Source organism: Marinifilum sp. N1E240 (genome assembly GCF_009295825.1).
In the GTDB taxonomy this organism is placed as follows: Bacteria; Bacteroidota; Bacteroidia; order Bacteroidales; family Marinifilaceae; genus Marinifilum_A; species Marinifilum_A sediminis.
In genome coordinates this window covers 749,730-865,072 of sequence record NZ_WHKF01000002.1, presented here as the reverse complement: position 1 = coordinate 865,072, position 115,343 = coordinate 749,730, and the positions used below count along the sequence as shown (strand labels likewise).

General features: G+C 35.1%; 83 protein-coding genes, 2 tRNA genes and 1 pseudogene (2 of these 86 cut by a window edge). 29 read left to right on the top strand and 57 right to left on the bottom strand.

Annotation, left to right across the window (positions count from 1 at the left end; genetic code table 11):
- The 7 genes from GCQ56_RS08480 to mtaB all read left to right on the top strand — a co-directional run.
- Window positions 1-544, top strand: the end of a protein-coding gene (locus tag GCQ56_RS08480; protein WP_152734029.1) for an 8-amino-7-oxononanoate synthase. Its footprint begins 572 nt before the window's first position; the window shows 544 of its 1,116 coding nt (coding positions 573-1,116); the start codon falls outside the window, past its left edge; the stop codon is at window positions 542-544.
- Window positions 534-1,223, top strand: coding sequence for a DUF452 family protein (locus tag GCQ56_RS08475; protein ID WP_152734028.1), 690 nt, complete (start codon window positions 534-536; stop codon window positions 1,221-1,223). Before GCQ56_RS08480 ends, GCQ56_RS08475 begins: the two co-directional genes overlap by 11 nt.
- A complete protein-coding gene (gene bioC / locus GCQ56_RS08470; RefSeq protein WP_152734027.1) occupies window positions 1,204-1,965 on the top strand; it encodes a malonyl-ACP O-methyltransferase BioC in 762 nt (253 codons plus the stop codon). Before GCQ56_RS08475 ends, bioC begins: the two co-directional genes overlap by 20 nt.
- A 6-nt stretch (window positions 1,966-1,971) precedes the next feature.
- The gene (gene bioD, locus GCQ56_RS08465; protein WP_152734026.1) at window positions 1,972-2,649 is read left to right on the top strand and encodes a dethiobiotin synthase; all 678 of its coding nucleotides are present in this window, start codon (window positions 1,972-1,974) and stop codon (window positions 2,647-2,649) included.
- Between the two features lie 412 nt (window positions 2,650-3,061).
- A complete protein-coding gene (locus tag GCQ56_RS08460) occupies window positions 3,062-3,706 on the top strand; it encodes a ferredoxin--NADP reductase (protein WP_152734025.1) in 645 nt (214 codons plus the stop codon).
- A 15-nt stretch (window positions 3,707-3,721) separates the two neighbouring features.
- A complete protein-coding gene (gene miaB, locus GCQ56_RS08455; RefSeq protein ID WP_152734024.1) occupies window positions 3,722-5,086 on the top strand; it encodes a tRNA (N6-isopentenyl adenosine(37)-C2)-methylthiotransferase MiaB in 1,365 nt (454 codons plus the stop codon).
- Window positions 5,064-6,350 carry a tRNA (N(6)-L-threonylcarbamoyladenosine(37)-C(2))-methylthiotransferase MtaB gene (gene mtaB / locus GCQ56_RS08450; protein WP_152734023.1) on the top strand — a complete coding sequence of 429 codons (1,287 nt, stop codon included), beginning with the start codon at window positions 5,064-5,066 and terminating at the stop codon, window positions 6,348-6,350. The genes miaB and mtaB overlap by 23 nt, the downstream gene beginning before the upstream one ends.
- Before the next feature lie 47 nt (window positions 6,351-6,397).
- On the opposite strand, the gene GCQ56_RS08445 is transcribed toward mtaB, so the two are convergent.
- Window positions 6,398-7,522 (bottom strand): universal stress protein, encoded by a 1,125-nt coding sequence (locus GCQ56_RS08445; RefSeq protein ID WP_152734022.1) that lies wholly within the window; start codon window positions 7,520-7,522, stop codon window positions 6,398-6,400.
- 287 nt (window positions 7,523-7,809) lie between these two features.
- Here GCQ56_RS08445 and rpsF point away from each other — a divergent pair, with 287 nt between their 5' ends.
- From rpsF to rplI, 3 genes are read left to right on the top strand one after another with little or no spacing between them, the layout of a single operon-like run.
- Entirely contained in the window at window positions 7,810-8,160 is a 351-nt protein-coding gene (rpsF, locus tag GCQ56_RS08440; protein ID WP_152734021.1) for a 30S ribosomal protein S6, read from the top strand.
- Window positions 8,161-8,163: 3 nt separating this feature from the next.
- A complete protein-coding gene (rpsR, locus tag GCQ56_RS08435) occupies window positions 8,164-8,433 on the top strand; it encodes a 30S ribosomal protein S18 (protein ID WP_127345003.1) in 270 nt (89 codons plus the stop codon).
- A 23-nt stretch (window positions 8,434-8,456) separates the two neighbouring features.
- Window positions 8,457-8,900, top strand: a complete 444-nt coding sequence (gene rplI / locus GCQ56_RS08430; protein ID WP_152734020.1) for a 50S ribosomal protein L9 — start codon at window positions 8,457-8,459, stop codon at window positions 8,898-8,900.
- Between the two features lie 108 nt (window positions 8,901-9,008).
- Here rplI and GCQ56_RS08425 read toward each other — a convergent pair whose 3' ends face one another.
- Window positions 9,009-9,521 carry a CAP domain-containing protein gene (locus GCQ56_RS08425; RefSeq protein WP_152734019.1) on the bottom strand — a complete coding sequence of 171 codons (513 nt, stop codon included), beginning with the start codon at window positions 9,519-9,521 and terminating at the stop codon, window positions 9,009-9,011.
- A gap of 194 nt (window positions 9,522-9,715) precedes the next feature.
- Here GCQ56_RS08425 and GCQ56_RS08420 point away from each other — a divergent pair, with 194 nt between their 5' ends.
- Both GCQ56_RS08420 and GCQ56_RS08415 read left to right on the top strand, forming a co-directional pair.
- Entirely contained in the window at window positions 9,716-10,426 is a 711-nt protein-coding gene (locus GCQ56_RS08420) for a hypothetical protein (protein WP_152734018.1), read from the top strand.
- A gap of 92 nt (window positions 10,427-10,518) precedes the next feature.
- Window positions 10,519-11,820 carry a cobyrinate a,c-diamide synthase gene (locus GCQ56_RS08415; RefSeq protein ID WP_152734017.1) on the top strand — a complete coding sequence of 434 codons (1,302 nt, stop codon included), beginning with the start codon at window positions 10,519-10,521 and terminating at the stop codon, window positions 11,818-11,820.
- Here GCQ56_RS08415 and GCQ56_RS08410 read toward each other — a convergent pair.
- From GCQ56_RS08410 to GCQ56_RS08400, 3 genes are read right to left on the bottom strand one after another with little or no spacing between them, the layout of a single operon-like run.
- Window positions 11,817-12,686, bottom strand: a complete 870-nt coding sequence (locus GCQ56_RS08410; RefSeq protein WP_152734016.1) for a fructosamine kinase family protein — start codon at window positions 12,684-12,686, stop codon at window positions 11,817-11,819. The two genes, GCQ56_RS08415 and GCQ56_RS08410, sit on opposite strands and share 4 nt — an antisense overlap.
- A complete protein-coding gene (locus GCQ56_RS08405) occupies window positions 12,686-13,159 on the bottom strand; it encodes a low molecular weight protein-tyrosine-phosphatase (RefSeq protein WP_152734015.1) in 474 nt (157 codons plus the stop codon). The genes GCQ56_RS08410 and GCQ56_RS08405 overlap by 1 nt, the downstream gene beginning before the upstream one ends.
- Before the next feature lie 11 nt (window positions 13,160-13,170).
- Window positions 13,171-13,380, bottom strand: coding sequence for a zinc ribbon domain-containing protein (locus GCQ56_RS08400; protein ID WP_152734014.1), 210 nt, complete (start codon window positions 13,378-13,380; stop codon window positions 13,171-13,173).
- A 424-nt stretch (window positions 13,381-13,804) separates the two neighbouring features.
- On the opposite strand from GCQ56_RS08400, the gene epsC reads away from it, so the two are divergent.
- Both epsC and cysK read left to right on the top strand, forming a co-directional pair.
- Complete coding sequence (gene epsC / locus GCQ56_RS08395) at window positions 13,805-14,644, top strand: serine O-acetyltransferase EpsC (protein ID WP_152734013.1); 840 nt, start codon at window positions 13,805-13,807, stop codon at window positions 14,642-14,644.
- Between the two features lie 11 nt (window positions 14,645-14,655).
- Window positions 14,656-15,564, top strand: a complete 909-nt coding sequence (gene cysK, locus GCQ56_RS08390; protein ID WP_152734012.1) for a cysteine synthase A — start codon at window positions 14,656-14,658, stop codon at window positions 15,562-15,564.
- Between the two features lie 57 nt (window positions 15,565-15,621).
- On the opposite strand, the gene GCQ56_RS08385 is transcribed toward cysK, so the two are convergent.
- From GCQ56_RS08385 to GCQ56_RS08375, 3 genes are all read right to left on the bottom strand, one after another.
- On the bottom strand, window positions 15,622-16,293 hold the full coding sequence (locus tag GCQ56_RS08385; RefSeq protein WP_152734011.1) for a carboxypeptidase-like regulatory domain-containing protein: 672 nt from the start codon (window positions 16,291-16,293) through the stop codon (window positions 15,622-15,624).
- A 96-nt stretch (window positions 16,294-16,389) separates the two neighbouring features.
- The gene (locus GCQ56_RS08380) at window positions 16,390-17,655 is read right to left on the bottom strand and encodes an ABC transporter permease (RefSeq protein WP_152734010.1); all 1,266 of its coding nucleotides are present in this window, start codon (window positions 17,653-17,655) and stop codon (window positions 16,390-16,392) included.
- Between the two features lie 50 nt (window positions 17,656-17,705).
- Complete coding sequence (locus GCQ56_RS08375) at window positions 17,706-18,932, bottom strand: ABC transporter permease (RefSeq protein WP_152734009.1); 1,227 nt, start codon at window positions 18,930-18,932, stop codon at window positions 17,706-17,708.
- Window positions 18,933-19,566: 634 nt separating this feature from the next.
- On the opposite strand from GCQ56_RS08375, the gene GCQ56_RS08370 reads away from it, so the two are divergent.
- Window positions 19,567-20,184, top strand: coding sequence for a class I SAM-dependent methyltransferase (locus GCQ56_RS08370; protein WP_193323745.1), 618 nt, complete (start codon window positions 19,567-19,569; stop codon window positions 20,182-20,184).
- A gap of 4 nt (window positions 20,185-20,188) precedes the next feature.
- On the opposite strand, the gene GCQ56_RS08365 is transcribed toward GCQ56_RS08370, so the two are convergent.
- A complete protein-coding gene (locus tag GCQ56_RS08365; protein ID WP_152734007.1) occupies window positions 20,189-20,593 on the bottom strand; it encodes a thioesterase family protein in 405 nt (134 codons plus the stop codon).
- Window positions 20,594-20,870: 277 nt separating this feature from the next.
- On the bottom strand, window positions 20,871-23,819 hold the full coding sequence (locus GCQ56_RS08360; RefSeq protein ID WP_152734006.1) for a C25 family cysteine peptidase: 2,949 nt from the start codon (window positions 23,817-23,819) through the stop codon (window positions 20,871-20,873).
- Between the two features lie 583 nt (window positions 23,820-24,402).
- Between GCQ56_RS08360 and GCQ56_RS08355 the strand changes: the two genes are divergently transcribed.
- The 3 genes from GCQ56_RS08355 (at window position 24,403) to GCQ56_RS08345 (ending at window position 29,532) form a co-directional block, all read left to right on the top strand.
- The gene (locus tag GCQ56_RS08355) at window positions 24,403-25,098 is read left to right on the top strand and encodes a DNA-binding domain-containing protein (protein WP_152734005.1); all 696 of its coding nucleotides are present in this window, start codon (window positions 24,403-24,405) and stop codon (window positions 25,096-25,098) included.
- Window positions 25,099-25,467: 369 nt separating this feature from the next.
- Complete coding sequence (locus GCQ56_RS08350) at window positions 25,468-26,040, top strand: transposase (RefSeq protein WP_152734004.1); 573 nt, start codon at window positions 25,468-25,470, stop codon at window positions 26,038-26,040.
- A 624-nt stretch (window positions 26,041-26,664) separates the two neighbouring features.
- Window positions 26,665-29,532 (top strand): P-loop NTPase fold protein, encoded by a 2,868-nt coding sequence (locus GCQ56_RS08345; RefSeq protein WP_152734003.1) that lies wholly within the window; start codon window positions 26,665-26,667, stop codon window positions 29,530-29,532.
- Window positions 29,533-29,701: 169 nt separating this feature from the next.
- On the opposite strand, the gene carB is transcribed toward GCQ56_RS08345, so the two are convergent.
- From carB to GCQ56_RS08300, 9 genes are all read right to left on the bottom strand, one after another.
- Window positions 29,702-32,944, bottom strand: a complete 3,243-nt coding sequence (gene carB, locus GCQ56_RS08340) for a carbamoyl-phosphate synthase (glutamine-hydrolyzing) large subunit (RefSeq protein ID WP_152734002.1) — start codon at window positions 32,942-32,944, stop codon at window positions 29,702-29,704.
- A 52-nt stretch (window positions 32,945-32,996) separates the two neighbouring features.
- Window positions 32,997-34,094, bottom strand: a complete 1,098-nt coding sequence (gene carA / locus GCQ56_RS08335) for a glutamine-hydrolyzing carbamoyl-phosphate synthase small subunit (RefSeq protein WP_152734001.1) — start codon at window positions 34,092-34,094, stop codon at window positions 32,997-32,999.
- A 56-nt stretch (window positions 34,095-34,150) separates the two neighbouring features.
- Entirely contained in the window at window positions 34,151-35,488 is a 1,338-nt protein-coding gene (gene argH, locus GCQ56_RS08330) for an argininosuccinate lyase (RefSeq protein WP_152734000.1), read from the bottom strand.
- 129 nt (window positions 35,489-35,617) lie between these two features.
- On the bottom strand, window positions 35,618-36,682 hold the full coding sequence (locus GCQ56_RS08325; RefSeq protein WP_152733999.1) for a M20 family metallo-hydrolase: 1,065 nt from the start codon (window positions 36,680-36,682) through the stop codon (window positions 35,618-35,620).
- A 9-nt stretch (window positions 36,683-36,691) separates the two neighbouring features.
- Entirely contained in the window at window positions 36,692-37,471 is a 780-nt protein-coding gene (argB, locus tag GCQ56_RS08320; protein WP_152733998.1) for an acetylglutamate kinase, read from the bottom strand.
- Between the two features lie 2 nt (window positions 37,472-37,473).
- Entirely contained in the window at window positions 37,474-38,601 is a 1,128-nt protein-coding gene (locus GCQ56_RS08315) for an aspartate aminotransferase family protein (protein ID WP_152733997.1), read from the bottom strand.
- 11 nt (window positions 38,602-38,612) lie between these two features.
- Window positions 38,613-39,578 (bottom strand): N-acetyl-gamma-glutamyl-phosphate reductase, encoded by a 966-nt coding sequence (gene argC / locus GCQ56_RS08310; RefSeq protein ID WP_152733996.1) that lies wholly within the window; start codon window positions 39,576-39,578, stop codon window positions 38,613-38,615.
- 1 nt (window position 39,579) lies between these two features.
- Window positions 39,580-40,779: an argininosuccinate synthase gene (locus tag GCQ56_RS08305; protein ID WP_152733995.1), complete on the bottom strand. Its 1,200-nt coding sequence runs from the start codon at window positions 40,777-40,779 to the stop codon at window positions 39,580-39,582.
- Window positions 40,780-40,811: 32 nt separating this feature from the next.
- Window positions 40,812-41,405, bottom strand: coding sequence for a GNAT family N-acetyltransferase (locus tag GCQ56_RS08300; protein ID WP_227006031.1), 594 nt, complete (start codon window positions 41,403-41,405; stop codon window positions 40,812-40,814).
- 1,007 nt (window positions 41,406-42,412) lie between these two features.
- Here GCQ56_RS08300 and GCQ56_RS08295 point away from each other — a divergent pair.
- The 3 genes from GCQ56_RS08295 to GCQ56_RS08285 all read left to right on the top strand — a co-directional run bounded on the left by GCQ56_RS08295 (window position 42,413) and on the right by GCQ56_RS08285 (window position 49,122).
- On the top strand, window positions 42,413-42,679 hold the full coding sequence (locus tag GCQ56_RS08295) for a hypothetical protein (protein WP_227006030.1): 267 nt from the start codon (window positions 42,413-42,415) through the stop codon (window positions 42,677-42,679).
- 415 nt (window positions 42,680-43,094) lie between these two features.
- The gene (gene gltB, locus GCQ56_RS08290; protein ID WP_152733993.1) at window positions 43,095-47,615 is read left to right on the top strand and encodes a glutamate synthase large subunit; all 4,521 of its coding nucleotides are present in this window, start codon (window positions 43,095-43,097) and stop codon (window positions 47,613-47,615) included.
- An 85-nt stretch (window positions 47,616-47,700) separates the two neighbouring features.
- Window positions 47,701-49,122: a glutamate synthase subunit beta gene (locus GCQ56_RS08285; RefSeq protein ID WP_152733992.1), complete on the top strand. Its 1,422-nt coding sequence runs from the start codon at window positions 47,701-47,703 to the stop codon at window positions 49,120-49,122.
- A gap of 229 nt (window positions 49,123-49,351) precedes the next feature.
- Here the strand turns inward: GCQ56_RS08285 and GCQ56_RS08280 are convergent, their stop codons facing one another.
- On the bottom strand, window positions 49,352-50,989 hold the full coding sequence (locus GCQ56_RS08280; RefSeq protein ID WP_152733991.1) for a hypothetical protein: 1,638 nt from the start codon (window positions 50,987-50,989) through the stop codon (window positions 49,352-49,354).
- Between the two features lie 697 nt (window positions 50,990-51,686).
- Between GCQ56_RS08280 and GCQ56_RS08275 the strand changes: the two genes are divergently transcribed.
- Window positions 51,687-52,190, top strand: a complete 504-nt coding sequence (locus tag GCQ56_RS08275; protein ID WP_152733990.1) for a DUF6155 family protein — start codon at window positions 51,687-51,689, stop codon at window positions 52,188-52,190.
- On the opposite strand, the gene GCQ56_RS08270 is transcribed toward GCQ56_RS08275, so the two are convergent.
- From GCQ56_RS08270 to GCQ56_RS08235, 8 genes are all read right to left on the bottom strand, one after another.
- Window positions 52,191-53,174, bottom strand: a complete 984-nt coding sequence (locus GCQ56_RS08270) for a nitronate monooxygenase family protein (protein ID WP_299993474.1) — start codon at window positions 53,172-53,174, stop codon at window positions 52,191-52,193. It abuts the gene before it with no gap.
- Window positions 53,175-53,250: 76 nt separating this feature from the next.
- On the bottom strand, window positions 53,251-54,144 hold the full coding sequence (locus GCQ56_RS08265; protein ID WP_152733988.1) for an alpha/beta hydrolase: 894 nt from the start codon (window positions 54,142-54,144) through the stop codon (window positions 53,251-53,253).
- A gap of 135 nt (window positions 54,145-54,279) precedes the next feature.
- Window positions 54,280-54,361: transfer RNA gene (locus GCQ56_RS08260), tRNA-Leu, on the bottom strand.
- A 229-nt stretch (window positions 54,362-54,590) separates the two neighbouring features.
- Window positions 54,591-55,916, bottom strand: a complete 1,326-nt coding sequence (gene nhaA / locus GCQ56_RS08255; protein WP_152733987.1) for a Na+/H+ antiporter NhaA — start codon at window positions 55,914-55,916, stop codon at window positions 54,591-54,593.
- Window positions 55,917-56,033: 117 nt separating this feature from the next.
- The gene (locus GCQ56_RS08250) at window positions 56,034-56,687 is read right to left on the bottom strand and encodes a response regulator transcription factor (protein ID WP_152733986.1); all 654 of its coding nucleotides are present in this window, start codon (window positions 56,685-56,687) and stop codon (window positions 56,034-56,036) included.
- Between the two features lie 5 nt (window positions 56,688-56,692).
- Window positions 56,693-57,916 (bottom strand): sensor histidine kinase, encoded by a 1,224-nt coding sequence (locus tag GCQ56_RS08245; RefSeq protein ID WP_152733985.1) that lies wholly within the window; start codon window positions 57,914-57,916, stop codon window positions 56,693-56,695.
- Window positions 57,917-58,200: 284 nt separating this feature from the next.
- The gene (locus tag GCQ56_RS08240; RefSeq protein ID WP_152733984.1) at window positions 58,201-59,154 is read right to left on the bottom strand and encodes a universal stress protein; all 954 of its coding nucleotides are present in this window, start codon (window positions 59,152-59,154) and stop codon (window positions 58,201-58,203) included.
- 10 nt (window positions 59,155-59,164) lie between these two features.
- Window positions 59,165-59,992: a hypothetical protein gene (locus tag GCQ56_RS08235; protein ID WP_152733983.1), complete on the bottom strand. Its 828-nt coding sequence runs from the start codon at window positions 59,990-59,992 to the stop codon at window positions 59,165-59,167.
- A gap of 172 nt (window positions 59,993-60,164) precedes the next feature.
- Here GCQ56_RS08235 and GCQ56_RS08230 point away from each other — a divergent pair, with 172 nt between their 5' ends.
- Together GCQ56_RS08230 and GCQ56_RS08225 are read left to right on the top strand one after the other, a co-directional pair.
- Window positions 60,165-60,452: a hypothetical protein gene (locus GCQ56_RS08230; RefSeq protein ID WP_152733982.1), complete on the top strand. Its 288-nt coding sequence runs from the start codon at window positions 60,165-60,167 to the stop codon at window positions 60,450-60,452.
- Window positions 60,453-60,595: 143 nt separating this feature from the next.
- Entirely contained in the window at window positions 60,596-61,219 is a 624-nt protein-coding gene (locus tag GCQ56_RS08225; protein WP_152733981.1) for a YqaA family protein, read from the top strand.
- A 319-nt stretch (window positions 61,220-61,538) separates the two neighbouring features.
- On the opposite strand, the gene GCQ56_RS08220 is transcribed toward GCQ56_RS08225, so the two are convergent.
- The 3 genes from GCQ56_RS08220 to GCQ56_RS08210 form a co-directional block, all read right to left on the bottom strand.
- Window positions 61,539-61,620 (bottom strand) — tRNA-Leu (locus tag GCQ56_RS08220).
- A gap of 160 nt (window positions 61,621-61,780) precedes the next feature.
- Window positions 61,781-62,149, bottom strand: coding sequence for a hypothetical protein (locus tag GCQ56_RS08215; RefSeq protein WP_152733980.1), 369 nt, complete (start codon window positions 62,147-62,149; stop codon window positions 61,781-61,783).
- A 78-nt stretch (window positions 62,150-62,227) separates the two neighbouring features.
- Complete coding sequence (locus GCQ56_RS08210) at window positions 62,228-62,563, bottom strand: DUF6686 family protein (RefSeq protein WP_152733979.1); 336 nt, start codon at window positions 62,561-62,563, stop codon at window positions 62,228-62,230.
- Window positions 62,564-63,260: 697 nt separating this feature from the next.
- On the opposite strand from GCQ56_RS08210, the gene mnmE reads away from it, so the two are divergent.
- Window positions 63,261-64,658, top strand: a complete 1,398-nt coding sequence (gene mnmE, locus GCQ56_RS08205) for a tRNA uridine-5-carboxymethylaminomethyl(34) synthesis GTPase MnmE (RefSeq protein WP_152733978.1) — start codon at window positions 63,261-63,263, stop codon at window positions 64,656-64,658.
- A 1,452-nt stretch (window positions 64,659-66,110) separates the two neighbouring features.
- Window positions 66,111-66,368, top strand: coding sequence for a hypothetical protein (locus GCQ56_RS08200; protein ID WP_152733977.1), 258 nt, complete (start codon window positions 66,111-66,113; stop codon window positions 66,366-66,368).
- A 200-nt stretch (window positions 66,369-66,568) separates the two neighbouring features.
- Here the strand turns inward: GCQ56_RS08200 and GCQ56_RS08195 are convergent, their stop codons facing one another.
- A complete protein-coding gene (locus GCQ56_RS08195; protein WP_152733976.1) occupies window positions 66,569-71,071 on the bottom strand; it encodes a hypothetical protein in 4,503 nt (1,500 codons plus the stop codon).
- 1,790 nt (window positions 71,072-72,861) lie between these two features.
- Between GCQ56_RS08195 and GCQ56_RS08190 the strand changes: the two genes are divergently transcribed.
- Entirely contained in the window at window positions 72,862-73,431 is a 570-nt protein-coding gene (locus tag GCQ56_RS08190) for a hypothetical protein (protein WP_152733975.1), read from the top strand.
- A gap of 668 nt (window positions 73,432-74,099) precedes the next feature.
- On the opposite strand, the gene GCQ56_RS08185 is transcribed toward GCQ56_RS08190, so the two are convergent.
- From GCQ56_RS08185 to GCQ56_RS20265, 21 genes and pseudogenes are all read right to left on the bottom strand, one after another.
- Complete coding sequence (locus GCQ56_RS08185; protein WP_152733974.1) at window positions 74,100-74,963, bottom strand: hypothetical protein; 864 nt, start codon at window positions 74,961-74,963, stop codon at window positions 74,100-74,102.
- Window positions 74,964-74,993: 30 nt separating this feature from the next.
- Window positions 74,994-77,909 (bottom strand): type I restriction endonuclease subunit R, encoded by a 2,916-nt coding sequence (locus tag GCQ56_RS08180; protein ID WP_152733973.1) that lies wholly within the window; start codon window positions 77,907-77,909, stop codon window positions 74,994-74,996.
- A gap of 55 nt (window positions 77,910-77,964) precedes the next feature.
- Window positions 77,965-78,669 carry a hypothetical protein gene (locus GCQ56_RS08175; RefSeq protein ID WP_152733972.1) on the bottom strand — a complete coding sequence of 235 codons (705 nt, stop codon included), beginning with the start codon at window positions 78,667-78,669 and terminating at the stop codon, window positions 77,965-77,967.
- Between the two features lie 7 nt (window positions 78,670-78,676).
- The gene (locus GCQ56_RS08170; protein ID WP_152733971.1) at window positions 78,677-79,744 is read right to left on the bottom strand and encodes a hypothetical protein; all 1,068 of its coding nucleotides are present in this window, start codon (window positions 79,742-79,744) and stop codon (window positions 78,677-78,679) included.
- A complete protein-coding gene (locus GCQ56_RS08165; RefSeq protein WP_152733970.1) occupies window positions 79,745-80,983 on the bottom strand; it encodes a restriction endonuclease subunit S in 1,239 nt (412 codons plus the stop codon).
- A gap of 100 nt (window positions 80,984-81,083) precedes the next feature.
- Window positions 81,084-82,646, bottom strand: coding sequence for a type I restriction-modification system subunit M (locus GCQ56_RS08160; protein WP_152733969.1), 1,563 nt, complete (start codon window positions 82,644-82,646; stop codon window positions 81,084-81,086).
- A 52-nt stretch (window positions 82,647-82,698) separates the two neighbouring features.
- Complete coding sequence (locus tag GCQ56_RS08155; RefSeq protein WP_152733968.1) at window positions 82,699-83,295, bottom strand: PD-(D/E)XK nuclease family protein; 597 nt, start codon at window positions 83,293-83,295, stop codon at window positions 82,699-82,701.
- Between the two features lie 51 nt (window positions 83,296-83,346).
- Window positions 83,347-84,465 (bottom strand): PD-(D/E)XK nuclease family protein, encoded by a 1,119-nt coding sequence (locus tag GCQ56_RS08150; protein ID WP_152733967.1) that lies wholly within the window; start codon window positions 84,463-84,465, stop codon window positions 83,347-83,349.
- Between the two features lie 3 nt (window positions 84,466-84,468).
- Window positions 84,469-85,437, bottom strand: a complete 969-nt coding sequence (locus GCQ56_RS08145; protein ID WP_152733966.1) for a DUF4268 domain-containing protein — start codon at window positions 85,435-85,437, stop codon at window positions 84,469-84,471.
- A gap of 221 nt (window positions 85,438-85,658) precedes the next feature.
- Window positions 85,659-86,963, bottom strand: a complete 1,305-nt coding sequence (locus tag GCQ56_RS08140) for a hypothetical protein (protein WP_152733965.1) — start codon at window positions 86,961-86,963, stop codon at window positions 85,659-85,661.
- A gap of 37 nt (window positions 86,964-87,000) precedes the next feature.
- Window positions 87,001-88,323, bottom strand: a complete 1,323-nt coding sequence (locus GCQ56_RS08135) for a hypothetical protein (protein ID WP_152733964.1) — start codon at window positions 88,321-88,323, stop codon at window positions 87,001-87,003.
- A gap of 307 nt (window positions 88,324-88,630) precedes the next feature.
- On the bottom strand, window positions 88,631-88,759 hold the full coding sequence (locus GCQ56_RS08130) for an RtcB family protein (RefSeq protein WP_299993476.1): 129 nt from the start codon (window positions 88,757-88,759) through the stop codon (window positions 88,631-88,633).
- 9 nt (window positions 88,760-88,768) lie between these two features.
- Window positions 88,769-90,718, bottom strand: a complete 1,950-nt coding sequence (locus tag GCQ56_RS08125) for a glycoside hydrolase family 97 protein (RefSeq protein WP_227006029.1) — start codon at window positions 90,716-90,718, stop codon at window positions 88,769-88,771.
- Window positions 90,719-90,727: 9 nt separating this feature from the next.
- The gene (locus GCQ56_RS08120) at window positions 90,728-93,109 is read right to left on the bottom strand and encodes a hypothetical protein (protein WP_152733962.1); all 2,382 of its coding nucleotides are present in this window, start codon (window positions 93,107-93,109) and stop codon (window positions 90,728-90,730) included.
- Between the two features lie 268 nt (window positions 93,110-93,377).
- Window positions 93,378-95,012 carry a RagB/SusD family nutrient uptake outer membrane protein gene (locus tag GCQ56_RS08115; RefSeq protein WP_193323744.1) on the bottom strand — a complete coding sequence of 545 codons (1,635 nt, stop codon included), beginning with the start codon at window positions 95,010-95,012 and terminating at the stop codon, window positions 93,378-93,380.
- Between the two features lie 35 nt (window positions 95,013-95,047).
- Complete coding sequence (locus tag GCQ56_RS08110; RefSeq protein ID WP_193323743.1) at window positions 95,048-98,131, bottom strand: TonB-dependent receptor; 3,084 nt, start codon at window positions 98,129-98,131, stop codon at window positions 95,048-95,050.
- Window positions 98,132-98,463: 332 nt separating this feature from the next.
- A complete protein-coding gene (locus tag GCQ56_RS08105) occupies window positions 98,464-101,109 on the bottom strand; it encodes a two-component regulator propeller domain-containing protein (RefSeq protein ID WP_152733959.1) in 2,646 nt (881 codons plus the stop codon).
- Between the two features lie 576 nt (window positions 101,110-101,685).
- A pseudogene (locus GCQ56_RS08100) lies at window positions 101,686-101,859 on the bottom strand (SUMF1/EgtB/PvdO family nonheme iron enzyme); the annotation flags it as partial.
- Window positions 101,860-101,979: 120 nt separating this feature from the next.
- On the bottom strand, window positions 101,980-103,188 hold the full coding sequence (locus tag GCQ56_RS08095) for an anaerobic sulfatase maturase (RefSeq protein ID WP_152733958.1): 1,209 nt from the start codon (window positions 103,186-103,188) through the stop codon (window positions 101,980-101,982).
- A gap of 746 nt (window positions 103,189-103,934) precedes the next feature.
- Complete coding sequence (locus tag GCQ56_RS08090; RefSeq protein WP_227006027.1) at window positions 103,935-104,342, bottom strand: SHOCT domain-containing protein; 408 nt, start codon at window positions 104,340-104,342, stop codon at window positions 103,935-103,937.
- 227 nt (window positions 104,343-104,569) lie between these two features.
- Window positions 104,570-105,337 (bottom strand): hypothetical protein, encoded by a 768-nt coding sequence (locus tag GCQ56_RS20265; RefSeq protein ID WP_193323742.1) that lies wholly within the window; start codon window positions 105,335-105,337, stop codon window positions 104,570-104,572.
- 688 nt (window positions 105,338-106,025) lie between these two features.
- Here GCQ56_RS20265 and GCQ56_RS08080 point away from each other — a divergent pair.
- Both GCQ56_RS08080 and GCQ56_RS08075 read left to right on the top strand, forming a co-directional pair.
- Window positions 106,026-107,240: an exonuclease SbcCD subunit D C-terminal domain-containing protein gene (locus GCQ56_RS08080; protein ID WP_152733957.1), complete on the top strand. Its 1,215-nt coding sequence runs from the start codon at window positions 106,026-106,028 to the stop codon at window positions 107,238-107,240.
- Window positions 107,241-107,258: 18 nt separating this feature from the next.
- Window positions 107,259-110,819 carry an AAA family ATPase gene (locus GCQ56_RS08075; RefSeq protein WP_152733956.1) on the top strand — a complete coding sequence of 1,187 codons (3,561 nt, stop codon included), beginning with the start codon at window positions 107,259-107,261 and terminating at the stop codon, window positions 110,817-110,819.
- A gap of 110 nt (window positions 110,820-110,929) precedes the next feature.
- Here GCQ56_RS08075 and GCQ56_RS08070 read toward each other — a convergent pair whose 3' ends face one another.
- The 4 genes from GCQ56_RS08070 to GCQ56_RS08055 form a co-directional block, all read right to left on the bottom strand.
- A complete protein-coding gene (locus GCQ56_RS08070; RefSeq protein WP_193323740.1) occupies window positions 110,930-112,975 on the bottom strand; it encodes a TonB-dependent siderophore receptor in 2,046 nt (681 codons plus the stop codon).
- Between the two features lie 325 nt (window positions 112,976-113,300).
- The gene (locus tag GCQ56_RS08065; protein ID WP_152733954.1) at window positions 113,301-113,912 is read right to left on the bottom strand and encodes a leucine-rich repeat domain-containing protein; all 612 of its coding nucleotides are present in this window, start codon (window positions 113,910-113,912) and stop codon (window positions 113,301-113,303) included.
- A 590-nt stretch (window positions 113,913-114,502) separates the two neighbouring features.
- Window positions 114,503-115,231: a TetR family transcriptional regulator gene (locus GCQ56_RS08060; protein ID WP_152733953.1), complete on the bottom strand. Its 729-nt coding sequence runs from the start codon at window positions 115,229-115,231 to the stop codon at window positions 114,503-114,505.
- An 11-nt stretch (window positions 115,232-115,242) separates the two neighbouring features.
- Window positions 115,243-115,343, bottom strand: partial view of an aminotransferase class I/II-fold pyridoxal phosphate-dependent enzyme gene (locus GCQ56_RS08055; RefSeq protein ID WP_193323739.1) — the end only. 1,159 nt of this gene lie beyond the right edge of the window; 101 of the gene's 1,260 nt are visible here — the last part of the coding sequence; its start codon lies beyond the right edge, outside the window — the gene reads right to left on this strand; its stop codon occupies window positions 115,243-115,245.

Here is a 115,343-nt window from a genome sequence, read left to right as displayed (position 1 = left end):
TCATGCTCTTGGAGTTAGAGGCGATAAGGGGCTTGGGTTGACTGAGGAATTAAATTGTATTGATGATATTGACCTACTTGTAGGAACCTTTGGAAAAGCAATGAATTCAATTGGCGCATATGTTATTTGCGATCCAATTCTGAAGGATTATCTTATTAATAAAATGAGATCTTTAATATTTACCACTGCACTACCTCCTATTGTTATTAGCTGGAATCATATCATGTTAAGGACAATAGTTAAAATGAAGCTTGAAAGAGAGCATCTTAACACACTATCAGAGCAATTTCGTGAAAAATTAATTGAATTTGGTATAGCCACAGCGGGTAGCTCCAATATTATTCCAGTTCTTGTTGGAGATAGTCAAAAATGTGTAAATTTAGCTGAATACCTCCAAACGAAGGGATTTTTAGTCTTTCCTATAAGACCTCCGGCTGTTCCAGAAGGTACATCCAGACTACGATTATCGCTTTGTGCGGATATGAATTGGGAAGCAATAAAGGATTTACCTGCAATAATTAAAGAGTATTGTAATGAGAACTAAATGGATTGATAAAAATGGTAAGGATAAGTGCATACTTTTCATGAATGGTTGGGGATGCGATGAAAACCCTATGAAAACCTTAAATCCAAATGAATATGATATCTTAACCTGTTATGATTATAGAGATATTTTATTGCCTAAGGAGGTAAATCGTTTGTTTGAAAACTATGCCGAAATTCATTTAGTTGCTTGGTCATTGGGTGTTTATGTGAGTAATTTGACTTTAAATCAGTATAAGGAATTGTTTTCTTCAAAGATTGCAATAAATGGAACACTCTCACCTATTGATAATTTAAAAGGAATCCGTCCTGCTGTTTTTCAAGGGACTATTGATGGTTTGAATGAAAGAAATCTAGAAAAATTCTGGATGAGAATGTGTGGTGGAAGATCTGCTTTCAATCTATTTAAAACCAATAAGCCACAGAGAAAATTAGATGAACAAAAGGAAGAGCTGATTACATTACAGAAAATTATTCAAAATCATTTTATTGATTGGAATGTATTCGATTTTGCATTAATTGGAAGTAATGATATGATATTTACATCTGATAATCAGAATAATGCATGGGGAGGTGTTTTAAAAATAATAGAAAGAGATTATTCACATTTTTGCTTTGACAGGTGGAAATCGTGGGATGAATTAATTGAAGATTTAAGCAGTGGAACATCAGGAAATTAATAAAGATAAGGTACAAAAGGGATTTGTAAAAAGTATAGAAACCTACAGAAAGCATGCAATTGTACAAGAGGCAATTGCGTCGAGGTTGATAAATGAATTACAAAGACATTTTCAGGGAAAATTCTCAAAAGTACTTGAAGTGGGTTGTGGACCTGGGGTTCTGACTGAGAAGTTCTTCAGTAACTTTGAATCAGAACAATACTTTGCAAATGATATCGTAAAAGAATACTCTGATGTATTGGAAAATATCAATTCGAATATAAAATTTATTGGTGGAGATATTGAAAATACCAGCTTACCTGATTCTTTAGATATGATAGTGTCAAGCTCTACATTTCAATGGTTTACAAATCTGGATATTTTCTTAAAGCGTGCTTATCAAGTCCTCAAACCCGATTCATTTTTAGTTTTCAGTTCCTTCGGACCAGATAACTACAGAGAGATTCGAGATGTCGAAGGGAAAGGATTAAATTATCTTTCTTTTGCCAAACATGAACGCTTATTGAGTGAGAAATTTGAAATTATTTGGAGTGATAGAGAAACCATTACCAGGTACTTTCCTACTCCATTGGGCGTTTTAAAACACATGAAACAAACAGGGGTGAATGGAATTCCAGGAAAAGCGTGGACAAAGAGTGATTTAACTAGATTTGAAGAAGATTATAAAGATCTGTTTGGCACCGAATTAGGAGTACCTCTCACCTATCAGCCTATTTATTTTATTGCAAAACCTAAAAAGTAAACTTGAATGACAACCTATTTTATTTCAGGAATAGATACTGATGCCGGAAAATCATATGCTACCGGCTTAATGGCTAAATACTTACATCAAAACAATCGTAAGATAATTACTCAAAAATTTGCACAAACAGGCTGTCAGGGAATATCAGAAGATATACTTACGCATCGTGAAATTATGGGCGTTGAATTGTTTGAGGAAGACAAAGATTTTACTACTTGTCCTTTTGTTTTTGACTATCCTGCATCTCCACATTTGGCAGCAAATATGCAAAATAAAAAGATAGATATTGAGCAAATAAACAATTCAACTAAAACATTAGAAGAAAGATATGAAATTGTTTTATTAGAGGGAGTTGGAGGCTTACATGTTCCTATATCATTAGATTATTCATTATTGGATTTTTTAGAAGAAAAACGTTATCCCGTAATTTTAGTTACTTCTTCGAAATTGGGAAGTATAAATCACACTTTAATGAGTTTGGAAATAATGAAAAATCGTAACATTCCTCTTCATGGATTAATTTACAATCACTATCCAGCAAAGAGTGAATTTATTTTAAATGACTCTATAAATGTATTTCATCATTATCTAGAGAAATTTGGATTTGATTGCCCTATTGTGGAAATTCCTGTCTTCGAAAAATCTTCTGATGCAAATGTTGAATTTGGAAAACTATTTCATTAGTTTATATAATTATATCAATTTTATTGATGTGACTAAATTCACATTTTTCTGATCCTATTTTAAGCTTAAATCCACAAAGTATACCTTACTAAGATACATAAGACGATTAAATATTAAATTCTCAGAGGGTTTACAATGACAAATACTACCTAAAACTCTCAGTATATCAACAATAAAGCATCTGTTTTCAATCGTGTAAATTCATGGTGATTTAGATGAAAAGTGATCATTTTTGCTACTTCTGCTTCGTTTTTAATAAAATTATGACATTTACAGATATAAAGGTCCTATAATTCTTGTTACTTCCCTGAATTTTGTATTTTTTTGTATTCGCTTATTTGAATTGATTCCACATAGCGAAATCTCTTATTAAAGGAGAAACATTTGGAATTTAAATATCGATTATAAAATAATGAGATCACATAAAGTTACAGAAGTACGAAATTTAACTCCATCTACATATATCATTCAGATGGAAAAAAATGATTTTACATTTACAACAGGTCAGTACATCACATTAGGATTTACAGGAAGTATCGATCGAAGAGAGTATTCAATATACAGTTCGGAGAATGATAAATATCTTGAAGTTTTGATTAAAGAAGTTGATGAAGGTTTAGTATCTAAAAAACTAAAGAGATGTAAACCTGGCGATTACCTGGATGTTGATGGTCCGTTTGGACATTTTTCTTTGCAAGAAAGTGAATTGGAAACTAAGAAATTTCTATTTATTGCAACCGGAACTGGTATATCTCCTATTCATAGTTTTATTGTAACACATCCGGAATTGAATTATACTGTTCTTCATGGTGTTAGAAAGGAAAATGAAGCTTATGAACGTGATGAATATAAAAATGGAAATTATATTTTATGTACTTCGCGAGAAGAGTCTGGTAATTTTCATGGAAGAGTTACTGAATATCTGAAACAAAATCCGGTTTCATCGGATACAATTTGTTACTTATGTGGCAATTGCCACATGATTTACGAGGCTTATGATATCCTTGAGAAACAGGGAATCACGCTAGGTCCAGTACATACAGAGGTCTACTTTTAATTGAATTATAGTATTATGAAATATCATTTAGTTTCATTAGGCTGCCAGATGAATGCCTCAGATGGTGAGAGGGTTCGATCTATAATTGAAAGCATGGGATATCAGTGGACTGATAAGGAAGAAGATGCAAATTTGATTGGAATTTTAGCTTGTTCTGTTCGACAAAAGGCGATTGATAAGGTTTATTCAAAAATTCATAAATGGAACAAGTGGAAGAATAAACGCAATTTGGTGACCTTTGTTTCTGGATGTGTTTTACCTTCCGATTTGGAGAAATTTTTAAAGTTATTTGATATTTTATTCCAAATGAAGGATTTGCCTAAATTGCCTGAAATGATTCAGCAATATGGTATTGCAACTCCTGTTGGACTGCAGCAAGGCTTTGATTCTCAGAATGAAAATATTTCAGAATTTTGGAATGTGAAACCAAATTACACTTCTGATTTTGAGGCTTACGTACCTATTCAAAATGGTTGTGATAAGTTTTGTTCTTTTTGTGCAGTTCCTTATACCAGAGGTCGAGAAGTATCTCGTCCATCGGATGAAATAGTACAGGAAATAGAAAACTTGGTAGATAAAGGTTTTAAATCCATTACCCTGCTTGGTCAAAATGTTAACTCATATGGGCTTGATAAAAAAGGTAAAGAAGTTGATTTTCCTGAATTGCTAAGAAGAATTGGAAAGTTAGGAAATCGATTAAATAAAGAATTCTGGATTTATTTTACTTCTCCACATCCTCGTGATATGACCGATGAAGTAATTGAGGTGATAGCACAATATAAATGTTTGGCTAAGCAAATCCATCTACCAATTCAATCTGGTGACGATAAAGTTTTGATTCATATGAATCGAAAGCATGGCATGGAGAAATATAGACAGATTGTTCACACAATAAAGAGGTTGATTCCTGAGGCAACCTTATTTACAGATATTATTGTTGGATTTACTGGTGAAAGCGATGAACAGTTCGAAAACACAAGGAAAGCAATGGAAGAATTCAAATATAATATGGCTTATATTGCAATGTATTCTCCTCGTCCAGGAGCTCTTAGTCATAGATGGTTTGATGATGTAAACTTAGATATTAAAAAGCAAAGGCATCATCAACTTACTGAAGATTTAAAGCTATATTCCCGGAACTATAATGAACATATGGTTGATAAAACTTACCGAATTTTAGTAAAAGGAAAGGCTCGCCACGAGGGGTATTTAATGGCGCTAACTGAAGGAAAAATTAATGTTCGATTTTTATCTACAGATGAAAGTTTAGTTGGACAATTTGTTGATATCAAAATTACATCAGCAGCCGATTTTTCTGTTGAAGGAAAACTAATTAAGATAAACGAAGAGGTAGAAGGTGAAGAAAAAGGTAGCATTTAAGACACTTGGTTGTCGATTAAATCAATACGAAACTGATGCATTGGCTTCTCAGTTTCAAAAAAATGGTTATGAATCAGTTTCATTCGATAAGGAAGCCGATGTATATGTAATTAATTCATGTACTGTGACTCATCAAAGTGATCATAAATCACGTAATTTTATTAGTCAAGCCAATAGACGAAATCCTGATTCGGTTTTGGTTGTCACTGGTTGTATGGCTAACAATTCTAAGGAGGAACTGGAAGGTAAACCTGAAATTAATTACGTGGTTGAAAATGATCAAAAATCATCTGTTTTTTCACTTGTTGATGCGCACTATAAAGGTGAAATTATTCACCCATCGAAATTAAATACAGATTTGTTTTCATACGGATCAACCGTTAAAGGTTTTCATACCCGTAGTATGATAAAAATTCAGGATGGTTGTGATAATTTCTGTACTTTCTGCATTATTCCATCGGTTAGAGGTCGTGCGGCTAGCAGACCAGTTGAGGATATTCTTAACAACATAAAATCGGTTGTGGAGAATGGAGCAAAAGAAGTGGTATTAACTGGTGTAAATATTGGCAGATATGATTATGAAGGTAAGAATTTTGATGATTTGATTGAGCAAATTTTGGAATTAGAAGGGGATTTTCGCCTTCGTATTTCATCCATTGAGCCTGATGGTTTCGGAGATAAGTTTCTTAGCTTACTGAACCATTCTAAAATAACTCCTCATTTACATTTGTGTTTGCAAAGTGGTTCGGAGTCGGTACTGTTGCAAATGAGAAGAATGTATACTGCTAAACGTTTTAAGGAAATTGTTCAGAAAATCAGGGCTCAAAATCCAAACTTTAATATTACAACAGATGTAATTATTGGATTTCCGAATGAAACAGAAGATGATTTTAATGCTACCTGTAATCTTATTAAGGAATTGAAATTTGGACATGTTCACACCTTTAAATATTCAATTCGAAAAGGTACCCGAGCCGAAAGAATGCCCAACCATGTTGATGAAAGAATCAAGTCATCGAGAAGTGAAGTTTTAAGAGGCATTGCAGAAGATGTAAAGATGGATTATCGAAAATTGTTTATAGGTAAAGAACAAGTCGTTTTAGTTGAAAAAACAGATGAGAATCAAGCTAGAGGATACGGTGAAAACTATATTCCTGTGAAATTTACAGGTGAAAACATAGAAAAAAATCAGTTCTATAAAGTGAAAATAACTGGTATTTCCGATGATGATGATCCGGTTTTATTGGGTGAAATATTAAAATAAAAAAAGACGCAAACGCGTCTTTTTTTTATTATTTGCATATCTATATATTAATGAAATACTAAGATTGGCATGTGTGTTTTAATAAATAGTTTTCTTGACATTTGTCCAAAGAATAGTCGTTGTAATAAATTGTGTTTTCTTGCTAAAATTGCAATCATTCCAATGTCATGATCGTGAGTATATTTCTCAATTCCTTCCATTTTATTATTCTCGTGAATAATTCTGCAACTCACCTCTGATTCACCTAATGCTCTTTTCAAATACTTTCTTAAGATTTGCATGCGATGTTCTTCAATAGGATCTTCAATTTCCTTCTCTTCGAAGTGAACACAATGGATTTTCATATCATAAGGCTTTGTAATGTATTTTAGATTGGCAATTGCTCTAAAATCCGCCTTATCGAAATCAGTTGCATACATGATATTATCAATTTCATCTAAATCGATCTGTTCTCCCTGATCTGATAGGATTAGCACCGGCACATTGGTTTCTTCCAAAACATTTGACACCACACTACCAAGTAAATTTGTAGTTCCAGCTGTTTCTCCCCTACTTCCCATTATCATTAAATCAGGTTGATATTTCTCACATTGAGTTAATATTTCGGATGATGCTGTTCCTCCGCTTAATGCATAATCAACTTCAATTCCATCAATTTTTTCTAACTCCAAGCGATTACGAATATCATAGTAGAGTTCTTTAATACGTGCTTTGGCATTTTTTTCCACTTCTGACAGTACCTCTACAACCGTTGAGTTGTAAGTATAACTATCTGAAAATGGAACCGATTCGATTGCAGAAGCAAAATAAGTGTGAAATAGTAAGATATCCGCATTAAATTTTTTTGCAATTCCTACGGCTGAATCACAAAGTTTTGGTGAGAAATCAGAGAAATCTACTGGAACTAAAATTCTATTTACATCTAAATTCCTTTGAGGAAAATTTTTATCCAAATCTTCCTGAGCATAACTCAAATCGAGTTCTTCAATGATTTTAAGAGCTCGATTGAGATCTTCTTCCTTAATTCGAACTTTTACTCCACCACCAATAGCAGATTGTATTAAATTCAAATTCTTCAAATAGCACTCAACTCCTTCTGATTCCAGACGAGTTTTAAGCAATTGGGCTCTAGAGTAACTATATGTCGCTAATGTTATCATCCTGTCCTTCATAAGCCTGTGTTTAGTTTAACCTTTAGTAATAAGTTACAAAAAATTAGGAGGCTTGCCAAGTGTAGCAAGGAATACAGATTGAGAACAAATTATTATTCATATATAAATAACATATTTCGTAAATAATACTTTAAAATGTTTCTGTTTTTCTTGATTCAATTTGTTACTTTTGCGCCTTGTAGCTGAATAAACATCTACTATTCTTGAAAAATCAAAAAAGAATAGTTAATTTTGCGGCTCAATAAAAAACACTTAATTATTAAGTATTAAATTAAATTATTTAAGTTATGTTGAATCATTATGAAACCGTTTTCATTGTAACTCCCGTTTTATCTGAGGCTCAGGTAAAGGAGGCGGTAGAAAAATTCAAGACTCTTATCACAACTAACGGCGGTAAGATCGTAAATGAGGAGAACTGGGGACTGCGCAAGTTGGCTTATCCAATTCAAAAGAAAAGCACTGGTTTTTACCAATTGCTTCAATTTGATGCTCCGGGCGAATTAATCGAGAAATTGGAATTGAACTACAGACGTGATGAGAAAGTCATCCGTTTCTTAACTTTCAAGCTTGATAAGTATGCTTTTGAGTACTCAATTAAAAGAAAAGGAAACCTTAAAGAAACTAAAGAGGAGAAATAAGTCATGGCACAGAATCAATCAGAAATCAGATATTTGACCCCACCTTCAGTTGAGATCAAAAAGAAAAAATACTGTCGTTTCAAGAAAAACAAGATTAAGTACATCGATTACAAAGATCCTGAATTCTTAAAGAAATTCTTGAACGAACAAGGAAAGATCTTGCCTCGTCGTATCACAGGTACTTCTTTAAAATACCAGAGAAAGGTTGCTACTGCAGTTAAACGTGCTCGTCACATTGCATTGCTACCATATGTAACTGACATGATGAAATAATCTTTAAAGAAGGAGGAAACGAAATGGAAGTAATCTTAAAACAAGATATCCATACTTTAGGATATAAAAACGATATCGTAACTGTTAAGAATGGTTACGGAAGAAATTATTTGATTCCTAATGGTATTGCAATTTTAGCTACAGAGTCAGCTAAAAAAATGCATGCTGAGAACATGAGACAAAGTGCTCATAAGCAGGAGAAAATCAAAAACGAAGCATTAGAAATTGCTAAGAAATTAGAAGGTGTTACTATTAGCTTAGGTGCTAAAACTAGTACTACTGGTAAAATTTTCGGATCTGTTAACAACATTCAAATTGCTGAAGCATTAACTGCTCAAGGGTTCGAAATTGACAGAAAAGTGATTTCTATTAAAGACGCTGTAAAAGAGATCGGTAAATATACCGCTACTGTAAAACTTCACAAAGAAGTTAAAGTAGAGATCGAATTTGAAGTAGTGTCGGAATAATTCGCTTCGAAATAAAATTAATTTAAGTTTTAACAGACAAACTTAAAGCTTTTCAAACAAACAGATTAAAACCATCTCGATTAACGCTTGAGGTGGTTTTTTTATACCCTATTGTTTTGGTTTTCCAAAATCTTGAGTCCAATAATTACCTACTCTACCAACTCCCATTTCTGTAAAGTTAGGATTCATGATATTAGCACAATGTCCCTGACTTCTTAGCCATGCATTTACAACAGCGTTTTCGTTTGTGTATCCAAAGGCAATATTCTCTCCAGCATAACTGTAATTGTATTCAACTTCATTTAATCTATCCGTAAGGCTTCTGCCATCGGATGATTGATGCTCAAAAAAATCATTATCAATCATATCCTGACTGTGATTCAATCCGGCTTGTTCCAGTTTGGTATTCCAACTTAATTCTCCAACTGGCGGATAATAAGTTTCCCCGCAGGTTGTGCCAGAAGCTCTAACTTCATTCACCAATCTAAGCAGTTCATTTTCACTAATCGGATTTTCATCAATGTTAATCTGATCTTCTACAAATTCATCCTTACTGCTACTACAAGAGGTAAAATTCAGTGATGACATTAGGAATAAACCTGCAATAATAATTCTTCTCATACGCTATAATTAATCTATTAAACATGCAGGTTGATAATAAGGTTGTTGGTACGAATATAGAGAATTTTAATAAAAATTAAACTTTCATTGACTTATTTAGAATCTCTTGTGTACGTGATTAAATAAGGGATAAGATAATTTTATGCTTCTTAGATTTTGTGTAAATTTATATTTTGATACGTAAGCATAATTGAATGAAAATACTCTACTCTACTATATTCTTAATTCTAATATCGTGTTTCTCTGGCATCTGCCAGCGAGATTATTCCTACGTTCCTTCAAAAAGAAATTTTAAAGCCAAATATGTCAATTACGATCATAAAAACAGAAAAACTTTTACTGAAATTTGGCAATTATCTGGGAAATCGAAAGATAAATTTGGAAATATAAAGTACAATATTGAGTCCGAAATTACAACAATAAAGCAAAATACATTTTATCAATATTTTCACTTTACAAGTAAAGATTCTAACTTTTTTATGGGAGCCGAACGATATTTAGATCCGATTAAATTAGACTCTTACCAACGAATGGTAATTAAGATTAAAGCTGATAGTGTACTGTTGCCTTTAAAACCAATTATCGGACAAATGCTACCGGAAGCTATTTGTCAAGCTAGTATTTTAAGAGGAACTGGATCTATTTTAATGTCGATGAATGTATTACTCATAAATCGAAAAGTAGATGGTCAGGAAAGTATTGAAACACCCGCAGGAAAGTTTACCTGCTATCGGATTTCTACTGATAAAATATCTTATTCCGGAATTTCTAAATCGAAGACTAAAGTAGTCGAATGGTATGCCATTAATGTAGGTTTAGTTAGAATGGAGGAATTCAATAAAAAAGGACATTTAATCAACTATAAAGTGTTGGAGAGTATCGCTGAAGATTTTTTCATTCCCTAAAATTATCTTTTCTGAATGTATAATGAATTAAATTTGATGAAGTATACTTTAAAATTTAATTCTATTTTTGCCTCCTTATTATTTTTATTTCTATGACTTCTATACCTCAATTTTTGATTGCTGCTCCTTCGAGTAATAGCGGAAAAACTACAGTTACGCAAGGATTACTGAGAATCTTCAAAAACAATGGTTTAAGCGTGCAAGCATTTAAATGCGGACCTGATTATTTAGATACTAAGCATCATGCGTGGGCTTCTGGAAATGTTTCTATCAATTTAGATACATTTATGAGTAGCGAAAAGTATGTGCAAGAATTGTATCAAAAATATTCTCAGAATAAGGATGTTTCTGTTGTTGAAGGTGTAATGGGCTTATTTGATGGTGCAAAAAAAATGAAGGGAAGCTCTGCCGAAATTGCTGAACGTCTTAATATACCGGTAATTCTTGTGGTGAATGCAAAAGCTACCGCATACTCGGTTGCTCCTTTACTTTATGGATTTAAAAACTTTTACAAGGATATAAATCTTGCTGGTGTGATTTTTAATTTTGTATCGGGAGAATCCCATTATCAATTTCTAAAAGATGCCTGTGAAGATGTTGGCGTTGAAGCTTTAGGATACGTAAAGAAAAATGAAGAGATCAGTCTGCCATCACGTCATTTAGGGCTTCAAATCTCGTCTACAGACAAATACGAAGATAAAATTGAACAGATAGCTTCCCACATAAATGAAACAGTAAATGTGGAGCGATTAATGGAAATCACTTGTAAAGATATTACTGTTCCTGATCAAATTGAGTCAAATAAAAAAGGGAAATTAAAGATTGCTGTTGCAAAGGATGAAGCTTTTAACTTCACTTATCATGAAAATCTTAAAGCACTTGAAAAATTAGGTAATATTGAATATTTTTCACCTATTCGGGATCAGAAATTGCCTGAAGCCGATCTACTATATTTTGCTGGTGGATATCCTGAACTTTATCTAAAGGAGTTAAGTAAAAATACGAAATTGAAATCTCAAATTTTAAACTATTGTGAAAATGGTGGTAAGGTATTAGCCGAATGTGGTGGTATGATGTATTTGAGCGATTCTATAGTGGATAAAGAATCTAATAAATATCCTATGATTGGCTTTTTTAAGCAATCTGCATCAATGGAAAATATGAAACTCCATTTAGGTTATCGAAAGATTAATCTTAATGGAGTTGAGCTTTTCGGACATGAATTTCATTATTCACACCTTAATGGAGCTGAAGAGAATTTGAGTATTGGTGAAGTTTATTCTGCAAGAGGTAAAAAATTGGATACACATATCTTTAAAAAGAAGAATACCATAGCTTCTTACATTCATTTTTATGGCGGAGAAATAGATTTGATTAAAGTCCTATTTGATTAATGCAAATAGGACCACACAAGCCTTACAGCTTGTCCGTAATACGAATTTCCGAATAAATTAAGGTGATTCAATACATGATATAACATGTAAATGTTTTCTCTGTAATCATAGCCTTGTGGCAATGGCTTGTGTTTCGAATACGTATCGTAGAAGATATCATCAAATCCTCCAAAAAGTTTCGTCATTGCCAAATCTGCTTCTCTATGTCCATAATAAACCGCTGGATCAATTAGAACTGGATTAGAATTTACATCACACAGATAATTGCCATTCCACAAATCACCATGTATCAGAGTTGGCTTTTCTTCACTCCCTTCCAGTATCTCTTCAATTCTGTTTTCCAGGATAAGAAAACCATTTTTTAGTTCATTGCCAGCCAAACCTTTTTGTTCGGCTAGCTTGTATTGATATAACAAGCGTTTATTGTAATAAAAATCTATCCAGTTTTCAGCTTCGTTAGGTTTCGTAGTATTAAGCTGAGGAGTTGATCCTATATAATTATCCTCTTTGAATCCAAATTTAAAAGCAGTTCGGGAATGAAGGTTCGCCAATTGCTCTCCAAAATGAATAAAGAATTTCTGATCCTTTCTTCTCTGCTCTATGAACTCAAGAAGCAGGAAATTCTCATCAACCAATAGCACTTCGGGTACACGAATGCAATTTGTTTTTGCAAGCTCTTTAAGACCATTCGCCTCCTTCTGAAAAACATCAGACAATTCGGATCCTGTTTTCAGAAAACCAGATCGACCGTCCTCAAATTCAATCTGATCGGTTTTAGCAATTGATCCACCAGTAACAGACTTGTAGTTGACAATCTTCTTCCCCGCCCAATCTTCTATTTTATTTACAACTCCTGCTGCTTTCATTAATTTAGTTCTTTAAGCAATCCTTCACATGCGTCCTCTAAAATATCTAAAACCAATTCAAATCCATCCGATCCTCCGTAATATGGATCCGGAACTGAATCATAATGCGTATACCTGGAGCAGTAATCAGTCATTGATTTAATTTTATCAAGATCAGATTTCTTGCGTGCCATCCCTTTCAAATCAGATACATTTTGTTGATCCATGCCAATAATTAAATCAAATTGATCAAAATCTGTCGCAGGGTCGAATTGACGAGCAATACTTGTTAAATTGTAATCACGGCGAGCTGCGTGGGTCATCATTCTCCCATCGGCTCTTTCGCCAGCGTGCCAGCCTCCTGTTCCAGCTGAATCGCATTCAAATTCATCATCAAGCATGTTTATTTGTAAAAAGCCATTCATTACAGCTTCAGCACTTGGTGATCGACAGATATTTCCTAAGCAGACAAAAAGTAATTGTTTTTTCATCATCGAGTATAATATTAATTGGTGAAAAAATCGAATATATTCCCCAATTGACTTGTGCTGGCCTTATAAAGCTCGGTATAGGAACACCTTGTACAAGTTACGGTAGTAAATTTTTTATTTTGAACATCGAATATTTTGGCAAAACGACCACCGGTTGCTCTAAATTCATCTGTTTCAAACTGTTTATTTCCACATTTTGGACATATATACTTTGAAGTACTCATATTATTCATGTTTTTGTAATTTGAATATAAATAAAATTAACGAATTTCATGTTTTCGTATAAATTATTCTCTCCTTATCAAATAACAATTAATTAACAGAAAATATAAGACAATGATGTCTTGTTTAAGTTTTTTTTCATAAGTTTGCTTTTAGAAACTTCACAATGAAAAGAGATATATTGCATACAACAATTTCAAATTTTAGCCAAAACTCTTTGGCTGATCTTGCTATGCAATCGAATCATTCGTACTTTTCATATTATTCCCAAATATCAAAAAACAATAATAACCAAGTCTGTTGTTGCTATTGTTGTTGCTGTTAGATAGATAGATACTTGATCTTACTAATATTATTCGCTATTTGGGAAACTACATGTATTCCTTATTATTTGGTGTATTCACACTTTTAAAATCAAAATTAACAATGGGTTACCTAAGTAAAGTAATGGAAGAATTACAAGCTTCCAGAAAAAATTCAGACTACGATATGCCTTCACGGGATTTGGCTCAAAAATTCGTTGAGGAATCAATGAATACATTATTTCCAATAAGTGCCAGAAGATCTAAAAGTAGCTGTGATCAAGAATCATTATTGTATCAATTAGAATCAAGTTTAAAGCTTCTTTTACTGCCTGTAAAAGGTGAATTGAACGCTCCTTTAGAAAAAGTTACTCATGATTTTATGAAGCAATTGCCCGCTGTTTATAAGGCTTTGCTTAAAGATGCTGAAGCAATTCAGAAATTTGACCCTGCAGCAGATCGATTGGGAGAGGTTATTATTGCCTATCCTGGATTTTTCGCAATTATGGTGTACCGATTAAGTAATGTTCTTTATCATTTATCAGTACCGATCATTCCAAGACTTATGAGTGAGTATTCCCATACTAAAACCGGAATTGATATTCATCCAGGGGCCACTATTGGAGAATCATTCTTTATTGACCATGGAACAGGTGTTGTAATTGGAGAAACTGCCATAATTAAAAACAATGTCAAAATATATCAGGGAGTTACATTAGGAGCTTTACAGGTGAAGAAAAGTCTTGCCAACAAGAAAAGACATCCTACTGTTGAGGATAATGTAATAATATATTCCAGCGCTACCATATTAGGTGGGGATACAGTAATTGGCAGAAATAGTATTATTGGAGGAAACGTTTGGCTTACGTCAAGTATTGAATCCAATAGTATTGTATATCATAAACACGAAACCAAGGTTAGAACCAACCTTGATGAAAGTAAAATCATAAATTTTCAAATATAAAAATTAGTCGTATGAAATTAAATAACATTTTAGAGGGAGTTGGAAATACTCCAGTGGTCAGGATCAATAAAATATTTAGCAATGCAAATGTTTGGATGAAATTAGAACGCTCTAATCCAGCGGGAAGTATTAAAGATAGAATTGCATTATCAATGATCGAAAAAGCCGAGATAGATGGTTTATTAAATAAAGATTCCGTTATTATTGAACCTACATCTGGAAATACTGGTGTTGGTTTAGCAATGGTTGCTGCGGTAAAAGGATATAAATTAATTCTCGTAATGCCCGATTCCATGTCGGTGGAAAGAAGAAGCTTAATGGCAGCTTATGGCGCTGAATTTGTTTTAACTCCTCGTGAAAAAGGGATGAAAGGTGCAATCGAAAAAGCTGAAGAATTGATTAACAATACACAAAACTCATGGATGCCTTCACAATTTGATAATGAAGCCAATGTTGATATACACAGAAGAACAACAGCTAAAGAAATTATCGAGGATTTCCCTGATGGTATTGACTATTTAATTACCGGTGTTGGGACTGGTGGACATATCACGGGTGTGGCAGAGATTTTAAAGAAAAATTTTCCAAATCTTAAAGTATTTGCTGTAGAACCAGAAGCATCTCCGGTTATTAGCGGAGGAGAACCTGGTCCTCACCCACTTCAGGGTATTGGTGCAGGATTTATTCCAGAAAATCTAAATGTTAAAATATTGGATGGTGCAATAAGTGTTAGCAAGGATAATGCTTTTGCAAAAGTGAAAGAATTAGCTGTAAACGAAGGTATTTTGGCAGGTATTTCTACTGGAGCTTCACTAGCTGCTGTTGATAAAAAGTTGAGTGAAATTGAGAATGGAGCAACTGTTCTTACCTTTAACTATGATACTGGAGAAAGATATCTTTCTATTGAAGAGTTATTCTAAGACATAAAGGCTGATTCAATTCTGAATCAGCCTTTATTTACATTTTAAGTTGTTTTTTTAGCTTCCTTGTTTTGTTTTAATCTCTACAACTCCGTTTGCTCCCCTTATCCCATGTATAGCAGCCTGACTTCCCTGTAGCAGCCTAATACTTACAATATCATTAGGAGTTAATGATTCTAGAATACTTCCTCCCATAATCACACCATCAACAGAAATTTTTGCTGCATTATTTCCTGTTATGGATTTTATCCCTCTCATAATTATTTCTCCGTTAACATACTGTAAGGTTGGAAATTCACATTTAATAATCTCCAATACTGTACTATATCTTCCGTAACCATTATCTTTTGAATACTTCTCGACTAATTTATCGAATTCTTCAACTTTCAAAATGTGACCTTTATAAACCGCGATTTGCGATGCTTCTGAATTTTTTGACAATTCAAGATTAACTAGAATTGGTGAAGTCTTTTTAGTATTAATTTTTATTTTTTTACTCTGAAATCCTTCGGCAATAATGAGTAATTTATCTTTTGAATTGCAACTAAGAGTAAACTCTCCCATTTCATTTGTTGTTACTATTTTTTTAGAGCTTTTAAGTGTAATCTTTGCATTTACTACCGGAATGGTCTCAAAAACTACTATACAACCTGTTACTTCTCTATTTTGTGCAAACAGGTTACTCACACATAACATTGCAATTAGAAAAAGATACAATAAACGTTTCATAAAAAGATAGGTTATAAATTTATAGTAAAATACAATTTTATCTTTAACAAAACAAAACCTTTCTCAACGTCAACTAATTAAAAATAAAACAGTAAGCTATCCATCATCACGAATTGCCTCAATTGGTCTAACTTCCATAGCTCTTTTGGCAGGAATAACTCCAGCAAAAAGTCCAGCTATTATCAAAATAAACAAAGCTATTAATGCAACATTGAAATCAACCTCAGGATTGGTAAACATACTTTCGTCACCACCTCCATTTTGTATCGCCTTACTGATTACTTCCAAAAGCAAGACTCCAAATACCAATCCAAACCATCCGGCAATGGCGGTTAAAACAACCGATTCAGTTAAAATAGAACTAATAATTATGGATGGAGATGCTCCTAAGGCTCTTTGAATACCAATCTCTTTTGTTCGTTTTTTTACGATAAAAAGCATGATGTTACTGACCCCTATAATTCCTGCCAACAAAGTACCTGTTCCTACAATCCAAATTAATCCGGCAATTCCCATAAATAAGTTATTGATTTGAATGAACTCTTTCTCCACATTATTACTCCCAATTGCTCGTTGATCATCTGGGTGAATTTTGTGTCGGCGCTTTAGCAGAGCTTTCACTTTTTCTTCTACATAAGTAGCCGTATATTCTTTTTTTGAGGTTATTGAATAGTGTCCAACTCTATTCCCATAATTATAGGTCTTTTGCAATGTTGTAAAAGGAATAAAAATGCATTGATTCTGCCAATCGCCCCAACCTTGGTTGTGCATTGATTTAAATGTACCTACCACCTGAAAGAATACGCCATTAATTTTAATATATGTTCCTATTGGATCTTCATCCTCCTCAAAAAGTACTTCTATCACTCTTTTTCCTAAAATCGCAATTTTCCGTTTTTCATTCATATCAACCTGGTTGAGAAAACGACCAGCTGTAATGGTTACAGGATCTATTTTATTCACCTCTGGCACATCGCCCAGAATATTAAATGCTCCGGTTTTTAGTTTATGAATTACATTGTTGTTACCATCTCCTCCACGCGCCTGAATTCGAGGAGCCAAAAGAGCTATCTCAGGTATATTATCCAAAATGGCTTTAGTATCCTGATTAGTAAAATTGTATCTTCTGCCTTGTTTGTAACCTTTGTAGGGTTTACTCGTTGGTTGCGCCCAAACAAATACCGAATTTGTCGCAAAATCTCCCATTCCATGATATACACCATTTTCGAGTCCCTGACCAGAGCCAAGCATAATAATGAGCATGAAAATCCCCCAAAAAACACCAAATGCTGTCAAAAAAGTTCTTAGTTTATTGGCTCTTAGCGCCATATAAATTTCGGTCCACCTATCTCTATCAAACATATATTATAAGGTATAATTGCTATTATAAAATTGATTGTAATTTATTGAGATTATTCGTCGGCTAATGCCTCAATTGGTTTTACATTTGCCGCTTTCCAAGCTGGAAAGAAACCTGCAATTAGTCCAGCAAAAACGAGTACAAGAGTAGCTTGAATCCCAACACTTAAATCTACTGATGGGTTCATGAAAAACTCTATTTGAGTATGTGGAGCCAGCACTTCCAAAAGGATTACGCCAAATACCAAACCAATATATCCTGCCACAGAAGTAATCAAAACGGATTCTAATAAAACGAGACCGACAATTGAATTTGGTGATGCTCCCAAAGCCTTTCGTATTCCTATTTCTCTGGTTCGTTCGCGTACAACAATTATCATTATATTGCTAACACCTACAATACCTGCAATAATTGTGAATGCCCCAATTATCCAGACAAATATCCTTATCCCTGCAAAGAGCGCCATTGTACGTTGATATCCTTCCATATTGTTGTTAATCCACATGGCTCTTTTATCTGTTGGATCAAATTTATGACGAGAGGCAAAACTACTTCTAATGTGATCCTCCATTTGTTTTAGAGCCTCAATATCGTGAGTGTTTGTTGTGAAAGACATATTTGAAATTCGATTGGCACCATTAAATACTCTTTGAGCAGTAGATACAGGTACATAAACTCGTTGCAGGTCGCGTTCCGAATGATCGGTGAAGGTTCCTATCACCTGAAAAGGAATACCATTAATTTTTATGTATTTCCCAACAGGTTCTTCTTTTTTAAATAAAGCCTCCTCGACTATGGTACTGATAGAAACTACTTTCCTAAACTTTTTCACATCTACTTCATTTAAAAACCGACCTTTTATGGTTGTAGTATTTTCCAATGTTTCGGTATCAGGATGAACCGCAATGATATTGTAATTCACAAATTCGGATTTATAGGAGAGTAAATTATTCCTCCAAATGGAAAATCGAGAACTGATTTTATCAACATCTATACCCGAATCCTTCGTGCGATCGTAATCTTCATTCGTAAATTGAATTCTACGCCCCGGCTGCATTCCATTAAATGCTAAACTAGTTCTTCCACTGTATATCCATAAGCTGTTTACAGCATCGCGTTTAAATTGATCCAAAACACCATTTTGTAATCCATTGCCTGAACCTAATAAGATAATAAGCATGAATATTCCCCAGGAAACACTAAATCCAGTAAGAATTGTTCGCAGTTTGTTTTTTCGAATGGTTTCGAAAATCTCTTGCCATTTGTCTAAATCGAACATATGCAGTTTTTTAGAATTGTACATACAAATACACACAAGACTGTTGCGTGATTTCTGTGGTATCCTAAAAATGAGTGGTAATTAATAACATGGATGGCTTTCTTACTGCAATATAGAGAAAGAATTAAAAGAAATCAAAATATTTTATCAAATATCAAATGAATATATGTGAGAATCTGAGAATGTTAAATAATGTTTAAATCACAATTTAAGGCAAACATGTTGTTGACTTATTACAAATTTATTCTACTTTTGCGCCCGATTAAGACTCAAGTATCTCTCTTATTAGTGTAATCGCTAGATTATCAATGGAGAGATCTTTGAAAATTAGGGGATTTTCATAAAATGAGTTTTTTTAGTTAGTTGGTTAATGGTTAGAAAAAATGGCTGTATGTACAGCCATTTTTCGTTCCCAAACCATTTAATCTTTTTTAACTTTCCTTTGCAGCTGTTAACCGCAGTATGCCTTACCTTTGATATGTAATCAAAACAAAAAAAGAACAGAGTAGTTTTATCATAGATTGAGATTAAGGTTAACACGTAGTGTTAGAAAGGATCGAAGGAGTTCGATCCTTTTTTTATGCCTGATAGTTTGTGCATAGCATCCTTTTTTTGTTCCTTAGAATCTATGAAATTGGATGATATATATAGAGGTATTCCTCTCGATAAAATTCCCTGGAACCGAACAATTCCTCCTTCATTATTATCAGATTGCATTGAGAATAACACTGTTTTTCCCAGTCATATTCTTGATTTAGGTTGTGGATTGGGTCACTATTCAGCCTATTACTCCCAAAAAGGCTATCAAATTACAGGAATAGATTCTTCAGAGATATCTATTAAACATGCCAAAACTTTGTTTGAGTCGAATCACTTAAAAGGAGATTTCTTTAATCAGGATTTGTGTGGAGAATTGAAACTTCCGAAACTAGAAGTTGATTTTGCCTTCGATTATGAAGTGTTACATCACATTTATCCGGAACAGAGAGATTTTTATCTTCGAAATGTGAAAAGTTTACTCAAAAAAGACGCTTATTATCTTTCGATCTGTTTTTCCGAAGAGGATGTAAATTTTGGTACTAAGGGAAAATACAGAACTACGCCAATTGGTACTCGCTTGTATTTCTCTTCAATATCAGAAATTAAAGAATTGATGGAAAAACATTTTACAATCATTGAATTAAAACAGGTAGAATTGCCTGGTAAACCAATTCCACATCAAGCAATCTTTTGCCTGATGCGGAAATTATAATATTCTACTTTAAGTACTCGCTAAAAAGCTCGTCAAATACTTCTCCCTTAGACAAACGACCCTTAACCAGACAAATAGTAAATACCTTGCCTTTGGCACAAAGTTTATTGTCCGACATACGGTAAATGTCTTCATGAAATATCAACTTCACACCTTCTCTTTTCACATATAACTTAATCTCAAATTCATCACCACTAGTTAAGGAGGTTTTGTAATCAATTTCGATACGTGAAACCATAGCGTCTACTCCTTCTTCGTGCAATTGCTTAAAATTACTTCCAATCGACTCTAAAAATTCATGACGTGCATGTTCTAAATAGTTTTGATACACAGAGTTATTTACAACTCCCTGCAAGTCACATTCATAATCGCGTACCTTAAGTTTTAATGTATATATGTATTGATTCATTGTAGTTGAATAATATAAGTTTGATAAATGAATGGTGAAAGTAAGTAAAAGCAATTAAATCTAGCATTTCTATTAAGATAAAATAGGTCAAAGAAAGAACCGGAAACCCAAATTAGATTGTTCTTCCGGTTCGATAATTAAAAACTACTACTTATTATCAATGATCAAATTAAATTCGATCAACTGAATTGGTGTGACTCATGCACCAATTTAGTAAGTTTTGGGACTGTATTAGGGGAATAACAGTCCCAGGAAAGCAAAGTATATCAACAAATTATTACTTCACTACTAATTTCTTTGTCCAGCTTTTATCTTCCTGGTTAATCTGCACGATATAGATACCACTGGCAAGCTTACTTATATCCAATTCTTTTGCTCCATCAGTAAGATATGTTCCAACTACTTTTCCTGTTAAATTGATAATCTTTACACTCATTTCACCAGAAATACCTGTCTGATCAATCTTAAAATGATCTACTGCAGGATTAGGATAAATATTAATTGTAACATTATCAGCAATATTTCTATCTCTTGAACTACTTCCATCTCCTACCTGAATAGTATAATCCTCAATTTCTCCATAGCTAGAGTTTCCACAAGGTTCTGGTGTTGAATTGTACGTAACACGCACTCTCATTCGAGTAGAACCTAAACTTGCTGTTGAAGGAACCTGAATTGAACCTGTTGCAGTTCCAAGACTACTGCCATAATTGTAATTCAAAACATACTCTTCATTCGATCCGGTAAATTCTCCATCTCTATTCCAATCGAACCAGACGGTTACGTGATTACGTGAATCTGGACGACCGATACTTACAGTAATATTGTAAGTTTCTCCCTGATCTACATTTGCAACCTGAGAAGTATTGTTAGAGTATCCATCACAAGTTGTACTGTTGTTAATATCTCCGAAGCTCACATTCGAAATGTATTCGTATGAACCACATCCATTGGTTGTTGCCTCACAATAATCCTGAACAATAACCGGACTTACAGAGATCATATTCGTAATGGTTTTGGTATCGGAACTACCACTATTGGCAACAGTTAGTGATACGGCATAAGTTCCTTCGCTATTATAGGTAACTGTTGGGTTCTGCAAACTACTTACCGATGGTGAACCACCTGTAAATGACCAATTCCATGAAGTTGGACTGTTTGATGATAGATCGGTAAAGCTAATGCTCTCACCTTCGTTAATGCTGGTTTTATCAGAAGTAAAGCTTGCAACTACATCATCACCGCCACTACCGCTTATGCTAATATCAGCTACATAAGGAATTTTGTTGTAACCTGTTACGGTCAATTTAATTGTTCCGTTTGAAGGAAGTGGACTAAAACTTATACTTGCAGCACCATTACTTGTCTTGGCAGTTCCAATAATTTCACCATTTAAAGTCATAGATACCCAGGCATCGTTAGTAGTACTGGTAATGTTGAAACTATTAGATCCTGGCACCACAGTTCCCGAATGATTTACCTGCAATGCACTTGGGGTTTTGGTTCTAATTTGGAGTGAAGGATCACCAAACACAGTCCATGTATCCAGCATATTTTCACCACCTGATCCGTAAACATCAACCATTTCGAACATCCCGTTAAGGGCAATACCGGCAAAGGTTCTTCTGATATTGTTGGCGTAACTCTCAATTAGAATGTCATTCATTTCCGTTTGAGCAATCATTGGAGGAACCCACGATTGATTAATGGTTGAAGCACAAATAGCCATTGCTCCTGTTGGTTCTCCGTTATTTGTAGCGCGTAACCATGCTTCAGCAAAACAAGTTATATTTTTAAAATTACCATTTACACAAGCAACATCGAATATAAAAGGAAGCTTATTGTTGTTGCTTAAGTTATTTACGTTAGTACTGGTATAAACCATACTTGCAAAGCCGGTATTGGATCCGTGTCCAACATAGTTGATAATTCCTTTCCCTGCATTCAATAAGTTGGTCAATTGTGCTGCCGATCCGCCATCTTGATTGCAAGGAGTAATATTGTATCCATAACCTTCCAACTTTCCTTCAATGGCGCTCATGTGTTGTTCATCAGATGGATTCGATCCTTCATTTGAAGCGATACCAACCCCAGAAGCCAACCATGTATCTGATACAGTAACATCTCTTTCGTAATGAATGGTTCTTTCTACCTGAGTGGTAACTTGAGCTCCAGTCTGTGCTGAAAAACGTCCGACAAATATGTCGATGTAGTGGTCGTTTCCTACGATGAAACCATAGTTGTTATCCGAATCTCCTGCGCCTGTTGATGACGTAGGAACCTGTGGAGCATCTCCAACTAACAACAAGTAAGTTAATCCATTGTTGCTGTAGTAATTGCTTACATAGGTTTTTATAGCAGCTGCACTACCAATAGAACTGTAGGCTACCATCTCAACACGAATACCCTTTTGCTTTTTCCATGCAACGTAATCTGCCATTTCGTCCATATAATCGTCGTAGCAGATGATCAGCATGTTGCCTGGCTCATCGTTTAAGGCAGCATACTTTGTATTCGATGGTGCATAGTTTAGAAAATGAGATTGATACACTTTTTCGAATCCATTATCTGCCACAGAAGACTTTGTGCCCGACATTACATTCTTAGTAGACATTTTGCCACTATCGCTTACTTTCAATTCAATATGAGTATAGATTCTCAACTTTTTCTGAACCGGATTGTAAGCAATTGGATTCACTACAAGAGCTTGACCACGAACACTTCTTAAAATATAAGGATCGTTCATTGTTGCTAAATCCGAAGGGTAAAAGGCATCTTGCTGATAAGCCTCTCCATAAGTATATGGAATGGATTTAGGATCGATATCACGAGTAAGATTACCCTTTGAGGAAACTACTTTGATATCATCAATTTCGATAAATTCGGAAGACACCACTTCTACCTTCATGTCGGCTCTTGCCGGAATCGTAATAGATTGAGCAAAGCGAGGAAGTGCGGGATTTCCTTTTTCAAGGATGTCTCCCATCGCATTTGCTTCCACCTTATAAGCATTTTCAGATGCAATCCAGATGAGATCGTAAGAGTTTAAATTAAAATCAATGTGGTACTCACTCCCTGAGGAAGATCGCAAACTCATCTCATTTTTATCGAAACGATCGTTCGGATTGATTTTAATGTGTTCTCGCTTCTGAGCCGAAGCTCCAATGCTCGTGAGTATGGCAATAGCCATAACCCATACTTTTAAAAAGTAAAGATTCTTTTTCATAAGTAAAATAAATTTAGTTTATAGTAATTAATCAATAAACAAATCACTACCTGAGTGCCGAGTCAAAACACACAGTAAATTAATAGGGTAGATTTATTTATTACAACCCTTTATTCCTGAAAACTGAAAAAGGTAACCCTCAAAATAAGTTTTTTTATCGTTTATTATTTGTCATACAAAAACACAAGTTTCGTGATCGGTATTGCTTTTACAATAGAACAATATAAATATTGATGAAAAACATTGAAAAAAGTGTAAATGTGTATAAATAGACATATTAACATACTTAACAGGTAACTTATCCTACCTAGACAGAATTCTTATTAAGAAATTTATTATTAATGATAAAATATATTTTACGCTTGCATAAAATTCAAAACTTTAATTATAAATAACCATCTACTAAAGATACTATCCTTACCAACTACTTTACCAATAAATACTACACATGTGAACTATCTAAACATGGTAAGAAAAACCTATTTTTAACATATTAACATCTTTTAACTTTTCTGACAAATAATTATATCCTAAATTTAATAGTGATAAGAGTTTTAATATTAACCTTTTAACAATTAAAATAATGATTGAATACTATTTAAATTTGAACATGTTGACTGAAGATCCGAATGATTGTATTGCTAAGCCATCTCCAATTCGGGTTTTAAATCGAGAAGATCTGATAAATGAATGTTGTAAAGAAGGTACAGGAATAACTCCTTACGAGGCAGAAAGTATTTTCAAACGTCTTGAAACGGTGGTAACCGAAAGTTTGGAAAAAGGCTATGCCATTAATACTCCATTGATAAATATTTCACCAAGTATCACCGGAGTTTTTGATGATTTTAACGATAGTTTCGATGTGAACCGACACAAACTTCGCTTTAATTCAACTCCTGGGGTTCTCTTAAAAAAGGCTGCTGAAGAAACAAAGCTTCATAAAATTGAGCCTAAATCTGCACTTGTAGATATTTACAGCTTTACCGATCACACAAATACTGAAGAGATGGATATTGCATCTCCTGGGGGTATTGGTGAACTAAAAGGGAAGCGCTTAAAATCGGAAGAAGCGGATACTACACAGGGAATCTTCTTTATTGCAGATGATGGAACGGAACACAGGGTTGTTGTTTACGTGACCAATACGGATTCTACCCAAATTTTTCAAATACCTGCCACTTTGGTTGCAGGAAATTATAAACTTCAAGTTAGAAGCATTCACAAAAACAATAAGAAGTTAAGCATTGGCTCTTATGCCAAAACACTAACAGTACAATAAATTACTAAAGCCGGATGTTCCGGCTTTTATTTTGCTCCAAATTTTCCTTTACTGCTCCCCAACCTTTTTCTAGTGTACTCCCCACTCCTTCCCTCACTCGCTCCCGAAGCTTTCCCAAGTACGTAATTTTAGTTTTCCTACTAGCGAGGAAAAGGTTTGGCTATTAGGGAGGCTTTTTTTATCAGTTTAAGTGATTCTTTTAATAATAGATAATTGATAGCCTCACTATGAGTGAAAGCACCAAAAAGTTAATGTTGAGGATATTATCCTAAATGATGCTCTCGGTAATTGGTATCTATTGTACAATTCATAGATTCATTTTTATTATCTTTAAATACAGCAAGTACATTATGCGAAAACTTTGTACAAATGAATTTTGAAGAAGCTTACCTGTTTCATGTTTACAATCGAAGTAATAATGGAAGAATCATTTTCTATTCTCGTGAGAATTATCTATTCTTCCTTGAAAAATTGCATAAGCATTTAAAACCATATTGTAGTATTCTTGCATGGTGTCTTATGCCAACACATTTTCATTTGTTAATTAGAGTAAATTCTATTAAGCCAGTAGGAATGAATAATGATTTGAATTTTTCAATTGGTAAAATGCTTAGTAGCTATACACGAGCATTACAGAAGGAACGAATGTTTAAAGGCTCGTTATTTCAAAATCATACTAAAGCAAAGTGTTTAAATAGAATTGAAGGATTGTCACTTTCGTACTGGGAAACTGAGTTTGGTGCGAATATAAACGTTGGAATGGATAAGTATAACTATCCCTCAGTTTGTTTCAATTACATTCACATGAATCCTGTCTTTGATGGTTTAGTTAATTCTCCTGAAGATTGGGAATATTCCTCATATCGTGACTATTACTGTGAGAGAAATGGAACTTTAATCGATTATGATATAGCAAAGGAAGAAGATTTGTACAGTAATTAAGGATTGATAACCTCATTCGGAATACGAGTATCGAAATCTAATGTTCTGTGGATATCATTTCAAGTGATGCATTCAGTAATGCAATTAATAATTGATACCCTCACTTTGAGTGAGAGCATCAAATGCACTCTTCTGAGGGTATCACTCAAAGTGATGCTCTCAGTAATTACAATAGAAAATATGTCTGATAAGACTACTCCTACCAGGCTTATTTCCATTAAATAAATATTGTTTATTGATACCCTCACTTCGAGTGAAAGCATCAAATGCTCTCAGTAATTACAATAGAAAAGATGTCTGATAAGATTACTCCTACCAGACTTACTTCCATTAAATAAATATTGTTTATTGATACCCTCACTTCGAGTGAAAGCATCAAATGCTCTCAGTAATTACAATAGAAAAGATGTCTGATAAGATTACTCCTACCAGACTTACTTCCATTAAATAAATATTGTTTATTGATACCCTCACTTCGAGTGAGAGCATCAAATGTACTCTTCTGAGAGTATCACTCTAAGTGATGCTCTCAGTAAAGTAGCCCCAAATATTATTGTTGATAACTCATTTTACTATCTGTTTATTATTTTTAGTAAGTTTATATGATCATAAAAACCCATATAAATGACTAAGCAAATCCAAGCTAATCACATGAACATGAAATCTGTTCGCAAATTTTGGCAGTTTACCCTATTGTTTTTTCTTGCTTTAATTGTCTTTAACGAGCTTCTATCTAAGCTTTATGAAAGTATCCGAAAAGCTTTACTACTTAATGATGTTGGAGTATTTTTAATCCTCGCAGTTTTATTTGCACTTCTGTTTTGGGAGCTTATCGGCAAAATTAAAGATAACAAGCAGGTGTCCTGGAAACTAAGAGATACTTTCATTGTAGCTGTCATGATAAAAAGCCTTTGGCTTATCATTTGGGCATTCATTACTCTTTCTTTTGTACCATTAAATTATTTCAACTTTATTGATTTTTCGATATATCAATGGATAAGCTCTGGTACTTTTGAGAATGTTCACTTAATACTCGCCTTTGTGTATTTTGCAGGCGCTTACTTGGCTTTTAAGTATTACCATTGGGATTCTATGGCAAGTAAATTAAATAGAATAAAGAAGAGTACAGAAGTAGGTTTTGAACTGAATGATGACAGAACACTTGGAGAAACAGAAGCTTTTCAAAATTGTAAAACACTTGCTGAATTGAAGGAACTTGATAAACTTGGAAGGTTTGATTATGCGCAACAAATAAGTCACATCATTATAAACAATGGTGAAAAGAAGTCTTTTGCTATAGGAATAAATGGCGAGTGGGGATCTGGGAAAACCTCATTTATTGATATGATCAAACGAATAAATGAGATTGAATATTCAGATCAGTGTATTTTCATCAACTTTAATCCTTGGTATTTTACTGGCACAGAAAAAGTATTAAAGAAATTCTACGATACTTTAATAAAAGCTGTAGGCAACAACTTCTCTATTACTTTCAGAAATGATCTAACAAGATATTTCGAACTTATCTGTGCTACAGAAACCAAAATATGGAAAACAAACTTCTTACAATATTTCAAGAAAAATACCGACTTTGATTCTCAATTAGATGACTTAAAAAAGCATTTTAATGGATTGCCGCAAAAGATTGTTATTGTAATTGATGATTTGGATCGCCTACAAAAGGATGAAATACTAGTATTGTTTAGAACAATACGATTAATAGGTGATTTTCCTAATGTAGTGTACTTGGTTGGATACTCTCATGATTATGTGAGTAGAATACTTGAAGAGAATAAAGAAACTGCAGATGAGCAAGCAAGTTTTATGGAAAAAATATTTCAACTGGAATTTGAATTGCCTGGGCCTCTTAAAAGTGATGTACTTGACTATTGCAAATTACAATTCCAAAAATATATACCTGACTATCTTGAAGAAGAGGAAGGTATTCTTAAGGAGATAGTAGAAAATAGAATCCTTAGTAATGTTCGTGATATTAAAAGGTTTTACAATCAATTAGAAATTAATTCCTCATTACCTGAAATAAGAGAAAACACTTATTTGCCACAATTTTTTCTTTTAGAGCTAATTTACTATACAGATTCTAATATGTACTTTAAAATTTGGCATAATGAATCTTTGTTATCACAAGAGGATAAACGAAAAAGCACGAACCTACTAATTGATTTAATTTTAAAGTTAGGATCACGTTCTAATCAATCTATTACAAAAAGTAAGTCTCATTTTAATAAGTATTTTTTTAAGAGGCTAGATTTAAAACAAGAAGTTGATTATAGACAAGTTAAGCTAGTGTTTGAATCTGATAAGTTTGAGAATATAATAAAAGAATTGTATAAAATTAACCTTAACCAATTAATTGATGGTTTTATTAAATTTTCAAAAGATGAAACAACCAATTCTTTAAATACATACTCAATACTAGATAGGATTTTATTTCTTTATGAGTATATCTTTGTTAATAAAGAATGGGACACCAAATATTTTATGAAATCTAAGGCTTTTGAAGGGAGTTCTCTAATCAAATGTATTAATGATAATATCATAAAGCCAAATGAGCATAATCAGATAGAAGAGTACCTTATCAGTAAGAAAGAATATAAAAGCTTTTCTGACTTTTTGAGAATGTTTTACTCATATAATACAAGTTTAAATCTTAAAGAATTACATAAAAAAGCTGTTAACGAAGGCTTTATTCAAGCAGTAAATGAAATTGATTCACTTCTAATAAGCCTTAATAACTATCAAAAATATTGCGATGCAAATCGTAATCAATTCTATGAATCTATATTTGAGGATAACTCCATAAAAGAAGGTTTAAGGCAACATGCGAAATTAATATATAATAAATTAACTAAATTAAAACAATCATCAAAGGGAGATTATTCAATATTAAGTTTCTTTGGGGATAGAGATAATTTACTACAGATTAATGATTATTCATCGGAAGGAATATTTAATCTGTTAGATGAGTATTCAGAAAAATATTATCCAGTTTTTGAATCTAACCTGCTAAATATTTTTAATTATGAATTTGAACGTGATAATTATAAGTATAGAATTCGTATTCCGCGTGACTTAAATCAAATTAAAATTCTAACAACTAATAATGAAGAAATATGTGGAGTAAGAGCCACAAATAATGAATTAATTCCTTGGACTGGTAATAGTAAGTCAGGATCTTTAATGAATAATACATTTTTTTTTCCATCTCGGACCTCTCTCAATAATTTATTTATAGTATTTTATAGAAGTGAAACAGGTACAAGTTATTGCATTCAAAGAGAAAATGATGATAAGGAAGTTATCAAAGCTACTCAAATTAATATCTTAAGAGATATCAGTTTTAAAATAAGAATTGAAACTGAAAATAATTATGAATTCCTTTTAGAAAGAAAATTATTACCATCACAATTTCAACTAAGAACAAATTCTATTAGTGTCGCTGATCTTTTGCAAAAATCCAAGGTAAGGTGACTTTACAAAATAAAAAACCTGTCAGGATTTAAAATCCTGACAGGTTTACTATTTATATATACTTGTATTCTTTATTTCTGAGGGTATCACTCAAAGTGATGCTCTCAGTTCTTAAACCAAAATAACAATTGATACCCTCACTTAGAGTGAGAGCATCAAATATCATGTTTTACCACTCTTGTTTTTGCTCCACGTAATCGCTGAAGCTTTCGATAGCTAAATCGGATTGTGACTTTTTACAGAATGAATAGATAAAGGCAGATGCCAAACGTGCGTTGGTTACCAATGGTACGTTTAGGTCAATTGCGGTTCTTCTGATCTGGTAGTCGTTATTTAGTTCCGTTTTGCTTAAGTTTTTCGGAATGTTGACTACAAAATCAACCTCACGGTTACGAATTAGACTGACTGCATTTTTCTCTACATCTTCATCAGGCCAACCTACACTTTCTATCTTCACACCATTCTCCTCAAGAAATTTTGCAGTACCTCTTGTGCCGTAAAGCTTGTAGCCACGCTCCTCTAGCATTTTTGAACTCTTTAAAAGTTCAATTTTCGAGCGAATAGGACCACTACTAATTAGTACGGCTTTCTTCGGTATGCGATAACCAACTGATATCATAGCTTTTAATATCGCATCGTAGTAATCGGCGCCCAAACAGCCCACTTCTCCGGTTGAAGACATGTCTACACCCAAAACAGGATCGGCTTTTGATAGTCTTGAGAAGGAGAATTGAGAGGCTTTTACACCAATATGCTCCAATTCGAACATGGATGGTCGATTGTTAGGAATGTTGACATCGAGCATGGCCTGTGTAGCTGTTTCCACGAAATTAAAGTCCATTACTTTCGAAACGAATGGGAAACTACGACTGGCACGAAGATTACACTCAATTACCTTAATGTCGTTGTCTTTTGCCAACAACTGCATGTTGAATGGTCCGGTAATGTCGAGCGATTTTGCAATTTTACCAGCTATCTTACGAATACGGCGTATGGTCTCGAAATACAGCTTTTGAGGAGGAAATACCAGCGTGGCATCACCCGAGTGCACTCCGGCAAACTCAACGTGCTCCGATATGGCATCAATCACAATTTCACCATTCTTGGCAACTCCATCGAACTCAATCTCCTTAGCTTCCTGTATAAACTCACTTACCACTACAGGGTATTGCTTTGATACCTGGGCAGCTAAGTCAAGGAAATGTCCCAATTCATCAGGATTGGATACCACATTCATAGCAGCTCCCGAAAGCACGTAACTTGGACGGATCAATACAGGGAATCCAACCTCGGCTATAAAGTCGTTAATGGCTTCCTTACTGGTTAGCTCATTCCAACGAGGCTGATCTACTTTCAACTCATCCAGCATGGCTGAGAAAGTCTGACGATTCTCTGCTCTGTCGATTGATTCAGGAGAAGTTCCCAATACCTTTACATCTGCCTTGTGCAAACGCATGGATAAGTTTTGTGGAATCTGTCCTCCTACCGATACAATTACACCTCGTGGTGATTCCAAATCGATGATATCTAACACTCTTTCAAAAGAAAGCTCGTCGAAATACAATCGGTCACACACATCGTAATCGGTACTTACCGTTTCCGGATTGTAGTTGATCATTACCGATCGCAATCCTTCTTTATTTACTGCGTTTAGCGCATTTACACTACACCAGTCGAACTCTACTGATGAACCAATACGATAGGCTCCCGATCCCAAAACGATTACCGATTGATTGTCATCCACGTAAGTGATATCGTTTTCATCGCCACTATAGGTAAGATAGATGTAATTGGTTTGCGCTGGATACTCCGCAGCGAGTGTATCAATTTGCTTCACTACAGGAACAATACCGTACTCCTTACGAAGCTTACGTACCTGTAAAAGCTCATCTTCCATATTGGTAGCTTCAGGCTTTAACACGAAACGAGCAATCTGAAAATCGGAGAAACCATATACTTTGGCAGCCTTAAGCAATTCTTTAGGTAATTGCTGTAAATTCTTATTTTTCTGTAGATCCCACTTGATCTTGGTAATGTGTTCCAGCTTGCTTAGGAACCACTTGTCAATCTTAGTCAGATCGTGAATCTTATCGATAGAATAGCCTTGTTCAAATGCTTGCGCGATAGAGAAAATACGCATATCTGTTGGGTGAGTTAACTCGTAATCTACATCCTCGAACTTAGAATGTACATTCCCCACAAAACCGTGCATTCCTTGACCAATCATACGCAATCCTTTCTGAACGGCTTCCTCGAAGTTTCGACCAATTGCCATCACCTCTCCCACAGATTTCATGCTTGAGCCAATCTCCTTGGTAACGCCTTCGAACTTGTTCAAATCCCAACGTGGAATCTTACATACCACATAGTCAAGAGCTGGTTCGAAACAAGCCGTTGTAGTTTGAGTTACGGTATTCTTTAATTCATGTAAGGCGTACCCCAAACCTAATTTGGCAGCTACAAATGCCAGAGGATAACCCGTTGCTTTCGATGCCAAGGCTGATGAACGCGACAAACGAGCATTCACCTCAATTACACGATAATCTTCTGAGTTCGGATCTAAAGCATACTGTACGTTACACTCTCCCACCACTCCCATGTGTCGAATGATCTTGATCGCCAACGAACGCAGTTTATGATATTCCGAATTGGTTAGTGTTTGCGATGGTGCAATTACAATACTCTCACCTGTATGGATTCCCAGTGGATCGAAATTCTCCATATTACAAACGGTAATACAGTTGTCGTAAGCATCTCGAACCACTTCGTACTCTACTTCTTTCCATCCTTTTAGTGATTCTTCTACCAAAATCTGGCTAGAGTAAGATAAGGCATTTTCTGCCAGTGCCTTTAACTCCTCCATATTGGAACAGAAACCTGAACCTTGTCCTCCAAGCGTAAAGGCAGCACGTATGATGATTGGGAAACCCAATTTCTCAGCAGCATCTACAGCTCCATCAATAGATCCTACGGCATAAGATTGTGGCGTTTTAACATCAATCTTGCGAAGCTCGTTGGCAAATATCTCTCTATCTTCGGTTTTGATAATGGTCTCGATTGGAGTTCCCAAAACCTGAAGGTTGTACTTTTCAAGAATTCCATTTTCGAATAGTTCAATACCGCAGTTTAGAGCAGTTTGTCCTCCAAATGCAAGCAGAATACCATCTGGCTTTTCTTTTAAGATTACTTGTTCCACAAAAAAGGGAGTAACCGGCAAAAAATAAATTTGATCGGCAACTCCCTTGGAAGTTTGTACGGTGGCGATATTGGGATTGATCAATACAGTTTGAATGCCTTCTTCTTTCATGGCTTTTAATGCCTGAGATCCGGAATAGTCAAATTCACCAGCTTCACCAATTTTAAGTGCTCCTGAGCCTAATACGAGTACTTTCTTTATGTTGTCTTTCTTCATTTTTTTTTCTTTTAATCCACCGGCTAAAGCAGGTGGTAATTCATCAATTACCTTATACTTTTTCCTTTTTTAACTTGAACTCTTCCATCATTTTAATGAAATCATCGAAAAGGAACTCGGTATCAGTTGGTCCACTTGATGCTTCAGGGTGAAACTGAGAGGCAAAGAAAGGCTTCGAAACATGCTTTATTCCTTCACAAGTATCATCGTTGGCATTGATAAATAATGGTTCCCATTCCTTTGGTAAAGTATCATTATTAATAGCATAACCATGGTTTTGAGAGGTAATGAAACATCGCTTGGTTCCCTTTAAAACTACAGGCTGATTGTGAGATCTGTGACCGTATTTTAGCTTGTAAGTATCGGCACCTGCAGCCAAAGCCATCAATTGAGTTCCCAAACAAATCCCCATGATTGGAGTATCCTGATTGAAGGCATTTTTAAGGTTTGCTATCGCAGTTGTATTCTGCTTTGGATCTCCGGGTCCGTTAGATATAAACAATCCATCGTATTCTTCCTGTGAGAAATCGTAATCGTGTGGCACTCGAATTACGGTTGTATCGCGTTTTAACAAGCAACGAATAATGTTGTTCTTCACACCGCAATCTAAAAGAAGTACCTTGTGTTTTCCTTCTCCATACACCTTCTTCTCTGAAGTGCTCACCTGAGCTACCAGGTTATTCAGGTTTGGATCTACCAAATCAACATCCTGATCTTCGAAAACAATTTTGGCAAGCATACTTCCCTGTTCCCGAAGTTTTTTGGTTAAGGCTCGTGTATCAACACCGTAAATTCCGGGTATTTTGTGTTGTTTCATCCAATCTCCAAGACTTAGGCTCGCATTCCAGTGACTGAACTCTTCGGTATAATCCGATACAATAAAAGCAGAGACCTGAATCTTTTCAGATTCATAAAAGCGGAACAGCTCATCCTTTTGAAGTGTTCCCGGAACACCGTAGTTTCCGATCAGCGGGAAAGTACTTACCAGGATTTGTCCCTTGTAGGATGGATCTGTAAGACTTTCCGGATAGCCCGTCATAGCAGTGTTAAACACCATTTCACCAGCAATAGATTCCTGGTGACCAAAGGATGTTCCGATAAATTCGGAACCATCCTGTAAAATCAATTTTGCTTTTGTCTGTTGTGACATAAAAGTACTATAAAATGGTTATAAAAATTCTTATTAATAGTTACGTGAAATACTTGCTATATTCTATTTAATAGGTTCATATAAGCCTCTTTGGTTCTGTTAAAGTTAAAACCAACAAATATTTCATTCATCTTATTTACGATCTTATCGTTACACAAATTCCCAATACTTCCTTCGTGTACATATTTTAGTTTGCCGTTGTATTTAAATTCACCTTTTTCTACAATTTGCCCCACTTCTTTGTAGGCATCACGGAATGGAGTTCCCTTCAATACCAATCTATTTACCTCTTCAACAGTAAATAAATACTGGTATCTATCATCGTTCAGGATATCTTTATTGATTTTCACTTCTGAAAGCATTATTCTTGTCATTTCGATACAAGCCAACATCTTATCGAAGGCAGGCATAAAGAATTCCTTGGTCAATTGGTAATCTCGGTGATATCCTGATGGCAAATTTGAGGTTACCGCCTGAATTTGAGCAGGAAGCATCTGCAAGGCATTGGCATTTGCACGAATCATTTCGAACACATCTGGATTCTTCTTGTGAGGCATGATACTGCTTCCTGTTGTTAGCTCATCAGGGAAACTTAGAAAGTTAAAGTTCTGACTGTTGTACAAACAGGCATCCATAGCCAATTTACCAATGGTCATTGCCATATTTGCCAGTGCAGACAAAACGGTAAATTCCATTTTACCACGTCCCATTTGTGCATACACAACATTGTAGCTTAAATCTCTAAATCCTAGTAAATCTGTAGTCATCTGACGATTTAAAGGAAAAGAAGAACCATAACCTGCTCCAGATCCTAGTGGATTCTGATTCACCACCTTGTAAGCGGATTGCAAAACCATTAAGTCATCCGTTAAACTTTCTGCATAGGAACCAAACCAAAGTCCGAACGAAGAAGGCATTGCAACTTGCAAATGCGTATATCCTGGCATCAATACCTTTTTGTATTGATTACTTTTAGAAATCAATTCATCGAACAGTAATCTTGCCTCGCGAACAATTTCTTCCAGCTTATTTCGAGTGAACAATTTCAAGTCAAGTAAAACCTGATCGTTTCTGGAACGACCGCTGTGTATTTTCTTACCTACATCACCCAACTCCTCAGTCAATAAAACTTCTATTTGCGAATGAACATCCTCCACTCCATCTTCAATTACAAAAGCTTCATTTTTAATCGTTGAATAAATCTTGCGCAATTCTTCTTGTATTTGCTTTAATTCATCTTTTTCAAGCAAATCAATTGATTCTAGCATTTCAATATGTGCCAATGTGCCTAAAATGTCGAAAGCTGCCAATTGAAGGTCTAATTCACGATCTTTTCCTACGGTGAATTGTTCAATTTTCTTATCGACTTTTATGCCTTTGTCCCAAAGTTTCATATTTTGTGTTTTAGGTGTTTGTTTCTCAATTAGTGTGTTGATATTTTTTATCTTTTCTTCTTAAATAAAAAGCTTACAGCATCCAGCTACAAGGCATTCGTAAATATTTCTTCTAGAAGAACTCATAATTTATAAAATTAGTCCGTTCAACAAGTTATAATATTTTTCGATGCCATCTCCAATTTCTTTCACATAGATGAACTCATCAGCTGTGTGCGAACGTGCCGAATCACCTGGTCCAAGTTTAAGTGTAGGAAAACCTTTCATAATCGCCTGGTCGGATGTTGTTGGTGAACCATAATGGCTCATATTCAAGCTTATTCCATTCTGAACTAATGGATGTTCCAATGGAATTCCCGATGAATTCATTCTAAACGATCTGGCAATAGCATCACTTTTCAGATGTTCCTGAATAATCGAGAATGCTTTTGTATTGGTATAATGTTCATTGGTTCTTACATCTACCACAAACTTACAAGATGACGGAATCACATTGTGTTGTTTCCCTGCATTTACCTGAGTTACGGTCATTTTCACAGGTCCCAGCACATTCGATTCCTTTTCGAACTGATAAGAATGCAGCCACTCAATATCCTTCATAGCAATGCTTATGGCATTCAATCCTTCGTTACGGGCCGCATGTCCCGGAATTCCTTTTGCTTCACAATCCAAAACCATAAGACCTTTCTCTGCGATTGCCATCTCCATAAGTGTTGGCTCTCCAACAATTCCAACATCGATTCTGCCAATTTCATTCTGCACCAATTCAAATCCGTTCTTACCAGAGATCTCCTCTTCTGCAGAAGCACAAAACACACGATTGTAATCTTGTTCTGTCTCTTCTAAAGCAAGAAATGTTGCAAATAAAGATACCAAACAACCTCCGGCATCATTACTTCCCAAACCATACAATTTATCCTCAGATATTTCTGGTGTAAATGGATCTTTCGTCCATTTTTCGTTTGGCTTTACTGTATCTAAATGAGAATTCATCAGTAAAACAGGCTTACCTTCTTTAAAATCTTTATTAAAAGCCCAAACGTTATTTCCTTTTCTATTAACAGAGTAGCCTAATTCACTTAGTTTCTTCTCCATCAAATCAGCTACTTGATTCTCTTCTTTACTATAAGATTGAATAGATATTAATTCTTTTAGTGTATTTAGAGCTATGCCAATATATTTTTCTAAATTCATCCTTCTCAATTAAGATTTAACAACTTGTGTTCCTGATGACTGACAATTCACAATGGAAACCAAATTTCCTATTATAACCTCTTCAACTCCTTGTGAAAGTGCATAGAATGCATTCTCTGTTTTTGGCATCATTCCGGTGGTAATACTTCCCTCTTTCACCATTTGTTCGCATACCTCTGATGATAAAACCGGCATTACACTACTATCATCTTCGGCATCTAGTAAGACTCCAAGTTTTTCAAAACTGTAGATCAATTTCACATTGTAAAAACGACTAAGGGAAGAAGCAACTTCAGTAGCAATAGTATCTGCATTTGTATTGAGAAGTTGCCCTTCACCATCATGAGTTATTGGGGCAATTACCAATACAGAATTGCATTCAATTTGCTTACAAAGTGCCAATGTATTAACCTTCGTGATATCTCCAACATAACCAAAATCAATACTTGGATGATTTCTTTTCTCAGCAAGTATCAGATTCTGATCGGCACCACACATTCCTAAAGCATTAACATCTCTAGCTTGTAAGGATGCAACAATATTCTTGTTAACCAATCCGGCATATACCATGGTAACCAGTTTCAAGTTCTCTGCATCGGTAATTCTTCTACCGTTTACCATTTGCGTTTTCACACCTAATTCTCCTGAAAGGTCAGATGCCAGTTTTCCACCTCCGTGAACCAAGACAACCTTACCACCAATATTCGAAAAAGCATCTAAAAACTCATTCAACTTTTCCGGATCATCAATTACATTACCACCTATTTTTACTACTGTCAGTTCGCTCATATTTACACAATTTGGGTTAGTTTATTAAATGCTTCAATGAATTGGTCTGCCTCTTTCTTTGTGATAGAAAGTGGTGGTAACAAACGAAGTGTATTACTACCTGATGAACCGGTAAATATTCCGAATTCCTTCAATAATTTCGTTCTGATTTCCGACATGTTATCCATATCGATACCAATCATTAAACCTTTCCCCCTTATTGCTTTTATTGCTTTATTATCTTTTAATGCTGAGATCAAATACTCTCCCATTTGTTTCGCATTCTCAATTAAATATTCTTCTTCGATAGTTTCTAAAACAGCCGTAGCTGCCGCACATGCCAAATGATTTCCACCAAATGTTGTTCCCAGCATTCCTTTCCAGGCTTCAATTTCAGGAGATATTAATACTCCCGCAATTGGAAAACCATTCCCCATTCCTTTGGCTGTGGTTATGATATCCGGTTGTACATCGGCATATTGATGAGCAAAGAACTTTCCACTTCTGCCAAAACCTGATTGAATTTCATCTAAAATCAAAAGCGCATTGTTTTGTTCACATGCTGCTTTGGCATTCTTTAGAAATTGCTCCTCTGGTTCAAATACTCCGTTAACTCCCTGAATTCCTTCAATAATTACGGCTGAAACATCTCCATTTTTTAACTCATTCTTAAGAGTATTGGAATCATTCATTTCAATAAATACCACCTCGTGCTCTTTATTATAAGGCGAGGATAATTTTGGATTATCAGTTATTGCTAAAGCTCCACCTGTTCTCCCGTGAAATGCTCCTTTTATGGATACTACTTTCGATTTCTTATTATGGAATGAGGCAATTTTTAAGGCATTTTCATTTGCTTCTGCTCCTGAATTACACAAGAATAGATTGTAATGATCGTAAGCACTTATTTTACCCAATTTACATGCTAATTTTTCTTGCAAATCATTCTTAACTGCATTGGAATAAAACCCTAAGCAATGAAGTTGGTGTTCAATTCGAAACATGTAATGCGGATGACTATGTCCTATAGATATTACACCATGTCCTCCATAAAAATCTAAATATTGATTTCCCTTGTCATCGGAAAGCTTGGCTCCTTTTCCATTTACAAGATTTATATCGTAACAATTATATACGTCAAATAATTTCATTGTATTCTCCTTTAAAATCCGACAGGTTTTAATCCCAAACCGGTATTTTCCGCTAATCCGAACATTAAATTCATATTTTGAACCGCTTGTCCCGAAGCACCTTTTAATAAATTATCAATCACAGATATCACCATCAATTTGTTTCCATGTTTTTCCAGATACAAAACACATTTGTTTGTGTTTACAACTTGTTTTACGTCTGGTAAGACTTTAGAAATGCTCACAAAGGGATGATTGGCATAAAATTCAATATACTTTTCATTAGCTTCCTCTAAAGTCCAATCACAAAGGGTATACATGGTAGCCATTATTCCTCTGCTAAAATTTCCGCGGACAGGAATAAAGTTGATTGCTTCTTGATAATTGGCTTGCAATTGTAAAACTGTTTCAGTTATCTCTTCCAAATGCTGATGGCTAAATGCTTTATAAACCGCAACATTGTTGTTCTTCCAACTAAAATGTGATGTTGTAGAAGGATTTTGTCCTGCTCCGGTTGATCCTGTAATTGCATTTACATGGATTTCTTCCTTCAATTCATTTTCTGATGCCAAAGGAAGTATCGCAAGCTCGATACAAGTTGCAAAACAACCTGGATTAGCAATTCTATCTGCATCCTTAATCTGCTCTTTATTCAGCTCAGGCAATCCATAAATAAAGCCTTCTGTATTGGCTTGAGGTCTGAAATCAGTACTTAAATCTATCATCTTAATAGAAGATGGTATGTTATTCTGTTCCAGAAACAACTTGGTTTTACCATGTCCTGAACAGATAAAAATGACATCAACATTCGTATAATCTTCAGCCCCAAATACCAAATCGGTATCACCCAATAAATCTCTGTGAACATCCGTAATGGGATGACCTGCATGACTAGTACTTTGGACAAAAGCAAGCTCCACTTCAGGATGCCAGATTAATATCCGCAACAGTTCACCTGCAGTATATCCTGCACCACCTATAATTCCAACTTTTACCATCTTATTTTTGGTTTATAGTGTGATAAATTTTTAATGAGTTGGCAAGGATATTTGTAAATCCTTTCACATCATCAGCGGTCCAACCTTCGTTGCTTTCGCCATATTGTCCGAACAGATCAGACATTAAGTCGTTAGGAGATTCTATTCCTTCAACCTGAAAATACTTTGGAAACATTTTAATTGTAACAGTTCCATTTACATTTTTCTGGGTATCCTCAAGGAAAGTCTCCATATTTCTCATTACCGGTTCTAAATATTGAGCTTCGTGTAACAACATGCCGTAGAAATTTGCAATTTGCTCTTTCCAGTGCATTTGCCACTTGGTAAGCGTATGCTTTTCCAGAGTTTGATGAGCTTGAATAATCATTAAAGGAGCTGCAGCTTCGAATGCAACTCTCCCTTTTGTACCTATAATTGTGTCTCCAATGTGCATGTCTCTACCAATACCAAAAGCTGCTCCTGCTTCTTCAATCTTCTGTATTGCTTCCAATGGATGTGCTACACTTTCACCATTAACTGCAATTAACTCACCTTTTTTAAATTCAATACTTAGTTTCTCCGGCTCGGTTTTCACAACTTGCTTTGGATAAGCTTCTTCCGGCAATGGCAAATTGGAACTTAACGTTTCTTTCCCGCCAATACTTGTACCCCAAATACCTGCATTAATCGAATACTTCATTTTCTCGAAGTTCGCATTAATACCATGCTCTTTCAGGTAGTTTATTTCAGTTTCTCTGCTTAACTCCAAATCTCTGGTAGGAGTAATAATCTCGGCATTTGGTGCCATAATCTTAAAAATCAAATCGAATCTAATTTGATCATTTCCTGCTCCGGTACTACCGTGAGCGATATAATCGGCATCAATGGAATGTGCGTATTGTGCTATCGCCATAGCTTGAAAAGCCCTTTCGGAACTTACAGATAAAGGATAAGTATTGTTTTTTAATACATTCCCCATTATCATGTACTTAATGCATTTTTCGTAGTATTCTTCTGTAATATCAAGAGAAACATGCTCAATAACTCCCAGTTGTTTTGTTCTGTTCTCAATCTCTGTAAGTTCGTCCTTACTAAAACCTCCGGTATTTCCCAGTGCGGTGTACACATCCATGTTCAACTCCTTAGACAGGTAAAGTGCACAATATGTTGTATCTAATCCTCCGCTATATGCTAATACTACTTTTTTCTTATTGATTGTCATTGTGTTTATTTTTTGCTTATTGATTGAATTGCTTACTTGTTTTCTCCTTCGCTTGAATTGGGTGTACCATTTTTGCTTGGATCAAATAACATACCTGTACAAAGACACATTTTACGATCTGTTCTTTGCAGTATATCATAGTTCACACAACTGCTACATCCCTTCCAAAATGACTCATCTCTTGTTAATTCCGAGAAAGTCACAGGTCTGTAACCCAATTCTGAATTGATTTTCATGACAGGAAGACTAGTGGTAAGCCCGAAGATTTTAGCCTGAGGATACCGCTTTCGAGATAATTTAAATGCTTCTGCTTTAATTAACTTGGCAAGCCCAACAGCTCTGTATTCAGGATCAACAATAAGACCTGAATTGGCAACATATTTGCCATGTTCCCAAGTTTCTACATAACAAAAACCAATTACCTTATTGTTATCGAATGCGATTATGGCTTTTCCTTCCTGTATTTTTTGTACGATGTACAAAGGATTTCTCTTGGCAATTCCTGTACCGCGTATTTTTGCGGCAACTTCAATCATTTCGCAAATTTCCCAGGCATTATCAATATGCCTAAGACCTGCTACAATGACACTTATTTTTTGCTCAATTTCCATTGATGTATCTATCATGTTGTTTAACTCTAGGTTTCCCAAAAAAGTGCTACACCTGTAAGGCATAACCATTTATTATTTATATCTACAAAGAAGTTCTCTTTTAAATTGCTGTTGTTTAATCTTTGGCACCAGCGTCGCCTAAAGTCTAAGGAGTTGTTCAAATTCATGGTATTTATTTTTTAAAATTTTTGACACAAAAAAAGCCCACCGTAGAAACGGTAAGCTTAAATACTATTGATAATATCTCGTTACAAGATATAGCAAGCTCATCCGTCCCTCCTGGGTAACAGTTACTTCGCAAATGGCGTCTGCTTTCTGTATGGATATTACTGTGCATCTTGCAATTTAAATTTTAGTTCAAAAAAAAGGCTTATCGGGAAAACGATAAGCCTTTTAAATATTGTTATTAATCATTGATTACACGACAATACGACCTGATCCGCTTTCCCTTTTGGTGCGCTACATCTTCGTCGTCGAATGTTGTGTAATAAGATCATCATGTTCTGTGTTATAAAAATCAAATTCAAAAAAAAACTTTCCGATTTGGAAAGCTTGGGAAATATCATACCAACGCTTGCCCTTATTTTATAAAAATAAAGATCTGTTTTTGCGTCGTCGAATGATAATTAAATTTTCCATGCTTCTTTTCTGATTTGTTGACAACAAAGATAAGGTCATTTATTCTTAAAATCCTAATTAAATTTTAAGTTTTTTATTTACCCCTTGATTTAAAACCTTTGCATTACAAAAAACTATTAGTTATTAACTTTACCCTATCCAATAAGATAGCTCTTTTTTGAAAAATGATATTTTTATAACGAACTACAATATTCTTATTTGATATACTTCAATTGCATGTACACTCAATAAATTAAGATGCATTTATCTTATTTATGTTGACAAAACCCTTTTAGTTAATGATTTTTAACACTTTAAATATCGATTTTTTAATAACCATTTATAAATTGTGCCGTAGAATTGATTTAAATGTTAAAATTTAAAGAATCAAAATAATTATGGAGTTGAAAAAAGTTGTTGGATTTGTGTTGTTTGGATTAGCTGTTATTACTTTCATTCTTACTCTCTCTTTACCATTTATTCTTTCCGGTACTAATAAAGTTGTCTTTTTCACTGTATCAGTTTACGTATTGAATAAAGTGTTTTTTTATTCTTCCCTCTATATTTTAGGTAAGCAATTTATTACAAAAATTGGCAAATATCTTCCACGCTGGATTGAAAAATTACTATTGAAATTTTTAAGAGTTCAACCTGTAGTTGAAACAAAATAATATCCATAACGGATATTATTTTTGTTTTGTACTGATTTGAATTAAACATATCTCAATCGTATTATTTTTCATTAAAAAATTCACTTAGATAGAAGGAATATTCTTAATCTACTGATTATCACGAAAACCTTTGCGTGAAAAAACATGATAAAAATCATCAATTACAATCGTTTCCGTAATCAAACTAAACAATAATACTTGTTTTTCAGGTTTATTTTGATTTATATTTGTGACAACGGATTAGAAAAACAGAAAAATCATTACCTCTTTTTGTATGTTTCTTTCAAGGATAACGACAATCGGATTCATTGTGTCGTTCTAAAAGTTATTGAGTTGGGGACTCGTAGGTAGCTTTGAATTTATTCCTTCGTATAAAGAAAAAATCATTACCTGGCTTCGCACTTAATATATGCCTATGCGAAACCTAAGACCAAGCCAGCAGGGTCTGTACGACCCTATGAATGAACATGACAATTGTGGAATTGGCTTTGTAGCCAATATCAAAGGAAAAAAATCGTACGAAATCATCACACGTGGTCTTGAAGTTCTATCGAATATGGAACACAGAGGAGCTCGAGGTGCGGATAATGTTAGTGGTGATGGTGCCGGAATTTTAATGCAAGTTCCTCACTCCTATTACAAAAAGTTAGGTATCAAACTTCCTCTACCTGGAAAATATGGTACTGGATTATTATTTTTACCACAAGATGAGACCGAAGAAAAATTTTGTATTGAAGTTCTCATTCAGATTTTAGAAGAAGAGGGATTGGAATTTCTTCAATTACGTGATGTGCCAACAGACACAAATGCAATTGGAGAAATTGCAAGACAATCGGAACCAGTAATCAAACAAATTTTTGTTGGAGGAAACTACGAGCAGGATGATTTGGAGAGACGCTTGTATTTGGCAAGAAAACAAGCCGAAAGTTATGTTCGAGCTACAAAAATGAAAGAGAAAGGGATGTTCTACATTCCAAGTCTTTCTTCGAAAGTACTTGTATATAAAGGGATGTTTGCCAGTGATCAATTAGGACCATACTATGGAGATTTACAAGATTCACGTATGGAATCGGCAATTGCCATGGTTCATTCTCGCTTTAGTACCAACACATTTCCATCATGGGATTTAGCTCAACCATTCAGAATCGTTGCCCACAATGGTGAAATTAATACCATAAAAGGAAACCGTTTATGGATGCAAGCTCGTGAATCGTTGCTTAAATCTGAAATGTATGGTGAGGATATCAAGAAATTATTCCCTGTTGTAGAACCCAATAAAAGTGACTCTGCATCATTCGATAACGTATTGGAATTCCTGTTTTTAACTGGAAGAAGTTTACCACATGCTTTAAGTATGATGGTGCCAGAATCGTGGAATGAAAAGAACCCAATTCCAGATAGTTTAAAAGCTTTCTATGAATATCATTCAACCTTTATGGAACCTTGGGATGGACCTGCATCATTGGTGTTTTCTGATGGTCGTTATATTGGTGGAACTTTGGATAGAAACGGATTACGCCCTTCCCGATATGTTATCACCCAGGATGATATGATTGTAATGGGTTCTGAAGTAGGAATCCAACAATTTAAAGCAGAGGAAATAAAGGAAAAAGGCAGATTGAAGCCTGGAAAATTGCTTTTGGTTGATACTCAATTGGGAATTATAATCCCTGATCAGGAAGTAAAATCACAATTGACTTACAGAAACCCGTATCAAAATTGGTTAAAAGAGAATCGTTTAGATCTTAAAGCCATTCCGGTTGAGAAACGAGTTCCATCGGATATTGGTGATCAATTTGAAATTTGCAAGACCACATTTGGATACTCGAAGGAAGATTTTGAAAGAGTTATTCTACCAATGGCGTCTGCTGGGCAAGAACCTGTAGGATCTATGGGAAATGACTCACCCATTCCTGCTTTATCACCAAAGCCTCAGTTGCTGTTCAATTATTTCCGACAACTGTTTGCTCAGGTAACCAATCCTCCAATTGATTCAATTCGTGAGAATTTAGTCATGGATTTAACAAATTACATAGGAGCAGTTCAAAAGAATTTATTGGATGAAACTCCTCAACATTGTAAGTTAATTCGTTTCAAAAGTCCATTGATTACCAATACCGATCTTGGAAAAATCAAAAAGCTTAGACACGAAGAGTTTCGACATGCTAGTATCGACATTCTTTTTAAGGCTGCGGAAAATGGAAAAGGCTTGGAAGATGCATTGGATTCGTTGTGCCAATTAGCAGAGAAAGCTGTTGATGACAATAAAAACTATATCATATTAACAGATAGAAATGTGAGCAAATCAATGGCTCCAATTCCTGTTCTGCTAGCAACCGCAGCTGTTCATCATCATCTGATAAAGAAAAGAAAAAGAATGCAAATTGGTTTGGTGGTTGAAACTGCTGAAGCTCGTGAAGTAAACCATTTTGCCTTGCTAATTGCCTACGGTGCCAGTGTTATTAATCCTTATATGAGTTATGCTGTAATTGATAGACTTGTAAAGGATGGCAGATTGAGTTTAGAGTACAAAACTGCTCGTAAAAACTACATTAAAGCAGTTGATAAGGGATTACTTAAAGTAATGTCAAAAATGGGTATTTCAACCATTGGAAGTTATTTGGGAGCTCAAATATACGAGGCATTAGGTGTAAGTAAAGAAGTGGTTGACAAATACTTTACTGGTACTAGTTCTCGTATTGACGGAGTTGGTTTAAAGGAGATTTCAGAGGAAATATTGTGTCATCACACAAAAGCATTTTCAGAAAAAGATCCTTTCGAGAATCAAGATTTACTAAATAGCAATGGAAGTATTCACTATCGTAAAAATGGTGAACCACACAGTTGGAATCCTCAATCTATTGGCTTGTTGCAATGGTCTACAAGAACAAATAATTACGCGAAATTTAAAGAGTATTCGGCAATTGTAGATAAAGAAACCAGAGAACCAAATTTCTTAAGAGGCTATTTCGATTTCAAGAGAAATCCGATTGACATTAGCGAGGTAGAATCTGTTGAAAATATCAGGAAACGTTTCTGTACTGGTGCCATGTCATATGGTTCTATTTCGAAAGAAGCTCACGAGGCATTGGCTATTGCCATGAATAAAATTGGTGGCAGAAGTAATACTGGCGAAGGTGGTGAAAATTCTAAGCGTTTTTATTCGAGTGCGAGAAGTTCTATCAAACAAATTGCCTCAGGTCGTTTTGGTGTAAACACCGAATATTTGGTAAATGCTGACGAGTTACAAATTAAAGTTGCTCAAGGTGCTAAACCTGGTGAAGGTGGACAGTTGCCGGGATTTAAGGTAGATAAGATTATTGCCAAGTTGAGAAACTCAACTCCTGGAATTACGCTGATCTCCCCTCCTCCACATCATGATATTTACTCTATTGAGGATTTGGCACAGTTGATTTACGATTTAAAAAATGTAAATCCAACAGCTTGTGTGAGTGTGAAGTTAGTATCGGAAAATGGTGTCGGAACTGTAGCTGCAGGTGTAGCCAAAGCTAATGCTGATTTAATTGTAATTAGTGGTGCTGAAGGTGGAACTGGAGCAAGTCCTTTAAGCTCGATTAAAAATACAGGTTTACCTGTGGAGCTTGGATTGGCTGAAGCCCAACAGACTCTTGTCTTAAACGATTTAAGAGGTAGAATTAAACTTCAAACCGATGGACAGTTAAAAACCGGTCGAGATATTGTTTCGATGGCATTGCTTGGTGCTGAAGAGTTCGGATTTGCGACGAGTGCATTAGTTGTATTAGGTTGTGTGATGATGCGTAAATGTCACTTAAATACCTGTCCTGTTGGGATTGCTACTCAAAATAAGGAATTGAGAGAGAAATTCTTGGGGCGCTCGGAATGGCTGGTTAACTTCTTTACTTTCCTTGCAGAAGATTGTCGTGAAATTATGGCAGAACTGGGAATTCGTAAGTTTGACGATTTGGTTGGGCGATCTGATCTACTGGTAAAAAGAAAAGATATCAAGAAATGGAAAGCTGAAACAATTGACGTTCAGAATTTATTCCATTTACCTGAAACAGATGGTCATGAACTAAATGGAGTTAATGCTACAATCAAATCAATTGGAGAAGTATTGGATCATGATTTGATAAAACAGGCAGAAAAAGCACTTCATGATGGCGAGAAAGTTTGGATTGATAAAAAAATCACCAATACAGATCGTACCACTGGTGCTATGTTATCGGGAAAAGTAGCTGCATTAAAGCCTAAGCGAGTACTCGATGAAGATACCATTCACTGTAGATTCCGAGGATCTGCAGGACAAAGTTTTGGCGCCTTCCTTGAAAAAGGAATTACTTTCAAGTTAGAGGGTGACTCTAACGATTATATCGGTAAAGGTTTGTCCGGAGGAAAAATCATTGTAAATCCTCCTGTTAAAAGCAAATTCAAGCCTGAGCATCAAATCATAATTGGTAATACTGCCCTATATGGTGCAACTAGTGGAGAGGTATACTTCAGAGGAATGGCAGGAGAAAGATTCTGCGTAAGAAACTCGGGTGCTAAAGCTGTTGTGGAAGGAGTTGGTGATCACGGATGTGAATACATGACCGGTGGACGTGTAGTGATTCTTGGACCTACAGGAAGAAACTTTGCCGCTGGTATGAGTGGAGGTATCGCCTATGTTCTTAATATGGAAGGACGACTGGATTATTTCTGCAACCAGAGTCTTGTAGCACTTGAACCGGTAGAGAATCTTCAAGATATCCATGAATTGCAAGAAATGATTCATCAACATCTGATGTTAACTCAAAGTAGTGTAGCTTCTAAAATACTAACCCATTGGGAAGAATATCTGCCACATTTTGTGAAGGTTATTCCTTATGAATACAAGAAGGTATTGGAAGAGAAGAAGCTGAGAAAAATTCATCGCAAATTGAAGAAGGCACAGGCTCAAACACAGGTACACGAATAAATCAATAAACAGTTCCCAATTATCGGTTAGCAATGATATTTTGCTAATTGATAATTGTTGACTGACAACTGTAAATTGAACAATTATGGGAAATCCGAAAGGTTTTTTAGAAATAAAAAGAAAAGAAGCCGGCTATCGCCCGGTACGAGATAGAATTGGAGATTTTGGCGAGGTTGAACAAACACTTAACCTTGAAGATAGAATTGATCAGGCATCAAGATGTATGGATTGTGGAATACCATTTTGCCATTGGGCTTGCCCTACTTCGAGTAAAATTCCAGAATGGCAGGATGCTGTATATCGCGAAAATTGGGAGGAAGCTAGCTCAATATTGCATTCAACAAACAGTTTTCCTGAGTTTACTGGTAGAGTATGTCCAGCACCATGTGAGAAATCTTGTGTACTGGCATTGCATAACGCCCCGGTAACTATTCGGGAAAACGAAGCTTCTATTATTGAAAAGGCATTCGAATATGGCTATATTAAAGCGCAGACTCCTAAAAAGAGAACTGGCAAAAAAGTTGCTGTAATCGGTTCTGGTCCTGCTGGATTATCGGTTGCTGATCTTTTAAATAAAGCGGGTCACTCGGTAACAGTTTACGAAAAAGATGATGCAATTGGAGGATTACTTCGATATGGTATTCCAGATTTTAAACTAGACAAGCATGTTATTGATCGCCGATTAGAATTATTCGTTGAAGAAGGTATTGAGTTCAAAACCAATCAAGACGTTGGAGTTGAAGTTTCATTTGCTGATTTAGAAAAAGAGTACGACGCAATTTGTTTAGCCATAGGTGCCATGAAACCACGTGATTTACTAATTAAAGGACGTGAATTGGAAGGTGTACACTATGCTATGGATTTCCTAAAGCAACAAAATAAAGTAGTTCGTGGTGATGAATTTTCTAAAGAGGAAAGAATCTCAGCAAAAGGAAAAAATGTCGTTGTTATTGGCGGAGGCGATACTGGTTCCGACTGCGTTGGAACATCTGTTCGTCAGAAAGCCAAATCTGTTCTTCAAATTGAACTTTTACCAAAACCTCCTGAAGAGAGAAAAGAAAACAATCCTTGGCCATATTGGCCTGATACATTAAGAACTTCAAGTTCTCATTTAGAAGGATGTAAAAGAAGATGGGCTATCAGCTCTAAAGAGTTTAAAGGAGAAAACGGAGAATTAAAAGGTCTGGTAGTTTGTCAAATTGAATGGTCAAGAGATAAAAATGGACAATTTAAAATGACAGAAATACCAGGTTCTGAAGAAATAATTGAAACTGATTTGGTACTACTTGCAATGGGATTTGTTCATCCAGTTCATGAAGGTTTGGTAAAAGAATTGGGATTAGATTTAGATCCTAAAGGAAATATTAAAACAAAAAGTAATGGACAAACTTCTAACACCAAGATATTCTGTTCTGGTGACGCAACATCGGGAGCAAGTTTGGTCGTTAGAGCGATAGATAGCGGAAGAAAAACAGCTCTTTCTATTCATCAATTTCTTGAGAAATAATTCCCGACAATAAGTCAACACTAAACATAGGCAGTTAAGTGTAAGAATCGATAATTAACTCGACATTGTACCTTATCGATTCAAAAAAATAAGGAACGCTCTTAAGCGTTCCTTATCACTATTTAAAACCAAAATTCAATTTCGAAATTTACAACCACACAAATATCGAAATCCTTGAAAATTTGCAGAAAATAAGAATGTAACATTCTATTTTTCTTTATTAGTTATATTATGGAATAATTGGTGCATCAGATTGAGTTACTGTTGCAGTATTACCATTACCATACTGAAGAACCAAACTACTTTCCATTAATCCTTCCTGATAAACTGTTGCTGTATTGTTTGAACCATCCTGAAGTATTCCTGAATAATTGTAATCTCCATACTGAGTTACTGTAGCTGTATTGTATTCACCATCAAACTGCATAACAACAGATTCATTAAAATTACCAACCTGGAAAATGTCAGCTGATGAAGCAACAACATTTTCTTGCTGAATACCAGAGTAATTACCTTCACCAAATTGATTAACCAAAGCTAAAGTAGCACCACCACCAAATTGGTACGTCTCAGCCATATTGCCAACTCCATTTTGATTTACAACAATTTCATTCTCTCTTCCGTTAATTTGCTCAGAATACGACCAATTGTCATCTCCAGTTTGATAAACAGTTGTCCAATTGCTCGCGCCATCTATCTGAACCATACCAACTGCATTATTATTACCGTCTTGCTTTGAGTAAGCTTCATTATACATTCCATCAACCTGAAGTGCTTCAGCGATATTAAAATCACCAACCTGAACTAAACCTGCCCAGTTGTTATCACCTCTAAATTGTCTGATAAGTGCTTCATTTGCAACTCCAGTTTGTGCAATACCTGCATAATTGTCATTACCATCTTCCTGGTAAGTTTTTGCCCAATTCCAAAGACCTAATTGTCCTATGTAAGCTGAATTTGCTTCTCCACCATACTGTGTTGCATATGCAGTATTTACATCATAGTACTGCTCAATTTCGATATCATTACCTTCACCATACATTTGAGTTGTGAAAGCCCAGTTGTCATATCCTGTTTGCTCAACAAAAGAGCTATTGAATGATCCACCACCTTGATAAACGTCAGCCAAATTCCAGTATCCATCCTGAATAACTCCAGCCCAGTTCGCGTAACCGTAATACTGCTTGATTCTTGCTGCATTGTATTCGCCAAACTGAAGAATACCACCAAAATCAACCATACCGCCCATTTGATCAACTTTTGCCCAGTTGTCATCTCCAAACTGGTTGATTAAAGCCTCTGACCAAAAATTATTGGTTTGCTCAACGTAAGCCTGATTCCAATTTCCAACTTGTAGAACATTTGCAATATCCCAAACACTCATTTGATTTACATATGACTCATTGAAATAACCGTACTGCTCCACATATGCCTCAACCCAAATACTGAAAAATTGATTGATTAAAGAGTAGTTCATTCCTTCCTGAGTAACCATAGCAATATTGTCTTCTCCAAAGACCTGATTGATTTCTGAGTAGTTCAATCCCAACTGATCAACCATTGCAATATTATCAAAAGTAAAAAATTGTGTAACATAGGATGTATTAGAGATATCCTGATTTACAACTGCAATATTTCCAACTCCTAATTGGAAGATTTCTGAATAATTGAGGATACCATTTTGAGTAACTTCAGCAGTATTGTCATCTCCAATCTGTTCTACATCACTCATATTCCATAAGCCAACTTGCTCAACTGCAGCATCGTTTTGAGTTCCACTTTGCTCCACATTCGAATTATTTTGCTGAGCTAAAGTTATACCTGCGGTTAATACCACAGCTAAAAACATAAACATGATTTTTTTCATAATTGAAATTTTAGGTAAAAGTGAATATTTTGATAAAGAATATTATTGGATAATTGTGGTTGTTCGGTTTCACCTAATTCTTTATCTTAATTACATAAAGTTTTTATTCTAATTGAATTTTCATATCGAATTTTACGCTTCTATCTAGAAGAATTTGACAGAAACTTAGAACCAAAATTTGGCTAACTACAAAATTCAAATCAAAAAGCATATCATACAAACTAATGTTAGTAAATATCTTTTTCTGATTTCTTTTTGAACCAATATTTAGTTTCACGATATTGGGAATGTATTAATTATTAATATCCAGGCATAAACGGAAGTATATCCGCTAATAAGAGAGTATTTGGGTTTCCGTATAATTAAAAACATAACTTATTTGTGAGTCATATTTTTTTACACAATTAAAGCTAATGAACTATTTGCTCAATTCTTATGTAATTTACACATAACGACTAAAATTAATGACAAACATTCATATTGATTACATAGGCAGTTGTAAGAGTGCTATTCCCGTTAATTAAAATTAAACAAATAGTTGATTTCAAACGAATTACATACAATACCCCATGCTTTTTTGAATTAAAGATAAAACTCAACTCATACAACTGGTTAGTCCATATTATTGCATAACTTATAATCTATATCAAGGTTAAATCAATTTTGTGTTTTAACTTTGTAAAATAATTCACTACTTATGAGCAAAAGAGATCTTAAATTATACCTACAGGAATTAAATAAAAGACAACTTCAAGAACAAATTGTCGATTTGTATGCACGTTTTAAAGATGTAAAGGAGTTTTATGATTTTGCATTTAATCCAAATGAGAATAAGTTGATGGAGGAATGTAAATTTAAAATTTCTAAAGAGTACTTTCCGGTTAATCGCAGAAAGGCAAAAATGCGTAGATCTGTAGCTCAAAATTACATTCGTCACTTTAAAAGATTGGGTGTGGAAGCTTCCTTAATTGCCGAAGTAATGCTTTATCATATTGAAATAGCCCAAACCTACTCTTCGGAAAAATATGTAAAGCAAGAAGCTTTTTACAAGAGCATGCTTAAATCTTTTAATGAGGCTATAACTTATATCCATGAAAATGGTATCAGAAACGAGTTTGACTCACGTCTACAAAAAATTGCAGATACTGCATTGGAACAAAATTGGATGAATAGCGAAGGGTTTGAAATTGCTATCCGGTAATTACTGGCGAATCAAATCATTTATTATTTCAGAGGTAGATCGAATTTGATGAACGGATTCAATGCTTGGTCCTGCACACCATACATTCTGATATCCAGCCTTAAAAGCAGCTTTTTTTACTTTATTCACCCCTTTCCAGGCTAATATCATTTTCGCATATCTTTTAAATAAACTACTATTATTTACCAGCCATTCTAAAATGGTCATCTTTGTTCCAATTTTTTGAACGTATGGCGTATTTATTACTGTTAATGGACTTCCGGTTAATTTGCTGGTTTTAACAATGTCCTTGCTACCATATTGAATCATGGCAGCTTTGTATTCCTTTGCAATCCTCGATTCTTTACATGCTATAAAAATGGTTCCTACCGAGACTCCAGCAGCTCCCCAGTCCATTACTTCTCTAATTTCTTTAGAGTTGCTGATTCCGCCAGCTGAAATTATCGGCAATTTTGTATTTTCCTTTAATTGCTTAATTAATTCACTAGCACTTAACTGCCCGCAATGTCCACCTGCGCCTGAATTAACTGCAATTAAAGCATCCGCTCCCAAATCTTCGACCTTTTTAGCATATTTTAAGTCTGTTACATCGCAAAACACTTTAATTCCGAGTGGTTGGCATAAATCGATCACTTCTTTGGGACTTCCCAGAGAAGTAATTATATAATCAACATTCAGTTCTAGTAAAGTTCTCAGTTGTGATTTGTACTTGGGATTGCTTCTATTTACTATTAGATTCACTCCAAATGCTTTATCTGAGGCATTTTTAATGTCATTAATCGCATTTCGCAACTCTTTATCCGTTCTATAATTTAGTGCAGGAAATGCGGCTGTACAACCAGAATTTAATGCTGCAATCACCATCTCTGTATTAGATATCAAAAACATTGGAGCTACCAAAATTGGGTGCTCAATATTTAAAATTTCATCCAGAGTTTGAGTATCATTCATTTGAACAACTTTTAAATTCTTATCATTTAAGATACAAAGAATTCTGCTGAAGACACAAGCATTGATAATGCCTCTAATTAAATCTTACTTCCTGTTACTACAAGCTAATCTATTTATTCAGTAAGAATGTGATTGGAATGTGTAATCTCTTACTCCAGGAAGCTTCAGAATGATTTTCACCTTCGAATTCTTTGGTTATCCAATTCGACTTGTCAAATCCATTCTTTTTCATTATTGCATCGACCTTTAATTGAAGAGGTTTATACAAACTATCGAGGGTTTCGGTTCCATAATCGAAATAGATTCGATGATCTTTTGGATTTGGAATATTCTCGTTTAAATATGAATAAAATGCTTCCGGAATTGAATCATTAGTAATTTTTGTATCTCCTGGCCAATGGGTGGATATACAAGCTGCTCCTGAAAATACATTTGGATATTCACAAATGGCATATATGGAAATCAAACCACCCATACTAGAACCTGCAATATAAGTGTTGTTTTGATCTGATAATGTTGAATAGTTGTCATCAATAAAGGGTTTGAGTTCTTCGGTTAAAAACAGTAAATACTCATCTGCCCTAAAATCCCCCATCAAACCATTTTTAAGTTGGGTTTTGAGCTCATCCGAAAGGAAATTTGCTGCCTTTTCAGGAAAATAATCGCTGTGACGATATTGACCCGCATTCCATGGTGCTACTACTATGCATTCCTTTATTTTACCATCCTTAATTAAGCCTGAAATCACTTCATCTACCATCCATTCCTGCTTGTTCCATGTGGTATTGGCATCAAATAACATTTGTCCATCATGCATGTATAAAACAGCATATTTTTTATCTTTTGAATAAGATTCTGGTAACCAGACATCCACATTCCTATTTTCTACATACTTCGATTCAAACTGTTCAAATCTGATGATAGATCCACTTGAAACTTGTGGCATTTGAGAAAATCCACTTAAGGAAATACATAATGTAAGAAGGAATACTAATTTTCGCATGATTCAATTTTAAATTTCAGATGAGCTAAGTTGAGAAGACTTGCACTAAATTCAAAATTTATTGTACGGACAACCTATTTGTTTGGACAGATTAGCAAATAAAAAAAAGGATCAGTAAAATACTGATCCTTTTTGTGCGGATGAAGGGACTCGAACCCCCACGCCCTAAGGCACTAGATCCTAAGTCTAGCGCGGCTACCAATTACGCCACATCCGCGTTGCGTTGATTGCGGTGCAAATATGGGGATTATTTCCATTCCTCCAAAATATTTTGATAAAATAAATTTCACAAACATCAATAAAAACAGGCATTACAGAACAAAACCAACTGATAAACAATTGATTTAACAAGTGAAATAAAATTTAATATTTCTCAAATAAAAATAGCCGAAACAGTGTTTCGGCTATTCAAAAAAACTAATACTGATCTATGAAAAATTATTCGCTCATTTGCGACAAAATAATTTTAGTATTAAAAAGCCAATTACCCCCGATACAAGTGAGGCAATAAGAACTGCGAATTTTGCCAAACTAAGTACTTCTTCATTGGTAAATGCCAGTTGTGATACAAAGAAAGACATGGTAAAACCAATACCTCCTAAGAAACCTATTCCAAGTATTTGCGACCAACAAACTTCAGAAGGAATTTGAGCTAATTTTAATTTAACTCCTACATATGAAAACAAAAAGATTCCCAATGGTTTACCTATAAATAATCCAAAAATAATTCCTAATGAAACAGGTTCTGCGATATCACTTATTAACTTGGCATCAACAATTACACCTGCATTGGCAAAAGCAAACAAAGGAACAATTAAATAAGCTACCCATGGATGAAACAAATGCTCTAATCTATGCAAGGGTGAAATTACCTGATTGCAATTCTCCTCTATCGCATTTACAGAAGACTGAACATGCTTTTCTTCAAACTTTATAATATTATTGGAATTCTCTCCTCCCAATTGTGTTAACAATACCGTATTTGATCGAATAAATTCAAATACATTACGACTGGCTCTTGCCGGAATGGTAAAAGCTAATAAGATTCCTGCTAAGGTAGCGTGTACACCTGATTTCAACATAGCATACCACAGGAATAAACCTAGAATAAGAAAAACCGGAATATTTCGGACTTTCATTAAATTCAAGCACCACAAAACAACATATATACCCCCACCATATAGCAAATACAGCCAATCTATTTCACTTGTATAATACAAGGCAATAACCAGCACCGCACCTATATCATCAACAATTGCAATAGAAGTAAGCAAAAGTTTAAGTGCCAGTGGAATTCGTTTTCCCAATAGCATTAAGATACCCAAAGCAAATGCAATATCGGTAGCCATAGGTATTCCCCAACCATGAGTACCGTTTCCCTGCTGATTGAATATCAAATAGATTAATGCAGGAACAAGCATTCCTCCAATTGCAGCAAATATGGGCAAACTTGCCTTTCTCATGCTTGACAACCCTCCTGTTAATAGCTCTCGCTTAATTTCCAAGCCGACTACAAAGAAGAAAATAGCCATTAGACCGTCATTGATCCAATGCGACAAAGTTTTAGACAATTCCCAGTCTCCAAAATGAAAACCGAAATAGCCTTTCCAGTATGCTAAAAATGAATCACCAAATTCTGAATTCGCCAAGGCAATGGCTAAAATGGTAAAGAACATAAGAACAATTCCACCGAATGCCTCTAAACGCACGAACTCTACCAAAGGATCTTTTATCCTGTCAAATAATCTCTTCTTTTTAATAAATCTAATCATATCTACCTCTCTTCTTTTCTATCTTCATTCAAGCAACGGAGCTTTTAAATGAAATACGAAAATACCGGAAGCAATACGGCTAAACAATGGGGAAATCCCTACTTCGGAATTAGAATTTTAGTCTTTAATTAATCTGTGTTTAAAGGCGTAAATCACCAAATTAACCGTATTGTAAGTTCCTGTTTTCTGAAACAAACTACTTTTGTGTTTTTCGATGGTTTTAGGGCTTAAAAATGTGTTTTCTGCAATCTGCTTGTTCCCAAAACCTTTGCATATCAGTGCCAATACTTCAGACTCTCTATCCGTAAATTTAGGCAATTCGGATTGTTGCTTCTTACGTTTTCGTAAAGTATTTAATTTATCAGATAAGAGAGCTACAATTTCATCGGAGAAATAGTTTCCTCCTGCATTAACCTTTAAGATGGCTTTCTCAAACTCCTCAATTTCTGCACTTTTAAGCATATACCCTTCTACCCCAGCCATGAGCATTTGCTCCAAATAATCATCATCAAGGAAAGTGGTTAGGGCTATTATTTTTAAATCCGGGAAACGCTCAAGCGCTTGCTGACTCGCCTCTACTCCATCTACATGAGGCATGTTAATATCCATAAATATGATATCCGGAGAATGAGAGTCCAACATGCTTAGTAACTCACTACCATTTGATGCTTCTCCTATAACCTCCACATACGAAAAGCTCTGCAGCAGCAGACGAAACCCGTCTCTAAAAATTTTATGGTCATCAACCAATATTACCTTAATCGCTTCCATATGACTTATTTTACTTTGCTAATTTCTACTTGAATTTCAATTGAAAATCCATTACCAGGTGAACTTTTAATACGATATAATCCTCCAATAGAATCGATTCTATCCGTTATATTTTTAAGTCCTGTTCCACTTGAAACATTGTTTTTATCAAATCCTTTTCCATTATCCGAATACTTTAAACAGATAGATTTCTGACCGGATAGTTGAAGTATTGCCTCAGTGGCTGAAGCATGCTTTAAGGTGTTATTTATTAGCTCGTTGCAAATCCGATACAGAATAACTTCTGTACTTTTTTGTGGCTGTCCTGTTAAGTTGGCGGTACCTAATACCAAATTTAATTTCCCGGCATTGTTTATCTTGTCGCAAAGTCGATCGAGGGATTCAACCAGATTGTAGCGATTCAAAACCGATGGGTTTAAATTGTTGATGACCTCTCCCACTGTATCTAGTGCCTGTTTGGATAGTTGTGTAATCTGATTCAATCTTCCGGCAACTATTTCATTCGCTTTAAACTCCTTCTCCAGAATTTTACTGTACATTCCAATGCTCGACAAAAGTGCTCCCAATCCATCATGCAAATCCATTGCAATTCGCTTTCGTTCTCCCTGCTCCACTTTCATGGTATTGCGAACCAGTTGTCTGTTGATTCTAATTAGGGAGTTCATCAAACGAATTATTAAGGCAAGACTCACCAAAAGAATTATAAAAATCCCAAACAAGAGTATAAAGATTTCTCTTTTTAGTCGATAATTGGTTTCGTTAATGTATTGATGCAATGACTTTTCGTAAACGGAGAATTCTGAAGTGAATTCATCGAAGTAAGGAATATGTGAATCCGATTCATCTATCGATTTTCGAATTCTTTCGATATCACCCTTAAGGATGAGCAAATTGTCTAAAAGATTCTTTTCTCCTTCGGAATGGTAGGTTCTCGATTCAGAAATCATTTTCTCGATTTCCTGGATATAAGCATTTGCATTATCCAATCCTGAATTTCGCAAGTCGCTATTATTTTCACCATCAACCTCAAACTTATCATTCAAATAAATTCTGACATTGAAGACTTCTATTTCTATTTTCTCTGAGTTCTCGACCAATTTTACATGGGATTTGTCGAGCTTTGCACTGCTACTGAACGTGTAAAGAATGCCACCAAAAGAGAACAAACTAAAGATGATTAGTATGCCTGCAATTTTTTGTTTGATACGAATGTTTCTTTTGATACTCATAAACAGGTTTGCATTGGATGATTAACAAATTTATAAATATTATTCATCTCTTTTCCGACTTTTGCCTCCTTTTAGAAAATAAATCGAATACTAAATAAACCCACTTTCCATATTAAACTGCACATTTAATATGTTTTTCATTAAAAGTCAAAATGGAAAGCTTCCTTCGTCTAACTATGTTTGCATTATATTATTCTAATCTGGAAGCTTTCCTTAAGAAAATCAAATTGCGTATTCCCCAATATTCAATTATCTGTTATGATTTTCTTACTTGACTCTTATTATCAGTGATTGTTGTTGTATTCCTTTTTCTCGTACATATAAAATGGAATTCTGTCGTTTTTCTTTTGTGAGTTCGCGCCAATAATATCTGTAAAAAACTCTTCGAATTCTATCCCTAAGCTCATTACTGGCACTTTTGAAGATTTTATGATTTCCGACATCATTCTTTCCCCTTCGGTGTCGCTAAATATTAAATCCCTATGTCCTTTTATAAGGATCAGATCCGCCTTGCGATACTTCAATTCCTCCAGGGTGGTGTCTATTCTGCTGCTCATTTCTCTCTCCACAATTTCTACCTTACAGCTCACTCCATCTCTTTCAATCCAGTTTTTCATGATCTGTGTCTTACGGTAAGCCAAACTTCTCTTCAGTTCAATTTTAACCGTAAGAGCTGCTAGTAATTCAATTCTGGCATTAAAAGTTTGTCCCATAAAAATGCACCATTCGATTAAGTCTTTCGATTTTCTGGTGATATCAATGGGAACCAAAATGTCCCTGACGCCCCTATTCGTCCATCTATCGTTTACCGATATTACGGGACATATGGTCTCCCGAACAATTCGTTCTACGCTTTGCCTTTTTAATCTTGATGATAAATTATGAATCCTCTTACCCGAATTAAGAACCAATAAATCAAACCTCTCAGAATTGGCAAAATCAATAATCGATTCTACATGATTCCCAATCTCTACTTTTAAATGAATGTTATTCGGGATTTTACCCTCAAAGAATAATTTGGCAAAGCGTATTAAACGAACCATTCCCCTAGCTTGTAATCTTTTATTTATGTTGGAACGCATTACGCGCAATATGCTTTTATCAGATGGCACAACATGTAAAAGAGTAAGTGTCGATTTCGTCTTTTTGCATAAAAACAGAGCTTGTTTTAATGCTTGCTCACTATCTCCTTTCAAACTTATAGGCACTACTATTTTATAGATATTTCCTGCTCTCATGCTCTTTCAATTAATAAGTTCCGATACTAATCCCCTTGCTTTTCACCAACCAACGATCTAAATAGTTTTTAAGCTTGTTCTGGATTTTCCTGTTGCGGTTTTTATCAAATATCATCAGATTTGGAATTCTCTTTCGTTCGTATTCCCTTATCTGGTTTAAACCATTATCACTACATAGTTTTGAGAAACGTAACTTACTGTTGGTACAGACATTCGACACCAATTTTATTTGCTTCTCTTTCGTTAGCTGAGATATTGTATCATCCTCGAGGCAAACCTGAATGTTGGAATATTGCTTTGCATTTATTTGCTGCAAAACATTTAGTACCTCTGAACTTACCATCTTATTACTGGTCATTAAAAATACATTTGGGATATTGTCCACATAATCGATATCATTTAACAGATAAAGTGGCTGATTCACTTGATCGATTATCTCGGTAAAGCGTGGATTCTTGCTGGTTTCTCCATTTTTGTATTTCGTACTCATAACCAATTGCCATTGGTGATTCAAGTAGGCATCACTTTCGAAAAACTGACTCAATTCACCTTCAACCGAAAGCAAATGAATGTCCTTCTCAAGATCCGGATAGATACTCAACATCTTTCTTTTCAATGCTTTTAACTCGCTATTGGTAATGTTCTGTAAAATGGATGTAAGATCCCGTACCATTGAGCTACCATAAGAAGGTTTCTGCCAGGTTTGAAGAATATAAATTATACTTCCCGGCTGATACAGATGTTCCATTGCAAATCGGGCTGCAGTCCAACCACCTTCCGAGAAATCTGCAAGAATTAAAATGCGATTGTTTGAGTTATTTTTTTCCAGTTTCTGCATGTCTCAATTTTTATTTACAAAAGTATGAGCTGCAGCAATCAAGCGAAACAGGAATCAACCTATATCGTATGGGGGAAAACCCTATTTCCACTAACTTTCCTGTCTAAATAAGAGTTCGACCTATTGTTAAGTGGAATTTTTTGATACATTTGTGTAACGAAGAAAAAAATCAATGAAAAAGTCTTTATTACTACTCCTTCTATCTGTTTTTCTGTTATCGCTTCCGGTGATACAGAATTTTATGCGTGTGGATGGAAAATCGTGCATTGGGCTTATTGATACAAATAACGAAAATTCGGATGTTTCGGATGAAACAGATAAGGAAGAAGCTGAGGAGTTAGACATGTCCAACATACTTTCCAAATTGATGATTCTGAACAACAAATATGGTATTCTCAATAGAATACTGGGCATTGACAATTCTTCTGAAGATATTGACTCGCCTCCCCCAAAGGCTTAAAGTAAAGCATATTACCTACACTATTGATTCCTAATCGAATCTAATCCCCGCAATCAAATTTTTAATGATCAATAGCAAAATGCTATTCTAAATTGGTATGTACATATCATAAAGTGGCAGTTACTGCCTTATTCAAGTATTATATGAAAACACAATTTGAGCGTAAAAATCGCAAGCCACGTGTCTTGCTACTTCATCAGTATTATTCCTATACCGGATTTTACCAGTTTATCATCGAAAGTCTTAAAAAAGTGATTCTTCCCTTTGCGGTTATCATTGGTACACTTTTGTTACTGGATCATTTTGTATTGGATTTAGATAGCTTATTCACCGAGAAAACAAAAGATTATTCTCGATTTGGTGTCTTTTCGCTCTTTTTTGTTTCCGAATCGATATTGGGCTTGATTCCGCCTGAATTGTTCATTGCATGGGTAAAAACATTACCCAATCCGATGGTACACTTGTCTTTTTTAGCGCTACTTTCCTATTTGGGTGGGTGTGTTTCCTACTTTATTGGTAAAGCCATTGTTAAAATTCCCTTCCTGCAAGAGGCATTAGAGGGAAAAATGAAAAAGCATATTGCTCATATAAAGAAATGGGGCGGATTTTTAATTGTTATTGGTGCATTGCTTCCCATTCCTTTTTCTATGGTGAGTATCGCCTCAGGAATGATCAATTTTAGCTTTAAAAGATATCTGATGTTTGGATTGTTCCGTTTTTTACGATTCTACCTTTTTGCTCTAGCTATTTTCAATTTAATGAGTTAAAAATACATCTGGAATGCTATTCAAGATAAAAGAAAGGGAGCCTGAATGGCTCTTTTTTTTTGCTGTAAATTATTGATCGATACGCAATTTGTTTTGCGGATACCTCGTAATGATTACTATTCCGTCGCAGGAAACTTATCCCCTTTATTTCACACTTGCTAGTGCGACGGATGTGAAAATTCGCATTATCCCGAGGTGACAGTCGCTAACGCTCCCTTACCCCGGGCTATAAATATTTGAGCCCTTCAGGCTCTTATTTCAGGACGGGACATAAAAACAAAAAAAAGGATCAACTTTCGTTGATCCTTTTTTGCTCGAGTGCGGATGAAGGGACTCGAACCCCCACGCCCGAAGGCACTAGATCCTAAGTCTAGCGCGGCTACCAATTACGCCACATCCGCGTTGCGTTGATTGCGGTGCAAATATGATACATTTTTCCATTGCCTCCAAATGTTTTGGCATTAAAATAATGTCTGAATGTCGCTATTTATAGCACTTTCAACAACAATTGACTGATTAGCAATACGAAATCTACTTTAAATTTTAGTAAACTTTTTTTCTTTATTTATTCTCCGACTGAAGCTCAATTGGCTCCATTACAAACACGCCAAAACAATCGTGATCGTCGTGACTGTGCCCTACAATCTGATTTTTAGCATTTAAGATTCCTTCCCAGGTATCCAGGTTGTATTCAAAGACCTTTTCACAGTCTAAAAGCTCAACTTTAGTACCTGTAACGCTAAAATTACTACCGTCGAAAGTTCCTTCTACATGTTGTTCTACTCTGAATGGCGTTTCTCCCTCTATTCTTTCGGTATAAACAACAACTCCACTCAACTGATCCTCTTTTTGAGTAAATTCTGCAAATCCTACATCTTTGCCGAAACCAAAATCTTCGTTAAACGACCAACGTCCACTTATATTTTTCATCTTATTCTAAATCTTTACTGAACGGACAAAATTAGAAAAATAGACAGGAAATCCCATAGAAAATAAAAGGTCAATGCACTAATTCAGGCTGTAGTCAATTTTTAATTCACCAAGCGAAACAATGCTCTTATTCAAATTGGAAATGCATAGACGCTTTAAATCCTCCAATTCGCCTGGATGAAGCATGAAGTTGCATCCGCCACCTCCAATGGGAATCACAATCTTTCGTTGATATGGTGAATGAGCATTTTGCTGTAGTGCTGCATCAATACTTATCTCATGGATGTAATCGGCAAACTGAAGGTATTTCTCTTCTGTCGTAAAGTTGATGTTCATATTGTTGAATTCCATATGAATGGACTGGCAGGAATCGCAACGAAACAAGGAGCCATTTGAGGTTCTATTGTAAATCATATTCTTAACTTATTTAGAATGATTACACAAAACTAATTGTATTCTATTCGAGAGGCAATACCAAGATGTGGGGATTTTTGTATCAAAGACAAGCGGCAAGTGGCAAGTGGCAAGCTTCAAGTTCCAAGTAACAAGCTCCAAGTAACAAGCTCCAAGTGGCAAGTGGCAAGTGGCAAGCTTCAAGTAATAAGCTTCTGGAAAAAAGTGAAAAGTTCAAAGGAGAAAGGGATAAGGAGAAAGTGTAAAGTTCAAAGGAGAAAGTATAAAGGAGAAAAGTAAAAGGTCAAAGGAGAAAGTATAAAGGAGAAAGTATAAAGGAGAAAGTGAAAGGAGAAAGTGTAAAGTTCAAAGGAGAAAGGCAAAAGCTTTAAGGATAAAGAAAGTTGAATAATAATGAGCTGTTAGATCTTGCTTTTCAAGATTTCAAACACCAAATCTCAAATTCAAGAAAAAGTAAAAGGGGAAAGTTCAAGGGAGAAAGGGATAAGGAGAAAGGAGAAAGTAAAAAGGAGAAAGGTTAAAGAAAATGGGAGAAAGGCGAAAAGTAAAAGTTCAAAGGAAAAAGCTTTATAGAGAAAAGTGTTGGAATTATTAATTTATCATTCTTCATTTCTAATTCACAAATCTCGCTTATCTTTGTAGATTCAAATTCGGAAGAAGGATCTATCCTCTGCTTCTTATTAATATCACATTGTTTATGATTGATCAATCTACTATATGTGCAATCTCAACTGCTCCCGGTAATGGGGCGATTGCAATTGTGCGCCTCTCAGGAGAAAATGCTATATCTATTTGCGAAAAGGTATTTCATCCGGTTAAGACAAAAAACCTAAACGAACAAAAAGCCAATACAGTGCACTTTGGTACCATTCAGGATGGTGATGAAATTATCGATGAAGTGTTGGTTAGCCTGTTTAAGGCACCTCACTCCTACACTGGTGAAAACAGTATAGAGGTTGCCTGTCATGGTGCGCCATTTATTCAGCATCGAATTTTACAGGTCTTGATTAAGAATGGTGCTCGTACTGCAAATCCTGGAGAATTTACTCAAAGAGCTTTCTTAAATGGTAAAATGGACCTATCGCAAGCCGAAGCTGTGGCCGATTTGATTGCCTCTAATTCTGCGGCTGCTCACAAAGTAGCCTTGCAACAAATGAGAGGTGGATTCTCCAGCGAAATTGCCAATTTACGTGGACGATTACTCAATTTCATCTCTTTGGTTGAATTGGAATTGGATTTTGGTGAGGAAGATGTAGAATTTGCCGATCGTACCCAATTGAACAATCTGGTGAATGAAATCAAATCCTTAATCGAGAAATTGGTAAACTCTTTCGAATTGGGGAATGTGATTAAAAATGGAGTTCCGGTTGCCATTGTTGGAAATACCAATGTTGGAAAATCGACTCTTTTGAATGCCCTTCTAAACGAAGACAGAGCCATCGTTTCTGATATTGAGGGAACCACCCGAGATGTGATTGAGGATACCATTAACCTTGGAGGAATCACCTTCCGATTTATCGATACGGCAGGTATACGAACCACTCAGGATAGAATCGAAAGTATGGGTATTGAACGTACTTATAGCAAGATGAAGCAGGCACAAATTGTAATGCTTTTGGTAGATGCCGACAAAGATATTGATAAGGTAAACGAATCGATTGCTGCGGTTAACAGAACCATAGACCGTGATACTCAGCACCTTGTGATTTGTATCAATAAGATCGATCTGATTGAAAACCCTCAAGAAATTGCAAAAAGACTTGTAGGACTGGAAGTGGAAGATAAAATCTTGTTTATCTCTGCCAAGCAAAAACAAAATATTGATGCCCTAACCAATGAATTGCTAAAATCGGTGAACATGGGTAAGGTAAACGAACAGGATGTAATTGTTACCAACATCCGCCATTTTGAAGCTCTTAAAAATGCCTTAGGAAGCATAGAGAGAGTCTCAAATGGATTGGAAAGCCAAATTCCTACCGATTTCCTTGCTCAGGACATTCGCGAATGCCTGCACTTCCTTGGTGAGATCACTGGTGATATTAGCACTGACGAAGTCTTAGGGAACATCTTTAAGAACTTTTGTATCGGGAAGTAAGCCATATATTATTCAGATAAAGAGACTGTTACACTTTCGAGAATGGAAAATAACAAATTAATAATTAACTATCATCCAACCTTTAACTTACTGATAATATACCTCTTACGATTGCGTTAATTTTTTATTAAAATAAATTACACACAATTTCAGCAACGATTAGTATCTTATTTAGACACTAATTTTTCAAAATGAATATGTAAAGACATCAAATCAAACTGAAATATAATTAGCCATATTTTTAAATTAAAAAGAGACAAGAAGCAATTAGATCGCTTTGTTGAAAATACACTCTTTGCATATGTATGTCATCATGCGATTTGGCATTTCCAACATGACCATTACAGATTAAATGCAATTCACCTTCAACTTAAGAAGCAACTGCGGTAAGAACAGGTTAGTTTCGTAATGGGCAAAAGTGTGTTTAACGTCAGTAAAAAGTGAAGTTTTTTAATAACAGATATTCCTTCAAAATTAATTTATTCAATTTAATTCTCAGAAGTTAATCCAATAGCTATAATTTACAATACAATTTCACTAATAGTGGTAATTTCAAATTAACCATCACACATGAATAAATTTTACATAAATAGATTAACTATGTCTTTACTACATAAAATTTTGGTCTTATAATTGTTCATCAATTGATAAATTTCGAATAAATTTGATAAAGGGATTTAGTAATTCAGAAGTGCCAATAAATCATTTTGAAGTACAACTAATAAAATCGCAACAAAGCACTACTGCACTGCTACATACGCCACCTTCCAGAACTTATTCACTACTCAATCACCACAACAAATTCATTGATCTTTTGTTAAATTTTATATCGAGAAAATGATAAGAATTTCCATTGGTGTTTATTAATATTAGTAAGAACTCAATTATGGTCAGACCAGGTAATATTTTTGAAAGGAAAGTACTGCAAATACATTAATACTTTATTCAGAAGAAGTAAAGTATCCAAAAATGAAAGTACACGAAAAGAATTCATTCAAATATTGAATTATTTCGATTTGGATTTAGCTTTATCACAAGTTCAGGAATTTCAACTCAACTCTATATACAACTCATTTTAAAACAATTAATCCAATCTTGATATTATTAAGGGTATGAGGATCAACTTCAATCCCATACCCTTAAAAAATATGAATCTTGTACGTTGCTAGATGCCATGTCTCTTCTAGTTGTCACAACTTGAATATTTTCTTACACCTAATTACCAATATCCTCTTCAATAATTAACCTGATAACCAGATCTTCAGCTTCTTCTGCAACTTCTTCCTCTTCCACTATTGGCTCTTCGTCCTTTTACTTTCACCACAACGTGGAATGGGCAGAGGTAGAAATCATCTTTTCTCGTAGTTTTACCAGAAGACCATCCTACGGCAAAAATACTACTTCAGTCCATTCTGATATTTTATATTCATTTTCCAAAAGAACCTAGTGTAAATGGAAGAAGATCAGAATTACCTGAGAATTTTTCAGCTGAGTGTACAGGGAAAAATCAGACTCATCATTCCAAACCAAAAAGTTGAACTCTCTCCCATCATCACTGAGCTAAGCAATCAAATCACAAGACTGGAATCCAGACTTATCAGTAATGATACAGACAAAAGGATAACCAGAGAAAAGCTTAGGGGAAGAGTTGAGGGATTAAAGGCGGCGATATTTGAGATAAAAGACTATTTGAAATCCAAACACCTCTAATATTCAAAAATTAATAATCTGATCAATACGGAATTTAACTTTAGTAAACAAACCTACTTAGTTGCTATTTATCATCCAAAGCTTGGGCATGATGTAAAGAAACTATTAAAATTCTATATGGATTGCAGTCATAATTTTCTTTTATCTATAGACATACAAAATATAGTCATCTATTTTTACTAATTAATTTAATATAAATATTAATAATTTTCTAAATCATAAATTCTGGTATTCTCAAAACGCACTTTCAACTTATCAATTCTTTTTCTAACCTGTTTATCCTCTATCATATGCCTTTCCAAAGCTGCATTAAACAAATATATTTCATCATTAAAATCAGAATCCAAATAATACATATTCTCATTAAAAGCTTTGTAGCTTTTCCCTTCGTAATGGGTTTCAATTGATTTAAAATATTCCTTTATGGCCATTTCTGTTTGATAGTTTTCTTTTACAAATGGAATATTATCAGATCCTATATATTCATTTAACTTATCATTAATATTTTGTGATGAAGATTCAAGTTTTGAATCTAATAGTAATTGAATTTTACCAAATATTGATTCTTGTTTTTGTGATTCTTGTTTTTGTGATTCTTTATGACTTTTAGTGATTCCTATCCTATCTTCATACTTCTGCATTGCTTTAGTTTTATTATCGAAATCATTAACTAGTAAGCGCTGCCATAATGTACTGCTCTCCATCTCACTCTCAACCCTTTTCCATATAGTACCTTTCTGGTCATCTGCAAGTTCACTCCATTTTTTACTTCCTATCTTTTCTTCTTCAAGTTCCTCTTTAAATTTCATTTGAGCCATTTCTACAAGTTCCAGAGAATACTTGTAAATTTCCAAAACATAAGCCCAATAGGCAAGCTTTTCATGGATTGAGCCCTTCAGGAAGTGATTCAAATGATAGTTGACACCATACAGATTAATTTTATTAATTATCTCAACTAAACAAAAAATTGAATCATAAATGCAGAATTCAAAAGTAGATTGATCTTTGAATTCCTTGGAATATGCATCAAATAATTGTCCAAGAAAAACCTCATTTGAATCTGGCTTATCGTACTTTTGGGGATTCATATTAATTTTTTCCAACAGGGTATAATTGAATTTGCTATTATAACGCAAAGCAATAATTTTATTTACGATATTGCTAGGTTGTATATATCTATTCTTTACCAAAACATCTTTCATCTTATCCACCTCTAATGACTTCAATTTGAACTCATTAAACAAATACATGATTTCAGATAGATCTTCATTAATACCTATATTTTTAAGGTTTATATCTTTCCAATAAGTATCTGGATCCTTAAGATACTGACCTTTCAACTTGTTTATTTCATTAACATGAATAAATGAGTATTTTGAATACACATCCTTAATTGTAGGTCTAATTATGAGATCCTTAAACTGTTCTAGCCAGTCTGTATTTTCAACCTTAATTCCCAACAACAAGCGTAAGATTTTAACTTTCTGGAAGATAGAATCTTTATGGTTCCCACTACTTTTATGCAGTACCGATGAGATATAGTATAACATCAATACATTTTGGAGCCTATTGTCTTCAACAATTGTATTATCACTCCCATGGTTATCAAAACTTTTAACCAAACTCAAAAATTTATTAATCGAATCGGTTATTATATTCTTATCAATACCTCGAATACAACTGAACATTGTGTTTCCAAGAGATGAGCATGAATGAGCAAGTAATTCTGTCGCCTCATTTCTATTCTTATATGGTTCATTAGAGGCAATTAATATCAGATTATTTATAAGCGAAATAATTGAATTATCTTGTTTTACGAACTCAAATTCATGCTTGAGTAGATTTATTATTGAATAGGAATAAAAGGAACATGCAATTCCATTACTTTCACACTTTTTACAAATAGGTTGTACCTTATCAGTTCCAAGTTCTAGGTTTTCAATACTTATATTCGAATTTTTATAAAATAAAAGATGCCCTATTCTCAATGAAATATCACTATATATTAAGGATTTACCTTTAAATACAGAGGTTCTGTGGGCAAAGTGAAATTCACTCAAAAGTCGGTGGATATCAGATTGTGTTACTCCCTTAAATGAATTTTTTTCAATGGCATAAAACCTTGCTAATAATGGTTGATATAGAAGTTTAATATTTTCAAAAGCTGAAACATTATTTAACACATCCAACTTCTCCTTACTTAAGAATTCAAAGAATTGCTTTCCAAAATCATTTGCTTCAAATTTTGCCTCTTCATTAGGGTCATATTCCCTGGGCTCAAAACTATCATTACAAATACTACCGTCATTACCTGAACAAGCGGTAACATACAAACGAGAGTTTTTTCTACGTAAGCTTAATCCAAACCTATTTAAATCAACATCTCTAAATGAAAGCATTCTTGTTACCAACTCACTATAGGTCAATAAAGCTGCAGAAAATGTTTTTCGTTTTTCATAAACCAAACCTAATTTTAGCATATTTCGAACCAATATCAGCAAATGATTGATTCTAAAATCTTCCTCACTAATCGATCGTAATTGTTGGATTCCTTCCAAATATTCTGTAATCGAATTTGTATAATTTTCTTCGTAATAATACAAATCAGCCAATATTAAGTGAATTGTAGCTAATGAATGAATATACTGCGAATCATTTTTGGATGTTCCATCGCTTGAATAGTTATCTCTAATATGCTTTAACTGTTCCTGAAAATAGGATTTTATGGGATAAGCTTCATCATAGGAAAATGTAAAAACAGAAGAGTCACTATCAGAAATTCGTGACAGATAGGAAATCTCGTTTGAAATGGAATTGTAAAATTTAAAATTGTATAAACCACTAATATTACTTTGAAGATGAATATCAGAAATAAAATCGATTAGTTTTGAAGTAAAACTTCTTAGTTCCGGAGTTTTATGAATATCCAGCAACTCTGGAGAATTTTCAAGATTCCTCCAGGAAAATCCAAATCTATGATATTTAAAGATATGATTGGTTAAAAAAGATATGGACATTAATAACTTGTCCCCCAATTCGCGTATATTGTTATTTATAAAAATATTAATTGGTGAGATTAAATAATGATATAGCCCAATTATATATTGATCTTTTTCGTTTAATACAAGATAGCAAGAGTTTCGCTCTTCCCGTTTAACTATTATGTCTTTATCTGTTAACTCCCTTTGATTCATTTGCTGTACATACTTCTCATGTAATAGCGATAATCTTTTCGGCACACCACTGCTCTTATGAGTTAAATAGACAATAAAATGTCTTAATACTGTTATAATTCTTTCTATTTCATTTTTAATTTTAATTTCTTCCTCACCGAGTTTTATAGTTCCATTTTCAGCTTCTTTTTTATTTTGGCTATCGTAATATGATTCAAGATATCGTCTATATTCTTTTAAGTTTTTACCCTTAAATCTTGAATCATCAGGAATTAAAAAATTACATATGTACTCTTCAATGCCATAGGTTATATCCTTTTTCTCATTATCCGACAAGAAACTTTCAACATATATAATTTTATTAAATAAACTGCTTATCAATGAATCACGGTCCGATTCATCGGAAAGTGCCGAATCATACATTTCTTTTCCCGCAATAAAGATAAATTTTGAATTAGCCGATGTAAAGAAGAATTTCATTCTCTTAAGCAACTTAAATACTGTTTGTTGTCTTTCCCTGTTTTTCGATGGAGAAATATGATAAAATGGTAATTCCTGTTCAACATTATCGTTTTCGATTTTATCCAATTCATCAAAAATAAAGACAAATTCAGGCCTGTTAAATATTCGGGGAATTGAATGAATTTCTTCCAAAATTAAAATCAATCTTCGCTCAATATCCCTTATGTCTGCTTTTCCTGCATTTATTTCTTTGCGAACTCCAATATCCAAATTTTTACTTTTAAACTTCCTGGAATACTCTTCTTTAATTGCAGCATCAATATTTTCATTTAACTTTTTAAGTTTTTTGATAATTTTCCCAGGTTTTGAAAAAGGTGAAATGGTCCTTAATATCAATAATACTAGGATGAAACATACTAAAAAATAAGAAACAAATATATAATCGAGTGTATTTGGTATAATGGAACCTAATCTCACATATTTGAAAAATCCTTCGTTAGAGCCAGGAGTAATCGAAGCTCGAATTTTATCATAGTTCATTTGAACAATGATATCGGCACTATTTATCAACTTGCAAAAACTACTTTTTGTAGTATCTGCAAAATTCGATTTTAGATCTAGTTGGTCATAATTGATACCATTTGGATATTTTCCAGAAGGAATCCAATGGCTATAGGACGAGTTCTCTTTAAAGTTTGTAAATACTTCATTTATTTGTTTATTACAATAAGTATTTACAGTTAAGCAATACAAAGCAAATATGCCTATAACTTTTGCGACGATGTTGATAGACATTTTATTTTTACCTGTACTAACTTTTTCATAAACAGAATTAGAAACAAGTTTAAATGCCTGAAATTCATCTATATCTCTATCACTAAAATTTATTTTAATATATACTGCATTACCATAATTAAAGAAAGATATAGGAACCTTTAATACAGTGTAAATTGCATCTTTGATTTTTTTTAATATACCATAGTTTTTCTTTTTTTTTACAGAACCCTGATGTTCCCATTCAAATATTCTATCTATTATTTTGTTGTAATTATCAATGCAGTATTCCATGCAGAGAAATACTAAACATATAACCATATAGATCCAATTAAAGCTAAACCATGATACTCCAAACCAAAAATAACATAAACCAAATATTACGATTAATTCCACCAGCAACGCATATTTTAAGTATTTGCGATTAGGCAAATATTTAAATTCAGGGAGCAGAAGATTTTTGAGTTCATTTAAATAACCTTTGTATTTTTCAAGTGAGTAGATTTTATTTTTTTGATGGCCCGAATGAACCTTCGAAAATATAAGTAGAATTAGATAAAGAATTCCTGAATAAAATAGAATATACTTAATCCAAGATGGTATAATAATAATTTCGTGAATAATTTGAGATATTGCACTGATTGAAAAAGTTAACAGGGCCACCAAAGTAAACCAGCTTAAATAGTGTTTGAAATTTACACTATTCTTTATTTCGTCAATAGTTTTATTAACGAAACTGGTTTTACCCATTCCTCTGTAACCCGTTATTAAATAAACTCCTTTATTTGAGATATTATTTTCTAAAATAGTTTTTAACTGAAGCTTAATTTTTTTGCGACCAATGAAACTTTTATTTCTGTCTCCCTTCTCTGTAGGGCCATGAAAGAAGCTAAAATTTGGCATTGCCAATATTATTTTTTTTGCCTTGGAAGAGTGATCTTCAATATTTGGATGTTTCATAGAATTACTAGGGCTGAGTTATTTATAAATTAAATATAGTAAAACTATAAATATATCCTTGTATATTATTATACTAATTAGTTATTGTATCGGGAAGTAAGTTGTTTCGAATTTTGATAAAGAAGAAGTTACACTTTCTGTAGTAGAAGTGATCTGGAAACTTTGTAGAATTTCGAAGTAATGATGTGAGAAAGAAATGTAAATTACTTAGGTAATTATATTAGGCATAATAACTGAATAATTACAAGAGCAGGAAATGGCTTGAACATTTAATACCTACCCAAAATTATAGTTTATAATCAGTATTTCAATTGATAAATTTTGCTTAAATTTGATACTGGAAATTAGTAATTTTGACAGTACAATAAGTCATTTTGAATCACACCTAAACAATCCACACTAAAGCATTACAATACAGCAACATACACTGCTTGTCGAAACTTATTTGTGACTCAACCATCGCAATAAATTCATTGATTTTTTGTTAAATATTTTGTATCGGGAAGTAAATCCAGCAAAATATATGATATCGAAAGCCTCCTAAATGGAGGCTTTTTTTGTTTGATCTGATTTAGAAATTACTTCTTAGCCTGCTCCTTTCCCACTTTTTGTATTGTTCATTACATGCCTACTTGCAAGTGCTCAAAGTTCTTCGTTTTTTACAGCTCTCTTCACAAAAATGACGTTTTGGTCGCATTTTAGTAAAAAATTGATGTCTATCTATGAGTAAAACCTGCAGCAGAAAAGCCGAATTTTATTTAGAAATAAAATAAATAAGCAGATATACCCCTGATTTTCAGCTTCTTCATTATTTATCATATATTAGTGCATTAACGGCTGTGTTTATGTTTTCTTAATCTATTTATTTCTAGACTATAGGAAGACCGAAGGAAGACTATAGGAAGACTATAGGCACAAGTATGTAGGTTAGTACATTATTATTGTTTAGTATGATTGATTGATTTTATTCACTGCTATCCCATTTCGTTTTTTAAAATGTTAATTAGTCTATTGACATTTACTAAATTCCTTTTGACCTTTATCATAGATTTTGATTCATTAATCAGGACTTAATGATTATTCACACAAAAAAAGCAATATAGTATAAACTAAAATGAAAAGAAATGGCAGTAGTTAAGAAAAATTTAGTAACATCAGGTTTAAGCGGTAAGCTTGGACAAAATCTTGTATTTAGACAAAATGGTGGAAAAACTATTTTGTCTTCTGCTCCACAACGTTCAGGAGAAAGTACAAGTGAGCAAATTGTGCAGCAAGACAAGTTTAAACATGCGACTCAGTTTGCAAAAGTTCAAATGAGTATTCCGGAGATGAAAGAGGAATACAAGCAAAGTGCCAAGAAAAAAGGCATGCCAAGTGCCTACAACATGGCTGTTGCTGATTATTTTCATTCGCCTGAAATTGGTGATTTAAATGTAAGCAATTATCATGGTGAAGTTGGAAATGAAATTGAAATCATTGCATTTGACGACTTTAAAGTGGAACATGTTGAGGTTGAAATCTATCACAATGATGGTAGCCTGGTAGAAAAGGGATTGGCTAATAAAAATGGTAGCGATAACGAATGGCATTATGCTGCTACAGTTGCCAATGCAGAATTTAGCGGAGATAAAATTGTTGTGAAGGCTTTTGACTATCCGGGAAATGAGGCGGATAAAGAATTGGTGCTACAATAATTCTATTCTAGGAACTGTCAGGATGTAATGCCTGACGGTTTCTTTTGAATTTAATTTGTGTGATTCTAGAATGGGCGATTGATAAGGATTGTTGGATTGATTTGGAACTTGTGCAGGCGTGAGGTGTGCTGTAAAAATGTGAGGTGTGCTATACAGATGCGAGGCATTGATTTGCATCATGCAAAGACGCGAGAAATTGATTTGCATTACACACAGACGCGAGGCATTGATTTGTATCATGCAAAGACGCAAGGCATTGATTTGCATCATGCAAAGACGCGAGGCATCGCGTCTCTACCGGTATTTTGATTTTTTTATTTTGTGTGGAAATGAATTACAATACCAATTCAATAAAATTTACGATTCATTGATTTGAATGCTGTGTTGATTCCACGTATGCTGTACAGACGCAAGGCATTGCGTCTCTACCCAATATTACTGATCTTACTTTTTTATTTTTTCTATTAGATTGAAACGATCAATCCAAAAGAAATTTACTTTGCGAATGTATTTATTTCGGTCTTTTAATAGCTTTATCAGCCATTTACCGAAGGACTATTTCCATAAGCCTATTTTTTGTTCGTTGGATTCTTTGATCCAGATTAGGCATTCGTTTAGGGATATTTGGTGAAAGTCTATTTTTAATAGAATGTATCTGAATTTCTCATTCAACCATTATCAACTTTTTCTTTCGATGATTTATTAGAGACTGATCTATGGTCAAATAAATCCCAATATAAATTTCTATCTATTCTGATAGAAAATCCTTTATTACTTATCTTCCAAATTTCATGATCTGAATCTAATTTATTAATCTTACGAATTATCCTCCAAAGATCTGTTTTCATAAAAACATTTTGAGCTCTAGCTAATTCATAGGCTTCATATGAGTTGAATAAGCACTCCAGTTTCTTCTGGTTATTTCCTATTTTATCAGCCATCTTTTCTTGAAAATATGCTTCTTTCAAAAATGGTAGGCATTTATTTAATTTATCATACTTCACCTTACTCTTTGCTAAGTTCTCGGATAATTGAATATTTCGTTGACCAATTGAATGAATAGTATCTTTATATTTTCTTAGCTCACGTTTAGTTCCTTTCAATACGAGATCAACACTATCTTTTTCGGTTTTCTTCAAATTCAATTTTAATTTTAGGTCTTTAATTTTTTCCTTATCACCACTAAAACATTTAATTGAATCTAAAAGATTTTGAATAGTATTTGAAGCTTCATGTTTTTCATTTTCTAAGTCTGCCTTTTGAAATTCTAATTTTTTAATCTTTAATGCAAAATCCGAACCATTTAATTTTGTTATCGTCTTTTGCAATTCGCCAATAACATTACTTTGAATTTTAATTGAGTCTTCCAGTTTCAATTCTTTTTTTTGATATTGAAAAATCTGAGTTTGGATGATTGTTTCTCTGATTTTCTGCTCATCATCCCTCCCTCTGTCATAAACCCAAGCTATGGAAATAGCAAAAGCCAACAAACCTCCAATTTCTTTATAGTAAGAGCGTAAAAATTTTATCATATATTGTTTTTAATATTATTAACTGGGTTACTATCCCGCAATCCCACTAATAAACGTCTCCACGAACTTCACAATCTTACTTGTAATTCGTTCGGCGGTGCTGCGGCGTTCTTTGAGTGCCGGGCGATTGTTCATCATGGAGATAACATCATCGCGTAAGGGCTGTTTTTCGGTGAAGAGGTAATCGCCAATAAGTCTTTCGAGCTTATTAGAGTCCAAATTTTCCTCTTCGCTCATTGCTTTTATAGCTTTTATTCGCTCCTTATTCACATATACTTCGAACTCATCAGAAATATCATCGGCATCTTCTATATGCGGTAGATTTTCTAGTATAAAACGCTCTATTAGCTCTTTTTTGCTACGCAATTGGGTATCACCTGCTATGATGTCAACAATTCTTTGTTTCTCTTTCTCCTGCTCCTCAGGCTTTTTATCTTTTAAATCGGCTAGTAGTCGTAAAATATAGGCGACATTTATTTCGTCGCGATGAATCAATTCCAACTCAAAATCGATATCCTGTAAGATGGAAACCTTCTCTTTTAAGTTGTTGCTTCTCACCTTGTCGAACAAATCGAGGTATTTGCTTTTGTAATCTTCAAAGCCTTGTTCAGGCATTGCAAGGTCCTCGAAAGTAAATTCGGTGAAAGTACTCAGTACATTCTTCAGGCGCATTAGTTCGCGAAATGCTTTTACAAATGCCATTTCGTCCTCTTCAGTTTGCAGACTGTTTACACTATTTACCGTTGGTGCTATTTGAATTAGCTCAATAAAAGCCTCGTTAAATTTTGCCACATACTCTTCATATGGTTTGATAATGATATCCTCTTTGGCGTCGATATTCGAAAACAATTTTATCGCCTCGTCGGTGGCATATTTCAAGTTTCGGAAACAAACCACATTTCCCTGCGATTTTCTTTCATCCAGAATTCGATTGGTACGTGAATAAGCCTGAATTAAACCATGATATTTCAAGTTTTTATCAACGTAAATGGTATTTAAAGCTTTGCTATCGAAACCCGTTAAAAACATGTTTACCACCAAGAGAACATCAATCTGTTTGTTCTTTACCCTGCGAGCAATGTCGTTGTAATAATTGTAGAATGATTGACTATCCTTGGTTGTATAGTTTGTGCCAAATTCTTTGTTGTAATGACCAATAAATTCATCAAGATATTCGCGGGAATGACGGTATTTGGTTTGATCTGCTACTGTAGTATTGGAGACGCGAAGCGTCGCATCTGTACTGTATGATGTTTTTGGTTCGGCTGCTGTTAGGAATTCTTCATCTTCGAAAGAGCCAATGGCATCTCTATCCTCCTCGTTGGCTTGATAAGAAAAGATAGTAGCCACCTTTAAATTGTGCTTATTTTTCTCCTTTTTCAGATGTAAAATATTGTAATACTCAATCAGTGTATCGATACTGGAAACACAAAAGATACTGGTGTATTCTTTATTGTGTGTTTTTCGGTGGTGATTGGCAATAATGTATTCTGTAATCTTATCCAATCGTTCAGGTGCATCCATCACCTCTGCCCTGTCGATATCTTCAACTTCTATATCAACATCAGAGACGCCATGCTTGGTATCTTTACGTTTAAAAGTACGAATGTACTCAATGGAAAACTTCAATACGTTCTCATCCTTAATGGCATCGGTAATTACATATTTGTGCAAGCATTTATTGAATAAGGATTTAGTGGTTTTCTTTACCGATTTTTTGGTCAGTGAATTCTTCTCGAATATTGGAGTTCCCGTAAAACCAAACAATTGTATGTTTTTAAAATAGGTCACAATTCGCTGGTGGGTATCGCCAAACTGTGAACGATGACATTCGTCGAAGATGAATACCATGCGCTTGTCCTGTAACTGTTCCATGGTGCCATTGTAACGATTCTTACTAATGGCTGTATTGAGCTTCTGTATGGTGGTGACAATTAATTTGATATTGGTATCGGCAAACTGATCGACCAATGCCTTAGTATTGTTGGTTCCATCTATGCTTCCCTTGCTAAAGCTGTTGAATTCTTTAGTGGTCTGATAATCCAAATCCTTTCGATCTACTACAAACACCACTTTATGTACTTTAGGTATTCGCGTAATTATTTGGCTGGCTTTAAAGGATGTTAATGTTTTTCCTGATCCTGTGGTATGCCAAATGTAGCCATTGCCCGATCGTTTTTCAACTGTTTCAACAATCGCTTCAGTAGCATAATACTGATAAGGTCGTAAAACCATCAGTGCTCGAAACGATTCGTTTAACACGACATAGCGCGTAATCATTTTGGCAATGTGGCATGGCTCCAAAAAAACATCAGCAAACTTGGATAATTGGGTAATGAGTTTGTTTTTCTCATCTGCCCAGAAAAAGGTCTGCTTGTAATTCAATTTCTTGATTGAATTGTTGGCGTAGTATTTTGTATTGACCCCGTTGCTGATTCCAAATATCTGCACGTATTGAAATAAGGCATTTCCCGATGCAAAGGAATGACGCTTGTACCTGTTGATCTGATTAAAAGCCTCTTTCAGTTCAATTCCCCTGCGTTTTAGTTCGATTTGCACTAATGGTAAACCGTTTATCAGAATGGTAACATCGTAGCGATTTTTGTATTTGCCCTCCATACTCACCTGTTGGGTCACCTGAAATTCATTCTTGCACCAATGGGTCTGATTAATTAACTCGATGGTTTTGTCTTCCCCCTTATCGTTTACAAAAGGAACTCTATCACGCAGGATTTTCGCCTTCTCGAAAACATTACCTTTACTAATGAAATTCAGTATTTGCTTAAAATCATTCTCACTTAGGCTGATTTTGTTGTGCTTCTCTAATTGGGTTTTCAAGTTAGACAATAAATCAGTCTCATCTTTGATAATTGCCTTTTCGTATCCTAAGGAAATTAATTGAGTAAGTAAATTATCTTCTAATATTTGTTCGGGTTCGGTGGTCATATATTGTCAGAATTGGAATTTTATTATTCTTGGGTTAGAATTTCCTTTGCGACTTTTAGGAATTTGTATTTTCTTTTAATTTCCTCTCCTTAATGAGTTTATATCTTAAAGTACATAAGCGTTCATATACTTTTGAGTTTTTATTCTCTTTCATGTAATAAATATCGATAGCAATTCGGTAACCTAAAAAAATAAGTCCTCCAACTAATAAAACAAGAAATGCAACTAATAGTAATTTATCAGTACTTAAAAGTTTCAGATATTCTTTTAATCGATCCAGGAATAAAAGATTAAACCAATAACTAAAAAAAGCTATTACCAAGGCTACTACTGTTGCTTTATGAATGAATCTTTCATTATATTTTTTCACATCAGTTTCGTACAAAGGAATAATTTCATCTAAGAGTTCAATATCACGCTCATCATCCAGAAAAATCTTACCAATCGCAGCTTTATAATTCTTGTCTAAAATTTGATTACTCAATTCTTTAGCATTGAGTTTCATAGATTTCAACCTATAAAATCGAATAAAGTATACTGATGCTAAAAGTAGAATGGAGATAAAAACGCATACAATGGTGATCATACCTGAATTCCATTCATACATTATCCCTAAAGTAACTAGAATTATTTGAAGCAGAGCTGAAGATATTGCGGGTAAATAAATGGCTAAATTTCTTAATCGTTTATCACCATCAAAAAGATGATATGCAAAATCTCTTTGAAAAATATCAGTAACGGCATACTTTATATTTGTCATTTCACTCTTATTTTATACTATTAACAAATGCTATAATTTTTTCTTTTATATTTTCCCCTTCTACAGCCCTGTCTTGCAATGATGGTTTTTCCAGCAATGTTTTAATTGCTTCATCTCTATCCAAGAACTTTTCATTTAATAAATATTGATCTATTAGCAACTTTAGAAGCTCAACATCTAATTTCTCTTTTTTCGCAAATTGCTTAACAAGTTTTAATTTCTTTTTATCCCATTCAAACTTATGCTCCAGCAATTTTTCTTTAGGTTTAACTCTAAACCTTACAGGAGAATCAGGTATTTCTTCAGGTTTTACGTCCTCTTTTTCATCCACTTCTTGATCCTCAGCTTGTGCCTCTATAAAATCTAAATATTCTCCAAAGAATATTTCTTCATATTTCTCATAGGTCTGAGAATACAACAATCGACTAAAGTCTACTTTAGTAGTCAAGGTGTCATTTTGCTGATCAAGCCAAGTATTGAATTCATCCCATTCATCATATACCAGCTTTTTGCTTTCATGAGCTTTTATTTCATATTGCCTTGAAAATTCATGGATCATAAACGAACAAATACCATCAGTAATGGATGCAATTGATTTAGCCAGATGAATTTCACTCTCAATTTTCTTTGGATAAATTCGCCCATGTGATAAATCACCTCTATCATGTCTGATTGCAGCAATCTTATCTATAGCACTTTTTGAATTTAAATAAAGACTCTTTTGGGCATTTTCTATAAAAGTCTGAGTACGTGTTTTCTGTTGGATAATATGATATAAAGATTCGTGCATATTGGCTTCAAGTCCATTTGAATAAACATGATTAAAAGCTGTCTTTACAAGATCCTTCATATTATTCTCACATAGTCCTCTTAACCGCTTATCTGAATTATATTTATCGCTTACTAATTCCAAAGCTTTTTTGCAAAGACCTTCAATAAGTGACTTACAAGATTCTATAGCTATATCAGGATTTGTTGTAATATTCTCTTCAATTTTGCTAATAACGCGAGAATACCCATCTAATCCTGGTATATTATCTTTATGAACTGCTATGGTATCTTTCGTTAAAATCATTTACACAAACATTTGCTGTAACAATCCTTTTTTGAATTGTTGCGATTTCTCGATTTGTTTTTCTACCTGTTCGATCTTATTATCTATGGCAGATAGGAAATTGGCGATTTTTTGTTGTTCGTTATCCTTTTTTGGAATCATTAATTTTAATTTCAATAAATCCTTGGTATAAATTGCAGCAACACTTGTTGTTCCAGTTGCCAACCTTCTCAATCCTTTTATACCCGAGTGTGAATTCAATAAATAATTCATAAAGTGATTATTCATAAATTTCATATACATCAAGTTGGAATTGTAGTATGCAACAGGTAGTTCCTCTCTCCAAATTGCAACTTTACCAACTAGTTCAAGAGTATTTCTTGTATTAAAGAAAAGATCTCCTGATTTTATTCGATCTATTTCATCTATACTTTCAGATTCTGGGATATATTCAAGTTTATTCAAATTAATTTTTCCTCTACCAAGATTACCCATTTTAATTAATGGATATTGCGAAATAACTTCTGAATTCTTGTAATTTCCTCCTAACCTATAATTGAATAGGATATCCTCTAACCTCTTCTCTTCCCAATCTGGGTATGGATTGCCGTTTTCATCCTTAAACCTCAATTCTTGGGAGAACACTTTTTGCATAATTCCATTTTTGTATGCCTGCAGTAGGTCTCTTTTTTTGCTTAAAAGATTGATGCGTTTGTCTACTGAAGTGAGGAAGTTGGCAATTTTTTGTTGTTCGCAAACAAGGGTTGGAATGCACAATTTTAGTTTCCCTATTTCTTTTAATGACAAGAATGGCTGTGCTCCGCCTGTGGAAATTTGATGTCTTAACCTAGCACTATTTTTTCTTTGAATCTGAGAAAAGAATTTTGATTCAATAATAGTATTATTGGGTTTTATAAGAGCTACATTTTTTAAACTAAACTCAAAATCAACGTTAACCAATGCTGCATTTGCTGTTCCCGCACCAATATTAACCATTAACAAATCTCCATTTTCAGGATTACATCTATTATATATCTTATTATGTTCTTCTTTGGTGAGATAATAGCAGTTATCAAAATCTATGCATCCATTTTTAACATGGATTGCCGTTAGGTATGGAATTCCATTTGGTATTGGCTTGGGTGTATCGTGCGTTCCATCTGTAATTTTATTAGCAACTCTGGATATTTTTGTTTTTATCCACTCTCCTTCAAATTCAGGGAATCGTAATTGGGGTATATTTTGCGTTTTACTTTGCATTGTTTTCTTTTTACTGTGGAGACGCGAAGTATCTCGTCTCTGCGGTTTTGCCAATATTTTATTTAGACGCAATGCCTTGCGTCTCTACAATATCCATTTATTAAAATGGGGTATTGATTCCCAATTGCTGGCAAAAATCGGCTACTATTTTGTCGTTATTGGCAATTTCCTGGTCTATGTTTTTTAATTCGGCTGATACGGCTGGCATGTCAATTGGCTCTTCCTCTTCGAATGTATCCACATAGCGAGGTATGTTCAGATTGTAATCGTTCTCGGCAATTTCGTCGAGCGTGGCTACATAGCTGTACTTATCTTTGGTTTCTCGCTGACGATAAGTATCTACAATTAGTTCAATGTCTTCGGGACGCAATTTGTTTTGGTTGCCTTCCTTCACAAAATGGTCTTTCCCACTAGCATCAATAAAGACAACATTATCGTCCGCCTTACGGCACTTTTTAATCACCAAAATACAGGTAGGTATACTGGTACCAAAAAAGATATTGGCAGGCAAACCAATTACGGCATCCAAATAATTTAACTCCTTTATCAGGTATTTGCGAATAACGCCTTCGGCTGCACCACGGAATAGTACACCATGAGGCAATACAGTAGCCATAATTCCATTGTCGCCCAATTGGTGTATCATGTGCTGTACAAATGCATAATCAGCCTTGGTATTGGGTGCTAATTTTCCATAAGGTGAGAAACGTTCGTCAGTATCGTTCAATGGGTTGTTCTTGCCTTTCCAGTGTGCAGAAAATGGCGGATTGGCGACTACGGCTTCGAATCGCTTTTGGGTATGCTGCGGATTCTCTAAAGTATCCTCCTGCTTGATATCAAACTGGCGATAGTGCACATCGTGCAAAATCATGTTCATTCGCGCCAGGTTATGGGTGGTACGGTTCAGTTCCTGTCCGTAAAACTCTCCTACTTTAGCCTCTTTGGATACACGCAACAGTAAGGATCCCGATCCACAGGTTGGGTCGTACACCGATTTTATTTTGTCTTTGCCTGTGGTAACAATCTTAGCCAAAATAGTAGAAACCTCTTGAGGAGTATAGAACTCTCCTGCTGATTTTCCTGCACCTGCAGCAAATTTGCCAATTAGGTATTCGTAGGCATCCCCCAATACATCCGATTCAATTTCGTCCAACTTGAAATCAATCTCATCGAGTTTAACCAAAATGCTCACAATAATTTCATTTCGGGCACCCACGGTTCTTCCGAGCTTGGTCGATTGTAAATCCAAATCTTCGAACAAAGCAGAAAAATCATCTTCACTCTCTTCACCCTGCGTGCTTTGTTCTATGTGGTTTAATACTGACTGTAGATCATCAATAATGTAATTGCTGTCGCCATTTCCTTTTCCTTTACTTACAAGAGCAGAAAACAATTCATCAGGCTTTAGGAAATAACCCAGTTTGTTTACTGATTCATCGTGAATGGCATCCAAAGTCTCCTGATCGCTTACTTTGGTGTATTCTGTTACTGTCTCACCAACTAATAATTCGTTGGCATACAGTTCCTGCTTCTCCGATAGATATTTAAAGAAAATAAATCCTAAAATGTAGTCGCGATAATCGTCGGCACTTACCTTACCTCGTAATATATTTGCAATGCTCCACAATTGAGCTTTCAGCTGTTTCTTTTGGTCTTCAGACATGTGTGTATATGGTAGTTTTATGTATGTTAATTTTGAGGCTTAAAGGTAGGGTTTACCAATAACGAAACCAAAATTCATCGAACAAGTAATTACCGGTTTTCTGAGTTATTTTAACGCAATTTATAATATCGTAAAAGGTTAGCCATTTGTATTCATTATCCTTACATTTTTGTATTTCTTCTTGATTTACCTCTTCTGCTTTAATAAAAACATGAATAGGTTTATAATCATTATCCTTATAATATTCATCTACAATACATTTGTATTTTTCCAATTGTCCGTTTCCTATTGAAGTATACATTTTATTTTCTATCGAAATCACATATTTTTCGGTAGTTTCTGGTGTTTGAATTACCACTTCTGCAATCAAATCAATTTGCTCCCATTGTCTCCAGGTGTCAACCGAAATAATTCTATAAGATTGATACTTCTTATTATCTAATTCATATCCATCCTTTACATTCTTACCATATAAGAGTGCCAAAATAAAGTTTCTTCCATAAGTATTTATCTTCTCATCTGCTTTGGCATAATGATCTGCTCCGCACCGAAGGATCCAATTTAAATTGTAATCTAAAATGGTTTCTTTTCCATTGTCGGTTGTATCGTGCTCATTTTCGTAAAAAGAGGGTAAACAATTTGTAATCATATATTGTAATATTGGAAATATAAAATGGTGGATTGGTTTATTCAGCAATTGCTATTTTTTAGCCTTTTTCTCCTCTAACAAATAATTATTTAGTTTGTTAAATATCTTCAAGTAGTCATTTTCTTTAATAAAATCAACAATGGTATTGCTTAAATCTGCAATTTGATCTTCATTGAGATAATAAGGAGAACCTGCAAAATGAGCCCAATTATTGTCTGTACTATCAAAAAAATCCTCACGCAGTAATTTGGATTCCGGTTTTTGATAATCAAATAAATGACGGTATTGCTCCCTGTTCTTTAAAGCTTCTCCTTTTAATTCAACTGCGATATACATTTCCTTTTTTGGTTGTAAAAGATTTTGGATTACCACTGTAATCATCAGTTGAGGATTCTTTTTGGATTGGAAATATCGGAATCGCTTTGTTCTTTTTCCTGCAATCTTGGTTGTTTCAGCAAAGGGAATATGGGCTTTTTCTACTTGCACCAGGATATGATTGTTCATTCTCTGATTAAAACTAGAAATTTGATTGATTTTTTGCTGGTTATTGAAGTAGAATTCCAATTCTTCTTTGTTCATGTCAGGTGTGCTCAAGTTGTGAATATTTTGAAATAGATCTTGTAAAAAAATCAGATATTTTGGGGTTGCTCCATCTTTGTATAGATCCAAATTTGATATCACCCTATTCAAAAATTCCATATGAGTGATATTTATAAAATTTGGATGGTTTATATTCTTTATTTTACGAAGAGAAAGAACAATTCCTATTTTATTGCCCATTGAAATACTATCCCAATAATCATCCAAATCATTACCTAAAAAATGATATACCTTATTTTCAATGATAATTGCGCTTGATTGGTTATAAAGTAACAAATCAATTCTACCTTTTTTGACCGTTTTATACTCAGTTTTTATTTTAAATGCTTGGTTAAAGTTAATTTGCTTATCAGGCAGATGATCTTTAATTATTTCCAAGAATGTAGAAATGAATAGATCATTCAAGTCATGCTCTTCATTTGTATCAAAGTAAAATGCATAGAGATTTGACAACACATTCTCGTAGTGAGGTTGCTTTGCGATTCCAAGAAAGGTTTTAGGCTTGGTTTTTATTTCTGGGATTTCAATATTGTTCAGGAAATCTTGCAGTTTTGATAAATCGTCTGTCATTTTTTACGCTGTAGTTGTTAAGAATTCTTTTGCATTTTTAATTAAGTCGGGAATTTGCTTTTGCATGATCTCTGCATTGGTCCTGATCCATTCGAAATAAGTTTTCCATTGCGATTGATTGTCAATCTTGAACTTAGTAGAGGTGCTAATAACAGCTCCTTTGTATTTCTCCATATCGTCAAAAACAAGCTTATTGTTAAAAAAGGCCTCCGTCTCATTTTTAAACTCCTGTTTGATAATGGAATAATACTCCTTGTCTACAAAATAGAAGTCGACCTTTAATATGTTTTTGCCTGTATTTAATTTCACAGCTACCCATCCCTCGGACATTCCTATGCCTATTGTATAGTAAGCTGGTGTTGAATTCTGAGCTTTGCCCACCTGTAGAGTACTTTCGTTCTCGGTACAGTAAGCTCGGAACTCTTCGATAAAATTGATTTGCTTGACTCCTATTTCTGATAAGGTAGTTGATTTCTTACCTCCCCGAAGTGCTTTAGACCATTGGTTGGGTTGAGATATAATATTGAATTTGGGTGCATATTTCGAGGTATCAATCTGCCAGAGTTCCATTTTAATACCAAAGAAATTGATCTTCTCATTGGTATTTTCGTTTAACCAATCGAGCGCCTGCTTGTGCTCCTCTCTAAAGTCCTTTACAATCCAAATGATGTATTCGGCTTCGTATCCAGATGCATAGGTGATAATTTTGCCTAAATGATCGTGATTGGTTTTTTCCAATTGGTTTTCAATCACGACTTTTTTTCCTGTTTCTACTTCGGTTGCCAATATATCAATATAGAAACTTCCAGTCCGAGCCTCTGTCTCCTGCAGGCTTAAGTTAATGCCTATCTCCTCACTCAGCAATTCCAAATTCTCCTCTTTACTCAGCCATTTTGAAAAGTCAGTTTGTTCATTTTCCCAGATGGCTCTGAGGTTGTCAATGCGTTTTAATTTACCCAGATTAATTGTCATCGTCCTATTTTAAGTAGTAATTTAATAGATGCTCAAAGTTAACAAAATAGTTAAGAAGTGAAAGTATTTAGGACATGGAATCGAATGGATTTTAATTGTAGTAATGTGTTTTTTATGTAATCCTATTCGGGTATGAATGCAAAAAAGGAAGTGCAGTAGCACTTCCTTTTTAAAATTGTTATATCCCGTTCTCATCCGAGGATATTCATTTTAGTTTTGCATTACTCATTATAGTAATACAGTCCATTCTCTTTAAGCACGAGGAAGTTTCCATCAGCCTTGCGATAAAAGAAATCTATCTGACCTTTAAAGTTTATATCTATTAATTGCCAATTGTTAGCAATAGAGTATATACCCGGATAGTGCATATTATTTACCAGATAATAAACTTCTCCATTTTCAATTGTTATATTATTAACAAACTGATTATTACGAGTATTGTTGTAAAAATAAATATGAATTTCCCCCTCATAATTTTCAGGTGATAATTTTGAAATACTTGCACCATGTGATCCAAAATAGAGAAATCCTTTATCATCAATCTTAAAATCTTCGATCTTATAATTTACATAGCTATTAAGATATATTAATTTCCACAATGCTCCCTGATCTTTTGATACCCACAAACCTTGATAGTCTTCTACCAAATAAATATCTCCGTTGGGGTGACATGCAATATGGTTGATGGAACCGGGATTATTTTTCACATGTAATTTCTCCCAAAATTTGCCTTGATTCACAGTCTTATAAATACCTTCCCCATAAAAGCTCACATACATTACTTCGTCTCTCACAAGAAAACAGGTAGGATTATTATCCTTCACAAAACCATTATTTATGAATTCCCAATTTTCAAAATCATTGGTGTAGCAAACACCATTATCGCTTGTTAATACGTATAAGGTGCCCTGACTATTAAACTGTGCATCGAAAAGGTAACCATTGTGAGGCACTCCCTCTACTTTTTCCCAATTTAGTCCACCATCATCCGACCTATAGAGATAATTATTAATCATGAATAAGGTTTGACCATCAAATGATCGTATTTTAATCCTTGAAGGATCAAGTCTATAGTAACCTGCCGATCTATTCCATCCTTTCTTCAATGTACCGTTCGATTCAATGATTAAGGAATCTGAAGCTTGTTCGTTATAGCCGGATCCATTGTCATAGAAACCTTTTTCATCACTCCTTCTTTCGTGTACATATATCTTAATTTTCTGATTCTCTTGATCACAGCCCAATCTCCATGTAAAACTAACGGTCTCACCATCTGTAAGCAATTTCTTTAAGGAGGACTCGTAAATATCTCCTATTCCATCGTTTAAGCCACCATTACCCTGAAAGGTTTTACATTTAAGCATAAGTCTGCCATTACTATTTTTAGCATGACCTTTAATTTTTATGGGAATATTAAGTGTACTACCCAAGTGTCCGTTTTGTTTATCTCCAGCAACAACTTCAATGGTAGCATGTGAAGAATCATCAGATCCGAAAATATCTTCACAAGCCGAATTTAAAATCATAATTCCTATTGCGAATATAATGGGGTATTTATTTTTTTTAATCATCACCTAAAAAACATCTATAAACATTACTCTCCTCTACCCCAAATAAATAAGGCATTTTAAAATACACTTTATTCAATTTGTAGACATTAAAAATATCCTGATTTTCGGACCATATAAAGCGCCAATTCAACCCTCCATCCACACTCCTTGCAATTTCACCTTTATCAGAAACAAGATATCCCGTGTTCTTATTGGCGAAATATATCCCAATTATTGAGGATGTAATTCCAGTTTTAATAAGCTTCCAATCTTTCCCTCCGTTTTTGGTTTTTACCAAACATCCCTGATCTCCACCGGCAAATCCGTTCTCCTTGTCCCAAAACCAAATCTCCTTTAAATTGTAATTTGTTTCAACATTCTGTTGAACCCAGGTATTGCCACTATCAGTGGATTTTACAATTCTTCCCAATTCACCACATGCATAACAATTAATACCATCTGGACTCACTAGAGAATAAAACCAACTTTTAATTGGTAATTCCTCATAAGTAATCCAGCTTTTACCACTATCAATGGATTTTGTTAATTTGCCTTCTTTACCTACACTAAGGATGTTATCTGTACTTAACATGAAATAATCTGCAGATCCCAAATGACCAATAATTGGTGGATTCCAATCTCTAAATTGAAAACTTTGTCCCCCATCACTTGTAAAGTAAGCATAATTATTAGTTCCAATAGCTATTCCATTAAGAGGATCGGTAAAATGCAATTGATATAAATTTCTATCTATAACATTATCAAATTCCCAGGAGTCTCCACCATTCTTGGTTTTTAAGTAGCTCGTATGGTAATCTCCAACCACTATACCATTTTTATCATCTGAAAAATGTATGTCATAAAAATCTCCGGGTCTATGAATATTTTTATCTGGATTTTCAAACACAAGATCCCAATATCCTTTAAATTTTGCATTTATTACAATGGTTTCCAATGGTTCACATAACCACCATTTCTGTTGTCTTTCACATCCAAATAAATAAATTTTTAAATTCGGATCTCCATCAAAATAGTTCCTTAAAGTCCAAACAAGATTAATATGTATTTCATTGTCAACTATTTTAAGTTGACTTGAAAGTCTTGAAATACTACCGTCTACTTCATGCCAGTATTTGTTCAAATCCTCAATTTTGTTTGGAACGATTCTAATTTTAATAGTATCCGTTAATTGATGTCCAGGAAATCCAATTTGATTGTTTCCACTTATTACTTCAAGCTTTTTGGGAGGATCAGCCTGATCAAATTCATCGTCATCTGAATTACAGCCCCAGAATGTGATCATTAGGAGGATAAGTAGAAGAAAAGACTTGTTCATTTTCTATAATAGTTAATTTAGGATTAGAATTATTCTTGCAAATTATTAAAAAGGTTCTGTTTTAAATAATGATAATAATTTATCTATCATTAAATTTGAAAGAGTAAATATTAAACTTTACTAGAGAGTATTTTAATGAAGATAGAATTTTATTTATGATACTAATTTCAGCTTCAAAGCTAACAAAATATTTGAAAAGTGAAAGTAGTTAGAACATGGAATCGAATGGATTTTAATTGTAGTAATGTGTTTTTTATGTAATCCTATTCGGGTATGAAAGCAAAAAAGGAAGTGCAATAGCACTTCCTTATCCTTTTACAACAGCCAGTGGCTCCAATTTAACCAGAATTTTCATCAAATCCTGCTGGTTAGCCATGATTACATCGATGTCTTTGTAAGCACCACTAGCTTCGTCCAAGTCTTTCTTGTCTCTTATGGCATGAAGTTATAGAGGTTTAAGCATTGCTGCCATACCTCCTCCTTTTGCCATTTTCACTTCTCCCTTATAGGTGTGATCAACAATAATTTCTTTCATGCTAAAGTCTGTAGCGTTCCGATCCGCATTGATCCCATCCTGATAAATGCACATTTTATATTGTTTCCCTTTCGGTAAAAAAGAAAGATCTACTTTGAGCGTACGTGCATCCCAATCCGTCATGGCAGCTACATACCAGTCGTTTCCTTTTCGTCGGGCTAATAACAAGTAGTCGGATATTTTAGCATCCAGCACTCTGGTTTCATCCCAAACGCTTGGTACTGCCGATAGAAACTTCATGCATTCTGGTTCTTTGCGGTAATTGGAAGGATTATCGCACAGCATTTGCAAAGGACTCTCGTAGGCAACATACATAGCCAATTGATGACAACGCGTCCCCATACTCATTGGTCGATCGAAAATTGGTTTGTAGTTCTTTTTCTGAGCATTGTTCATTGCTCCCGGCGTATAATCCATTGGACCAGCTAGCATACGCGAAAAAGGCGTTATTAAATTGTGTTCCGGTGTTTGTCGCAAGCTCCACTTGTATTGTTCTCCCCCGTTTACACCTTCTCGGGTGATTACATTCGGAAATTTCCTTCTTAAACCGGCTGGTTTATAAGAACCATGAAAATTAACAAGCAATTCTCTTTTAGCAGCTTCTCTGGCAATTTTGTGATAGTAATTCACCATCCACTGGTCATCCTTGTCCATAAAATCGACCTTTATGCCTTTAATATCCCACCTTTGGAACTGATTTAGTGCTTCTTCCAACTGGTCGTCTAAGGTTTTCCATACTACCCAAAGAATTAAGCCTACACCTTTCTTTTTTGCATAGCTACTTAGTTCCTCCATATCCATTTCAGGGACGATTTTTAGCAGATCTCCCAGTTCGTACCAACCTTCGTCCAGAATGATGTACTCCAAACCATAATCGGCAGCAAAATCAATGTAATACTTATAGGTTTCCGTATTGATACCGGCACGAAAATTAACTCCATACACATTATTAGCATTCCACCAGTCCCAGGCGACTTTTCCAGGCTTGATCCATGAATGATCTTCCAGTTCGCAAGCATCGGCCAATAGCCAGGATATTTGATTGGTGATTAAATCGGCGTCTTTTTCAGCGATGGCCATGTAGCGCCAGGGAAAAGTTCTTGTCCCTTTGGTTTTGGCGATGTAATCCTTACGATCTCTTACAAAAACATCTCTGTCGCCTACCTGCTCTGTTTTATTTGGATAAGCGGGAAAAGTTGATACCAGGGAACTTCCTTCTGCACCTTTGAACCACATGCCTGGGTAATCTTCCAAATCGGTTTCGCCAATAACCAACTTCACACCTTTTCCTGTGTCCATTAGCACAGGTAGGCTGCCCAGATCTTTCGCCGACAGTTCACCCAAGGAGGTAAAATCATAATACACCTGGTTATTGGAATGAAAGCTTCTTTCCTTTGGCCAGTACACCAAATTATTCTGTGCAAATTGAAAATAAGCTGATTCCGATTTAACGGTGATGTCCTGCGGAAAACTGGTTTCAAAACGATAAGCAATTCCATTATTATAAGCTCTGAATACCACATTAAAGCCTTTTTTAAAGGATAGTTTTAACTCATTGTAGAGCTCATGAATTGTTTCAGATTTTTCCCGAATTTCAGGTCTTACAATTCGGTTTACCGTGTTGGTCTGCTTTTCAATTGCAATTGGATTTATCCCCAATTCTGCATCTTCCAGCTGCATTCCAATACTTGTTGGATTTAGTAAAGCAGTTTGCTTGTAGCTTAGGCTAAAAGTCAAATCGCCTCCAATTTGGATTTTTATACTTGTATTTTTATCAGGCGATTGAAGTTTGTATTCCTTTGCAAACAATACGTTAAAGCACAAGCAAAGGCTCATTAGGCAAATTAATTTTCTAGTCATGATGCCAGTTTATTTTTTAAGTTCTATAAATTGTTCTTGGTATGGCGACGGGTAGGCAGATATCCATACTTCTGGTTTTACATCTATGTTTTCTTTATCAGATCCCAACACAAATACTTCCATCTCCTTCCCTTTCATATGTTCATTTAAAGGAATATAGTAGGTGTAATTGGAATCTCTTTTAGAGTTGACAAACTCCCATGTATTTGATGGATAGGAGACACTTCTATCGGGGCAGCCTATATATTTTCCATCTATTTTGGCTGCAGCATAAGCTCCTTCTGTACCATGTTTACCATTAATGGCAATAGATAGGTAGCTTCCCTCTGCAATTTCATCCAATGTGAATTTTGTAGCCCAGGCTTTTACCGTTTTTTTTCTTTCTGCATGTGCAAATAGGTTTGATGCCCTCCATATGCTTCTGTCTAGCTTTTGACCATTTTTAAGTCCTTCAATTTCCACAATTCGCCCTGGCTGAGCCCACAATCTAAGATATCGTATGGGTTCTGATATGTTGATTCTCATCTCTTCTCCTGCATAGTAGGTAATCGTTTTCCAGTTTTTCAGATCGGCTGATACTTCGGCATAGTTCCCTTCGTCCCTGAGCAATGGCTGCAACGAAAAATCATCAGGAACCCGAATAATAAGCTGATCCAGATCGGTAATCTCTCCCAAATCCAGACGAAAGCATCCGCCCTCTACTTTTTGATCTATATTGTATTTTCTGCTTGGCCAAAACCCTGTATTCCTGTTTCCATCGAAGAGATTTTTATCCCATACCCCCCTGTCAACAAATACTGATTGATTGAAGAATGCATCACGCGCTTTCTGAACCTGTGGAATTTTACTTGCTCCCGATCGTTGTAAGGAACGAACTTCTAAAGCATTGTTATCTGCAGCAAAGCATGTTGCTTCGTACAATGAATTGGCATCTTCAGGGATTTCTATTTGCGATAAATCAGCCAATTTACGATGTAAATCCTGCTTTAATTCATCACCTTTAAACTGAAGCTTAAGGCTTTTGCCTTTTGCCAGTGTTACACTTGATTTGCCATTTAGTCTTGCCTTTTTGTAATTGGATGCATTGGTAAGCTGAATCTTGGCATTCGTTCCAGGCATTCCAAGTACTTTTATGATCACAGGTTTCCCGCTAACATTTCGAACTACTTCATAGTCTGCTCCTATTATCCCCAGTTCATCACAAGGTTTGGCTGTTGCCATTATCAAACAGGAACGATAGGGCGCTACCTCCACTTCTATCTCGTTTCCTTTCTGAAAGGATCCCAATATTTTTTCAGTAGGATGGTACTGGCGCACTTCAATTTTATCTCTCGTGTGTAAGCCAATTTCCTGATCCAATTTTATGGTATATGTAATAGGTTCCCAGGTCAAATTTCTTAAGGTGATCAGCCTTGTTTGATCATCACCTCTTGAAACTGCTGATTTTCCGTACTTCTCTTCTGGTAATACCATACCATTCACCAAAATTTCACCATACTTGCGATGCAAATTGTAAATTCTTGCCAGCTTGGCGAATTCGGCATCTTTTAGTAACCAAGGATTGCCATAAATCTCTGGTGCCAATATCATATTGCGATTAAAAGCCTGTAGAATCAAATCGTCATCCCAGTAATCCAGACATGAGGAAATGCAAACACCATGATCTTCGGTTAATCTCTTTAAGCCCGGAACCAATCCTCTTTCCAGTGCACCTGCCCGATGGTGTGGCGCAGTTGTAGAATTGGATGTAAACACATCAATGTAAGTTTCCTGACCTCCCCACAAAAAGGTAGTCGCATGTGCTTTCCCTTTGTTCAGACCCAAACGATGATTCAGAAGAATTAGATCGGGGCTGTAGGTTCTGCAAGCTTTCATCATCTCAATAAAGGCATCTTCTTTTTCAGGACGCAAGGGTCCACAGACGGCATCAAATTTAAAAAGAGCAAATTCATAATCTTTACAGAGATTACTCATTTGGATGATACGTGCTTGTTTTTCCTTCTCACTATCTCCAAAACCATCAGGTCCTCCCCAAACACCAAGTCGTGTGCCCATGGTCTTTGCCTTTGCATACATAGGATCAAACCCATTTGGAAACTGCTTTTGAAAGCGATCTGAATGTACACTTCCGTAAAAACGTTTTCCATCAATGGCTCCGGCATCAAATGCATAAATGTCTAAAATCATTCCATACTCTTCGTTCAACCATTGAAAAAAATCGAGATTGATTAGGGTTTGTTCTTCGGTTGCTCCTTCGTTGGTGTTATTGATCCAGGAAAAATACTGTGCTTTGGATGGAGTATTTTCATCAGCTCCTGGAAATACTTTTTCCTGCCCCATTCCATTTTGAAGGATTATGCAGAAGAGCATTGCTACAATTGTTCGTTTCATCTGTGTAAAATTTTTTGATGTCTTAAGTGTTCAAAAGAATTGAATACATTCAGGAATTCACATAAATTTTAATCATTCTCGCTTGAGGATTTTAGAATGATGAAATTACATGTTCGTTTCATATTCATTTCTTTTTCCTGCCGGGACTATATTTTTGTATCCACGGCAATCCCACTACCTGTCTGTAATCATTAGCATTCTCCCAATTTGGTTGTTCGCTAATGAAGTGTAAAGTATTCCCGGAGATCCCCTCCGGGAATACCTGTTTTTACCATCCAGGATTTTGTTCTAAATGAGAAATATCTATTTCTGCCTGTGGTATTGGCCACAGGTAATGTTTATTTGGATTAAAGCTACGCTCTCCCCAGGAAAGGGTTACCTCTTCTGATGAAATCGGATCAGTATAAGTAAGTCCATCGGGTGTACCTGGCATTACTTGTTCTGCAATTTTCCATCTGCGAATATCCAGTAATCGCAAACCTTCAAAAGCCAACTCTACTCTACGTTCACGTCGCACAATTGTGCGCAATTGCTCCTTTGTTTTTCCTGGAGTAATCAGCGGCATGTTGACATCAGGACGCTGACGAACTTCGTTTATGGCATCGTAAACTGATTGATCGATATCATCGTTCTCAATTTTTGCTTCAGCATAAGTTAGCAATATTTCTGCATACCTAATCAAAATAAAATGTATCGCGCCATTCCAATAATCTCCGTTATCGATATCTTCTTCAGAGATGTATTTCAGCCAGTTATAACCTGTGGCAGTTTTATTCCACTGTCCTCCTGTTCCGTCGGTTAAATCGTCACCCGAAACAATTTCCTTACCCGGATAAGTAGCTCCTGGGATACTATTGAAAACCCCTCCTCGCCAATCATTACCAGGATAAAGAATAGAATGTGTCAATCGAGGATCACGATTTACATAGGGTTGATTTGGATCGAATAATGGTGATACATCTATGGTATTGCCATCAGTACATTCATAGCTATCTACCAATGATTGCAATGGACAGCCACTACTCCAGCCTCCTGTTGAGTTGGGTCCATAATTTTGCATGGTAAAGTTCCATTGTTTTTCGTGCATCTCCTGCAAATCAAAAATCACCTCCGAATTGTTAATTCCTTCGTAGGTAAACATTTTCTGATAGCTTGGATAGATGCTGTAAATGCTCATATCCATTACCTCTTTGGCTGCACTTGCTGCTTCTGCCCATTTTTCCTGATAAAGCAAGATTCTTGCTTTTAAAGAGATTGCTGCACCTTTGGTCACCCTACCCAAATCATCACTGGAATAAACATCGGGAAGGTCGGTTGCTGCTGCCGATAAGTCTTCAACCATAGCATTCAAAATCGTTTGTTTATCTGTTCTGGTACTTTCAGCAGCTTCATCAGGCGTTAGACTATTTGTTATAAAAGGTACATCCCCAAACAGATAAACCAAATCAAAATAGAAATATGCTCTTAGAAACTTCGCCTCTGCCAATAATCTTAGCTTTTTCTCTGTAAGGATATCGGTTACACCATCGGCACCCTCAAATATTCTGTTGGCTCTTTGAATTCCTCTGTATCTCTCTCTCCAGCGGTGTTCCACATACCAGTCGTATGCAGAGGCTGATCCGTCTGCCAATCGATATCCTGCATTCCACGAATGATGATCCAAAGCATTGTCTGTTAAATTTTCAACACGTAGTAAATCGGTTGAATATCCATAGGTAGTTTCCCAGCTGTTAAAGCCAATTGATGCATAAACCGCATTCACAGCATAAACCAAATCTTTCTCTTGTGTAAAGAAATTTGTTGAAGATACCTGATCGCTTGGAGAGCGCTCCAGGAAATCATCGCTACAGCCTGCCAATACCAAAAGTATTGCACAAAGTAAGCCTGTTATATTATTTCTCATATGATTGTATTTTTTCATTTTATCCATTCTTATTCTTAAAATCGAAGTTGAACACCCATGGTATAAGTAGATACCGGAGGATAGTAATTGGGTCTTCCGTCGTAAGTTTCAGGGTCCAATCCAGATTCAACATCGGTAATGGTAAATAAATTGGTACCACCTATGTATAATCTCAGCTTATCAATCTTCCATTTGTCCAAGACTGATTGTGGCAATGAATAACCAATTTGAAGGTTTTTCAGTCTTAGATAAGAAGCATCCCTGATCCAGAAATCATTGTACAGGTAATTGTTCTTATTCGAAGCAGCCTCTAGTCTTGGGAAAGAAGCATCAGGATTATCAGGAGTCCATCTATCCAGTACTCTTTTAGTTGTGAATATTTCGTAAGCCGGTCCTTCGTTTGGTGCTCCGTAGAAATAGTTTTCAGCTTTCATTACTCCTTGCATAAAAGCAGAGCAATCAAAACCCTTGTACTCCATATACAGGTTTAATCCGACGCTGTATCTTGGTATAGAAGAACCTATTACCTTGCGGTCTTCATCGTTGATTTCACCATCGCCATTTTGATCTACCAATTTAATGTCACCTGGTCTTAATTGTGATTGATTGGGCTGTGTAGCATGATTATCGATCTCATCTTGTGTTTGAAATAAACCATCGGATTCATATCCGTAAAATGAATTCACCGATTCACCTTCTTTTAGAATGGTCCATCCACTTATAGAAGGCTCATTCCCTGCGAAATCAAGCAATTCATTTTTCACATCAGAGATGTTGAATCCTACTGAGTAGTTGAAATCGTTGATTTTATTGCGATGGGTCAATGAAACTTCCCAACCTGTATTGCGAACTTTTCCGGCATTGGTTTCCGATGCACCCAAACCAGTCAAGTAGGAAATCGGCAATACCAACAATACGTCTTTTGTATCTTTCTGATACCAGTCGGCAACAATTTCCAGCTTGCTATTAAATAAGGTTAAATCAAAACCAAAATCGATCATTTCGGTGGTTTCCCAGGTTATATCGGTATTCGCATAGTACCATTGAGAATAGCCATTTACTTCTGAATCGTTAAAATTGTATGGAAAATCGGCATACACAGTAGAAGTAAACTTATAGTATCCAATGTTCTGATTTCCCAATTGTCCCCAACTTCCTCTCAATTTCAGGTTATCTACAAACTCAAGAGATGTCATAAAATCTTCTTCGGTCATTCGCCAACCTGCCGAAAAGGATGGAAAAACGCCCCACTTATTTCCTTTGGCAAATCGAGATGAACCATCGTAGCGAATATTTCCTTCCAATAAATATTTACCTTTGTAAGTGTAGTTTACTCTACCCAGGTAAGAAAACAATGCCCAGTCTTCCTGATATCCTTTGTTGGTTTGTCCTTCAGCATCTCCTGTATTTAGTTCCACGTAGTCATCGCTGTAAATATTGGTTCTTTCTCCTTTTATCACATAAGCTTTATTCTCGGTTACGTCGATACCAGTTAGAACATGAAAAGTATGGTCGCCAAAGCTTTTATTGTAATCCAGTAAAGCCTTAAAATTAACTTCCTGCTGATTCCATCGTCCATCAACCAATTTACTTGGGGTCCATTTGTGAACAATTTCATCAGGATTTTCAGGATTTCTAAAATCATAAGCCGCCCTATACTCTTTGTATCGGTTGTTAATTGTTTTGTAAGAAAGGTCCGATCGCAGGGTCAATCCACTCACCACTTCCAAATCGGCACCAATTTTCAAATTTAAAGCTTCTTTGTTTTCTTCATTCATTCCTCCTACTTCCAGACATGCCAAGGCATTGGTATTGTCTTTATTTAATCCGTAAACTCCATTGGAATGTTTTAAAACTGTAACCGGGGATGTACCAACAATTGCACCAATGGCGCTGTTCAGCCTGTTTGGTCTATCATTGTCTCTTCTGTTGAACGAAACATCAGCTCTTAGCTTAAAGTTGTCTTTTACCTGAAAATCTGTATTCAAACGAAAACCAAAACGTTCCGATTCTACATTCTTTAGCATCCCTTCTTGTTTCATGTGATTTAAGGACAGTGCAATTCTTGATTTCTCGTTACCACCACTAATTCGAACCGATTGGTTAAAAACTGGTGCTGTCTCAAATAGCTCCTCGAATAAATTCACATATGGGTAATTAACCGGGTCGTTTCCTGCAACGGTTTTCTGGATGTACTCAGATGAATATTTAGGACTCATGCCTGCATTTACCAGCGACTCATTTACCAGGTTTAAATAATCTTCAGCACCTACCAATTCAGGTAAGGTCGCTGGAGTTTGAAACCCGTAATAGCCATTATAATCTACTTTATAGCCTCCTTTTTCACCTCTTTTAGTAGTAATCAAAATTACACCATTAGCAGCTTTTGCCCCATATATTGATGAAGATGCAGCATCTTTCAATATGGATACACTCTCGATATCATTTGGATTCACATCACTCATTGACATCTCAATACCATCAACTAAAATTAATGGATACGTACCTGCTGATAAGGATCCTATACCACGTATATTAATCTTCAAGTCTTCCTCTCCGGGAACACCTCCCCGATCTACAATGGTAAGACCCGTTGAAACTCCCTGAAGAGCTTGTCGTGCGTCGGTCATGGGTTTCTTTACCATTTCATCACCTTTAACAGCTGATACAGAACCCGTAAGATTGGCTTTTTTTTGAGTTCCATATCCTACCACCACAACTTCATCCAATCCAAGTACATCTTCTTCAAGAGTTACATTAATAGTAGATTGATTTGTTACTCTAATCTCCTGATTGAGATATCCGATAAAAGTGAATACAAGTACTGCATTATCAGGTACATTTATTTTGTAATTACCGTCAAAATCGGTAATTGTACCTGTGGTGCTTCCCTTAACAACAATGTTTACTCCAATCAGTACTTCCCCACTTTTATCTACCACGTTACCCGTAAGCAGTTTTTCCTGATTTTCTTGTACACTTGTAGTTTCATAAGCTGATGAAGCATATGCCGGAGTTACCATAAGTAATGATACACTGCAACACAAACCTACAAGCCATGAAAAACTCTTCTTTAGCAAAGTGCCTTGCCTTGCCAAACTTCCTGTGATTTTTTTCATAAATTTTTGCATAGGTTATAAATTAAAACAATGGTTTTTCACAAGGGGTGGTGGGAGTATCCCTGTTTATTTTACTTGTATTTTTCAATCCTTACGAATGATTCATACAAGCATTCGTCTTACTAAGACATCTTCAAAACAACTGAAAACAGGGCATTATAGCTTGTACAAGCTGACCAAAAAATGATACGAAATGACCATTTTTCATTTAAGGCAAAAGATTTGAGGCAAAAGGTGGGTAAAAGTTAAAATTGTGATAGAATTGAGGATTAACCAGAGGAAGTAAAGGCAATTCCTGTCAATCCTGAAATCACAAATGATCAATAATCAATTTAGATTTTGGAGCTGATAGCTTGAATCTTTGTTTCACAAAAAGAGTTGTAATACTCTTTGTATTCCGAAGGAGCGAAACCAAATTGTTGTTTAAAGCATCGGGTAAAATAAGAAGGTGAATTGAAACCTACTTCGTAGGCAATTTCGTTTACACTTTGTTTGGCTTCAATTAATAACTGTGCAGATTTTCTCAATCGTACAAAACGAATTAATTCATTGGGCGATAGGTCGGTAAATTTCTTCAATTTCCGGTAAAAATTTGATTTGCTCATCTGCATCCCAATATACAACTCATTCACTCCGAAAGAATTATCAGAAAGAAACTCCTCGATTACAGATAAAGCATTTTGCATGAACTCATCCTGAGACCATTCTCTGTACATTTTATCTTCCGGAGTTTCAGGCAATTCCTCTTCCTGGATATGAACAAGATAAGCTCTTCTTGATTTCCAATACCAGAATACAATACCACCAAGTAGAATTATTAAAAGTAATCCTAATGAAATGGCAATATTCAAGGAAGACTTGATTTGAAATTGAAATGATTTGTAGTCCTCATTCATTACTCCATCAGCATTAATTGCTGTAATATCTATCTGATAAGATCCTTTATCCAGATGGGAAAAATTCAACTCCAATTGATTTCCTGCCAGATAATTCCAATTTGTATCGGCATGCGAAAAGCGATAAGCAATCCCATTTTCATCCTGATGATTGTAGGAGTAATTAAATACCTTAAATACAGAAATATCTTCATTTAATCCTTGCTCTACTTCGAACAATGGCATAGGCAGGTAATTGCCTTTCTGTGGGTTAATCGAAACTACACCATCGTTGCTACCCCAATAGAATTCACCATCCAGGCTTTGCTGCAGTTTGGCATGATTAAAACTATTGGCTTTTGATCCACCTACGATTTGATAAGAGGCAAACAATTTGGTTTTCGGATCGAATCGATAAATCCCCATTCGAGATCCCAGCCAGAAACAGCCTTCCCGATCCTTATTCAGTGAAGTAAACTCGATGACCTTTCCTGCCGGATTATAAAACTCAGACTTTCTATGCTCCGATTGTATAAATACAACACCTTTAGCTGTAGCAGCCCAAATTCCTCCATTGGAATTCAAATGAAAATCCGAAACTTCTGTACCTAAGTCCAATTTTTTCTGGTTCAAGTACAGTTCCATACCATATGACAAAATCCACAAGTTGTTCAATGAGTCAAGGGCAATATTTATAGAAGGTATACTATCCAATTTAGAAAAGTTCTCGCCATTGAATCCACAAGCAAAACTTCCTTTCGATGAGCAGATATACATCTTTTCATTGTACTTTTTTAGCGCATAGATATAGTCATTTTTTGCCAAACCAGCCTGTTGTGAGAACAATTGTCCTGTGGCTACTGTCTTTATGGTCTTCTCTCCTGCTCCCGATACAATGATAATACCCATATGCCTTGTTCCCACATAGAGTTTATCCTCGTGTTGTAAAATTGCTTCTACATACAAATCATTTAAATTCCCTTGAAATATTGGTACGGATACAAGTCTTTCTTTTTCCTGATCAAGAAGGTATAAGCCCTTGCCTGAAGTTCCAACCCACATTCTTCCTTTATCGTTCTGAAAAAGCGCATTGATATATCCAGCTTCAGGTTGTTTGTCCTGAATATCACTTTGGTACTTTTTATAAGTGATTTGTTTTCTGTCTATACGGTCCAGTCCAGCACGATTGGTTCCAATCCATAAAGATCCTGAGCCATCTTTAAACAGAACATTTATTTGCGCATCATAAAAGTCATTGAAAATCCCATTATCCCGGCTAATGAAGTCGCATAAGGAACATTGCCCTCCCTCTTTATATACCTTCTGAATAAAATTACCAAAAGTGCCTAAAAGTATCTCATTGTGTTGAGATACTTCCATTGAAGAAAAAGTACCTTCTATAATGCATGTCATTTTATCATTACGAAGCAGATGCAGACCTTTCTCAGTAAGTATTGCGGCTGTACTATTCTCCAAAAAACGGATAGCTTTTACCTTTTCGTCTTTTAGCTCAAGATAAATTGGCGCGAGTTCCAAGAGAGAATCTGTACCAAGTTTGGCTTCCCAAACCCCTTGATCCTTTGATCCTAATAGCATTTTCCCTTGAGGGCTTATACTTTTACATGAAATGCCAAAATCAAGTATTTTTGCCCCTTTTCTTTCCTTACTATCCAATTCATAAATGCCAAATGATGTACTGAAATAGTTTTTACCTCCAATGGTAAAAAGAGCGCTTACTGGGGAGATATCACCTAAAATATCCAGCTTATGATATTTCTGGCTAGAGATAGTATAAAAGTAATTGCCATTGCTACTACCTAAAAGAAGTTGATCTCTGTTGACTTGATCTATAAAAGATAGCGAATAGCCAATTATCGAATCCGTAATGGGGTGAGTGGTAAATTCAATTCCATTATATGAACTCAGCCCTTCAGAAGTGCCAAACCACATTCTTCCCAAAGAATCCTGAAAAATAGAATGTATGGTATTATTTGAAATACCATGTTCGGTGGTAAATTTAGCGAGTTTCTGAAAATTATTCTCTGCCTGTAGGTGAGTTCCACAGGTCAATAGATAAATACAAATGATAATTGTTCTTAACATTTCAATTTTCTCCTAAAATTCAAAGATAGAAAAAACAAGAGTGGCCTACAATCTCCCACATTGTTAATGCCACTCCCGTAACGCATCTAAATTTTAATAATTTTGACCTATTACGACTCATCTCAAATGCTCACAAGCCTAAAAGTAAGTAGTAATATTTGATCAAAATGAAAGATCAAGACTACCAACCCTAATCTTAGCACAAGTGTAAAGCAAGCATAAACAAAGGTTTAACACTTGCACAATATGACCAAAAAAGAGTATTTCCTGACCAAAGAATTAATTTGTTGCAACAATCCATCAAAGAACAACATAAAACGCATTGAAATTGATTATTCTCTTTCTTCCATTCTAATATTAGGTTACTTTTGATTAAGCATGTCATTTACCATTAAATTGATTAATTGCTTTAATGTTTATCTTAATTAATTTCATCAAATAGTTACCAGTGCTATTATAGACAATTGGAATCTTGTTATAAACAAAAAAGGCTTATACGATGAAATAATCGTATAAGCCTTTTTCTATATTATTCTTTGCACTTGTCAACACTTAAGGTGCAATTAATAAGAAAATCTATAATGTAATTGGTTTTATTCTACAATATTTTTTTCTCCATTCATAACAACGAAAGCCTGTATGACTTAAACCTGTGTCAACGCTTGTTTTCATACGGGCTGCTACCCGATAACCGGAACAGTAGCTGTCATTGCACAAGAAAGAACCGCCACGAACCACACGCTTGGGAACGGTAGGTTCCTGAGGATCGAAGCTCGACTCTTACCTTAGCAGGAAGCAAAGATCATAGTACCCAAAATCAGGATTCCAATTCCTATATTCTTGGTTGTATTTTTCTGCATAATCTCCTCCTTATCCCTTTTTTACAAAGTCATTAAACGCATTGTAAGTTCCTCCACTTTGCTGAGCTTCCATTTCGTTCTGCATCTGTATTTGCTGGGCCATCCAGTTTCTACCCATTTCCTGTAGCTGGGTATGAGCATGAGCAAAAAACATTTTATAAGAGGTACAAAAGCGTGGCATTCCATTGTCTTTAGGATCTTTAACTCTATCCTTTGTACAACCACCAAAACAATGTTTTAAGTAGCTGCAACTTCTACATTTTCTTGGTAATTTTGCCTTCATGCATCCAAATTGCTGTTGTTTTTTGGAATTCAGCATATTGATCAGTTTTCCCTGTTTGATATTACCCAATCTCCATTTGGGATCCACAAAGAAATCACATGCATACACATCTCCGTTGTGTTCAATTACCGTGTAAACGCCGCATTCTTTTTGCAAGGTACATTCAGGAGCAGGAATCCCGACATAAGTATGAAAAACTGATTCGAAATGACGAACAGATGTGGTAGGAATTCCATTTTGAAAATCTTTTGTCCACAAATCCCAAAGTTTACAAAGCACTTCTCCATATTTTTCGGATGAAAGAGAAAATGATGCTGCTTGTTTTTGATTCTCCTTATCTGTTTCTACAATAGGAATGAATTGCATAAAATCAAAGCCCAAACTCTTATGGTAATTGTAAATTTCCTCTATATGATCTGCCGAATGATCAGTCAAACAAGTCAATACATTGGTTGCAACGCCTCTATCCAATAACATCTTTGCATTTCGGGATACAATCTCCCAAGTCGGTTTACCCGATTGTGTTAGCCTGTAATGATCGTGAATGTGCTGAGGTCCATCTAAAGAAATGCCCACCAACCAATTGTATTCTTTGAGAAAATCAGCCCATTCTTCATTCAATAGAAGACCATTAGTTTGCAAACCATTGCCAACCGATTTGCCATTACCATACTTCTGCTGCAAGTCAATCACCTTTTTAAAGAAATCAAGTCCCATCAAAGTGGGCTCTCCTCCCTGCCAGCCAAAGGACACTTCAGGTCCTGATTGCTCCATAACCTGGCGTATCAGTATTTCCAATGTTTCATCATCCATGCGATGTACCTTTTTCTGCTGGTACAACCCTGCCTTTTCAAGATAAAAACAGTAGGTACAATCCAGATTGCAATCCGGACCTGATGGTTTCACCAAAACAGAATTTAGTGGTTTTTTAATCATATTCTATTCTCCTTTTACACAGTCTGAAAACAGATCTCAAACTCTGTTCTTCCCTCCAAAACGATCGGAAGAAGTACATATTCTTTATATTATAATTCAAGGAATCTAAAAATCTGAATTCCTTCCCGAATAACAATTTGTCATGGTAAATATAGTCACAAAGCTATTATTTATGGGTGACCTTATCGTTCAAAAAAGGTCTAATATTAGTTCATTTTCACTATTTACAGGCTTTACAGAAGCTAATTGGCATAAAAAAGCTTGCTTCTTAATTGAGGCCATGTGGATTTTGTGATCATCCAATAGAATATGGTTGGAATTCTTATTTGACCTTTATGAGCTCTAACCAACAAAATTAAAGCGAGATGAATGCATAGAATGGTTCGATGATAAAGGCAATTTTACCTACCTGCACAAACAGGAGGTTGGAGTGATGAAAATTGAGAGTACTTGGAGATTTGATATCAAATTTACAATAAGACCTATCAGATTTCCAAAACCTGACAGGTCTGAATAAGTAATTTCCACTTTTACTTCTGACCTTCCTTTACTATTTTGTCCATTAGATCGAAACGATCGAACCAAAAGAAATTTACTTTATTATTAGTATTTAGGTTCTTTGATCCAGATTAGTGGAGATGATTGTATTGGCATCCCAAAAGTATCTTTTAATGATATATAATTATATCGCAGATGACACAAATGTAGTCGTGTTGGAATTTTAAATCTGGAGTCTTCGTAGTGGATCATAGTTGGGTATTAGCTTGCAATATCTTTTCTTTCTGCTCAAGAAATTCACTTTCAGTTAGTATTCCTTTCTCTTTTAATTTGGCTAATCTTTCCAACTGATCGATAGTATTACCAGATGGCTCTACCTCAACTGTAACTTTTTCAGACGGCATCATTTTCATGTCGTTTGCAATAGATTGCTCGTCGATTGGTGCCAATTCGTTATTGCCTCTATGGAAAGAATAATATGCCCTCCCTGCGTTAAGTGCTTTTTGTCGATCACGACCTTTAAGAGCTGTACGGTATTCTCTTGTCAACCGTTCCTTTAACATTTTTCTACCTTGAGTGCCTCTATAGAAAGCTCTTAATACAAAAAAGCCTACGATTGCAGCCAATCCATAAGTTATGATATTTGTTGAATCCATTCTATTTCGAAATTATAGTCTGTAGTTTTGTTTGGATTCAAAATTAACAAAATAGTTGAGAAGTGACAGTAGCTAGGGCATGGAATAGGATAAATTTTACTATTAATATTGTATTTTTTATGTATCCTGATTGTATCAAAAAACAAAAGAGTCGAACGGTTACATACCATTCGACTCTTTTATCTTATCCATGCCGTAGAGGCTAAGATTTGCTCTGCAGATAGCAACTAACGAAAGTTTTTTAATGCTTCCTGTACGATCTTTAGATCACTTTTTTCCTCACGAATTATTTTGTTTTTATCGTCGTAATCAAAATCAGAATACGAAATAACTACCAGGGATATATCATTTTCTGGAAGAACCTTAGCTCTTCTTTCGTCATATATTCTTCGTTGCTCGTCTCTCGATACTGTTTTTGTACTCTCCTCCTCATCCTCATCAATACTTTTCTCTTGACTTGCAATCGGTTTTAGATTTTGAATCTCTTTGTATTCAATAACCAACTGCAATTCTTCGTAGTAAGCATCTACTGGTAGTAAGGTTTGAGTTTTCCCATTTTTATGCAGATCCCCTAAAAGAAAATCAAACCTTTTTTGTCGATCCGCTGTCAGTCCCAAAGCCTTATCGCATAAGCCAATTACATAAGTCTCGTCGCTATTTAAACGAATGGCAATAGGATCATTCTCTGGCTTCTTTTTTTCTTGTTTGTAAGGTGTTTCCGGAGCTTTTGTATTGGCTGGAATAAAATACCAATAGGTATGCTCTCCGTTTTTCTCAGCATGAACATATGGAATTAAAGCCAATTCATTGTTCTTGTCCAATTCTCTTAATATTAGACGAATTGGCAATCCCTTTTTGATATCTTTTGCAAATATTCCAGCTTTAATAAATGCCGGCATTAGTTTTTTTACTGGTACTATTGTAAGTGAATCATTTGCTTTAAAAAACTCTTCAATTTCTTTATTTATCCTATCTATCTTAGAAAGATCTTTCATATTGTCGTGAATTATTTATTATCTACTTTTTATTACAGTCCTATAAACTGTATTCCTTTAATCGCTTACCCAAAACATATATTTGTTTTGTGTATTTCTCAACCACCTTTTTCGTTCTGAGCTGCAAAGATAGACTTAATATAACTGATATAGTACTAATAAATTAATGTTTTACTCAGACCACAGAGTTTCTACTTTTGATAAGCTAGCATTACGGTACTGATTGTTGTAAAGTGAAAAATAGAGGTGTGTAATTTTTATCAAAGAAAGCTCTAGCCGCAAGGCTTTTACTTTTTCTATTGATGAAAAAGTAAACAAAAAATCCAGGGCGCGCTTTCTAAATCACCCATCACGATTTATTCACTAAATAAAAATATCTCGCTATCGCTCAAACAGATTTTTATTCTTAACGCTCATTTCATCTATGGGTCCCGATTGAAGAACGCGATTCCCACCCAAACCTCTTTATTTTACTGCTAAGGATTCATATCTATTGGTGAGACAAATATTACATTGCTGATGGTTCGAAGATAAAAAATGGTGGTGTGCTTAGTAATTTTTTGAGCTGCTAATGCTTAGCTATAGACTCCGTGTTTTTTTTGAATAAAAAGCAAATGCTATTTATATATTATGTCTTAATTCAGCTAGTCTTTTTCTATATTTACATTCCCTTAACACATATCGATTCATGAGAATATTACATACTTCTGATTGGCATATCGGACAACGCTTGCATGGTAAAGACAGATTTGATGAACACGAAAAATTCTTTGCCTGGTTATTACAATGTATAAATGATAGAAACATTGATCTCCTTCTTATTGCAGGTGATATTTTTGATGTTGGTTATCCATCAAATGCAGCTTTGCAACAATATTATAGATTCTTAACCAAATGCCGTGAAAGTAAGTGTAGAAAGGTAATTATTACTGGTGGTAATCATGACTATGTTAGTACTTTGAATGCACCAAAAAATCTACTGGATGCATTGGACATTACTGTAATTGGAGGTGTTCCGGATCTTATCGAAAATGAAATCATAGAAATTAAAGACTGTAAAGATCAATTGGCTGCCTATGTTTGTGCTGTTCCCTATTTACGTGATAGAGATATCCGTAAAGGAGTAGCTGGAGAAAGTCATGAAGAAAGAGTAAAAGCGACAAGTTTGGGGATTGCCAATCATTACCAGGAGTTGGCTGATAGACTTGAAGAAATCAATACACATAAACTACCCGTAATTGCTACTGGTCATCTGTATATGGCAGGAGCATCGACCAGTGATAGCGAAAGAGACATTCAAATGGGCAATCAGGCTGCGTTTAGATGGGATTCTTTTCCTCAAAACTTTGATTATGTTGCCCTTGGTCACATCCATCGTCCGCAACGAATTTCAAATCAGGAGCAAGTTCGTTACTCGGGCTCTCCTATTCCCTTAAGTTTTAGTGAAAGAAAAGATCAGAAAGAAGTAGTATTGGCTGAATTTATGGAGAATGAACTCAAGCTGGTAGAATCGATAAAGGTTCCGTCCTTTAGAAAACTAGTCGGATTTAGTGGTAGCCTGAATAAAGTTCTGGAGGAGCTTGAGCAACACCAATCTGAAGGTGAATATTCCGATTGGGCTGAGATTCAAATCTTGGAAGAAAACTACGATCCAAATCTATTACAGAAATACAAAGAACTGCTGGATGGAGATTTCGATTTGGAAATCGTTAAACCATCGATCAGCTTTAAGGATAGAATTAAAGGAGTTTCTGAGTTATACGAAGAGCAGGTTGCCTTAAAGGATTTGACAGATCAGGAGGTATTCGAAAAGCTCCTGGATCGTTCCAATTTTGAAGATAGAGAGGAGTTGCAAAACTCTTATCAGCAACTGTTGCAGGAAATGAATGAACAAGAACAATAAGCTTTTAGTCCTTATACCATGAAAATCACTCAACTTAGAATAAAAAACATGAACTCTTTAAAGGAGGAGCATGTTATTCCTTTTAATCAGGCTCCCTTGAGCCAAACAGGACTATTTGCCATTACCGGACCTACTGGTGCGGGTAAGAGTACCCTTTTCGATGCCATTAGTCTTGCCTTATACAATCAGATACCACGATTTAGTGGGAAAATGTCGAAAGGAAATATCGAAAACTTTGGAACACTGATTACACGTGGCACCTCGGATTGTTATGCCGAAGTAGAATATCAGGTGAACGGGAATCGTTATCGCTCGAAATGGAGCATTAGTCGCAACCGAAATCAGAACTTACGTGATTATGAGATGGAGCTCTCTCAATTGAATGAGCAAGGTGAATGGGATATTCTGGAACGAGCGAAACGATTGGTACCTGGCTATAATGCTGATATAACTGGCTTGAACTACGATCAATTTATAAAGTCGATTGTTTTATCGCAGGGTGAATTTGCTAAATTTCTGAAAGCAAATGCCAACGAACGTTCCGAGTTATTGGAAAAGATAACCGGGACTGAGATTTACCGCCAAATTGGAAGGGCTGCCTTTACCAAGCTAAGGGAGCAAGAAGCTCTGATTACTGCCATTGACAATAAAATGCAAGGCATTGAATTGCTCAATCCGGAAGAGAAGGAATCTATTGAAGAGAGAAGTAAGACTTTAAAGGTAGAACTCGAAAAGCTTGAGAAACAGGTTAAAACCACAAAGGAACAGGTTGAGATTCGAAAGCAAGAATTGACCATCGCTCAATCACTTGAAAAAAATAGTAAGGATGAAGAAAGCCTTCGAAAAGAGATTCAAGCTTTTGTTCCCCACTTGCAACAATTGGAAAAGCACAATAAGCTGATTCATATAAAAGGAGATCTGCAGCAAAACATTCAACAAAAACAGCAAATTGCACAGCTTAAAAAAGATCAAGAAGAGCACATTACTCAGATTGAAGTTAGAAAGAAAGAACTTGAGCAGATCGAGAAAGAATTAAGTGTTTCTGTTGAGAATGAAAAATTGGTAAGCAAAGAACGCAGGGAGATGTTGCCTATTCTCAACAAAGTGACTCTTTTAGATGAGCAATTGATTAATCTGAAAGAACAGCTCAAGCAGCATAAAGTAGAATTAGACAAGTCTGTTCTTTCCAATGAAAAGCTAAAAGGCAAACAGGATCAATTCACGAGTGATTTTAAAACTTGCACGAATACAAAAACTGAAATTGAGAAATGGATGGAAACCCATAAGGTTCTTGAAGAAGTTCCAGCCATACTGCCACTGGTGCATAACCAGGTTGATCAAGTGAAAAGTACATACTCGAAATTAGAGGAAGATGCTCAAAGATTAAAAAATACAGAAGTATACAATCAAATACTTAAGGGCAGCAACTGGTCTCAAAAGATTGAGGTTCTGGAATTAGAGATTAATGATTCTAAAAGCAAGCTGATACCGCTAGAAAAAGATCTTGAGAATGCAAATTTCAGCAATCGTGAAGAGCTGAAACAAGTCACTGATCTGAATACTAAAAGAAGTAAGAGCCTTGAACAGTTGGTGGTTTTACAAACCACCTATTTAAAGGATAAAAAGGAAAGCAAAGAGTTGAGCGAAAAATTGAAGGTCATTACTCAATCCGTTGCTAGTATCGGAGAAATTGTAAAAGAACAGGGGTCGAAACTAAAAGTTCTGCAGCTTAAAGAGGAAGAAATAAGTTTACGAATTCAGCGTCTGCAATTGGAATCCTCACTGGAAGACAAACGTCAGCAATTAATTCCCAATCAAGCATGTCCCTTGTGTGGTTCTACACATCATCCTTATGTAGAGAGCTACGAAAACAAGGGCGAAGAGAGTCAGAAAGAGCAAGTTCAGGTGCACAAAGAGCTTAAAGAGCTCCAATCGGATATGGATAGCAAACAGAAGGAATTGGTTCGACTGAATGCTGATGGCAAAAACATGGAGGATCGACTGAAAATCCTTATGCAAAATCTAGAGGCTACTGCAAATGCTTTTGAGGCAGAAGTAGGCAAAAATAAAATTGAACTGGCTATTCAAAATGAAAATGATTTAAAAGAGCTTGTTGAGAAACAGAATATTCTGGTAAAAGAGATAGACACTTATACAAAATTCTTTGATATCAAAGAGAAGTTGATTCAGAATTTACAAATACTCTCTCCCCTTTTGGATAAGGTGAAACAAATTGCAGAAGCTCAAAAACAAAGTGAACTTCAATTGTCAAAATTCTCTCGATATACCGAAGGAAAAGCTAATCTGAAGTCAAAATTAGAAGAATTGAAACGACTTCACCTTCTCTATCTGGGAAAAAAGGAAGACTTACTTCAACAAGACAAGAGAATATTGCAATTAACTGAGCTGATAAAAGCAGGAACAGATAACATTAAGAATATGAATAAAGAAATAGAAGAAAAAACTGCCAACTTGAATAAATTGACAGCTAATAATTCTTCTATTGAAAAAGAGCGCAAACACTTGTTAAGCGATAAGTCTCCGCTTGAAGAGCAGACTAAGATCGATGAGAAATTAGAGAAGGCAGTTCAACAAAAACAAAATAATTCGGAAAAAGAAGTAAGTACGAAACAGAAACTCGTTAACTTGGAAGAGCTCGTAAAGAAGAATGGTAAGCAGATAGGCGAATTGGAAAAGCAATACAATAAAGATTTGGAACGATTGCTTGTTCTTGTTCAGGAAAGACAGTTTGAGAGTTTGGAAGAAGCTTTAAAAGCTATTCTCCCGGAGGTAAAAGCTGAAGAATTTAAGAATACGAATGATTCTTTTCAGAAAAGAGAAACTAGTCTGAAGCAAAGTAAAAATGACCTATGGGAAGCACTTGCTAAGATCAAATTGAAACTTACGGATATTCCTAGAGAAGAGCTCCTGGAACAAGAAAAGCAAGAGGATGCACTATTGGGAGAAATCAATAAAAACATTGGTGCCATTGATCAACAGTTAAAACAAGATCAAGAGAATCGTAAAAGAGCTGGAGGCATGTTGAAAGAATTGGAACTACAGAGAAAAGAGGTAAAGCGCTGGGCAAATCTGAACGATTTAATTGGTGATGCAACGGGTAATAAATACAGTAAATTCGCACAAGAACTTACCCTTCAGCAAATGTTGAGTTTAGCCAATCTGCATCTGATGAAGCTGGACAAACGCTACCTGTTAAAATACAATGCACAACAAAACGAAGATTTGTTTGTGGTTGATACCCTGCAAGGCAACGAGGAAAGATCGGTTCGTACCCTATCTGGTGGCGAGAGCTTCCTAATCTCTTTGGCGCTTGCTTTGGGATTATCGGATCTTGCCGGACAAAATACCCAATTGGAAACCCTCTTTATTGATGAAGGCTTTGGGAGTTTAGATCAGGTGACTTTGGAACTTGCTCTAGGTACTTTGGAGCGTCTTCAAGCCGAGAGCAATAGAACTATTGGTGTTATTAGTCATGTTGAAGCCTTAAAAGAGCGCATTAACACTCAAATTGAATTGGTAAAAGACAATTCGGGTAACAGTCATATTGAGATTCATTAAGAGCTATTATAGATATTTTACAAAATCGCTTCTGCCCAATAGAATTGGCGCTTAACAAAAAATCCTCCTTAAAAAGGAGGATTTTATTATATATTAGTCTATCAGCTAATTTACTTGAACTTTAATTTGTAGTGCAGTCCGAATGTGAACCAACGTCCGGGCTGTTGAAGATTCCCAATATCATTGTAGTTTTTATCCAATAAGTTGGAGACACTTGAATACAGTTCCAAATTCTTATGCTTCCAATACAATTTTAAATTTACCAGCCAAAAAGGATCGTAAGCAACTTCTCCGGTGTAATCACCATCTTCAAATTGCATATAAGAACCATTTCTATCCTGATAACTTACTTGCCAATTGGCTGCCAAATTTTTCCAAATACTATGGTGCATAGAAACATCAAACTTATGCTTTAAATTGTCGAGCACATAATTGGAGAAATATTCTTGATTGCCTTTATCCAGCTTAATGTAGGAGTAGTTCAGTTTTACTTTCTTAATGAAAATTGGCTGCCCCAAAACTTTCTCTGGAGAAATATCAAATCCAGATTCAATACCAAAGGAATTGACCTCGGTTAAATTCTGTGTTTTCCACTTCTCTTCCTGATCTTCCCTCACCCAATCGATTAAATCCTTACCATTTCGATAAAATGCATTTAAATGAGCTTTTAAGGCTTTATTATTATATTTTATACCACCTTCAACTGTAAGCGATTTCTCAGGTTTTAGATCAGGATTACCAATATTACTCGGACCGTTGTAATACAGATCTGTAAAGGTTGGCATTCGCATAGAGGTATTCACCGATGAATATATTTTTAGATCATTACTAATTTGGTAGGCAATATCTATTCCCGGATAAACTTTCCAATCGAAATCCAGATCGGAAATCCAGTTAAACATGGCTCCTAAAGAGATACTCCATTTGTTAAGATATAGGGAATGCTCAGCAAAATAGGAAACGTGAGAACGTGAATGAGATCGAGTAAAATACTGGTCACTTTCGCCTGGAACCTTAATAGGTTCATCCATTTCTTCCCCTAGTACATTACTCCAAATGTTTTCTGATCGGAATTCAGCTCCAAAGGAAGTTTTTCCCAAGGCAGAGCTAAACCATGTATTTATACTAGCTCCCAACACATCGGTTAAATGATAGTTGTGCGTTGTGTACCAACTTGCCGGATTGTCGCGAAACAATTCAAAACGGTCCTGATGTCTTCGCCAGTATAGTGCAGGTTTAAAATGCAACTTCTTACCCGTTTCATATTGAACCGATGCAAATGTAGTTTTTGTTTTTTCGTATTGATTTGGATACTTAGGTGTGTAAAAGCTATTGGCTCCAAAACCTTTCTCTGTATAGCCCAATTGTACATCCAGTTTACCTGGATCACTTTCCAATTGTCCGTGATAAAATAGGTTATGAGTCTCAAAATCGGTATTGTCGATATACCCATCGGAAGATTTTCGATTGCCAGCTACGAAATGCTGAAAATTCCCAGTTTGAAAACCATAACTTGCATTCACATCCAGCAGGTTGTGCTCTCCGTAGGCTAGATCCAAATTCATTTCCTTATTGGTATTTTCACCGGTAATGATGTTAATGGCTCCTGAAAACGCATTGGGACCATAAACACGTGCTGCAGGACCTTGAAGGATCTCTACCCTTGAAATGCTCTTTAGACTAACCGGAAGGTTGAAGTTGTGATGTCCGGTTTGGGGATCGGAGATGTTGATGCCATTTAAAAGAATTAAAGTTTGATCGAAGGAACCTCCCCGAACCGAAATATCTGCCTGAACACCATGAACACCTCTTTGTCTGACATCAACACTAAGAGCGTATTCCAGCAATTCCTGTATGCTTTGCACGGGAGCAGCTTCAATTTCCTCTCTCTCGATTACGGATACAATCCGTGCCACCTGCGAGTAGGTTACAGGTGATCTTTGGGCACTGACTTTGATCTCATCCAAGTCATACTCCATGCTTACATCTGTTGATAAGGTCTGAGCAAAAACATTTTCGGGTAGCGTAACAGTAAGGTAAATCACAAGTAAAACGGTAATTTTAACTTGTCTGTTAAGCGTCTGAAATAATGAATAGTTTTTGCCAGCCCATCTACGGAATGTTAACATTTTATCCCCAAGGCTTTGTTTATACATTGTATTCATTTTTTATAATAAGGGTGGCAAAAGTAGAAATTAATCCGATCTTATAATCTTAAATGAATTCTTATTTTAGCTTATTAAAGCTCTATTTCCAATTAAATTACACTGCTATTAAGTTCCCGAACAGCTAAAAATTTAATGGAAATTTATAATCAAAAACACTAAGCATATAATTATTAATGAATACATTGAAAGCACGAGAATCTTCCTGTATTTTTCCAAAATCTAATCATATACCTAACTCTTCTTGATGCTCATTATGTTCTTTATGTAAGAGAGGTATATAATATACTTCTGCTTTTTTTTGATGAGTTAAATACTATACATACAATCTCCCAACATGTGGTATTTCATCAGGTACAATATCAAGAGGGTTATCCACTAAATTCAATTCTAAAAGTTGCTTGTCTCTAATCTGATGAAATGGGAATTGACTGATGTCATTGTTTTCAAGATAAATATTGGTAATAGACGTTGATTTCAATAAATATTCCAATCCTTTGGTAAGTTGATTATTTGTAAAGTCAATTAGTCTAAGATTTTGGCAAGAAGAAAGCAATTTAGGAACTTCAGTAAAGGTGTTGTTCCCAAGATATAGCTTCGCAAGTTCAAGTATATCCATAAAAGAATCAGGCAAAGCATTAATTTGATTGTTGCGAATGTCAATACACTTTAATTTCTTCAATTGAGATATTTCCTTGGGAATGTATTCTAAATCGTTCTGCTGAATATCCAGAAACTCCAAATGTTCTAATTTAAACAGTGCAGGAGGCCATTTGCCTTTCAAAGCAACTTTCGAAATATTTAAGTGAGTAATCTGATTTAATTCATTTAGTTGATAACCTTTTATAAGCCAATTGACTTTTTTAACCTGCTTTAGCTTACGACTTATTTGTACGCTCAATTCTTCAATTGTATGTGCATCTCCCATTTAAATAATTCTAAATTTATTCCTGTGGAAGTACAAAATAGTGAAAACTTCGTTCATTCAAGAACATGTCCATAAATTTGGAGAAAATCACTCCAAACCGAAAACCTAAAGTTCTTTGTGACGATATCCTATTTTAAAGCATTCTTATTATTTACATGGCAAGATATTGAACAATTTGGTTCTTGAAAACAAGTATATTCTCATGGTTTTATTTTACTCTTACTGATGTAGTAAATACCTATATAAACCTATCAGCACCTGCTACGTTTATTGTGGCAGGTGCTGAATTTGATACAGAACGATGGAAGCTCAACTGAAATAAAGCTGACAAGCGTCTAATGTATCAGTAAGAAATTACTACATACTTTAAAAACTACTCCAAGATATAAAATTTTACATCATATTCGAACTTTATGGTACATTTAAACTTAATGAAAATGGTTTGCCATTAATTTTCAGTTTATTACAAAGTTAATCCATTATTAACCTACACTACTAATAAGTAATCCATACGTTCGAAACAGGCAAAAAAAAATGAGCTGCCAATTCGGAATTGACAACTCTATAAATGGATTTAAATGTATTATCAGCTAAAAAGAATGCACTAGTGCTCTGACTTTACTGTTTGACAAGCCCGTAATATCCGCCACATCTTCCACAGACAATCCTTTTTTGTGGGCTTTAACAGCCATCTGTTCTAGCTTTTGGTCTGCTTCCAATTTATCGAATAAAAGATCGACCATCCACGCCAAGGTCTTTAAAAATTCATCTACATCTTGTTTTTTGGTAAAATCGTACTCACAAAAGGTGGATACTTCCTTGTGCAAAATTAGGAAGTAGATTCCAGCTGACCACCAGGCATAAATTACATTGAGATCAATTCGGTAATCCTGAAAAACGCTTCTGCATTGTTCAAAGATTGGTTTTGCAAGAATTTCGCGCTCTACTGATACCTTAGCTGTAAATCCGGCTTTATCGCCCAATTCCCATACCAGGAACTGCTGAAACTCTTCACTTTCGTATACGCCTAAGAATTGATTGGTAAGCAAATCCTTCATGAATTTGCGATGATTTACAATGGGTATCTTGGTAACCTCTTCCAGATTCATTAGCCAATGATCCTGCTTCTCAATATAAGATTTCAATAGCCCTTCAAAGCTTTCATAGTGTCTGTATATAAAAGCCTTATCTACGCCAGACTCTTCGGAAACCAGATTTATGCTTAGCTTAGAATAACTCTTCTCTTTCAGGATTTTACCAATCGCTTTCATTAGTGACATTTTAGCTGCGATTGCTTTTCTTTCTCTTACATTTGCCATGATTTACTTTCTTAATTTGCGCATAGATGAAGATCATACTCCTGATCGACATCGGCTAAGGTATTGCAAAAATAATCTAAATCTTCTAAGGTATGCAATGCCGAAACATTAA

What these genes read in the sequence shown, in the direction of transcription:
- nhaA (WP_152733987.1), bottom strand. Translation starts at nt 55,916, where the DNA reads ATGATTAGATTTATTAAAAAGAAGAGATTATTTGACAGGATAAAAGAT.
- GCQ56_RS08175 (WP_152733972.1), bottom strand. Translation starts at nt 78,669, where the DNA reads ATGACAAATATAAAGTATGCCGTTACTGATATTTTTCAAAGAGATTTT.
- GCQ56_RS08145 (WP_152733966.1), bottom strand. Translation starts at nt 85,437, where the DNA reads ATGACAATTAATCTGGGTAAATTAAAACGCATTGACAACCTCAGAGCC.
- GCQ56_RS08115 (WP_193323744.1), bottom strand. Translation starts at nt 95,012, where the DNA reads ATGAGAAATAATATAACAGGCTTACTTTGTGCAATACTTTTGGTATTG.
- rplI (WP_152734020.1), top strand. Translation starts at nt 8,457, where the DNA reads ATGGAAGTAATCTTAAAACAAGATATCCATACTTTAGGATATAAAAAC.
- GCQ56_RS08375 (WP_152734009.1), bottom strand. Translation starts at nt 18,932, where the DNA reads ATGTTCGATTTAGACAAATGGCAAGAGATTTTCGAAACCATTCGAAAA.
- GCQ56_RS08420 (WP_152734018.1), top strand. Translation starts at nt 9,716, where the DNA reads ATGAAAATACTCTACTCTACTATATTCTTAATTCTAATATCGTGTTTC.
- GCQ56_RS08355 (WP_152734005.1), top strand. Translation starts at nt 24,403, where the DNA reads ATGATTGAATACTATTTAAATTTGAACATGTTGACTGAAGATCCGAAT.
- GCQ56_RS08415 (WP_152734017.1), top strand. Translation starts at nt 10,519, where the DNA reads ATGACTTCTATACCTCAATTTTTGATTGCTGCTCCTTCGAGTAATAGC.
- GCQ56_RS08060 (WP_152733953.1), bottom strand. Translation starts at nt 115,231, where the DNA reads ATGGCAAATGTAAGAGAAAGAAAAGCAATCGCAGCTAAAATGTCACTA.
- GCQ56_RS08265 (WP_152733988.1), bottom strand. Translation starts at nt 54,144, where the DNA reads ATGCGAAAATTAGTATTCCTTCTTACATTATGTATTTCCTTAAGTGGA.
- GCQ56_RS08475 (WP_152734028.1), top strand. Translation starts at nt 534, where the DNA reads ATGAGAACTAAATGGATTGATAAAAATGGTAAGGATAAGTGCATACTT.
- GCQ56_RS08210 (WP_152733979.1), bottom strand. Translation starts at nt 62,563, where the DNA reads ATGATTTACAATAGAACCTCAAATGGCTCCTTGTTTCGTTGCGATTCC.
- GCQ56_RS08095 (WP_152733958.1), bottom strand. Translation starts at nt 103,188, where the DNA reads ATGATTAAAAAACCACTAAATTCTGTTTTGGTGAAACCATCAGGTCCG.
- GCQ56_RS08225 (WP_152733981.1), top strand. Translation starts at nt 60,596, where the DNA reads ATGAAAACACAATTTGAGCGTAAAAATCGCAAGCCACGTGTCTTGCTA.
- GCQ56_RS08365 (WP_152734007.1), bottom strand. Translation starts at nt 20,593, where the DNA reads ATGAATCAATACATATATACATTAAAACTTAAGGTACGCGATTATGAA.
- GCQ56_RS08065 (WP_152733954.1), bottom strand. Translation starts at nt 113,912, where the DNA reads ATGGGAGATGCACATACAATTGAAGAATTGAGCGTACAAATAAGTCGT.
- GCQ56_RS08380 (WP_152734010.1), bottom strand. Translation starts at nt 17,655, where the DNA reads ATGTTTGATAGAGATAGGTGGACCGAAATTTATATGGCGCTAAGAGCC.
- GCQ56_RS08240 (WP_152733984.1), bottom strand. Translation starts at nt 59,154, where the DNA reads ATGAGAGCAGGAAATATCTATAAAATAGTAGTGCCTATAAGTTTGAAA.
- GCQ56_RS08070 (WP_193323740.1), bottom strand. Translation starts at nt 112,975, where the DNA reads ATGTATAAACAAAGCCTTGGGGATAAAATGTTAACATTCCGTAGATGG.
- GCQ56_RS08350 (WP_152734004.1), top strand. Translation starts at nt 25,468, where the DNA reads ATGAATTTTGAAGAAGCTTACCTGTTTCATGTTTACAATCGAAGTAAT.
- argH (WP_152734000.1), bottom strand. Translation starts at nt 35,488, where the DNA reads ATGAAACTTTGGGACAAAGGCATAAAAGTCGATAAGAAAATTGAACAA.
- GCQ56_RS08075 (WP_152733956.1), top strand. Translation starts at nt 107,259, where the DNA reads ATGAAAATCACTCAACTTAGAATAAAAAACATGAACTCTTTAAAGGAG.
- mnmE (WP_152733978.1), top strand. Translation starts at nt 63,261, where the DNA reads ATGATTGATCAATCTACTATATGTGCAATCTCAACTGCTCCCGGTAAT.
- carB (WP_152734002.1), bottom strand. Translation starts at nt 32,944, where the DNA reads ATGAAGAAAGACAACATAAAGAAAGTACTCGTATTAGGCTCAGGAGCA.
- GCQ56_RS08160 (WP_152733969.1), bottom strand. Translation starts at nt 82,646, where the DNA reads ATGTCTGAAGACCAAAAGAAACAGCTGAAAGCTCAATTGTGGAGCATT.
- GCQ56_RS08110 (WP_193323743.1), bottom strand. Translation starts at nt 98,131, where the DNA reads ATGAAAAAAATCACAGGAAGTTTGGCAAGGCAAGGCACTTTGCTAAAG.
- gltB (WP_152733993.1), top strand. Translation starts at nt 43,095, where the DNA reads ATGCGAAACCTAAGACCAAGCCAGCAGGGTCTGTACGACCCTATGAAT.
- GCQ56_RS08345 (WP_152734003.1), top strand. Translation starts at nt 26,665, where the DNA reads ATGACTAAGCAAATCCAAGCTAATCACATGAACATGAAATCTGTTCGC.
- miaB (WP_152734024.1), top strand. Translation starts at nt 3,722, where the DNA reads ATGAAATATCATTTAGTTTCATTAGGCTGCCAGATGAATGCCTCAGAT.
- GCQ56_RS08155 (WP_152733968.1), bottom strand. Translation starts at nt 83,295, where the DNA reads ATGATTACAAATTGTTTACCCTCTTTTTACGAAAATGAGCACGATACA.
- GCQ56_RS08410 (WP_152734016.1), bottom strand. Translation starts at nt 12,686, where the DNA reads ATGAAAGCAGCAGGAGTTGTAAATAAAATAGAAGATTGGGCGGGGAAG.
- GCQ56_RS08135 (WP_152733964.1), bottom strand. Translation starts at nt 88,323, where the DNA reads ATGAACAAGTCTTTTCTTCTACTTATCCTCCTAATGATCACATTCTGG.
- GCQ56_RS08215 (WP_152733980.1), bottom strand. Translation starts at nt 62,149, where the DNA reads ATGAAAAATATAAGTGGACGTTGGTCGTTTAACGAAGATTTTGGTTTC.
- GCQ56_RS08250 (WP_152733986.1), bottom strand. Translation starts at nt 56,687, where the DNA reads ATGGAAGCGATTAAGGTAATATTGGTTGATGACCATAAAATTTTTAGA.
- GCQ56_RS08165 (WP_152733970.1), bottom strand. Translation starts at nt 80,983, where the DNA reads ATGCAAAGTAAAACGCAAAATATACCCCAATTACGATTCCCTGAATTT.
- GCQ56_RS08200 (WP_152733977.1), top strand. Translation starts at nt 66,111, where the DNA reads ATGGAAGAAGATCAGAATTACCTGAGAATTTTTCAGCTGAGTGTACAG.
- GCQ56_RS08280 (WP_152733991.1), bottom strand. Translation starts at nt 50,989, where the DNA reads ATGAAAAAAATCATGTTTATGTTTTTAGCTGTGGTATTAACCGCAGGT.
- GCQ56_RS08360 (WP_152734006.1), bottom strand. Translation starts at nt 23,819, where the DNA reads ATGAAAAAGAATCTTTACTTTTTAAAAGTATGGGTTATGGCTATTGCC.
- GCQ56_RS08325 (WP_152733999.1), bottom strand. Translation starts at nt 36,682, where the DNA reads ATGAATTTAGAAAAATATATTGGCATAGCTCTAAATACACTAAAAGAA.
- GCQ56_RS20265 (WP_193323742.1), bottom strand. Translation starts at nt 105,337, where the DNA reads ATGAAAGATCTTTCTAAGATAGATAGGATAAATAAAGAAATTGAAGAG.
- GCQ56_RS08285 (WP_152733992.1), top strand. Translation starts at nt 47,701, where the DNA reads ATGGGAAATCCGAAAGGTTTTTTAGAAATAAAAAGAAAAGAAGCCGGC.
- GCQ56_RS08230 (WP_152733982.1), top strand. Translation starts at nt 60,165, where the DNA reads ATGAAAAAGTCTTTATTACTACTCCTTCTATCTGTTTTTCTGTTATCG.
- GCQ56_RS08080 (WP_152733957.1), top strand. Translation starts at nt 106,026, where the DNA reads ATGAGAATATTACATACTTCTGATTGGCATATCGGACAACGCTTGCAT.
- GCQ56_RS08245 (WP_152733985.1), bottom strand. Translation starts at nt 57,916, where the DNA reads ATGAGTATCAAAAGAAACATTCGTATCAAACAAAAAATTGCAGGCATA.
- argC (WP_152733996.1), bottom strand. Translation starts at nt 39,578, where the DNA reads ATGGTAAAAGTTGGAATTATAGGTGGTGCAGGATATACTGCAGGTGAA.
- GCQ56_RS08385 (WP_152734011.1), bottom strand. Translation starts at nt 16,293, where the DNA reads ATGAAACGTTTATTGTATCTTTTTCTAATTGCAATGTTATGTGTGAGT.
- GCQ56_RS08180 (WP_152733973.1), bottom strand. Translation starts at nt 77,909, where the DNA reads ATGACCACCGAACCCGAACAAATATTAGAAGATAATTTACTTACTCAA.
- GCQ56_RS08405 (WP_152734015.1), bottom strand. Translation starts at nt 13,159, where the DNA reads ATGATGAAAAAACAATTACTTTTTGTCTGCTTAGGAAATATCTGTCGA.
- bioD (WP_152734026.1), top strand. Translation starts at nt 1,972, where the DNA reads ATGACAACCTATTTTATTTCAGGAATAGATACTGATGCCGGAAAATCA.
- epsC (WP_152734013.1), top strand. Translation starts at nt 13,805, where the DNA reads ATGGGTTACCTAAGTAAAGTAATGGAAGAATTACAAGCTTCCAGAAAA.
- GCQ56_RS08125 (WP_227006029.1), bottom strand. Translation starts at nt 90,718, where the DNA reads ATGACTAGAAAATTAATTTGCCTAATGAGCCTTTGCTTGTGCTTTAAC.
- GCQ56_RS08305 (WP_152733995.1), bottom strand. Translation starts at nt 40,779, where the DNA reads ATGACAATCAATAAGAAAAAAGTAGTATTAGCATATAGCGGAGGATTA.
- GCQ56_RS08140 (WP_152733965.1), bottom strand. Translation starts at nt 86,963, where the DNA reads ATGATTTTAAATTCGGCTTGTGAAGATATTTTCGGATCTGATGATTCT.
- GCQ56_RS08235 (WP_152733983.1), bottom strand. Translation starts at nt 59,992, where the DNA reads ATGCAGAAACTGGAAAAAAATAACTCAAACAATCGCATTTTAATTCTT.
- GCQ56_RS08445 (WP_152734022.1), bottom strand. Translation starts at nt 7,522, where the DNA reads ATGAAGGACAGGATGATAACATTAGCGACATATAGTTACTCTAGAGCC.
- GCQ56_RS08120 (WP_152733962.1), bottom strand. Translation starts at nt 93,109, where the DNA reads ATGAAACGAACAATTGTAGCAATGCTCTTCTGCATAATCCTTCAAAAT.
- GCQ56_RS08275 (WP_152733990.1), top strand. Translation starts at nt 51,687, where the DNA reads ATGAGCAAAAGAGATCTTAAATTATACCTACAGGAATTAAATAAAAGA.
- GCQ56_RS08105 (WP_152733959.1), bottom strand. Translation starts at nt 101,109, where the DNA reads ATGTTAAGAACAATTATCATTTGTATTTATCTATTGACCTGTGGAACT.
- GCQ56_RS08185 (WP_152733974.1), bottom strand. Translation starts at nt 74,963, where the DNA reads ATGATAAAATTTTTACGCTCTTACTATAAAGAAATTGGAGGTTTGTTG.
- GCQ56_RS08170 (WP_152733971.1), bottom strand. Translation starts at nt 79,744, where the DNA reads ATGATTTTAACGAAAGATACCATAGCAGTTCATAAAGATAATATACCA.
- GCQ56_RS08315 (WP_152733997.1), bottom strand. Translation starts at nt 38,601, where the DNA reads ATGAAATTATTTGACGTATATAATTGTTACGATATAAATCTTGTAAAT.
- GCQ56_RS08425 (WP_152734019.1), bottom strand. Translation starts at nt 9,521, where the DNA reads ATGAGAAGAATTATTATTGCAGGTTTATTCCTAATGTCATCACTGAAT.
- argB (WP_152733998.1), bottom strand. Translation starts at nt 37,471, where the DNA reads ATGAGCGAACTGACAGTAGTAAAAATAGGTGGTAATGTAATTGATGAT.
- rpsR (WP_127345003.1), top strand. Translation starts at nt 8,164, where the DNA reads ATGGCACAGAATCAATCAGAAATCAGATATTTGACCCCACCTTCAGTT.
- GCQ56_RS08460 (WP_152734025.1), top strand. Translation starts at nt 3,062, where the DNA reads ATGAGATCACATAAAGTTACAGAAGTACGAAATTTAACTCCATCTACA.
- rpsF (WP_152734021.1), top strand. Translation starts at nt 7,810, where the DNA reads ATGTTGAATCATTATGAAACCGTTTTCATTGTAACTCCCGTTTTATCT.
- GCQ56_RS08400 (WP_152734014.1), bottom strand. Translation starts at nt 13,380, where the DNA reads ATGAGTACTTCAAAGTATATATGTCCAAAATGTGGAAATAAACAGTTT.
- carA (WP_152734001.1), bottom strand. Translation starts at nt 34,094, where the DNA reads ATGTCACAACAGACAAAAGCAAAATTGATTTTACAGGATGGTTCCGAA.
- GCQ56_RS08090 (WP_227006027.1), bottom strand. Translation starts at nt 104,342, where the DNA reads ATGGATTCAACAAATATCATAACTTATGGATTGGCTGCAATCGTAGGC.
- GCQ56_RS08300 (WP_227006031.1), bottom strand. Translation starts at nt 41,405, where the DNA reads ATGATAGATACATCAATGGAAATTGAGCAAAAAATAAGTGTCATTGTA.
- GCQ56_RS08190 (WP_152733975.1), top strand. Translation starts at nt 72,862, where the DNA reads ATGGCAGTAGTTAAGAAAAATTTAGTAACATCAGGTTTAAGCGGTAAG.
- cysK (WP_152734012.1), top strand. Translation starts at nt 14,656, where the DNA reads ATGAAATTAAATAACATTTTAGAGGGAGTTGGAAATACTCCAGTGGTC.
- GCQ56_RS08150 (WP_152733967.1), bottom strand. Translation starts at nt 84,465, where the DNA reads ATGACAGACGATTTATCAAAACTGCAAGATTTCCTGAACAATATTGAA.
- GCQ56_RS08195 (WP_152733976.1), bottom strand. Translation starts at nt 71,071, where the DNA reads ATGGAATACTGCATTGATAATTACAACAAAATAATAGATAGAATATTT.